Source organism: Erwinia sp. MMLR14_017, from assembly GCF_033657285.1.
Lineage (GTDB): Bacteria > Pseudomonadota > Gammaproteobacteria > Enterobacterales > Enterobacteriaceae > Erwinia.
The window spans coordinates 1-114,160 of record NZ_JAWVWP010000013.1; the positions used below are offsets into that span (position 1 = coordinate 1).

General features: G+C 52.4%; 111 protein-coding genes and 3 pseudogenes (1 of these 114 cut by a window edge). 51 read left to right on the top strand and 63 right to left on the bottom strand.

Annotated features, from left to right (window positions below):
- Positions 1–249: 249 nt before the first annotated feature.
- The gene (gene mobA, locus SD961_RS18355; protein WP_318791780.1) at positions 250–852 is read right to left on the bottom strand and encodes a molybdenum cofactor guanylyltransferase MobA; all 603 of its coding nucleotides are present in this window, start codon (positions 850–852) and stop codon (positions 250–252) included.
- 78 nt (positions 853–930) lie between these two features.
- Between mobA and SD961_RS18360 the strand changes: the two genes are divergently transcribed.
- The 4 genes from SD961_RS18360 to polA all read left to right on the top strand — a co-directional run bounded on the left by SD961_RS18360 (position 931) and on the right by polA (position 6,147).
- On the top strand, positions 931–1,200 hold the full coding sequence (locus tag SD961_RS18360; RefSeq protein WP_318791781.1) for a YihD family protein: 270 nt from the start codon (positions 931–933) through the stop codon (positions 1,198–1,200).
- A gap of 74 nt (positions 1,201–1,274) precedes the next feature.
- On the top strand, positions 1,275–2,261 hold the full coding sequence (locus tag SD961_RS18365) for a serine/threonine protein kinase (protein WP_318791782.1): 987 nt from the start codon (positions 1,275–1,277) through the stop codon (positions 2,259–2,261).
- Between the two features lie 53 nt (positions 2,262–2,314).
- Positions 2,315–2,944: a thiol:disulfide interchange protein DsbA gene (gene dsbA / locus SD961_RS18370; RefSeq protein ID WP_318791783.1), complete on the top strand. Its 630-nt coding sequence runs from the start codon at positions 2,315–2,317 to the stop codon at positions 2,942–2,944.
- A 416-nt stretch (positions 2,945–3,360) separates the two neighbouring features.
- Positions 3,361–6,147 (top strand): DNA polymerase I, encoded by a 2,787-nt coding sequence (gene polA, locus SD961_RS18375; protein ID WP_318791784.1) that lies wholly within the window; start codon positions 3,361–3,363, stop codon positions 6,145–6,147.
- A gap of 413 nt (positions 6,148–6,560) precedes the next feature.
- On the opposite strand, the gene yihA is transcribed toward polA, so the two are convergent.
- On the bottom strand, positions 6,561–7,196 hold the full coding sequence (yihA, locus tag SD961_RS18380) for a ribosome biogenesis GTP-binding protein YihA/YsxC (protein ID WP_318791785.1): 636 nt from the start codon (positions 7,194–7,196) through the stop codon (positions 6,561–6,563).
- Positions 7,197–7,751: 555 nt separating this feature from the next.
- On the opposite strand from yihA, the gene yihI reads away from it, so the two are divergent.
- Positions 7,752–8,285 carry a Der GTPase-activating protein YihI gene (gene yihI / locus SD961_RS18385; protein WP_318791786.1) on the top strand — a complete coding sequence of 178 codons (534 nt, stop codon included), beginning with the start codon at positions 7,752–7,754 and terminating at the stop codon, positions 8,283–8,285.
- A gap of 253 nt (positions 8,286–8,538) precedes the next feature.
- Positions 8,539–9,909: an oxygen-independent coproporphyrinogen III oxidase gene (gene hemN / locus SD961_RS18390; protein ID WP_318791896.1), complete on the top strand. Its 1,371-nt coding sequence runs from the start codon at positions 8,539–8,541 to the stop codon at positions 9,907–9,909.
- A 49-nt stretch (positions 9,910–9,958) separates the two neighbouring features.
- Here the strand turns inward: hemN and glnG are convergent, their stop codons facing one another.
- The 3 genes from glnG to glnA all read right to left on the bottom strand — a co-directional run bounded on the left by glnG (position 9,959) and on the right by glnA (position 13,972).
- Positions 9,959–11,368 (bottom strand): nitrogen regulation protein NR(I), encoded by a 1,410-nt coding sequence (gene glnG / locus SD961_RS18395; protein WP_318791787.1) that lies wholly within the window; start codon positions 11,366–11,368, stop codon positions 9,959–9,961.
- Positions 11,369–11,375: 7 nt separating this feature from the next.
- Positions 11,376–12,425, bottom strand: a complete 1,050-nt coding sequence (gene glnL / locus SD961_RS18400; RefSeq protein WP_318791788.1) for a nitrogen regulation protein NR(II) — start codon at positions 12,423–12,425, stop codon at positions 11,376–11,378.
- A gap of 137 nt (positions 12,426–12,562) precedes the next feature.
- Positions 12,563–13,972 carry a glutamate--ammonia ligase gene (glnA, locus tag SD961_RS18405; RefSeq protein ID WP_318791789.1) on the bottom strand — a complete coding sequence of 470 codons (1,410 nt, stop codon included), beginning with the start codon at positions 13,970–13,972 and terminating at the stop codon, positions 12,563–12,565.
- A gap of 435 nt (positions 13,973–14,407) precedes the next feature.
- Between glnA and typA the strand changes: the two genes are divergently transcribed.
- The 5 genes from typA (at position 14,408) to fabY (ending at position 19,269) form a co-directional block, all read left to right on the top strand.
- Positions 14,408–16,231: a ribosome-dependent GTPase TypA gene (gene typA, locus SD961_RS18410; RefSeq protein ID WP_318791790.1), complete on the top strand. Its 1,824-nt coding sequence runs from the start codon at positions 14,408–14,410 to the stop codon at positions 16,229–16,231.
- Positions 16,232–16,373: 142 nt separating this feature from the next.
- On the top strand, positions 16,374–16,970 hold the full coding sequence (gene yihX, locus SD961_RS18415) for a glucose-1-phosphatase (RefSeq protein WP_318791791.1): 597 nt from the start codon (positions 16,374–16,376) through the stop codon (positions 16,968–16,970).
- Positions 16,971–17,843 carry a virulence factor BrkB family protein gene (locus SD961_RS18420; protein ID WP_318791792.1) on the top strand — a complete coding sequence of 291 codons (873 nt, stop codon included), beginning with the start codon at positions 16,971–16,973 and terminating at the stop codon, positions 17,841–17,843.
- Entirely contained in the window at positions 17,840–18,277 is a 438-nt protein-coding gene (gene dtd / locus SD961_RS18425; protein ID WP_318791793.1) for a D-aminoacyl-tRNA deacylase, read from the top strand. The genes SD961_RS18420 and dtd overlap by 4 nt, the downstream gene beginning before the upstream one ends.
- A 53-nt stretch (positions 18,278–18,330) precedes the next feature.
- Complete coding sequence (fabY, locus tag SD961_RS18430; RefSeq protein WP_318791794.1) at positions 18,331–19,269, top strand: fatty acid biosynthesis protein FabY; 939 nt, start codon at positions 18,331–18,333, stop codon at positions 19,267–19,269.
- Positions 19,270–19,297: 28 nt separating this feature from the next.
- On the opposite strand, the gene rluF is transcribed toward fabY, so the two are convergent.
- The 3 genes from rluF to SD961_RS18445 all read right to left on the bottom strand — a co-directional run bounded on the left by rluF (position 19,298) and on the right by SD961_RS18445 (position 23,543).
- The gene (gene rluF / locus SD961_RS18435) at positions 19,298–20,176 is read right to left on the bottom strand and encodes a 23S rRNA pseudouridine(2604) synthase RluF (protein ID WP_318791795.1); all 879 of its coding nucleotides are present in this window, start codon (positions 20,174–20,176) and stop codon (positions 19,298–19,300) included.
- Between the two features lie 180 nt (positions 20,177–20,356).
- Positions 20,357–22,033: an AsmA family protein gene (locus SD961_RS18440; protein WP_318791796.1), complete on the bottom strand. Its 1,677-nt coding sequence runs from the start codon at positions 22,031–22,033 to the stop codon at positions 20,357–20,359.
- 127 nt (positions 22,034–22,160) lie between these two features.
- Complete coding sequence (locus SD961_RS18445; protein ID WP_318791797.1) at positions 22,161–23,543, bottom strand: uracil-xanthine permease family protein; 1,383 nt, start codon at positions 23,541–23,543, stop codon at positions 22,161–22,163.
- A gap of 164 nt (positions 23,544–23,707) precedes the next feature.
- On the opposite strand from SD961_RS18445, the gene SD961_RS18450 reads away from it, so the two are divergent.
- Positions 23,708–24,370: an SDR family oxidoreductase gene (locus SD961_RS18450; RefSeq protein WP_318791798.1), complete on the top strand. Its 663-nt coding sequence runs from the start codon at positions 23,708–23,710 to the stop codon at positions 24,368–24,370.
- Positions 24,371–24,448: 78 nt separating this feature from the next.
- On the opposite strand, the gene recG is transcribed toward SD961_RS18450, so the two are convergent.
- Genes recG through gmk form a run of 5 tightly spaced genes read right to left on the bottom strand, consistent with a single transcriptional unit; the run spans position 24,449 to position 30,323 of the window.
- Entirely contained in the window at positions 24,449–26,530 is a 2,082-nt protein-coding gene (recG, locus tag SD961_RS18455) for an ATP-dependent DNA helicase RecG (protein WP_318791799.1), read from the bottom strand.
- Positions 26,527–27,225: a tRNA (guanosine(18)-2'-O)-methyltransferase TrmH gene (trmH, locus tag SD961_RS18460; protein WP_318791800.1), complete on the bottom strand. Its 699-nt coding sequence runs from the start codon at positions 27,223–27,225 to the stop codon at positions 26,527–26,529. The genes recG and trmH overlap by 4 nt, the downstream gene beginning before the upstream one ends.
- 3 nt (positions 27,226–27,228) lie before the next feature.
- Positions 27,229–29,349, bottom strand: coding sequence for a bifunctional GTP diphosphokinase/guanosine-3',5'-bis pyrophosphate 3'-pyrophosphohydrolase (spoT, locus tag SD961_RS18465; RefSeq protein WP_318791801.1), 2,121 nt, complete (start codon positions 29,347–29,349; stop codon positions 27,229–27,231).
- 21 nt (positions 29,350–29,370) lie between these two features.
- A complete protein-coding gene (gene rpoZ / locus SD961_RS18470) occupies positions 29,371–29,646 on the bottom strand; it encodes a DNA-directed RNA polymerase subunit omega (RefSeq protein WP_004154766.1) in 276 nt (91 codons plus the stop codon).
- Positions 29,647–29,699: 53 nt separating this feature from the next.
- The gene (gmk, locus tag SD961_RS18475; protein WP_318791802.1) at positions 29,700–30,323 is read right to left on the bottom strand and encodes a guanylate kinase; all 624 of its coding nucleotides are present in this window, start codon (positions 30,321–30,323) and stop codon (positions 29,700–29,702) included.
- A 251-nt stretch (positions 30,324–30,574) separates the two neighbouring features.
- Here gmk and ligB point away from each other — a divergent pair, with 251 nt between their 5' ends.
- Complete coding sequence (ligB, locus tag SD961_RS18480) at positions 30,575–32,242, top strand: NAD-dependent DNA ligase LigB (protein WP_318791803.1); 1,668 nt, start codon at positions 30,575–30,577, stop codon at positions 32,240–32,242.
- Here ligB and SD961_RS18485 read toward each other — a convergent pair.
- Positions 32,239–32,856, bottom strand: a complete 618-nt coding sequence (locus SD961_RS18485; RefSeq protein ID WP_318791804.1) for a trimeric intracellular cation channel family protein — start codon at positions 32,854–32,856, stop codon at positions 32,239–32,241. The genes ligB and SD961_RS18485 overlap by 4 nt on opposite strands.
- Before the next feature lie 280 nt (positions 32,857–33,136).
- On the opposite strand from SD961_RS18485, the gene SD961_RS18490 reads away from it, so the two are divergent.
- Complete coding sequence (locus SD961_RS18490; RefSeq protein WP_318791805.1) at positions 33,137–33,538, top strand: hypothetical protein; 402 nt, start codon at positions 33,137–33,139, stop codon at positions 33,536–33,538.
- 51 nt (positions 33,539–33,589) lie between these two features.
- Here the strand turns inward: SD961_RS18490 and SD961_RS18495 are convergent, their stop codons facing one another.
- Positions 33,590–33,928, bottom strand: coding sequence for a zinc ribbon domain-containing protein YjdM (locus SD961_RS18495; protein WP_318791806.1), 339 nt, complete (start codon positions 33,926–33,928; stop codon positions 33,590–33,592).
- Between the two features lie 316 nt (positions 33,929–34,244).
- On the opposite strand from SD961_RS18495, the pseudogene tssD (SD961_RS18500) reads away from it, so the two are divergent.
- The 6 genes and pseudogenes from tssD (SD961_RS18500) to tssD (SD961_RS18525) all read left to right on the top strand — a co-directional run bounded on the left by tssD (SD961_RS18500) (position 34,245) and on the right by tssD (SD961_RS18525) (position 37,738).
- A pseudogene (gene tssD / locus SD961_RS18500) lies at positions 34,245–34,737 on the top strand (type VI secretion system tube protein TssD).
- Positions 34,738–35,102: 365 nt separating this feature from the next.
- Positions 35,103–35,567 carry a hypothetical protein gene (locus SD961_RS18505; protein WP_318791807.1) on the top strand — a complete coding sequence of 155 codons (465 nt, stop codon included), beginning with the start codon at positions 35,103–35,105 and terminating at the stop codon, positions 35,565–35,567.
- A 45-nt stretch (positions 35,568–35,612) separates the two neighbouring features.
- On the top strand, positions 35,613–35,801 hold the full coding sequence (locus SD961_RS18510) for a hypothetical protein (RefSeq protein WP_318791808.1): 189 nt from the start codon (positions 35,613–35,615) through the stop codon (positions 35,799–35,801).
- A gap of 580 nt (positions 35,802–36,381) precedes the next feature.
- Positions 36,382–36,741, top strand: a complete 360-nt coding sequence (locus SD961_RS18515) for a tlde1 domain-containing protein (protein WP_318791809.1) — start codon at positions 36,382–36,384, stop codon at positions 36,739–36,741.
- Positions 36,741–37,238, top strand: a complete 498-nt coding sequence (locus SD961_RS18520) for a hypothetical protein (protein WP_318791810.1) — start codon at positions 36,741–36,743, stop codon at positions 37,236–37,238. The genes SD961_RS18515 and SD961_RS18520 overlap by 1 nt, the downstream gene beginning before the upstream one ends.
- Before the next feature lie 2 nt (positions 37,239–37,240).
- Entirely contained in the window at positions 37,241–37,738 is a 498-nt protein-coding gene (gene tssD, locus SD961_RS18525) for a type VI secretion system tube protein TssD (RefSeq protein WP_318791811.1), read from the top strand.
- A gap of 452 nt (positions 37,739–38,190) precedes the next feature.
- On the opposite strand, the gene SD961_RS18530 is transcribed toward tssD (SD961_RS18525), so the two are convergent.
- The 4 genes and pseudogenes from SD961_RS18530 to SD961_RS18545 form a co-directional block, all read right to left on the bottom strand.
- Positions 38,191–38,361: a hypothetical protein gene (locus SD961_RS18530; protein WP_318791812.1), complete on the bottom strand. Its 171-nt coding sequence runs from the start codon at positions 38,359–38,361 to the stop codon at positions 38,191–38,193.
- Between the two features lie 313 nt (positions 38,362–38,674).
- Positions 38,675–39,405, bottom strand: a pseudogene (locus SD961_RS18535) (tyrosine-type recombinase/integrase); the annotation flags it as partial.
- A gap of 495 nt (positions 39,406–39,900) precedes the next feature.
- Positions 39,901–40,335, bottom strand: a pseudogene (locus SD961_RS21760) (relaxase/mobilization nuclease domain-containing protein); the annotation flags it as partial.
- 18 nt (positions 40,336–40,353) lie between these two features.
- Positions 40,354–40,746: a hypothetical protein gene (locus SD961_RS18545; protein ID WP_318791813.1), complete on the bottom strand. Its 393-nt coding sequence runs from the start codon at positions 40,744–40,746 to the stop codon at positions 40,354–40,356.
- A gap of 263 nt (positions 40,747–41,009) precedes the next feature.
- Between SD961_RS18545 and SD961_RS18550 the strand changes: the two genes are divergently transcribed.
- Genes SD961_RS18550 through SD961_RS18565 form a run of 4 tightly spaced genes read left to right on the top strand, consistent with a single transcriptional unit; the run spans position 41,010 to position 43,535 of the window.
- Positions 41,010–41,546 (top strand): ATP-binding protein, encoded by a 537-nt coding sequence (locus SD961_RS18550; RefSeq protein ID WP_318791814.1) that lies wholly within the window; start codon positions 41,010–41,012, stop codon positions 41,544–41,546.
- Positions 41,539–42,603 (top strand): N-acetyltransferase, encoded by a 1,065-nt coding sequence (locus SD961_RS18555; RefSeq protein ID WP_318791815.1) that lies wholly within the window; start codon positions 41,539–41,541, stop codon positions 42,601–42,603. Before SD961_RS18550 ends, SD961_RS18555 begins: the two co-directional genes overlap by 8 nt.
- On the top strand, positions 42,581–42,994 hold the full coding sequence (locus SD961_RS18560) for an ASCH domain-containing protein (RefSeq protein WP_318791816.1): 414 nt from the start codon (positions 42,581–42,583) through the stop codon (positions 42,992–42,994). The genes SD961_RS18555 and SD961_RS18560 overlap by 23 nt, the downstream gene beginning before the upstream one ends.
- Positions 42,995–43,010: 16 nt before the next feature.
- Positions 43,011–43,535 (top strand): GNAT family N-acetyltransferase, encoded by a 525-nt coding sequence (locus tag SD961_RS18565; protein WP_318791817.1) that lies wholly within the window; start codon positions 43,011–43,013, stop codon positions 43,533–43,535.
- Between the two features lie 17 nt (positions 43,536–43,552).
- Here the strand turns inward: SD961_RS18565 and SD961_RS18570 are convergent, their stop codons facing one another.
- The 3 genes from SD961_RS18570 to SD961_RS18580 form a co-directional block, all read right to left on the bottom strand.
- Positions 43,553–44,863, bottom strand: a complete 1,311-nt coding sequence (locus SD961_RS18570) for a hypothetical protein (RefSeq protein WP_318791818.1) — start codon at positions 44,861–44,863, stop codon at positions 43,553–43,555.
- A 370-nt stretch (positions 44,864–45,233) separates the two neighbouring features.
- Positions 45,234–46,448: a tyrosine-type recombinase/integrase gene (locus SD961_RS18575; RefSeq protein ID WP_318791819.1), complete on the bottom strand. Its 1,215-nt coding sequence runs from the start codon at positions 46,446–46,448 to the stop codon at positions 45,234–45,236.
- Between the two features lie 199 nt (positions 46,449–46,647).
- On the bottom strand, positions 46,648–47,511 hold the full coding sequence (locus SD961_RS18580) for a YicC/YloC family endoribonuclease (protein WP_318791820.1): 864 nt from the start codon (positions 47,509–47,511) through the stop codon (positions 46,648–46,650).
- A gap of 160 nt (positions 47,512–47,671) precedes the next feature.
- Between SD961_RS18580 and SD961_RS18585 the strand changes: the two genes are divergently transcribed.
- Positions 47,672–48,097, top strand: a complete 426-nt coding sequence (locus SD961_RS18585) for a DUF3574 domain-containing protein (RefSeq protein ID WP_318791821.1) — start codon at positions 47,672–47,674, stop codon at positions 48,095–48,097.
- Positions 48,098–48,127: 30 nt separating this feature from the next.
- On the opposite strand, the gene SD961_RS18590 is transcribed toward SD961_RS18585, so the two are convergent.
- Positions 48,128–49,312, bottom strand: a complete 1,185-nt coding sequence (locus SD961_RS18590) for a NupC/NupG family nucleoside CNT transporter (RefSeq protein ID WP_318791822.1) — start codon at positions 49,310–49,312, stop codon at positions 48,128–48,130.
- Between the two features lie 212 nt (positions 49,313–49,524).
- Between SD961_RS18590 and rph the strand changes: the two genes are divergently transcribed.
- Both rph and pyrE read left to right on the top strand, forming a co-directional pair.
- Positions 49,525–50,241 (top strand): ribonuclease PH, encoded by a 717-nt coding sequence (rph, locus tag SD961_RS18595; protein WP_306209133.1) that lies wholly within the window; start codon positions 49,525–49,527, stop codon positions 50,239–50,241.
- 55 nt (positions 50,242–50,296) lie between these two features.
- Complete coding sequence (gene pyrE, locus SD961_RS18600) at positions 50,297–50,938, top strand: orotate phosphoribosyltransferase (protein ID WP_318791823.1); 642 nt, start codon at positions 50,297–50,299, stop codon at positions 50,936–50,938.
- Positions 50,939–50,972: 34 nt separating this feature from the next.
- On the opposite strand, the gene slmA is transcribed toward pyrE, so the two are convergent.
- The 3 genes from slmA to coaBC all read right to left on the bottom strand — a co-directional run bounded on the left by slmA (position 50,973) and on the right by coaBC (position 53,341).
- The gene (slmA, locus tag SD961_RS18605; RefSeq protein WP_318791824.1) at positions 50,973–51,569 is read right to left on the bottom strand and encodes a nucleoid occlusion factor SlmA; all 597 of its coding nucleotides are present in this window, start codon (positions 51,567–51,569) and stop codon (positions 50,973–50,975) included.
- Positions 51,570–51,690: 121 nt separating this feature from the next.
- Positions 51,691–52,149 carry a dUTP diphosphatase gene (gene dut / locus SD961_RS18610; protein ID WP_318791825.1) on the bottom strand — a complete coding sequence of 153 codons (459 nt, stop codon included), beginning with the start codon at positions 52,147–52,149 and terminating at the stop codon, positions 51,691–51,693.
- Positions 52,127–53,341, bottom strand: coding sequence for a bifunctional phosphopantothenoylcysteine decarboxylase/phosphopantothenate--cysteine ligase CoaBC (coaBC, locus tag SD961_RS18615; protein WP_318791826.1), 1,215 nt, complete (start codon positions 53,339–53,341; stop codon positions 52,127–52,129). The genes dut and coaBC overlap by 23 nt, the downstream gene beginning before the upstream one ends.
- Before the next feature lie 188 nt (positions 53,342–53,529).
- Here coaBC and radC point away from each other — a divergent pair, with 188 nt between their 5' ends.
- The 4 genes from radC to mutM all read left to right on the top strand — a co-directional run bounded on the left by radC (position 53,530) and on the right by mutM (position 55,796).
- On the top strand, positions 53,530–54,201 hold the full coding sequence (gene radC, locus SD961_RS18620) for a RadC family protein (RefSeq protein WP_318791827.1): 672 nt from the start codon (positions 53,530–53,532) through the stop codon (positions 54,199–54,201).
- Between the two features lie 282 nt (positions 54,202–54,483).
- Complete coding sequence (gene rpmB, locus SD961_RS18625) at positions 54,484–54,720, top strand: 50S ribosomal protein L28 (RefSeq protein WP_034888493.1); 237 nt, start codon at positions 54,484–54,486, stop codon at positions 54,718–54,720.
- 16 nt (positions 54,721–54,736) lie between these two features.
- The gene (gene rpmG / locus SD961_RS18630; protein WP_001051798.1) at positions 54,737–54,904 is read left to right on the top strand and encodes a 50S ribosomal protein L33; all 168 of its coding nucleotides are present in this window, start codon (positions 54,737–54,739) and stop codon (positions 54,902–54,904) included.
- Positions 54,905–54,986: 82 nt separating this feature from the next.
- Positions 54,987–55,796 (top strand): bifunctional DNA-formamidopyrimidine glycosylase/DNA-(apurinic or apyrimidinic site) lyase, encoded by an 810-nt coding sequence (gene mutM, locus SD961_RS18635; RefSeq protein WP_318791828.1) that lies wholly within the window; start codon positions 54,987–54,989, stop codon positions 55,794–55,796.
- A gap of 13 nt (positions 55,797–55,809) precedes the next feature.
- On the opposite strand, the gene coaD is transcribed toward mutM, so the two are convergent.
- The 8 genes from coaD to SD961_RS18675 form a co-directional block, all read right to left on the bottom strand.
- The gene (gene coaD, locus SD961_RS18640; RefSeq protein ID WP_318791829.1) at positions 55,810–56,286 is read right to left on the bottom strand and encodes a pantetheine-phosphate adenylyltransferase; all 477 of its coding nucleotides are present in this window, start codon (positions 56,284–56,286) and stop codon (positions 55,810–55,812) included.
- Positions 56,283–57,062 (bottom strand): glycosyltransferase family 2 protein, encoded by a 780-nt coding sequence (locus tag SD961_RS18645; protein WP_318791830.1) that lies wholly within the window; start codon positions 57,060–57,062, stop codon positions 56,283–56,285. Before SD961_RS18645 ends, coaD begins: the two co-directional genes overlap by 4 nt.
- Positions 57,062–58,336, bottom strand: coding sequence for a lipid IV(A) 3-deoxy-D-manno-octulosonic acid transferase (waaA, locus tag SD961_RS18650; RefSeq protein ID WP_318791831.1), 1,275 nt, complete (start codon positions 58,334–58,336; stop codon positions 57,062–57,064). Before waaA ends, SD961_RS18645 begins: the two co-directional genes overlap by 1 nt.
- Positions 58,337–58,424: 88 nt before the next feature.
- A complete protein-coding gene (locus SD961_RS18655; protein ID WP_318791832.1) occupies positions 58,425–59,561 on the bottom strand; it encodes a glycosyltransferase family 4 protein in 1,137 nt (378 codons plus the stop codon).
- Positions 59,554–60,636: a putative lipopolysaccharide heptosyltransferase III gene (rfaQ, locus tag SD961_RS18660; protein WP_318791833.1), complete on the bottom strand. Its 1,083-nt coding sequence runs from the start codon at positions 60,634–60,636 to the stop codon at positions 59,554–59,556. The genes SD961_RS18655 and rfaQ overlap by 8 nt, the downstream gene beginning before the upstream one ends.
- A 76-nt stretch (positions 60,637–60,712) precedes the next feature.
- A complete protein-coding gene (locus tag SD961_RS18665; protein WP_412916718.1) occupies positions 60,713–61,714 on the bottom strand; it encodes a glycosyltransferase in 1,002 nt (333 codons plus the stop codon).
- Positions 61,715–61,716: 2 nt separating this feature from the next.
- Positions 61,717–62,814, bottom strand: a complete 1,098-nt coding sequence (locus SD961_RS18670; protein WP_318791898.1) for a glycosyltransferase family 9 protein — start codon at positions 62,812–62,814, stop codon at positions 61,717–61,719.
- A gap of 229 nt (positions 62,815–63,043) precedes the next feature.
- Complete coding sequence (locus tag SD961_RS18675; protein WP_318791834.1) at positions 63,044–64,150, bottom strand: glycosyltransferase; 1,107 nt, start codon at positions 64,148–64,150, stop codon at positions 63,044–63,046.
- Positions 64,151–64,408: 258 nt separating this feature from the next.
- Here SD961_RS18675 and SD961_RS18680 point away from each other — a divergent pair, with 258 nt between their 5' ends.
- The gene (locus tag SD961_RS18680) at positions 64,409–65,389 is read left to right on the top strand and encodes a deacetylase (RefSeq protein WP_318791835.1); all 981 of its coding nucleotides are present in this window, start codon (positions 64,409–64,411) and stop codon (positions 65,387–65,389) included.
- A gap of 29 nt (positions 65,390–65,418) precedes the next feature.
- A complete protein-coding gene (locus SD961_RS18685; protein WP_318791836.1) occupies positions 65,419–66,651 on the top strand; it encodes an O-antigen ligase family protein in 1,233 nt (410 codons plus the stop codon).
- 15 nt (positions 66,652–66,666) lie between these two features.
- Here the strand turns inward: SD961_RS18685 and SD961_RS18690 are convergent, their stop codons facing one another.
- The 4 genes from SD961_RS18690 to rfaD are packed head-to-tail and all read right to left on the bottom strand — an operon-like array spanning position 66,667 to position 70,567.
- Entirely contained in the window at positions 66,667–67,587 is a 921-nt protein-coding gene (locus SD961_RS18690) for a glycosyltransferase family 2 protein (protein WP_318791837.1), read from the bottom strand.
- Entirely contained in the window at positions 67,584–68,573 is a 990-nt protein-coding gene (gene rfaC, locus SD961_RS18695) for a lipopolysaccharide heptosyltransferase RfaC (RefSeq protein ID WP_318791838.1), read from the bottom strand. Before rfaC ends, SD961_RS18690 begins: the two co-directional genes overlap by 4 nt.
- Positions 68,561–69,622, bottom strand: coding sequence for an ADP-heptose--LPS heptosyltransferase RfaF (gene rfaF / locus SD961_RS18700; protein ID WP_318791839.1), 1,062 nt, complete (start codon positions 69,620–69,622; stop codon positions 68,561–68,563). Before rfaF ends, rfaC begins: the two co-directional genes overlap by 13 nt.
- A gap of 12 nt (positions 69,623–69,634) precedes the next feature.
- Positions 69,635–70,567: an ADP-glyceromanno-heptose 6-epimerase gene (gene rfaD, locus SD961_RS18705; RefSeq protein WP_318791840.1), complete on the bottom strand. Its 933-nt coding sequence runs from the start codon at positions 70,565–70,567 to the stop codon at positions 69,635–69,637.
- A gap of 231 nt (positions 70,568–70,798) precedes the next feature.
- On the opposite strand from rfaD, the gene SD961_RS18710 reads away from it, so the two are divergent.
- Positions 70,799–71,995, top strand: a complete 1,197-nt coding sequence (locus SD961_RS18710; protein ID WP_318791841.1) for a glycine C-acetyltransferase — start codon at positions 70,799–70,801, stop codon at positions 71,993–71,995.
- Positions 71,996–72,006: 11 nt separating this feature from the next.
- Entirely contained in the window at positions 72,007–73,035 is a 1,029-nt protein-coding gene (tdh, locus tag SD961_RS18715; protein ID WP_318791842.1) for an L-threonine 3-dehydrogenase, read from the top strand.
- Between the two features lie 75 nt (positions 73,036–73,110).
- Here the strand turns inward: tdh and SD961_RS18720 are convergent, their stop codons facing one another.
- From SD961_RS18720 to envC, 4 genes are read right to left on the bottom strand one after another with little or no spacing between them, the layout of a single operon-like run.
- Positions 73,111–74,019, bottom strand: a complete 909-nt coding sequence (locus SD961_RS18720) for a hypothetical protein (protein WP_318791843.1) — start codon at positions 74,017–74,019, stop codon at positions 73,111–73,113.
- Entirely contained in the window at positions 74,012–75,241 is a 1,230-nt protein-coding gene (locus SD961_RS18725; RefSeq protein WP_318791844.1) for a glycosyltransferase, read from the bottom strand. The genes SD961_RS18720 and SD961_RS18725 overlap by 8 nt, the downstream gene beginning before the upstream one ends.
- A 56-nt stretch (positions 75,242–75,297) precedes the next feature.
- Positions 75,298–76,239: a divergent polysaccharide deacetylase family protein gene (locus SD961_RS18730; RefSeq protein WP_318791845.1), complete on the bottom strand. Its 942-nt coding sequence runs from the start codon at positions 76,237–76,239 to the stop codon at positions 75,298–75,300.
- A gap of 3 nt (positions 76,240–76,242) precedes the next feature.
- A complete protein-coding gene (gene envC, locus SD961_RS18735) occupies positions 76,243–77,550 on the bottom strand; it encodes a murein hydrolase activator EnvC (protein WP_318791846.1) in 1,308 nt (435 codons plus the stop codon).
- 328 nt (positions 77,551–77,878) lie between these two features.
- On the opposite strand from envC, the gene SD961_RS18740 reads away from it, so the two are divergent.
- The 5 genes from SD961_RS18740 to cysE all read left to right on the top strand — a co-directional run bounded on the left by SD961_RS18740 (position 77,879) and on the right by cysE (position 80,997).
- Complete coding sequence (locus SD961_RS18740; protein ID WP_318791847.1) at positions 77,879–78,310, top strand: rhodanese-like domain-containing protein; 432 nt, start codon at positions 77,879–77,881, stop codon at positions 78,308–78,310.
- 14 nt (positions 78,311–78,324) lie between these two features.
- A complete protein-coding gene (gene grxC, locus SD961_RS18745; RefSeq protein WP_318791848.1) occupies positions 78,325–78,576 on the top strand; it encodes a glutaredoxin 3 in 252 nt (83 codons plus the stop codon).
- Between the two features lie 49 nt (positions 78,577–78,625).
- Positions 78,626–79,090: a protein-export chaperone SecB gene (secB, locus tag SD961_RS18750; protein ID WP_318791849.1), complete on the top strand. Its 465-nt coding sequence runs from the start codon at positions 78,626–78,628 to the stop codon at positions 79,088–79,090.
- Positions 79,090–80,109, top strand: coding sequence for an NAD(P)H-dependent glycerol-3-phosphate dehydrogenase (gpsA, locus tag SD961_RS18755; protein WP_318791850.1), 1,020 nt, complete (start codon positions 79,090–79,092; stop codon positions 80,107–80,109). Before secB ends, gpsA begins: the two co-directional genes overlap by 1 nt.
- 66 nt (positions 80,110–80,175) lie before the next feature.
- Positions 80,176–80,997 (top strand): serine O-acetyltransferase, encoded by an 822-nt coding sequence (gene cysE, locus SD961_RS18760; RefSeq protein WP_318791851.1) that lies wholly within the window; start codon positions 80,176–80,178, stop codon positions 80,995–80,997.
- Between the two features lie 3 nt (positions 80,998–81,000).
- Here the strand turns inward: cysE and trmL are convergent, their stop codons facing one another.
- Genes trmL through cpxR form a run of 3 tightly spaced genes read right to left on the bottom strand, consistent with a single transcriptional unit; the run spans position 81,001 to position 83,589 of the window.
- The gene (gene trmL / locus SD961_RS18765) at positions 81,001–81,474 is read right to left on the bottom strand and encodes a tRNA (uridine(34)/cytosine(34)/5-carboxymethylaminomethyluridine(34)-2'-O)-methyltransferase TrmL (protein ID WP_318791852.1); all 474 of its coding nucleotides are present in this window, start codon (positions 81,472–81,474) and stop codon (positions 81,001–81,003) included.
- A gap of 43 nt (positions 81,475–81,517) precedes the next feature.
- A complete protein-coding gene (cpxA, locus tag SD961_RS18770) occupies positions 81,518–82,894 on the bottom strand; it encodes an envelope stress sensor histidine kinase CpxA (protein WP_318791853.1) in 1,377 nt (458 codons plus the stop codon).
- Entirely contained in the window at positions 82,891–83,589 is a 699-nt protein-coding gene (gene cpxR, locus SD961_RS18775; RefSeq protein ID WP_306209070.1) for an envelope stress response regulator transcription factor CpxR, read from the bottom strand. The genes cpxA and cpxR overlap by 4 nt, the downstream gene beginning before the upstream one ends.
- 151 nt (positions 83,590–83,740) lie before the next feature.
- On the opposite strand from cpxR, the gene cpxP reads away from it, so the two are divergent.
- The 5 genes from cpxP (at position 83,741) to SD961_RS18800 (ending at position 88,554) form a co-directional block, all read left to right on the top strand.
- Complete coding sequence (gene cpxP, locus SD961_RS18780; RefSeq protein WP_318791854.1) at positions 83,741–84,250, top strand: cell-envelope stress modulator CpxP; 510 nt, start codon at positions 83,741–83,743, stop codon at positions 84,248–84,250.
- Between the two features lie 119 nt (positions 84,251–84,369).
- Positions 84,370–85,272 (top strand): CDF family cation-efflux transporter FieF, encoded by a 903-nt coding sequence (gene fieF, locus SD961_RS18785; protein WP_318791855.1) that lies wholly within the window; start codon positions 84,370–84,372, stop codon positions 85,270–85,272.
- Positions 85,273–85,482: 210 nt separating this feature from the next.
- Positions 85,483–86,445: a 6-phosphofructokinase gene (gene pfkA, locus SD961_RS18790; protein WP_306209019.1), complete on the top strand. Its 963-nt coding sequence runs from the start codon at positions 85,483–85,485 to the stop codon at positions 86,443–86,445.
- Positions 86,446–86,588: 143 nt separating this feature from the next.
- On the top strand, positions 86,589–87,581 hold the full coding sequence (locus SD961_RS18795; protein ID WP_318791856.1) for a sulfate ABC transporter substrate-binding protein: 993 nt from the start codon (positions 86,589–86,591) through the stop codon (positions 87,579–87,581).
- 190 nt (positions 87,582–87,771) lie between these two features.
- A complete protein-coding gene (locus tag SD961_RS18800; RefSeq protein WP_318791857.1) occupies positions 87,772–88,554 on the top strand; it encodes a CDP-diacylglycerol diphosphatase in 783 nt (260 codons plus the stop codon).
- 13 nt (positions 88,555–88,567) lie between these two features.
- Here the strand turns inward: SD961_RS18800 and yhjD are convergent, their stop codons facing one another.
- Positions 88,568–89,572: an inner membrane protein YhjD gene (yhjD, locus tag SD961_RS18805; protein ID WP_318791858.1), complete on the bottom strand. Its 1,005-nt coding sequence runs from the start codon at positions 89,570–89,572 to the stop codon at positions 88,568–88,570.
- Between the two features lie 57 nt (positions 89,573–89,629).
- A complete protein-coding gene (locus tag SD961_RS18810) occupies positions 89,630–90,529 on the bottom strand; it encodes a LysR family transcriptional regulator (protein WP_318791859.1) in 900 nt (299 codons plus the stop codon).
- A gap of 115 nt (positions 90,530–90,644) precedes the next feature.
- On the opposite strand from SD961_RS18810, the gene SD961_RS18815 reads away from it, so the two are divergent.
- The gene (locus SD961_RS18815) at positions 90,645–91,403 is read left to right on the top strand and encodes an SDR family NAD(P)-dependent oxidoreductase (RefSeq protein WP_318791860.1); all 759 of its coding nucleotides are present in this window, start codon (positions 90,645–90,647) and stop codon (positions 91,401–91,403) included.
- Between the two features lie 151 nt (positions 91,404–91,554).
- On the opposite strand, the gene SD961_RS18820 is transcribed toward SD961_RS18815, so the two are convergent.
- Positions 91,555–92,406, bottom strand: coding sequence for a PhzF family phenazine biosynthesis protein (locus SD961_RS18820; RefSeq protein ID WP_318791861.1), 852 nt, complete (start codon positions 92,404–92,406; stop codon positions 91,555–91,557).
- A 161-nt stretch (positions 92,407–92,567) separates the two neighbouring features.
- Between SD961_RS18820 and SD961_RS18825 the strand changes: the two genes are divergently transcribed.
- Positions 92,568–93,191, top strand: a complete 624-nt coding sequence (locus SD961_RS18825) for a glutathione S-transferase (RefSeq protein ID WP_318791862.1) — start codon at positions 92,568–92,570, stop codon at positions 93,189–93,191.
- 2 nt (positions 93,192–93,193) lie between these two features.
- On the opposite strand, the gene SD961_RS18830 is transcribed toward SD961_RS18825, so the two are convergent.
- Positions 93,194–94,651 carry a PLP-dependent aminotransferase family protein gene (locus tag SD961_RS18830; protein ID WP_318791863.1) on the bottom strand — a complete coding sequence of 486 codons (1,458 nt, stop codon included), beginning with the start codon at positions 94,649–94,651 and terminating at the stop codon, positions 93,194–93,196.
- Between the two features lie 136 nt (positions 94,652–94,787).
- Here SD961_RS18830 and SD961_RS18835 point away from each other — a divergent pair, with 136 nt between their 5' ends.
- On the top strand, positions 94,788–95,372 hold the full coding sequence (locus tag SD961_RS18835) for a LysE family translocator (RefSeq protein ID WP_318791864.1): 585 nt from the start codon (positions 94,788–94,790) through the stop codon (positions 95,370–95,372).
- Positions 95,373–95,411: 39 nt separating this feature from the next.
- On the opposite strand, the gene SD961_RS18840 is transcribed toward SD961_RS18835, so the two are convergent.
- The 4 genes from SD961_RS18840 to SD961_RS18855 all read right to left on the bottom strand — a co-directional run bounded on the left by SD961_RS18840 (position 95,412) and on the right by SD961_RS18855 (position 101,445).
- Positions 95,412–97,793 (bottom strand): phosphoketolase family protein, encoded by a 2,382-nt coding sequence (locus SD961_RS18840; protein ID WP_318791865.1) that lies wholly within the window; start codon positions 97,791–97,793, stop codon positions 95,412–95,414.
- A 120-nt stretch (positions 97,794–97,913) separates the two neighbouring features.
- Positions 97,914–99,530 (bottom strand): malate dehydrogenase (quinone), encoded by a 1,617-nt coding sequence (gene mqo / locus SD961_RS18845; protein ID WP_318791866.1) that lies wholly within the window; start codon positions 99,528–99,530, stop codon positions 97,914–97,916.
- A 434-nt stretch (positions 99,531–99,964) separates the two neighbouring features.
- Positions 99,965–100,732, bottom strand: a complete 768-nt coding sequence (gene tpiA / locus SD961_RS18850; RefSeq protein ID WP_318791867.1) for a triose-phosphate isomerase — start codon at positions 100,730–100,732, stop codon at positions 99,965–99,967.
- A gap of 119 nt (positions 100,733–100,851) precedes the next feature.
- Positions 100,852–101,445, bottom strand: a complete 594-nt coding sequence (locus SD961_RS18855) for a DUF1454 family protein (RefSeq protein WP_318791868.1) — start codon at positions 101,443–101,445, stop codon at positions 100,852–100,854.
- Positions 101,446–101,536: 91 nt separating this feature from the next.
- Here SD961_RS18855 and SD961_RS18860 point away from each other — a divergent pair, with 91 nt between their 5' ends.
- On the top strand, positions 101,537–101,980 hold the full coding sequence (locus SD961_RS18860) for a DUF805 domain-containing protein (protein WP_318791869.1): 444 nt from the start codon (positions 101,537–101,539) through the stop codon (positions 101,978–101,980).
- Positions 101,981–102,064: 84 nt separating this feature from the next.
- Here SD961_RS18860 and fpr read toward each other — a convergent pair whose 3' ends face one another.
- Positions 102,065–102,811: a ferredoxin--NADP(+) reductase gene (gene fpr / locus SD961_RS18865; protein ID WP_318791870.1), complete on the bottom strand. Its 747-nt coding sequence runs from the start codon at positions 102,809–102,811 to the stop codon at positions 102,065–102,067.
- Between the two features lie 289 nt (positions 102,812–103,100).
- On the opposite strand from fpr, the gene emrD reads away from it, so the two are divergent.
- Positions 103,101–104,279 (top strand): multidrug efflux MFS transporter EmrD, encoded by a 1,179-nt coding sequence (gene emrD / locus SD961_RS18870; protein ID WP_318791871.1) that lies wholly within the window; start codon positions 103,101–103,103, stop codon positions 104,277–104,279.
- A gap of 169 nt (positions 104,280–104,448) precedes the next feature.
- Here the strand turns inward: emrD and glpX are convergent, their stop codons facing one another.
- The 3 genes from glpX to SD961_RS18885 all read right to left on the bottom strand — a co-directional run bounded on the left by glpX (position 104,449) and on the right by SD961_RS18885 (position 107,957).
- Positions 104,449–105,459 (bottom strand): class II fructose-bisphosphatase, encoded by a 1,011-nt coding sequence (gene glpX / locus SD961_RS18875; RefSeq protein WP_318791872.1) that lies wholly within the window; start codon positions 105,457–105,459, stop codon positions 104,449–104,451.
- A gap of 102 nt (positions 105,460–105,561) precedes the next feature.
- Positions 105,562–107,076 (bottom strand): glycerol kinase GlpK, encoded by a 1,515-nt coding sequence (gene glpK, locus SD961_RS18880; RefSeq protein WP_306208981.1) that lies wholly within the window; start codon positions 107,074–107,076, stop codon positions 105,562–105,564.
- Positions 107,077–107,108: 32 nt separating this feature from the next.
- A complete protein-coding gene (locus SD961_RS18885; RefSeq protein WP_318791873.1) occupies positions 107,109–107,957 on the bottom strand; it encodes an MIP/aquaporin family protein in 849 nt (282 codons plus the stop codon).
- 449 nt (positions 107,958–108,406) lie between these two features.
- Here SD961_RS18885 and zapB point away from each other — a divergent pair, with 449 nt between their 5' ends.
- Positions 108,407–108,646: a cell division protein ZapB gene (gene zapB, locus SD961_RS18890; protein ID WP_318791874.1), complete on the top strand. Its 240-nt coding sequence runs from the start codon at positions 108,407–108,409 to the stop codon at positions 108,644–108,646.
- A gap of 39 nt (positions 108,647–108,685) precedes the next feature.
- On the opposite strand, the gene rraA is transcribed toward zapB, so the two are convergent.
- The 6 genes from rraA to cytR all read right to left on the bottom strand — a co-directional run.
- Positions 108,686–109,171 (bottom strand): ribonuclease E activity regulator RraA, encoded by a 486-nt coding sequence (gene rraA / locus SD961_RS18895; protein WP_318791875.1) that lies wholly within the window; start codon positions 109,169–109,171, stop codon positions 108,686–108,688.
- A gap of 107 nt (positions 109,172–109,278) precedes the next feature.
- Positions 109,279–110,187 (bottom strand): 1,4-dihydroxy-2-naphthoate polyprenyltransferase, encoded by a 909-nt coding sequence (locus tag SD961_RS18900; RefSeq protein WP_318791899.1) that lies wholly within the window; start codon positions 110,185–110,187, stop codon positions 109,279–109,281.
- Positions 110,188–110,372: 185 nt separating this feature from the next.
- The gene (hslU, locus tag SD961_RS18905) at positions 110,373–111,704 is read right to left on the bottom strand and encodes an HslU--HslV peptidase ATPase subunit (RefSeq protein ID WP_318791876.1); all 1,332 of its coding nucleotides are present in this window, start codon (positions 111,702–111,704) and stop codon (positions 110,373–110,375) included.
- An 11-nt stretch (positions 111,705–111,715) separates the two neighbouring features.
- Positions 111,716–112,246: an ATP-dependent protease subunit HslV gene (hslV, locus tag SD961_RS18910; RefSeq protein ID WP_147200319.1), complete on the bottom strand. Its 531-nt coding sequence runs from the start codon at positions 112,244–112,246 to the stop codon at positions 111,716–111,718.
- 90 nt (positions 112,247–112,336) lie between these two features.
- Entirely contained in the window at positions 112,337–113,218 is an 882-nt protein-coding gene (ftsN, locus tag SD961_RS18915; protein WP_318791877.1) for a cell division protein FtsN, read from the bottom strand.
- 174 nt (positions 113,219–113,392) lie between these two features.
- A protein-coding gene (gene cytR, locus SD961_RS18920; protein WP_318791878.1) for a DNA-binding transcriptional regulator CytR crosses the window boundary here: on the bottom strand, positions 113,393–114,160 show its 3' portion. 270 nt of this gene lie beyond the right edge of the window; 768 of the gene's 1,038 nt are visible here — the last part of the coding sequence; its start codon lies off the right edge, out of view — the gene reads right to left on this strand; its stop codon occupies positions 113,393–113,395.

Consider the following 114,160-nt stretch of genomic DNA (forward strand, 5'->3'; position numbering starts at 1 on the left):
GCGAGAGTAGGGAACTGCCAGGCATTAAATAAAGCGATAACCCCGGCCGCAAGGCCGGGGTTTTTTGCGTCCGGGCGCCGTGAAAATGCGGAGCGGGGCAGCGGCGTTACCCGCAGGTAAAGCCGGAGAGCGTCCGCAGGCGCGGCGTGATGCCCCACCGGCGCGGAAAAAGAAAGAAAAGGGCCCCGCGCTGACGCACGGGGCCCTTTTTTATGCCTTATCCGGCGTGAAAACCTTCCGATAAAAATGCTAATCAGGAATTCTGCTCCGGTTTAAAAGGAGATCTTCCGGCGTATTTATATTAATGAAGGCTTCTGGATCATCAAAGTGCACCGCTATACCGCCCGCTTCCTTCAGGAAAAACATAAGCTTACGATCGCCACGCTGGAGATAGTGTTCAAGCATTTCAGCCCTGTCACGATGAATAATCGCGTGAGTAGGATGATCCCGCCCGTTGCTACAAGCCCAGGCGGCTTTAGCGCCTGATTTACCGTTCCATAGCTGTGCAACCAGATCAAGCGGCAGGAAGGGGGCATCGCAGGAAGCAAATACAGCCCAGTCAGTAGTGATATGCTGTAAAGCAGCAAGCATACCTGCCAGCGGGCCGGCAAAACCCGGGAAAGAATCGGTTAAAACGCGACAGCCGCTTTCCTGATAGCATTCGCCATTTCTGTTGGCGCTGAGCATAACCTCTGCTACCTGAGGTTGCAGACGCGCCAGGACGTGCCGATAGAGCGGTTCGCCCCTGAAGTTAATCAGTCCCTTATCTTCGCCATTCATCCGTGACCCTTTTCCGCCAGCAAGAATGACCCCGGTCACCTTTTCATTCGTATTGTATGATTTGTGAGCCATTCCGCCGTTCACCTCTCTGTTAAAGTAAAATTAATGCTGATAACCTGGCTACTTATTAAGTCTGACAGGAAGCTTGCCATGAAATGCCATCGTCTCAACGAACTGATCTCCCTGCTGCAACCTGAATGGCAGAAGGAGCCTGACCTCACGCTGATGCAATTTTTACAGAAACTGGCTACGGAGTCAGGTTTTACTGGCCCGATAACCGAACTCACCGACGATATGCTGATTTATCATCTCAAAATGCGCGGCAGCGATAAAAACGAACCGATCCCTGGTCTGAAGAAAGATTATGAAGAGGATTTTAAAACGGCTCTGCTTCGGGCGCGTGGCGTTATCAAAGATTAAATCCCTGCCACCATCCGGCATCAGCAGGATTTAATGATAGTATTACTGGCTACTTCACGTGATGAGCATGCCGGATGAAAGAGCCAGCTTTTAACTTTCAACAATTACATCCTGACACCATCCTTGATGCGCTCTGGGAGACCGGGATCCGCGTTGAGTCAGGGCTAACCGCGCTCAACAGCTATGAAAACAGGGTTTACCAATTTTCTGATGAAGAGAGAATGCGCTATGTGGTGAAGTTTTACCGGCCCCAGCGCTGGTCGCCACAGCAGATTGAGGAAGAACATCAGTTCACTGCTGAGCTACTGGCCGATGAAGTTCCCGTCGCCGCACCGCTGGTATTGCAGGGAAAAACGCTTCACCAGCATCAGGGTTATCTGTATACCGTCTTTCCCAGCCTGGGAGGACGCCAGTATGAAACCGATAATTACGACCAGCTTGAATGGGTTGGGCGTTACCTGGGGCGAATTCATCAAACGGGACGTAAAAGCTCGTTTACTGAGCGTCCCACTATTGGACTGGATGAGTACATCGCGCAACCTCTGCAGGTGCTTGAAGCCAGTAGTTTAATTCCCGGGAAGCTGAAAGAAGCTTTATTGACCAGCGTGCGCCTGATAGGTACAACTTTACAAAATTGCTGGCATACTCAGTGGCACGCTTTGCGTCTGCATGGAGACTGCCATCCCGGCAATATTCTCTGGCGAGACGGTCCGCTGTTTGTCGATCTCGATGATGCCCGTAATGGTCCAGCGGTGCAGGATTTATGGATGTTGATTAACGGCGACATTCAGGAGCAAAGGCTACAGTGGGATATCCTGCTGGAAGCGTACAGCGAGTTTTGCGACTTCGACACACACGAATTGTCACTGATTGAGCCTTTACGCGCCATGAGGATGGTTTATTATCTGGCGTGGGTCGTTCGCCGCTGGCAAGATCCTGCATTTCCTGCCAGTTTTCCGTGGATGACGGATGAAGATTTCTGGCGCAGACAGATCGCTATCTTTAACGAGCAGGCCAGGCTGTTGCAGGAGCCACCGCTTCAGCTTATGCCTGCATTCTAAGGCTGGTCGCCTTTTCCGATCCGCCCCTATTGTTGTCAGGAGAGAGTTTTACAATGAAAAAGATTTGGTTTGCACTGGTTGGTATGGTTCTGGCCTTTAGTGCTTCGGCCGCGCAGTTTACTGATGGCCAGCAATACGTGACGATGCAGAAGCCTGCCACGGGTGAACCACAGGTTCTTGAATTCTTCTCTTTCTTCTGCCCACACTGCTATGAATTTGAGCGTGTCTGGCACGTTAGCGATGCCGTAAAAAAAGGCCTGCCTGCCAACACCAAAGTCACTAAATATCATGTAGAGTTCCTTGGCGGTGATATGGGGAAAACGGTCACACAGGCCTGGGCTGTGGCAATGGCCCTGGGTGTGGAAGATAAGGTCACTGCCCCGCTCTTTGACGGTATTCAGAAAACGCAAAGCATTACCGATCCAGCCAGCCTGAAAGATGCTTTTGTCAAAGCAGCGGGTATTAAGCCAGAAGAGTACGATGCGGCCTGGAACAGCTTTGTAGTGAAATCGCTGGTTGCTCAGCAGGAAAAAGCGGCCGCTGATGTCGATCTGCGTGGCGTGCCTGCTATGTTTGTTAACGGCAAATATATGGTAAATAACGGCGGCCTGGATACCAGCTCAATGGATAACTACGTTCAGCAATATGCCAATGTTGTGAAATTCCTGATTACCCAGAAGTAAGAGTCCGTTCTTTTCCTGACGCCGGCTTATGCCGGCGTTACTGTTTCGGTCCCTGGCAGGACAGTCCTGAAATAACTATCCGCAAAGGTCTGGGATTCTGAAAAAAGACTGCGATAATGTTGACAATAATAATTACTATCCACATATAACGCATTCCGCAGAATCTGCAATAAATCCTGGAAATAAAATTTAATCAATTGAATTTATTATTCTTTTGTTTACCTAAAAAAATAATATCCTGTTCAGTTGCTTTCCTTCTTAAAATTACACACAAACTTATCCACAACTTGTTCTTGCGTGGCGTACCGCAAAATTTTCCCTTACGTGAAGTTTATCTGCCAGGATATTTCATCTTTACTGCCCAGCTGTGGCATCCTTATCCCTATTGAAGACACTAAAGAAGAACGTGACGACTTATGGCACAGATTGCAGAAAACCCGCTCATCCTGGTAGATGGATCTTCTTATCTCTATCGCGCTTATCATGCGTTTCCGCCACTTACTAACAGTGCCGGGGAGCCGACAGGGGCTATGTATGGCGTGCTGAATATGTTGCGCAGCCTGCTGTTGCAATATAAACCCAGCCATGTGGCCGTGGTGTTTGATGCTAAAGGCAAAACGTTTCGTGACGAACTGTTTGAACATTACAAATCGCATCGCCCTCCGATGCCTGATGATCTGCGTGCTCAGATAGAGCCTTTGCATAATATGGTCAGGGCGATGGGTCTGCCTCTGCTGGCCGTAAACGGTGTGGAAGCGGATGATGTTATTGGCACCCTGGCACTGGAAGCAGAGAAATTAGGGAAACCGGTGTTAATCAGTACCGGCGATAAAGATATGGCTCAACTGGTGACGTCAGATATCACGCTGATTAACACCATGAATAACGCTATCCTTGGCCCCGATGAGGTGGTGGAGAAATTTGGTGTTCCACCTAATCTCATTATCGACTTCCTTGCGTTGATGGGCGACTCATCCGATAACATTCCTGGTGTACCGGGGGTCGGAGAAAAAACTGCGCAGGCTCTGTTACAGGGGCTGGGTGGTATCAAAGAGATTTATGAAGATCTGGATAAAGTATCGGGCCTGACGTTCAGGGGCGCCAAAACCATGGCTGCCAAGCTTGAGCAAAATAAAGAGCTCGCTTTCCTCTCTTATCAGCTGGCCACTATCAAAACGGATGTGGAACTGGAATTAACCTACGAGCAGCTCACCGTCAACGAGCCAGCGATGGAAGATTTGCTGGGTATGTTCCGTCATTACGAATTCAAACGCTGGATTACCGATCTGGAAGAGGGAAAATGGCTGCAGGGTAAAAAAAGCCATCCCGCTGCTAAAAAAGCCCTGGTTGAAAAGGTTGAAGAGCAGGTGGAAGCCACCAGTATCTTATCTGCTGATGGTTACGTCACAATCCTTGATGAGGCCACCTTTGAGAGCTGGGTGAAGAAAATTCAGCAAAGCGAACTTTTCGCTTTTGATCTTGAGACCGATTCGCTGGATACGCTTAGCGCAAACATCGTGGGGCTGTCGTTTGCCGTCTCGCCTGGCGAAGCGGCTTATTTGCCAGTGGCTCACGACTATCTGGATGCGCCCGCTCAGCTGGATCGAAACAGTGTTCTTGCTCGCCTCAAGCCGTTGCTGGAAGATGCAAACCTGCTGAAAGTTGGGCAGAACCTGAAATACGATCGTGGCGTGCTGAAAAACTATGATATTGAGCTGGCTGGGATCAAATTTGACACCATGCTTGAATCTTACGCCCTCAACAGCGTTACCGGGCGGCATGATATGGATTCTCTGGCTTCCCGTTGGCTGAATCATAAAACCGTATCGTTTGAAGATATCGCTGGCAAAGGCAAAAAACAATTAACCTTTAATCAGATAGCCCTGGAACAGGCTGCGCATTACGCCGCAGAAGATGCAGATGTCACCCTTCAGCTGCATCTGAAAATGTGGCCAGAGTTGGAAAAAGAGCAGGGTCCGAAAGCGGTCTTTGAAAATATAGAAATGCCGCTGGTCACCGTGATTTCGCGCATTGAGCGTAATGGCGTGCTGATCGATCAGGGCATTCTTGCCGCCCATTCTAAAGAGCTGACTTTACGCCTGGCAGAGCTGGAGCAGAAAGCGCATGAGCTGGCCGGCGAACCGTTCAACCTCTCTTCGCCCAAGCAGCTACAAACTATTCTGTTTGAAAAGCAGGGGATTAAGCCTACCAAAAAAACGCCTGGCGGCGCACCTTCCACCAGTGAAGAGGTCCTGGCGGAGCTGGCGCTGGATTATCCGCTGCCGAAAGTGATCCTTGAGAACCGCAGCCTGGCTAAGCTGAAGTCGACCTATACCGATAAACTGCCATTGATGATTAACCCTGTGACCGGACGTGTTCATACTTCCTATCACCAGGCGGTGACGGCAACAGGACGGCTCTCTTCTACCGATCCGAATCTGCAAAATATCCCGGTGAGAAATGATGAGGGTCGGCGTATTCGTCAGGCTTTTATCGCCTCCAAAGGCCATAAAATTGTGGCAGCAGACTATTCACAGATTGAGCTGCGCATCATGGCGCACCTGTCACAGGATAAAGGGTTACTGGAGGCCTTTGCCGAAGGTCAGGATATACACCGTGCAACGGCCGCAGAAGTCTTCGGCATGGCGCTGGATAAGGTGACTGGCGAGCAGCGTCGCAGCGCCAAGGCGATCAACTTTGGCCTGATCTACGGTATGAGCGCGTTTGGCCTGTCGCGGCAGCTGAATATCGGCGCTGGCGAAGCGAGAAAGTATATGGATCTCTACTTCGAACGCTATCCGGGAGTTTTACGCTATATGGAAAACACCCGGCAGCAGGCTGCCGAAAAAGGTTATGTCTCCACGCTGGACGGACGCCGTCTCTATCTGCCTGATATCAATGCCAGCAATGCGATGCGCCGTAAGGCGGCTGAACGTGCAGCGATTAATGCGCCAATGCAGGGTACGGCAGCCGATATCATTAAAAAAGCGATGATAGCCGTCGACAGCTGGCTGACGCCGCAGACCACGCCAGAGGTAAAAATGATCATGCAGGTACACGATGAGCTGGTATTTGAAGTTAAAGCCTCTGAAGTGGAAGCGGCGACGGCTAAAATTCGTGAACTGATGGAAAACAGCATGAAACTGGATGTGCCACTCAGAGTTGATGTGGGTGTGGGTGATAACTGGGAACAGGCTCACTAAAACCCGGCAACTGTTACGGATGAGGCTGATTTCGCTGAGGATTCAGTCTCACTCTCTATCCATAAGAAAATGCTTTGGTTAATCGGTTCAGCCTGCCCACTGATGCTGATAATGCGCAAAGCTTCTCCTAACCGGTTATCGGCAAAGCATTTTTTTTGTAATTAAGCTACAGGCAGGCCCTTTTTATGTGACCTGAGTTGGATAACACCCGGTGTTTTATGAAAATTAACTACAAAAAACCCTTTTGAGGGCTGAAAAAATCATGTAGAGTTTAAGACGTAGGGTACAGAGGTAAGATGTTCTATCTTTCAGACCTTTTACTTCACGTAATCGGATTTGGCTGAATATTTAGCCGCCCCAGTCATTTATGACTGGGGCGTTTTTTATTGGGCGCGGTTTCAGAACCAGCAAGCTTATTCGGCAGGGATTTCTTCTTCAACAGCAGGAGGGAGTTCGCTGAACCAGGTATCCAGCTGCTGACTTAACTTATCGACGCCGATCCTCTTCAAAGAAGAGAACATTTCCACGCGCACATCTCCCACAAAGCCTTTTGCCGCTTCACGCACAACGTTCAGCTGGGCTTTACGCGCACCAGAAGCCAGCTTGTCGGCTTTGGTTAACAGCACCAGCACCTGAATACCGCTCTGCACTGCCCACTGAATCATCTGCGTATCGAGATCCTTAAGCGGATGGCGAATATCCATCAACACCACCAAACCTTTCAGGCACTCACGCATCTGCAGGTATTCCGCCAGCGCCTTTTGCCACTTCAGTTTCATCTCTTCCGGCACTTCGGCATAGCCATAGCCTGGTAAATCCACCAGTCGGTAACCCTCTGCTACCTGAAACAGGTTGATCAGCTGCGTACGTCCCGGCGTTTTACTGGTACGGGCCAGACTTTTTTGATTTGTCAGTGTATTTAGCGCGCTGGATTTGCCCGCATTTGAGCGGCCGGCGAACGCCACTTCAAGTCCGGTATCGGCTGGAAGGTGACGGATGTCAGGTGCACTGGTGACAAAATGAGTAACGTGATAATTCCAGCCAGACAAAATAAAAACTCCAGATATAAGAACAATTGCGCAGAGTATACCCTGTATAGAATGAAAGCGCCCAACCGACCTTCAGTCTGCCGGGGTTTTGTAGGAGATCTGCCATTAAATATGCCAGAGCTTTCCTCTTTTTAGCGGCTTTAAGAAAGTAATAGCAGTTAGATATCAAATAAATACAGGTTTCTTGTGGCGGGCGAACGAAAAATTGTTGCCCACACTGCCTTGTGAGTTTGACCATATAGTCTAAAGTATCTGGCAGAACCAGGAGGGTTCGCTTCAGGAAGAAGTGCTCAGGGAGATCAGGAAGGTCTGGAGCAGGGATGGAATGTGCCAGGAATACAGCACCACAGGGAAAGGATCGAGTCCAGGAAGGGACGCTCAGGCAAAGGAAAACCGGGATGTTGTGTGCTAAAAAGGATGCTGACTAAGTCAGTCCTTCTGCGGAAGGTGCGAAAAAAGGCGACAGGGTGACCTGCCGCCTTTTTTCTTTGTCTGCTTTCTGCTAGATTTCGCCGCAATTCTATACTGAATATAAAACGTCTGAGAGCAGAAACCATGAAGCAACCTACACGCGCGCCCCAGGGCCAGAAACCGGCAGCAAAAACGAAGCGTAAAACGCGTGATGAAATAAACACCGAAGCGCGTGACCGTAAGCGTGACAAAAAACATCGCGGCAACGCTTCTGGTAGCCGGGCCAATCCGGTCACTGCGAATCAGAAGGGTAGCGGCAGCGCCACCAGCAAAGATCCGCGTATTGGCAGCAAAAAGCCGATCGCTCTGGGGCCGGTCACTGCGGAAGCGCAGAGCGTGAAAAAACCGGCGAAGGCTGCAAAACCTGCGGAACAGAAAAAAGTTCGTCTCTCTCCCGAAGAAGAGCTTGCCTCGCTTGAAAATAACGAGCGTCTTGATGCGCTGCTGGATCGTCTGGAAAAAGGTGAAACCCTGCCAGCGGAAGAGCAAGCCTGGCTTGACCAGACGCTTGACCGTATCGACGTGCTGATGGAAGAGCTTGGCATCGCACTGGATGACGATGTGGAAGATGATGAAGCTGAAGAAGATATGTATCGCCTGCTGAAAGGCGGCAACTAATCTTTAGCGTTTTTATCCCAAAATTGAGGTGGCGCAGCGTTGCGCTGCCTTTTTATATAGGTTTCTCTACTGATGAATTGGCCTGGATCAATTTTCTTGCTGATTCTGCTCTGCAGCCTGGGAGGGTTATTCGTTAAACTACGGCGTCTTTCGCGGTTAAAAACCCGACTGCACAAGGCCACCGTCCGCCAGCGCTTAAGGCACTCTCCTCACATCCGACGGTCGGCACCCAGACGCCAACGCAGGAGTGACCATTGTGACGCAGATGATTGAATGGGATCAGCAGCTGATTCAGAAATACAACATCTCGGGTCCTCGCTATACCTCTTATCCCACCGCGCTTGAATTTTCTGCGGACTACGACGAAGCCGCCTTCCTTCAGGCAACCCAGCGCTATCCCGAGCGACCTTTGTCGCTCTATATCCACATTCCGTTTTGCCATCGTCTTTGCTATTTCTGCGGATGTAATAAGGTCGTTACTCGCCAGCAGCATAAAGCCGAAGCTTACATAGAGGCCTTAACGGTTGAGATCCAGAGCCGGGCCGCCTTATTCCGGCATCGCACAGTTACCCAGATGCACTGGGGCGGGGGAACGCCAACCTATCTGAGTAAATCGCAAATCACGCGTCTTATTCAGACTTTGCGGGCATCGTTTAGCTTCAGTAGAGAGGCGGAATTATCAATTGAGGTGGACCCGCGCGAAATTGAGCTGGATGTGCTGGATCACCTGCATGATCACGGCTTCAACCGGCTGAGTATGGGAGTTCAGGATTTTAATAAGGAAGTGCAGGAGAAGGTTAACCGCGTTCAGGATGAACAGACAATAGTCGCGCTGACAGAGCGTGCCCGACAGACAGGCTTTGCCTCAACCAGCCTTGACCTTATTTATGGGCTGCCGATGCAAACGCCGGAAAGCTTTGCGTTTACGCTGAAAAAGGTGATTGAGCTGAATCCTGACCGGCTTAGCGTATTCAATTACGCTCATATGCCAACCCTGTTTGCTGCACAGCGCAAAATCAAAGAGGCTGACCTGCCTTCCGCTCAGCAGAAGCTGGATATTTTGCAGCAAACCGTCCGCATGCTGACCGCTGAAGGGTACCAGTTTATCGGCATGGATCATTTTGCCCGGCCTGGCGACGAACTGGCGATTGCCCAGCGAGAAGGAAAACTTCACCGTAACTTCCAGGGGTATACCACTCAGGGCAACAGCGATCTTCTGGGAATGGGCGTTTCAGCTATCAGCATGATCGGTGACAGCTATGCGCAGAACGAAAAAGATCTGAAGGCCTGGTATGCTGCCGTAGAGAAAAATCACTCAGCCCTGTGCCGGGGAGTAAAGCTGACGAAAGATGACTGCCTGCGCCGTGACGTGATTAAAACGCTGATGTGCAATTTTGCACTGAATTTTGCCGATTTTGACACAGGCGTTAAGGCCTTCAGCGACTATTTTGCTGAAGATTTAGCGCTGCTGGCTCCGTTCATTGAGGATGAGCTGGTGGAACGCCACGAGAAGGGCCTTCAGGTGACTCCTAAAGGACGTTTGCTGGTGAGAAATATCTGTATGTGCTTTGACGCTTATCTTCGCCAGAAGGCGCGTATGCAGCAATTTTCGCGGGTTATATAAAACAGGGGACGATAACCCGTCCCCTGTGAGTACAACGCTGAGAAAACCGTTACTCCATCCCCAGCTCTTTCAGCTTACGGGTCAGCGTATTCCGGCCCCATCCCAGAAGACGAGCCGCTTCCTGCTTATGGCCTTGCGTATGACGCAAGGCGGTGGTCAGTAGCGTCCGCTCCATTTCTGGTTGCGCTTCAGAAAGCAGGTTTTGATGACCGGAACGCAAGGCCCTGTCGGCCCATTGCGCCAGTAAGGTCGCCCAACTGTCCGGCAGCGACTGCACCGGGTTCTCTGGCGTAGAGGTTTCAAACAGCTCAGAAGGCAGATCCTGAATCAGCACTTCCTGGCCGGCGGCCATAACGGTCAGCCAGCGGCAGGTATTCTCCAGCTGTCGGACGTTACCCGACCAGTGCAGACGGGTCAGGGCGGTTTCGGTTTCCGGGTGAAGGATTTTGGCTTCCACGCCCAGTTCTCTTGCCGCAACCTGCAGGAAATAACGTGCGAGGCGGGGAATATCCTCACGACGTTCACGCAGCGGCGGCAGATGCACACGGATGACGTTCAGGCGGTGGAATAAATCCTCGCGGAATTTCCCTTCCTGAACCCGCAGCTCCAGATTCTGGTGCGTTGCGGCAATAATACGCACATCCACTTTTACCGGCGCATAGCCACCCACGCGATAGAACTGCCCATCAGCCAGCACACGCAGTAAGCGTGTCTGCACATCCATCGGCATATCACCAATTTCATCCAGGAACAGCGTCCCGCCATCGGCCTGCTCGAAGCGGCCCTGACGGATTTGATTGGCGCCGGTGAACGCCCCTTTTTCATGACCAAACAGCTCTGACTCAATCAGGTCTTTTGGGATCGCCGCCATATTCAGCGCGATAAAGGGCGCTTTTGCCCGCGGGCTGTGGCGATGCAGGGCATGCGCGACCAGCTCTTTACCGGTTCCTGACTCGCCATTAATCAATACGCTGATAGAGGAGCGAGAAAGGCGGCCAATAATACGGAAGACATCCTGCATCGCTGGCGCTTCGCCAATGATGTCGGTGGTCGGGCCGCTGACCGGCTGATTACGCGGCTGCTGCTGCTCCTGATAGTGGCTGATCGCCCTTTCTACCAGCGCAACGGCTTCATCAATGTCAAACGGCTTCGGCAGGTAATCAAATGCCCCTTGTTGATAGGCGCTGACGGCGGCATCCAGATCGGAATGGGCAGTCATTATGATGACCGGGAGCATCGGATGACGCTGTTTGATCTGCTTAAGCAGCGCCAGTCCATCCATACCGGGCATACGAATATCTGAAAGCAAAACGTCTGGGGTTTTGCTGGCAAGAGCGTCCAGCACTTCGCTGGCGCTGTCAAAGGTGGCGCAGCTTAAACCGGCTCCAGTGAGCGCGCGTTCAAGCACCCAGCGGATGGAGCTATCGTCATCGACGATCCAAACTATCCCTCGTTGCATAGAAACCTCACTGGCGAATAGGCAGATAAACCGAAAATTCAGTGTGACCAGGCCAACTGTTAAATTCTATTTTTCCCGAATGCTGATCGATCAGGCTGCGGGCAATTGAGAGGCCTAAACCGGTGCCGCCTTCCCGCCCGCTCACCATCGGATAAAACAGCGTATCCTGCAGTTGTGCCGGAATACCCGGGCCGTCATCTTCAATATCGATGCGTGCAACCAGGCGATAACGTACGCCATGCAGCGTGAGTTGGAACGCTGTACGGGTACGAAGCGTAATTGTGCCGCCTTCTTCACCCAACGCCTGAAGCGCGTTGCGCACGACATTCAGCAGAACTTGTTCTATTTGATCCGGATCGTGCGCCAGTTCCGGCAGGCTGGGATCGTAATCCCTGACCAGCTTGACGTTGTCGGGCAGCTCCATGGAAACCAGGTTTACCACGCGTTCGGCTACCTGATGGATGCTTTGCGTCACGTGCATACCCGGCTGCTGCGGACCCAGCAGGCGATCAACCAGATTGCGCAGGCGATCAGCCTGTTCAATGATCACTTTGGTATATTCGGTTAATGATGGATCGGGCAGGGCTTTCGCCAGCAGCTGTGCTGCGCCACGCAATCCTCCCAGCGGGTTTTTAATTTCATGGGCCAGGCCACGGACTAAGTCCCGGGCGGCGACCTGCTGAGCATGTTGAATCTGTTCCTGACTGAGCCGGCGCTGATTATCCATCGGTGCCATTTCAAGCAGAATTAAACCTTCGGGCAGTCGCTGTGCGGTTAACGACATAATATGCGCACGGCTGTCGACCACTAAAGTCACTTCACTGTCGGTAAAACCCTGACCTGCATCCAGACTCTCAAGCATGACGTCGATATTTAGTGAAAAATATCCCATCAGTTCCGGCAGCGGTGTTCCAAACAGCTTGCGGGAGCTTTGCGCTAACAGTTGTTGGGCCGCGGGATTGGCGTAATGAACCACCAGTCCGCTGTCGACCAGCAAAATACTGTTAATAAGGGAGTTGAGAATCTGCCCAGCATCGGGCAGCGTGCCTGTTGCCATGCATTCTCTCCTGCACTATTTCAGTGCATTATAGTTCCGGAACCCAAAAGTCGTCTTCCTGAACGATGAAACGTGGTGAAAAAAGCCCATCCGGAGATGGGCTAAAGTTTCCACGGCAACAAAAAACGTCAAACCAGTTAGACGCTGTAGTACAGCTCGAACTCAACCGGATGTGGAGTCATACGAACGCGGTCCATTTCGGCCTTACGCAGTTCGATGTAGGCATCAATGGTTTCGTCAGTAAAGACGCCGCCACGAGTCAGGAACTCACGGTCTTCGTTCAGGCATTGCAGAGCTTCTTCCAGTGAACCGGCCACTTTTGGAATCTCAGCTTCTTCTTCCGGAGGCAGGTCATACAGGTTTTTGTCCATCGCGTCGCCAGGATGGATTTTGTTGATGATGCCGTCCAGGCCAGCCATCAGCAGGGCAGAGAAGCAGAGGTATGGGTTAGCTGCTGGATCGGGGAAGCGAGCCTCAATGCGGCGGGCTTTCGGGCTGGCAACCACTGGGATACGGATAGAGGCAGAACGGTTACGGGCAGAGTAGGCCAGCATAACAGGCGCTTCGTAACCCGGGACCAGACGCTTGTAAGAGTTGGTGGTTGGGTTAGAAAGGGCATTGATCGCTTTAGCATGTTTGATAACGCCGCCGATATAGAACAGGGCAGTTTCAGACAGGCCGCCATATTTGTCGCCAGCGAACAGGTTGTTACCATCTTTAGAGAGTGACATATGGCAGTGCATACCTGAACCGTTATCACCAAAGATAGGTTTTGGCATAAAGGTAGCGGTTTTGCCGTAAGCGTGAGCCACGTTATGCACAACATATTTGTAGATCTGAATTTCGTCAGCTTTTTTGGTCATGGTGTTGAAGCGGGTAGCCACTTCGTTCTGACCAGCTGTAGCAACTTCATGGTGATGCGCTTCAACAACCAGGCCCATCTGCTCCATAGTCAGACACATAGCAGAACGGATATCCTGTGATGAGTCGACCGGAGGAACCGGGAAGTAACCCCCTTTCAGACCTGGACGGTGGCCTTTGTTGCCGCCTTCATACTCTTTACCGGTGTTCCATGCCGCTTCGATATCGTCGATAGCAACGTGTGAACCTGAAGTGGTCGCGCCGAAACGGACGTCATCAAACAGGAAGAACTCGGGTTCCGGGCCAAACAGAACGGTGTCTGCAATGCCGGACGAACGCAGGAAATCTTCAGCACGCTTCGCGATGGAGCGCGGGTCACGGTCGTAGCCCTGCATGGTGCCTGGCTCGAGGATGTCGCAACGGATGATCAGCGTAGAGTCTTCGAAGAAGGGATCCAGCACAGCAGTAGTCGCATCGGGCATCAGAACCATGTCTGATTCGTTAATTCCTTTCCAGCCACCGATTGATGAGCCGTCAAACATTTTGCCTTCTTCGAAGAAGTCAGCGTTAACCTGATGAGCAGGAATGGTGACGTGCTGTTCTTTACCCTTGGTGTCGGTAAAACGCAGGTCAACGAATTTTACTTCGTGCTCGTTCATCATCGACAGAACGTGTTCAGCGGACATACTTAACTCTCCTGGATTTTGTCATTGTCGTCGTGTTTAGAGATCTTCAGCTGGGACCTTTGCTAATCTCGCCGGGTCATCCGATAATAAAGATCTCTGACAAGCTATCAACCGTTGTGGAAACTGGCATTCTTCGCTTGAATACATAAAGCGAAATCTATGCCAACTTTATTAATACCCTGAAAAAGCGCTATGATGCGCCCTCTCGTGAGACGGGAACTGCACCATGATGGAAGTCGCGCACCATTTTGGTGCTTACAGGTGCTTGTTAAGCACCATTCTGGTGCATTTTTTCGATGGAGTGCAATTCTTGCACTAATTAAGGTTAGAAAAGCAATCCTGACAGTTATCTTTAATTGAAATTTGTGATCCTGTTCAGTCCTTCGATTAATCCGTGTACAATAGCGCGCTATTTCTAATGCCTGAGGCAAAGCTGTGATCGAAAATTTGCGTAACATCGCCATTATTGCCCACGTTGACCATGGTAAAACTACCCTGGTTGATAAGTTGCTGCAGCAGTCCGGGACCTTTGATGCCCGTACCGAAGCAACCGAACGCGTAATGGACTCCAACGATTTGGAGAAAGAGCGTGGGATTACCATCCTCGCAAAAAACACCGCCATTAAATGGAACGACTACCGCATCAACATCGTAGATACCCCAGGACACGCCGACTTCGGCGGTGAGGTAGAGCGTGTGATGTCAATGGTTGACTCGGTGCTGCTGGTTGTGGATGCAATGGATGGCCCTATGCCGCAAACCCGCTTCGTGACCAAAAAAGCGTTTGCTAATGGTCTGAAGCCGATCGTGGTCATCAACAAAGTTGACCGTCCAGGCGCTCGTCCTGACTGGGTTGTGGATCAGGTATTTGACCTGTTCGTTAACCTGGATGCGACTGACGAGCAGCTCGACTTCCCGGTTATCTATGCTTCTGCCCTGAACGGTATCGCGGGTCTTGACCACGCCGACATGGCTGATGACATGACTCCGCTGTATGAAGCTATCGTGAAACACGTTTCTCCTCCGCAGGTTGAGATGGAAGCGCCGTTCCAGATGCAGATTTCTCAGCTGGACTACAACAACTACGTGGGTGTTATCGGCATCGGCCGCATTAAGCGCGGTAAAGTGAAGCCAAACCAGCAGGTGACCATCGTTGATAGCGAAGGCAAAACCCGTAACGGTAAAGTGGGTAAAGTGCTGACTCACCTGGGTCTGGAGCGTATCGACGCCACAGAAGCTGAAGCTGGCGATATCATTGCTATTACCGGTCTGGGCGAGCTGAACATCTCCGATACAATCTGTGATCCACAGAATGTAGAGCCGCTGCCAGCGCTGAGCGTTGATGAACCAACGGTCACGATGTTCTTCAACGTCAACACCTCTCCGTTCTGCGGTAAAGAAGGTAAGTATGTGACTTCACGTCAGATCCTTGACCGTCTGAACAAAGAGCTGGTGCACAACGTTGCGCTGCGTGTTGAAGAAACTGCCGATGCTGATGCGTTCCGCGTATCGGGTCGTGGTGAGCTTCACCTGTCAGTTCTGATTGAAAACATGCGTCGTGAAGGTTTCGAACTGGCGGTATCCCGTCCGAAAGTTATCTTCCGCGATTTCGAAGGCCGCAAACAAGAACCATTCGAAAACGTCACGCTGGATATCGAAGAACAGCACCAGGGTTCAGTGATGCAGGCGATGGGTGAACGTAAAGCCGACATGAAAAACATGGATCCGGATGGCAAAGGTCGCGTACGTCTCGACTACGTTATCCCAAGCCGTGGTCTGATTGGCTTCCGTAACGAATTCATGACCATGACTTCCGGTACCGGTCTGCTCTACTCCACCTTCAGCCACTATGATGATGTTCGTCCGGGCGAAGTGGGCCAGCGTCAGAACGGCGTGCTGATCTCTAACGGTCAGGGTAAAGCTGTTGCGTTTGCGCTGTTCAGCCTGCAGGACCGCGGTAAGCTGTTCCTGGGTCACGGTGCAGAAGTTTACGAAGGCCAGATCATCGGTATTCACAGTCGTTCTAACGACCTGACTGTTAACTGTCTGACCGGTAAGAAACTGACTAACATGCGTGCTTCTGGTACTGACGAAGCCACTACCCTGGTTCCGGCCATCAAGATGACGCTGGAGCAGGCTATCGAGTTCATCGATGATGACGAACTGGTAGAAGTGACTCCTCTGTCCGTGCGTATTCGTAAACGTCACCTGACGGAAAACGATCGTAAACGCGCAAGCCGTGGACCTAAAGAAGGGTAATTTGCCTTAATTTAGTACGCTGCACTTCAGGGCCGGATCCCTTCCGGCCCTGACTCTCTTTTTCAGAATTCAAATCCCCCTCCTGTTCAGTCTCCCGTTTTACCGCTAGAGTGAAAGCTTGCCGGCACAAAAGGAGATGATCATGCTGTATATCTTTGATTTAGGTAACGTCATTGTTGATATTGATTTCAACCGGGTTCTTGGCGTCTGGAGCGATCTCGGACGGGTGCCGTTAGCCACTCTGCAAAGCCGCTTCCGGATGGGTGAAGAATTTGAGCAGCACGAACGTGGCGAAATCAGCGATGAAGTTTTTGCCGCCAGACTCTGTGAGGAGCTGGATCTCGCCCTGAGCTTTGAGCAGTTTACCGCAGGCTGGCAGGCGGTATTTGTTGGTGTCCGGCCCGAAGTGATTGCTATCATGCACAAGCTGCGCGAGCAGGGCGACCGCGTGGTTATCCTCTCTAACACCAACAAGCTGCACTGTGCGTTCTGGCCCACACAATATCCGGAAGTTGAGAAAGCAGCCGATAAGCTCTATCTCTCCCAGGAGATGGGCGTACGCAAGCCTGAAGCGGAAATTTATCAACAGCTGTTGAATGCGGAAGAGGCCTCTGCCGAAGAGGCGATTTTCTTTGATGATAATCTGGCCAATATAGAGGCCGCAAAGGCATCAGGCATTCACAGTGTGCACGTGACAGACGCCGGTGTGATCCCGATGTTTTTCAGCGATCGCATGTAAATGAGTCGGATCAATCATTACCGGCACCGCCAGCGTGCTGTCTGGGGGTGGATCAAACTGCTGTGGCGGCGCATAGATGAAGATGCCATGACCACGCTGGCGGGCAATCTGGCCTATGTTTCGCTGCTGTCACTGGTACCGCTGGTGGCGGTGGTGTTTGCACTTTTTGCCGCCTTTCCGTCGTTTGCCAACATCAGCACTCAGCTCAAGACGTTTATTTTTAATAACTTTGTTCCGGCTTCCGGTACGGTTATCCAGAGCTATCTGGAGCAGTTTGTTGCTAACGTTAATAAAATGACGGCGGTAGGCGCATGTGGGCTGGTGGTGACGGCATTGCTGCTGATGTACGCCATCGATACCTCCCTGAACACTATTTGGCGCAGCAAGCGTAAGCGGCCCATCGTTTACTCTTTTGCGGTCTACTGGATGATCCTGACGCTGGGTCCGCTGCTGGCCGGGGCCAGCCTGGCGATCAGTTCCTACCTTCTGTCGCTGCACTGGGCGTCCGTAACGGGTGTGAGCGGACTGATAGATTATGGCCTGCGTATTTTCCCGCTGCTGCTCTCCTGGCTCGCTTTCTGGCTGCTTTACAGCATTGTGCCGACGCGGCAGGTACCCGGTAAAGATGCGCTCGTCGGCGCGCTGGTTGCAGGATTGCTTTTTGAGCTTGGGAAAAAGGGGTTTGCGCTCTATGTTACGATGTTCCCTTCCTACCAGCTGATTTATGGCGTGCTGGCGGTGATCCCCATCCTTTTTTTGTGGGTTTACTGGACCTGGTGTATTGTCCTGCTGGGAGCAGAAATCAGCGCTACATTAGGCGACTATCGCCTGATAAAACAGGAAGAGCAAAAAAAAGAAGATGAGGAAGTATGATTGCCCTGATTCAGCGCGTGTTGAGCGCCAGCGTAAAAGTAGCAGAAGAAACTACCGGTGAAATCGGGCCGGGCCTGCTGGTTCTGTTAGGCGTGGAGAAGGGCGACGATCGGCAAAAAGCTGAACGTTTATGCGCCAAAGTGCTGGGCTACCGTATTTTCGGTGATGAGAACGACAAAATGAATCTTAATGTCCGGCAGGCTGGCGGCAGCCTGTTGGTCGTATCCCAGTTTACCCTCGCTGCCGATACCCAAAAGGGGATGCGCCCGAGTTTCTCTGGCGGAGCCGAACCTGCTGAAGCTGAGCAGCTTTATCAGGCTTTTGTGGGCTGCTGCCGGGAAAAGGGTATCGTAACGGAAACAGGCCGCTTTGCTGCAAACATGCAGGTTTCCCTGGTCAATGACGGGCCTGTTACCTTCTGGCTACAGGTTTGACGCGACCGGAACGACAGGCAGGCATAGCGGGCTAAGAAAGAGAGAACCATTTTATGTATCACCTTCGGGTTCCTGAAACAGCAGAAGAGCTGGATACTTACTATCAGTTCCGCTGGGAAATGTTACGTAAACCCCTTCATCAGCCCATGGGTTCTGAACGGGATGCCTGGGATGCGCTGGCGCATCATCAGATGGTAGTGGACGAGCGCGGCGAACCGGTAGCGGCAGGTCGCCTCTATATCAATGCTGAAAATGAAGCTGCTATCCGCTTCCTGGCGGTCCATCCTTCCGTTCAGGGAAAGGGGCTGGGTACGCTGGTGGCGATGACGCTGGAGTCTGTGGCGCGTCAGGAAGGGGCAAAACGCGTGGTATGTAGCGCCCGTGAAGACGCTGTCGAATTTTTTGCCAAGCTGGGGTACCTCAACCAGGGCGAAATTACCGTTCCGCAAACCACGCCGGTGCGTCATTTCCTGATGATCAAACCGGTGATGTCGCTGGATGATATTTTGCATCGCGCGGACTGGTGTGGGCAGTTGCAGCAGGCCTGGTACGATCATATCCCACTGAGCGAAAAAATGGGCGTGCGCATTTTACAGTTCACCGGGCAGAAATTTATCACCACTATGCCGGAGACGGGCAACCAGAATCCGCATCATACGCTGTTTGCCGGCAGCCTCTTCTCACTGGCGACCCTGACGGGATGGGGCTTGATCTGGCTGCTGCTGCGTGAGCGTCATCTGGGCGGGACGATCATTCTGGCTGATGCGCATATTCGCTACAGCCATCCGATCACCGGCAAACCTGGCGCTATCGCCGACCTCGGTTCACTCAGTGGTGATCTGGACAGGCTGGCGCGTGGGCGCAAGGCTCGGGTACAGCTGGAAGTTGAACTCTACGGCAATGAAGAGTGCGGTGCCGTATTCGAAGGCGTCTATATCGTGCTTCCCGCCGATCCGGATGGCGCTCTGGAGCTGGGCGGGTCCGGTTTCTGAACCAGAGCGTCGGGCTTAAGGCGCTGACTCAGCGCCCTTTCTTTTTACGACCCGGCTGAACGAAGCGCTTACGTGCAGCCGCGTTGGCGGCCGGTTTTTCCGGACTTTTTGCACCTCCGCTGGCTGGTTTTTTCGCGGTGACGGGCTTCGGCTTCGATTTCGCTTTCTTCTCCGCCGCGTCTTCAGAGGAGGAATTCTCAATCAGCCTGAAGAGCTCAACCAGCTCGTCGTCAGTGAAATCGCGCCATTCCCCGATCGGCAACCCTTTCAGACTGACGTTCATGATGCGCGTGCGCTCAAGCCGGGTGACTTCATAGCCAAAGTGCTTACACATGCGGCGGATTTGGCGGTTCAGACCCTGCACCAGCGTGATGCGGAAAACAAAGGGTGCCTCTTTCTTTACTTTGCATTTTTTGGTCACAGTGCCCAGCATCGGCACACCCGCGCCCATACCCGCAATAAACTCGTCGGTGACCAGTTTATTCACTGTCACCACATACTCTTTCTCGTGGTCGTTCCCGGCTCGCAGGATCTTGTTGACCAGATCGCCGTGGTTGGTCAGAAAAATCAGACCCTGCGACTCTTTATCCAGGCGACCAATGGGGAAGATGCGTTTACTGTGGTTCACATAATTGACGATGTTATCGCGCTCGCCCTCTTCGGTGGTGCTGATAATGCCCACCGGCTTGTTCAGGGCGATCAGCACTAAGTCTTCTTCATTACGGGGTTCAATGAGCTGACCGTTAACTTTCACCACATCCCCGGCAAATACCTGATCGCCCACCGCAGCCCGCTTGCCGTTGATAAAAACGTTTCCCTGTTCGATGTAGCGATCGGCATCACGACGGGAGCAAATACCGCTCTCGCCAATGTATTTGTTAAGACGAATGGATGAGTTATTCAGCATGGTTCCTCCGTAAAAAAACGGACTATACCTTACCTGAAGAAGGTTGCGAACAGCCGGGGCTCACATAGCCCCATTTTCTGGGGCTGTCTCGCATAAGGGCTAAGCGTCTGGCCAGAGCCTGAGCAGGGAGAAGGGCCAGGGCGCGACCTGACCAGAGTGCAGCGTGGATAAGCGAAAAGATTACTGTGCGACCTGACCCGCCTGCATCGTTTGCTGAACGTTTTTATCGCCCGCAGTTGCGGAGAGCGTACCGTTTACCGTGGGTTTTAACGGCGCACCGGCAGCCAGGTTTCCCTGAATCTTCAGCTGAAGCTCGCCTTCGCCCTCCAGCGGCAGCGTTGGCCATCCCCACTCATGCAGAAGGTTAACCGGAACCTGGCGCCCGTTCATCGTCAGCGAAAGCGCACGCTGCGGCTGTTGAGACAGCGTTGCCAGACTCTCCACCATACCGTTTTTAGTGAAGGCGCTCATCTCAGTGACGTTGATCCTGCTGTTGTCAGCGGTCAGCGCAATCGACGGATGGCGCAGATCAACACGGTTGAAGGTTGCCTCCGCGGCATTGAGGTTCAGGCTGCCAGACCAGATGCCCCACTGATGGTCCCGCGCCATCAGCAGATTGCTGCCGTTGCCATCCAGGGAGGTCATCTGGAAAGGGAAGCCGGGATTAATATCAATAATCAGGTTACGGTTAGCGGCAAATTTAGTGACCTCCACGCTCTCCAGCCAGCCTGGCAGCTTCGCCATCCAGTGTTCGCGCCAGTTTTGCGGCAGGGTATATTCCAGGCCAGCCACCGCCAGTTCATCAAGCGTCAGCTTTTTATCGCTGCGCGTCCAGTGACCGGCTGTACGGATCAGGCCGTTGACCCAACGGGAACTGAACTGCGAGAGCGCCACACCCTCAGGTGAGAAGGTCATATTGACGATAGGATCGTTCAGCTCCAGGCTGCCGTTAACAAAAGTGGTGGCATTCATTGACAGCGAGCCATCTTCACTCTGCCACTCCCCGTCGTGCAGGGTAATATTCTTCAGCGCCATATCGAGATCGGTCACTGCCCAGTCCGCGCCTTCAAGGCGGGCATCCGTTATGTCGATACGATCAAAATGCACTGAGGGCAGCGCGAATAGCGGATTAAGAAAATCGCTAAGCGTTTTGTCCGTTTGCAGGCGAATGCTGTTCAGCCGCAAGCTGGGAACCTGCCAGTTCCCCTGCGCATCGCGCTGGGCGCTGGCCGTGATAGAACCCAGTGCGGCATCGGCGCCGATATTACTCATCACCAGTTGATGTTGGCTGATGCGGCCCTGGATCAGGACGTTGGTGGCGGGGACGCCGTTAATTTCCAGCGAACCTGCACTCATCTGGAAGCTGGCATCGCTGCCGATAAGATCGCCAGCCTGCGGTTTCCACGGCACAATCCCGCCATCCACCCGCTTTGCAGAGACCGCTATGCCACTGTCAGGACTGTTTACCGCCATTTGATTAAGCTGCAAACGATCTGCCTGAACCGGCAGCGAAGTATCCTGTTTAGCGAGATCCAGCATACCTTTCTCCAGGGTAATGCTGGCGAAATGAAGCGGCTGGGTAAACTGGCCGCTACTCAGGTTCAGACCTACTCGCTGCGCTGTCAGCAGGGCAGGCTGCATTTTCCGGCCAAAGGAGACATTGTCCAGAAGCAGAAGGTCGGGGTCGGAAAAATTATGCTCAAGCTTACTTAACGTCAGTTGGTAATCGGTGTTCTTACTGACGGTGCGGCTTATCCAGCCTGCTCCCCACTGGGTTTGCAACACTACATACAGCGCCACTACGGCCAGCAGCAGTATAAGCAAAATGGTCAGCAGAATTTTTCCGATTACTTTCATGGCTTCTGTCCCTGTGAACATCGGGTAAAGGGTTGTTATGCCTGATTTATCATCGAAGCTCAACTTTCACAACAGCAGAGGGCCCGAAGACCCTCTGCGAATCACCACAGGATGACACAAGAGGGGATTACTTTTCCTGAGGAAAGAGCAGATTCAGAATGATGGCAGTGATCCCGCCTGCGGCAATACCGGAAGAGAGTAAGGTTTTCAGCCAGTCAGGAGCGAATTGCAGGATCAAAGGCTGTTGCGAAACGCCCAGACCTACCGCGAGCGACAGCGCCATAATCATGATGGCACGGCGATTCAGTGGTTCACGAGAAACAATACGCACACCCGATGCGGCGATAGTACCAAACATCACCAGCGTGGCGCCGCCCAGTACAGGCTCGGGAATATGCTGCACAAAGCCGCTTACCGCCGGGAACAAACCCAGCACTATCAGCATCAGAGCCACGACAAATCCTACGTAGCGACTGGCGACACCCGTTAGCTGGATCACGCCATTGTTCTGGCCAAAACAGGAGTTAGGGAAGGTGTTAAAGAGGGCAGAGACAAAGGAGTTCAGCCCATTTGCCAGCACGCCGCCTTTCAGTCGCTTCATATACAACGGCCCGCTGACCGGTTGCTCTGAGACGTCTGAGGTCGCCGTGATATCACCAATAGTTTCCAGAGAGGTCACCATAAAGACCAGCATCAGCGGGATCAGCAGGTTCCAGTCAATACCCAGCCCGTAATAGAAGGGCGTCGGCAGCGTAATCATCGCCTGATTAACCGGCGTGGTATTCTCCGGCAGCATGCCAAGCGCCCAGGCCAGCAGATAACCCACCGCCATTGCAATCACCAGTGAGGCAACGCGCAGATAGGGATTACGCTGACGATTTAACAGCACAATCACCAGCAGCACCGCGCCCGCCAGCATCAGGTTTTTGGGTGCGCCAAAGGTGTGATTGCTCATCGCCGCGAATCCGCCGCCAATAGAGGTTAATCCAACCTGAATCAGCGACAGCCCGATAATCATCACCACAATGCCGGAGACCAGCGGGGTAATGACCCGGCGAGCCAGATGCAGGAAGCGGGAGAGGATCATCTCGGTGCAGGAGGCCAGCATCAGCGTACCAAACAGCGTTGCCATCATCACCGGCACATCCGCTCCGCCATTTTTCAGCGCCATACCACCCATAATCAGCGGTGTCACAAAGTTAAAACTGGTTCCCTGAATTGACAGCAGGCCGGAGCCGACCGGTCCCCAGGTTTTGATCTGCAGCAGCGAAGCCACACCTGAAGCAAACAGCGACATACTGATGATGTGCTGTGTATCCTGAGCGGGCAGGCCCAGTGCTTGCGAAATGAGTAAGGCAGGGGTGATCACCGCGACAAACATCGCCAGCAGATGCTGACAGGCCGCGAAAAGCGTCTGGGGCAGCGGCGGACGGTCCTCCAGTCGGTAAATCAGCTCACTGCTTACTGCAGGGGAAGTGCTACGGCTGGCTTCAGGGATATTGGCAGACATCTTCTGGGTTCTCTGACGAACAAAGTGGCGATTTTAATCGTAAGCGGGTCAAAAGCAAACGTTTGCTGGCGAGAAAATAGAAGGATAAACGGCGTAAGCCAGCGAAACGGTGAGCTTTTCACTAAGCTATACCCTCAGATGAATATTTAGTGAGAGAGAGTAAGATGCAGGTATTTATTATTGGTGCAACCGGAGGCGTGGGTAGCCATTTAAGAAAGCGTCTGGTTCAGGCGGGGCATCAGGTAAAGGGGAGCTGTCGCCGTGACGCGCAGGCTGATGAACTCAGGGCAGATGGCGTAACGCCCGTTAACCTTGACCTGATGACCACCAGCAGCGAAAAGCTGGCAGAGGCGATGAGAGGTTGCGACACAGTAGTGTTCTCCGCAGGCGCTGCCGGAGCAGGCATCGAATTAACCGACGGCATTGATGGGCGGGGCTGCAAATTTGCCGCTGAAGCGGCCAGGCTGGCAGGCATCAAACGCTTCCTGCTGGTCTCTGCGTTTCCGGAAGCGGGGCGCGCTAAAAAGATCTCGCCCACCTTCGAGCACTATATGCAGGTGAAAAAGCAGGCCGATGTGATGTTGGCGGCTACCGCGCTGGAGTGGGTTATTCTGCGTCCGGGCACGCTGGTGAACGAGCCAGGCACCGGTAAAGTACGTATCGGGCTGGCTATTCCTTATGGCACAGTGCCAAGAGAGGACGTTGCTGCCGTGTTACACAGCCTGGTGGAGCAGCCTGAAGTAAAACGGGTCATTCTTGAGCTGACAGCGGGCGAGCAGCCGGTGAATGATGCTGTTGGTGAGATAAAGAGATATATCGGTCAGTAAATAAAGCGGTGCAGCGGCTGTAATTGCCGCTCTGCGCGGCGATAAGAGCAAATGCGTGGAGCGCCAGATAACGCGCTATCAGGCGTTAGTGTAGCGCTGAGTCTCTGGTAGCCAGCGCTCGATCAAAGCCTTAGCCTGTTTGGGGTAATGCTGGTGGATATGCCGCGCCACCCGCTGCACTTCCGGGATCATCGCGCCATCACGCAGCAGGTCGGCTACTTTAAACTCTGCATTACCGGTCTGTCGGGTGCCCAACAGTTCGCCCGGCCCGCGGATCTCCAAATCACATTGCGCAATGACGAAACCGTCGTTGCTGTCGCGCAAAACCTGCAACCGCTTTTGCGCCGTTTTGCTCAGCGGCGCTTTATACAACAGCACACAGTGAGAAGCCACCGAACCACGGCCCACGCGTCCGCGAAGCTGGTGCAGCTGCGCCAGACCCAGCCGTTCCGGATTCTCGATAATCATCAGGCTGGCATTAGGGACATCTACCCCGACTTCAATCACCGTGGTGGCAATCAGCAGATGAATATCGCCCTGCTTAAACGCCTGCATTACCGCCTGCTTCTCTGAAGGCTTCATCCGGCCATGCACCAGGCCCACCTGCAGCTCCGGCAGTGCCAGCTTCAGCTCTTCCCACGTTGCTTCTGCCGCCTGCGCTTCCAGCTGCTCAGACTCCTCAATCAGGGTACAGACCCAGTAAGCCTGGCGCCCTTCGTCGCTGCAGGCGCTTTTCACCCTGGCAATAATATCAGGCCTGCGGGTATCTGGAATCGCTACGGTGGTAACCGGCGTTCGGCCTGGCGGCAACTCGTCAATAGTCGACGTATCAAGATCGGCATAGGCGGTCATCGCCAGCGTCCTTGGGATTGGCGTTGCCGTCATAATCAGCTGATGCGGATGGAAGCCCTGCTCTTCGCCCTTTTCCCACAGTGCCAGACGCTGATGAACGCCAAACCGGTGCTGTTCATCGATAATCACCAGCGCTAAACCGTTGAACTGCACCTGTTCCTGGAAAATAGCGTGGGTTCCTACGATCATTGAAACCTGGCCGCTGGCAATCGCCTCCTGTTGAGCCAGGCGCGCCTTCCCCTTCTGCTTACCGGCCAGCCAACCTACTTCAATGTCGAGTGGCGCAAACCACTGGCGGAAGTTGTTGGCATGCTGCTCAGCCAGCAGCTCGGTAGGGGCCATCAGGGCAACCTGTTTGCCATACGCAATGACGTTCAATGCGGTGAGCGCGGCCACCAGCGTTTTTCCTGACCCGACATCACCCTGCACCAGACGCATCATCGGGTAGTCATGGGCCAGATCCTGTTCAATTTCCCGTACCACGCGCGTCTGCGCAGCCGTGGGTTTGAAGGGCAGGGCAGCCAACAGTTTATCACTCAGCGCATGTCTGGCAGGCATTGGCAGAGCATGATAACGCTGAGCGCCAGCGCGAACGGCCAGCATGCTGAGGTTATGCGCCAGCAGCTCTTCCATAATCAGTCGTCGCTGTGCCGGATGTTTGCCGCTCTCCAGATCGGCCAGCGCCATATCCGGCGGCGGGCGATGCAGCGTGCGCAGTGCCTCTTTCAGCGTAATCATGCCCTGACTCAGTTCAGGGGGCAGTAACTCGGCAATGGCGCAGGTATCCAGCAGCGCCAGCGCCTGATCGGTGAGGTTACGCAGCGTGGCCTGGCGAATACCTTCGGTGGTGGAGTAAACCGGCGTCAGCGTCTCCTGCAGCTCTACGCCGCCGCTTTCGCCCTGTACGCGATATTCCGGATGAATAATTTCGGCCCCGCGCTGGCCGCGTTTGATCTCGCCATAAGCGGTCACGCGGCGGCCTGGCGCCAGGCTGTTTTTCATACCGGCAGTGAAGTTAAAGAAGCGCAGGGTAAGGATGCCGGTGCCATCGCTGATCTGGCAGGTGAGCATACGACGCCGGCCAAAGCTGATGTCGCTATGCAGCACTTCACCTTCTACAGTGGCATAAATGGCGGGAAGCAGATCGTTAATGGCGTAGAGCTGGGTGCGGTCTTCATAGCGTAGCGGCAGATGAAGAAGTAAATCCTGCACGGTGACCAGCCCCAGCTTCGCCAGCTTACCTGCCTGGCTGGCGCCAACGCCGGTAAGCGAGTTTAGCGGGACGGCATCCAGCAGTCTGCCGGTCATTTTTTGCGTACCGAAGCTTGCATGGTTGCCCACCAGTCAGGATCGGCAACTACTTCACCCACATCATTAATTTCCGGATAGGGCAGGCCTTTGTGCTTTGCCACTCTTGCCAGCACCGGATAACCTCCCTCAAACAGCAGACGCTGCTGTTCGTGGTACTCCAGGGTGCTCTGCTGGCGTTGATACATTCCGGCGTTTTGCCGTTGCCGTTGTGCTTCATAAAGGATCAGGGCGGAGGCAACTGAAACGTTGAGCGACTGCACCATACCGATCATCGGAATAATAATATCCCGATCGGCAAGAGCCAGCGCTTCCTGAGTGATGCCTGTCTTTTCCTGACCCATCAGAATGCAGGTAGGGCGGGTGTAATCAACTTCGCGAAAATCGACGGCTTTATCAGAAAGGTGTGTGGCAAGGATCTGCATGCCCTGGCCTTTGAGGTGGCCAACGGCTTCAGCGATGGTGCGGTGAGTTTTCACCTGCACCCAGCTGTTACTGCCCGCAGCGGAGGAGACCATGGTACGCATGCGGCTGCCGGGCCAGACAGCATGGACTTCATGCACGCCAACCGCGTCCGCCGTGCGGATCACGGCAGAAACGTTATGGGGCTTATGGACCTGCTCCATACAGACGGTCAGGTCGTGCTGGCGGGCGGCCAGCATCTCCAGGATGCGGGCATAGCGTTGAGCATTCATGCATTAATTTCGGTTACGATGAACTTTAATCACGTCCGGCATTACGCGGATTTTACGCATAATATTCGCCAGGTGGACGCGATCGCGTGCCGTCAGACGGATAAAGGCGCTGTAGACGCGGCCATCTTTTTCTTCCGTATTCAGGCTCTGAATATTGGAGCCGGCGGTGTTAATCGCCGCCGTCAGGTTCGCCAGCGCACCCTGATGGTTAAACATATCCACCTTAATTTCCGCCACAAACTCATGCTCGGTAACCGTATCCCACTCTACGGCCATATATTTCTCTGGCTCTTTCTGATAGCCACGAATATTACGGCAGGATTCATGGTGTACGACCAGGCCTTTGCCAGGGCTGACGTGGGCGACAATCGGGTCGCCTGGGATCGGACGGCAGCATTTGGCAAAGGTAATCAGGACGCCATCGGCACCTTTGATTGGCAGCTTGCTGCGAGAAGGCGTGGACTGCGTCTGCGAAGCCGCAGCAGAGTGTTCGTTATGCTGCAGGTTTTTCGCTACCACCACGCTCATGGCATTGCCCAGGCCAATTTCAGCCAGCAGGTCATCCAGCGTGGCCAGCTTCATTCTTTCCAGCTCGTGCTGAATGTTCTCTGGCGGAATTTCGGCCAGCTTACGGCTTCCCCCCAGCGCATGGTTCAGCAGGCGGCGCCCAAGGCTGACGGAGTCGTCGCGCTTGAGGTTTTTCAGCAGCTGGCGAATCTTCGCACGGGCTTTGGAACTCACCACAAAGTTAAGCCAGGCTGCATTCGGACGCGCGCCAGGTGCCGTGATGATCTCCACGGTTTGCCCGCTGGTCAGCGGCTGAGAAAGGGGATAAGGCTGGCGATCGACGCGTGCGCCTACGCAGGCATGACCGATATCGGTGTGCACGGCATAGGCGAAGTCGACAGGTGTCGCGCCAGCAGGAAGTTCGACGATGCGTCCTTCCGGGGTAAAAACGTAAATCTCATCCGGGAACAGATCGGATTTTACGCTTTCGATAAATTCAAAGGAGCTACCGGCACTCTGCTGCAACTCAAGCAGGCTCTGCAGCCAGCGCTGGGCGCGAATTTGTGCGGTCGTACCGCTTTCGCCCTGCTCTTTATAAGCCCAGTGTGCGGCCACGCCCATCTCTGCCATCTGATCCATATCTTCGGTACGGATCTGCACTTCAACCGGCACACCGTGCGGGCCGATCATTGAGGTATGCAGGGATTGATAGCCGTTAGCTTTGGGAATGGCGATATAGTCTTTCACCCGACCCGGGCGGGGTTTATAGAGGCTGTGCATCTGCCCCAGAACCCGATAACAGGTATCGACATCACTGACAATCACCCGGAAAGCGTAGATATCCATGATGGAATGGAAACGCTGCTCTTTCAGGTGCATTTTGCAGTAAATCGAATAGAGGTGCTTTTCCCGACCACTGACCCGGCAGGGGATGCCCGCTTCCTGCAGACGACCGTCAATTTCAGAGAGAATTTTCTGGATCATCTCTTTACGGTTGCCGCGGGCCGCCTTGACCACTTCCTTGATCACGCGGTAGCGGTTTGGGTAGAGCGCTTCAAACCCCAACTCTTCCAGTTCGGTTTTCAGGTGATGAATACCGAGCCGGTGGGCGAGAGGGCTGTAAATTTCCAGCGTTTCTAACGCAATACGTCGCTTTTTGTCCGGACGAAGTGCACCCAGCGTCCGCATGTTGTGCGTGCGGTCAGCCAGTTTGATCAGAATGACGCGGATATCCTGCACCATCGCCATGATCATTTTGCGGAAGTTTTCCGCCTGCGCTTCTTTTTTATCGCGGAACTTCAGCTTATCGAGCTTAGAAACCCCTTCTACCAGTTCAGCCACGGTCCGGCCAAAAAGCTGTTCCATATCCTGGTAGGTGGCGGGGGTATCTTCGATAACGTCGTGCAAAAGCGCGGCCATGAGAGTTTCATGGTCGAGCTTCATTTCAGCCAGGATGCAGGCAACGGCAACCGGGTGGGTGATATAAGGCTCACCGCTGGAGCGCGTCTGTCCCTCGTGAGCATCACGTGCGACAAGGTAAGCTTGCTTGAGGCGTTTGATTTGCTCCTCAGGCAAGTATTTTTCAATCAGCTGATTGAGACTTTCGAACAGATACAAGGGCAACCTGCAGGCTGGTGATTAACGACGACCTTCAGCGATAGCGGTAACGGCCTGCAATTCAGCGGCTTCCTGCTCATGCTGTTCCTGGCGATCACGCACGTCCAGAATCTGGTTGGTGATCAAACCTTCTTCGATTTCGCGCAGGGCGATCACGGTAGATTTGTCGTTCTCTTCCGGAACCAGCGGATCTTTGCCGCCTACCTGCATCTGACGAGCGCGACGAGCCGCGACCAGCACCAGGTCAAAACGGTTACCAATTTTTTCTACTGCGTCCTGTACGGTTACGCGTGCCATAAGTGTGATACTCCACGGGTGACGAAATGACTGGGCATCATACTGAGTTGTCCTCAGTCTGCCAATAGTTTGCTGATTAATGCATCATGACGGGATTTTTGACGCCCCATACGCAGACGCTCAGCGCGAATGATGGTTTTTAAATCTGACAGCGCCAGGTCAAAATCATCATTCACAATCAGGTAATCATACTCTGCAAAGTGGCTCATCTCGGCGACGGCCTGAGCCATACGTCGGGTAATCACCTCTTCGCTGTCCTGGCCACGGCCACGCAGGCGGCGATCCAGTTCATCTTTCGACGGCGGCAGCACAAAAATGCTGCGCGCGTGCGGCATTTTCTGTCGAATCTGTTGTGCGCCCTGCCAGTCAATATCCAGGAAGACATCTACGCCAGTCGACAGCACCTGCTCGATCGCTTTACGCGAGGTTCCATAATAGTTGCCAAACACTTCCGCGTGCTCAAGAAAAGCCTCTTCCTTAATCATGCTGCGGAATTCGTCATGAGAGACGAAAAAGTAATGTTCGCCATGGTTTTCGCCCGGGCGCATTCCCCTGGTGGTATGGGAAATGGAAACCTGGGTATCATACAGCGGCTGCGTTTTCAGCAACGCGTGAATCAAGCTGGATTTTCCCGCCCCGCTGGGAGCAGAAACAATAAAAAGTGTGCCTTGAGCCATGATTATCTTGATATGCCAATAAAGCGGAGTCTACTTCCTGCACAGTATACACGGCTGGCGCTCTCTCTGCAGTGTTTCAGGCAGGAAGCGAGCTAATTTCTCAAATTTTGGAAAGCAGGTCGCGGTACTTATGCATCGTTTCATGGTAGGCAAATTCATTTTTCACTCTCTGTTCCACCTCTGATTGTTGCCTCTCGCTAATTCTGGCACTTCTTTCTACTCTCCCTGGCACCAGAATAAGGAGCGTAGAAATGAGGATCTTCGGAGCCATACTGATCTTTTATTGTTTCGCCGTGCAGGCTTCCTGCCCGGTCTGGACACCCGCCAGAGCGGCGCTGGAGATGGCTGCGCTGGGTAATCAGCTAAGTAACTGGGATAAGGCGTACTACGCACAGGGAGAGAGCCGAATTACGGACGAACGTTATGACGCCTTGTTAAAAAAGTACCAGGCCTGGCAGCGCTGTTTCAGACCTGAAAGCGCGCTTCGCCAGCCCGAACTGGCGCAAAGCGGCAAAGTGCTTCATCCCATTGCCCATGTCGGTGTGGCAAAAATGGCGAGCAAACAGGCCCTGGCAAGCTGGATGGCGGGCAAAACCGATCTCTGGGTGCAGCCTAAAGTGGACGGTGTAGCCGTGACGCTGCATTACCAGCAGGGAAAGCTACGCAGCGTTATTAGCCGCGGCAATGGCCTGCAGGGCGAGGACTGGACGGAGAAAGCGCGTTCAATCCCTGCGATTCCGCAGTCGGTTTCTGATGAGTCCGGTTCACTTACTCTGCAGGGAGAGCTTTATCTGAAGATGAACGATCATCAGCAGGCGGATCAGGGAGGAATGAACGCCCGCGCTGTGGTGGCCGGTGCAATGCGCAAGCTTAAGGCCACCGCAACGTTGAAAAATTTCGGCATTTTCATCTGGGCCTGGCCGGATGGACCCCACTCTTTCTCACAGCGATTAGCCTGGCTTGGCAAGGCTGGCTTTCCCGTTATGGCCAGATGGAGTAAACAGGTTAACAATGCGGACGAGGTAGAGGGTTGGCGAGAGCGTTGGTTTACCCAGCCGCTGCCTTTTGTCACAGATGGGGTGGTCATACACAGTAATCCCATTAAAGGCGAGTACTGGCAACCGGGGGATAATACCTGGTCTGTCGCCTGGAAGTATCCCCCCGTTACCGTGACCACCGAAGTCCGTTCTGTAGAATTCCCCATTGGACGAACGGGGAAAATAAGCGCTGTGCTTAATCTTATTCCCGTAAGGCTGGATGATAAGCAGGTCAGCCGCGTTAACGTCGGGTCGTTGAGCCGCTGGCAGAAGGCGGATATTGTCGCCGGAGATCAGGTGGCAATCAGCCTGGCGGGCCAGGGCATTCCCCGGCTGGATGAGGTGATTTGGCGGGTAGCACAGCGAACAACACCGGCCATCCCTGATACTACAGCTTTTCATCCGCTGAGCTGTCTGGCCTGGACGCCTGCGTGCCGTGAACAGTTTCTTGCACGCCTTGTCTGGCTAAGCGGCAAATCAGGACTGAATATGAGCGGCGTAAACAGAAGCAGCTGGCTGCGGCTTATGTTGTCAGGCCAGCTTTCACACCTTTTCTCATGGCTGACGCTGACTCAGGAACAGCTTGCTCAGGTGGCGGGAATGACTCCACAGCGAGCCGCTCAGCTTTATCACCAGTTTTCACTCAGCCGCCAGCAACCTTTTAAGCGCTGGGTCAGGGCGTTGGGTCTCCCTCTGCCTGAAAAGGCGCTTAAAACAATTCAGGATGATAACTGGCAAAAACTGCTTTCACGCAGCCTGGCAGAGTGGCAGCAGTTACCAGATATGGGCATGCGGCGTGCCGATCGGCTGGTAAAATTTCTTCATCATCCTGACATAGAGGCCTTAATCGCCTTCTTGCAGGAAAGAGAAATTTGCCCTTAATGCTCTGCATGTGGGTAGTTGAAAATGGGCAACCCCAGCTTAAAGCGCAGCGCCAGCAGGCGGGCGATAAAACCAAACAGCAGCGTGGCGGTGATGACGAACTCATGGGATAGCGGCGTTTTTAACAGCAGGATATATATCCAGCCAGAGGCGAAAGCGATACCCGCATACAGCTCTTTCTGGAAAACCAGCGGGATGCGATTGCAGAACATATCCCGCAGCACGCCGCCAAAAACGCCGGTGATCACGGCGCAGATAGCCGCAATAAGCGGCGCATGGCCCATATCCAGCGCCACTTTGGTCCCGATAATAGAGAACACCACCAGACCCAGGGCGTCCAGTACCAGAAAAACTTTACGCAGGTGCGGCATCAGGTGGGCCAGCTGGGTGGTGAGCACGGCGGCAGCGGCCACAATCATGATGTATTCGGGATGCTGAACCCAGCCAAGCGGATAGTGGCCCAGCAGCATATCGCGCACCGAACCGCCGCCGATAGCGGTCACTGAGGCGATAATGATGACGCCAAACATATCCATTTTACGGCGTCCCGCCGCCAGGGCGCCGGTCATCGCTTCCGCCGTAATACCGATGATATAGAGAACAGTGAGTAACATAGCCAGCTCCAGAATAATCGGCGGCAAGCCTGAAGGATTAACGGCAAGTTGACGATTGAATTTTTTTAAGGTGCGCCTGTAGAATTAGTTTATTTAATCCGATTTAAAAGATGCCAGCCAGTATTCTGTTTCAACTATCTGAATAATAACTGTTTAAAAATTATCTCGGCTGAGAATGGATTAGTGAGAAGAGTTCTTTAAGCGTAAAATTCATCATGCAGGTGCGGTGACCACTTTACGTCAGTTCTCTTCGTCCGGCGATGAAAAAGGAGAAAGGAAAATGATGGCAGGAGAGGTTTTTAAACAACTGGCAAGGGGGCTTCATCCTGAAACCGGTGAGTTGTTGCCGCCAGAGTCGATAGTTCATGCCCCGGCAGCAATCAGGCTGCTCTATGAACTGGCGGAGGAGTTCTCTCACGAGCGGTTTTCTGAGATAAAGCGAAAGGAAAAGGTCAAGCTGACGCCAGAACAACGCCGTGAGAAAAACCGCGCGGAAGGTAAGCCGGCCAATGCTTATCTGCCCTGGAGCGAAGAGGAGAAAATCCGCTTGGGCGAACTTTTTCAGCGTGGTGATGACATTGCCGCTTTGAGTAAGCAGTTTGAGCGCTCAACCCGTTCTGTTGCGCTTATGCTTGAAAAAATGGCGTTGATTACTGCCGAAGAGGCAGCAGCCTACGATTGATGTTACCGGCCCGCCAGCTTTAGCGGCGGGCCGGGGAACTGCAAAAGGCGATCAGTTCTTTTTCACAAACTCAGACTTCAGCTTCATTGGACCAAAGCCGTCAATTTTGCAGTCGATATTGTGATCACCTTCAACCAGGCGAATGCTCTTAACCTTTGTGCCAATTTTCAGCGGCGTTGAGCTGCCTTTCACTTTCAGGTCTTTGATGACGGTGACGCTGTCGCCATCGGTCAGCAGATTGCCGTTGGCATCTTTCACCACCAGCGAATCATCTGCCGTGGCATCAGCGCCTTCAGCCCAGACGTGACCGCATTCAGGGCAATTCAAGAGCGCACCATCCTGCCAGGTATATTCAGAGTGGCACTTCGGGCACGGAGGAAGGGTTTGCATAGTAAGCCTCATTAAAACCATAAAAAAACAGGGGGCATTCTAGCCTGACACCTCCGGGATGCCTACAATAAAAAACCCGCCAGAGGGCGGGTTATGAATGCAAAAGCGAGAATGCCGTTGACTGTGAAGTTATTCGATGTGGAGCTATTCAATGAGTGTTGGTAGCTAAGTCTTGTGGTTATCTCAACAGGATGTCGGGTTTTTCTGTTGCTCACTCACTGTGCATATAATCGCCATCGCTTGATGCCGGTCAATTCTGATAGTCCACTGACGTGTACCTTTAAAAGGTTTATTCACCGGAAAGGGAGTTCAGGTTATGGCGACACCCGTTTCTCTGTGGCTTTACGATGAAGAAGATAAGTTGGTCAGGGGTGGCGTAGACGTTAAAGGGCGTGAGGGCAGCATTAAGCTGGTGGGCATGCAGCATGATGTGTTTATATCCATTGACGATTTAACGGGGGCAGCGACCGCAACGCGCCAGCATGAGGCATATACATTCAAAAAGGAGATTGACCGCTCATCGCCTCTGCTTTACCACGCACTGACAACCGGCAGAACACTGACAAAAGCCATCTTCAGGTATTACCGCATTAACCATAACGGTATGGAAGATGAATATTTCAATGCCGCGCTGGAGAACGTGAAAATATGCACACATTATGCCCATCATGTTTGATATGAAGGATACGGACTTCGAAAAACACGGACATATTGAGCACGTTGTCATGCGCTACGAAAAAATTACATGGAGCTATGTTGACGGCAACATCCAGCACACCGACAGCTGGAAAGAGCGCAAAACTGCATAAGGAAATCACTATGGCACACTGGACATATAAGCAAAGCACTGGCGAACTTTTCAGAGACGGCAAATTTATCGAGAAGGGGTATTCCAGCATTTTAACCAACAAAAATAATCCCGATCGGGAACAGGTCAGAGGAATGGGTCCTATTCCTCGTGGAACGTGGAGAATTGGCAGGACCGGAACGAGCAAAGGGCCACTCTGAACCATGTAAGCGGTAATGCCTACAAGCGTGATATGACCACATTTCGAATGCATGGGGAAAAAGTCCATGGTGTCCCGGGCTTCGCATCGGAAGGGTGCATAATCATGTACCCACATACACGCCTGATGGTGAGTAAGGACCGCGGGGCGTTGCTGGAAGTCATCCGATGAGGAGCTTACTTGCAGTTACGCTAATTATGCCTGCTGTCGTGTTTGCAGCAGTTACGCCTGAATCAGCGACCAGGGAACCTCTTTCCGCTTCTGATTGGAATTACATCGCCCAAAAAGTAGCATCCGGGCAAAAAGACTGGCTGTCTGTAGTACCCTCTCTGGCACCAAAGGCTGATCAAGAGCAAGCTGATCAACTTGAAGATGCTTTAGCGACTGCGCTCCCTATCAATACGAAAAACGTATTATCCGTATTGCATGAGATTGACCATACGAAGAATTCCAAAGTGGGTGGTACTGATATTGTTTGCGTGATGAAGGTGTTGAAATCCGGCAAGGAAGCTGATGTATATTATGCTGATACCCGACTCGCATTGCTGGATGATCCCAATGGGGCAAAATGTCTCTGGAATCTTGAAGGCGTATGGGAAGAGGCAAAACAATATCAAAATAAATCTAAATAGGTTGATGACCGTGGCGACTTAATTTGTTTTCCTACGGATCCAATTGTGAAAGCCCGTTGCGACCAGCGGGCTATTTTCTTCGGCAGCTCATTTTCCCTGTTTAACGCCATATTGCCTGAATGCGCCACCCTCTGGCCGGGCAATCCCCATTCTGCGCTGAGCGGCTTCAGCGGCCTTTCTGACTTCGTGAATTTCGATGAGAAAATAAAACCCGTAATTTACGGGTTTTATTAATGTTATGACAACATGTGAAAGCTGGGGAGATATTACTCGATTGGATCTGAATGTGTAGTAGATGCCTCAGTGCCTTTCTGTGTGCGGGTTTGGATTACTCTTGTTTTTCTTTAAGTACACGCTTAGGTACACACTTTTTACTGGCGCTCATTAAGGTGGGCTGTCAAAGGCAATTTAAACGGGGTTTAAAATGACAGTAAAATCTCGAAATCTAACCATTCCCATGCTGTTTAAAAACATTTCTGCGCAGAAAATGACTACTTTATCGCAAAATAAATCATTCTGGCCGGGGTGTTAAAATAGCTATACGCCTTGCCGTTCGTGGCTCGACGTCTAAAACACCTCACCAAAAAATGATTAATACCCCACCCGCCAGCAGCAGAACACCTGTTTCTGACCGGACGCTATTAGCCATTCACCAATTACGGCATAAGTGATGCGTCTCGCTGTTACTCGAATTGTGTACATTTCAGCGTAAATTACTTTTTGCCCGTTCTGACAACACTTGACCTTGGTTATAGATCTTTCCGGTGGCGCAACGTACCGTTGAGGCTGTTTAACCACAAAAAAAGGAGTGTTTATGTCGTGGGAATACAATCAAAGCACGGGCGTGCTTAGTCATAACGGGGCGTTTTTTGCAAAGGGATACAGTGGCGTAGGTTCTGGAGAAAATAACCCCTCAATGGAGCGAGAAAAAAGCACGGGGCCTATCCCTAAAGGTCATTACAGAATTGCCGGGTCACACGATACCGTGACGAAAGTCACCATTATTTTGCAGCCTGTTTTGGGTACAAATACATTCGGGCGCGATGGCTTTCGTATCCATGGAGGTAAAAAGTCCGGGGCGCATACGGCATCTCAGGGCTGTATCATCATTGATGGCGTTTCGCGCAGGCAACAGATTGTTAATAGCAGCGATACTATTCTGGTGGTGAGATAATGAGGAGAGCGATATTAACGCTTTGCCTGCTATCCACATCAGCTATTGCCGCCGCCCACCCTACGGCGCAGCAACTGGCAGAGCAGATTAAGCAGAAGGGCGTACAGGTTGTAATCTCTGGCCTTTACGGTGAGCAAGAAAAAGAATGGCAATACGTGACTGGAGAGATAGCGAAGGGCGGAAGCGACTGGCTTAATATTGCCGCCTTGCTGGCCCCCGGCAGTGAGGCGGATTCAGCCGAAACACTGAGTGAAGCCGTTGGGGCAGCTATCCCTCATAACCCTGCTGGGGTGCTCAGCATCATAAACGAAAAATATACACCGCTTAGCCTCGGCGAAGTGTGTGGGTTGCCATTCTACAGCTTGACCGAACCGCAATTTAATCAATATATCGTGGATTCCATACGGGCGCTTTATAAAGTCCCATCAAGCAAAGCGTGCATCGATACGATGATTAATGTAATTGGGACTTCAAACGGATTTAATGAGGATAATTAAAAATGGCAATTCCAGTCTATTTATTTTTAAAAGATGATGGCGGCAGCGTAATTAAAGGCTCTGTTGATGTAACTGGCAGGGAGGGCAGCATCGAGGTTTTAGGTCTGCATCATATGGTGAGCATCCCTACGGATAATGCCAGTGGCAAGGTCACAGGGACGCGCCAACATATGGCGTACATGATTGAAAAGGAGGTTGATTCTTCATCTTCATATCTTTACAAGGCGTTGACTACCGGGCAAATGCTGAAATCGGCAGAGTTAAAATTTTATCGTATTAATTACGCCGGGCAGGAAGAAGAATATTTTAACGTCTTGCTGGAGAATGTGGGGGTTGTCAATGTTATGCCTGTCATGCTGGATATTAAAGATGCCAGCAAAGAGAAATTTAATCACATGGAAATTGTAGAATTTCGGTACGAAAAAATCACATGGCACTATCTGGACGGCAATATTATTCACGCTGACAGTTGGGCTTCTCGGCCCATGGTGGCAGCATGAGTCATGAAAATGGCCCCTGTGCGGGGCCATTCAGCGAGCGCCAATCCCGAACCTTCCCACCCGTTCCCGTCAAATCCCGCAAAATAGCGCCGCATTTAAAAGCCTTTTAAATCGTTCTGTAAGCGCTCCGGCGCTTTCGGCAGGCCAACGCCGTTAACGCGGGCTGTTTATTGCGTCTGTGTTGCGCTGGCAGCGCCATATCGTCTTAGCAGCCCGCACGCCATTGTATGCCCGATACCAAACCGGGGGACACAGTACTGTTATAGCCATCCGCTTTGACTCACCTGCGGCTGTTGCAGACAACAACGCACTAATAAAGCGACGGTTGCGCCATTCGCTTTTAGCCCTGTCACAGCGCGGAATAGCGAATGATGATTCTCCCCGAAAGTATGCGCAAAGGCTTCTAACTGCCCCGGTGTCATTATCTCGGCCAGCATTCTGCGGCGTGGTTCTCAGCGCTCGCGTTTTCCCCGACCTACAGGGAACTGAGAACCGCCAAAGTCGTTAATGAGTCTGGCTGTTGCTTCCCAGCCAGCCACCCCGGCAATTTGTAAAACCGTTTCCGGTAAGTAATCCGCCAGAGCCTGATAATCATCCGCACCCATAAATTCACTGTTATGCATCCCAACATCCTCCGGTCTGTATTCGTCCGGTGAATGTGACGCGGAAGGTGCGACCGGTGCCAGCTTCACGGGTGAAGCGGTCAGTTTTTACCTGTCGTGCACGGGCCTTCATTATAGCTGTCTTGCAGTCGCTGACCGTCCGGGCAAAGGCGCGGTAATCTCTGGCTGTGGGTCACGCACTGGCGGCAAATCATCACATGGTTGATATAGGCATCACGGGCGGCCAGCCACATCGGGCAAGGCGGGTAAGCCTGGAGCCCCGTGGTGGGCGTTTCGTGGTGGTCAGCATATGACCATGCGTCGCCGCGTGTGTCGGTATATCAATGGCGTCGCCATTCCTGGCCCGTGTTGCTGGCAAGTGCCATATGGCCGCGTCTAAGTCGAATTCGGCCCACTGAGCGCCGCATAGCTCCATTTTCCGGCAGCACAGGACAAGCAATAGTTTCATGGTCAATTCATTCTCACGGCTGAAACCTTTAGCCATGCGTATGGCGTGAAAGAACTGGATAAGTTCATTACGAGTTAACCAGCGTTCACGGCTACTTTCCTACCCGCCAGCGTCTGACAATTCAAACGCGCCAGCCGGGTTTACCTACAGTGCGTGGCGTTTTATGGCGTAATCAAATATGCGCTTCGTCCAGCGCAAAACATCGTTAGCCACGGTGGGAGCGCCCCGCGCCACTATGTTTTGCAGCATTGCATCAATGTGGCGTGGTTTCACATCTTCAACTTTCAGGTTACCAATATGCGGGTTTATGTCTTTGTCTATACGGCGGCGCAGAATGTCTGGGTGTTTCCAACGGGGTAATATCTGACTGTTGAAATACTCCGCCGCCAGTTCTTTAACTGCTGCACGGGCTTTGCTTAATGACAGGTCGGAGTAAGAGCCAATGAACATGGTGCGCTGTTTGCCTGCCATCCGATAGCGGAAGCGCCAGAATGGGGCGCTGTACTTGGCCGGGTAACACAGATCAGATACAGCCCGCCGCCATCGGCGCGGCACTCAAAGTGTTCTCCTGTCTTAATCCATGCCCGTATCTGTATATCGGTTCTCCACTGTAACCAACGAGAGCGAGTATGTTCGCTAGAATTTGCCGTTAGTGGAGTTGAGGTGACTATAGGATAAGCTTCGATGGGAACCGGGAAGTTAACTTGCACCGGAACTGATTGAGGAGTGATAGCTTCTGTTTGTTGAGCAACGCTGATTCGCTTGCCCAAGCTTGACCAACCATATGCTTTCCCAAGCTGAGATGCTTTAAAAGCAACTCCATGATGCCCAAATGAAAAACCGTTCATCTTGCCAGTGGATGAGATGTTTGCTGTTGCTGATATGTTTTGCTTTTGCAGTTCATGTATGAAGTCTTCGATAGTGATGGTATCGAAGAATGTGAGAACCGCATCTATCGCTTCCTGTATCACTTTTTTAGAAGCCTTCTCTCCGGTCCTGTCTTGCATCATCTTCTCGTTACGAGTGAGCTTCTTTTGCTTCTGAGTGGCTTTTTGAGAAGAAGGACCAACGGTGCGAGTGAGGTTATGATCTTGCTCCAGTTTCTGAACGATACGAGTGCTCTTAAGGTTCTCGTTCTTACCCAGATAAAGCTGGCCATCTGCTAAAACGTTTATGCGAGAAGCAATGATATGTATGTGTTGACCAGCTTCATCATCGTGTAAGACAAAACAACGAAGGTGAGTGTCACAGAAACCCATTCGCTTCATGTAATCGTCAGCGATTTCCACCCATCCCTGTTTGGTTAGAGTTTCTCCTTTTGGTAATCGTAGAGAATTGTGCCAAACGGGTTTCTCAACATCTTTTCTCAGTAGCTGAGTTCTGGCTAACTCTTTAGTCAACTCCTCCACTGAAATGCCCAGGAGGTTTCCTCCTATCACAGCAGGTGCACTCTTATGGTGGGGAGCAGGGGCAAGGGCATAAGAGACGACACCTTGAAAATTCTTACCCCTACGGATACGGTTCATACCTTTCAACTTAGACGATCACTTTTCGAGTGTCATTAGAGCATCTCTTACATGCGACAGCTTCACTTTCAGTGCATTCATTTCTTGCGATAGAGGCTGAGCATCTGTTCCTCGACGATTGAGGTAAGATGTAAGGTCGTTGAGCTTCTGCAATGAAGCGGTAAGCTGGTTCCAGGCTTCTTTGTTGGGTTCTGGAACTGTTGGAGGGAGTTGCTGAAGAGCTGAGCTTCTCAGCCAACAGCTTTTGCTGAGCTGGTTCCGCGAGTCATTCACTTGCTTGAGTTCAAAATCGTTAAGACGAACCGTTACTGTATGCTTGCGGATGCGGTTAGGTGGAAGTTTCTTTGCTTTCGGATCATCACTGAACGATGAAGGGAATTCGTCATCAAACATATTATTAAATTTTTCCATATCAACTCCTTTTGATATTTAGCTATAGCATGTCCCTATGCTATCAATGAATTAATATCATAATATGTTTAGGTGTCAACAAGTTAGGTGTGGATTTCGACTTTTTCTTTCTTTTTCAACCAAAGGGCAGAAAAACAAGGGGAACTCAGCTTCGCTGAGTTAGCCCTTGCTTAGGTTAAAAGCTATAGTATGCATTTTGAAACATATTATTGTAAGCTGAAATCTATTGTAAGGTAACCATCCTACTGACCGCTGGAGTTGATATGATTGTTATGGTTGCAGGTGTTTATGGTGTTGGTAAGAGCACTATATGCAGTAAGTTGTCTGATGACCTCAAATTGAATTTTTATAGTGCGAGTGAGCTTATAAAAAATGAACAAGGTTTCTCGACTTGGGATAAAAATAAGAAGACAGGGGAAATAAAAAAGAATCAAGATTATCTTTATAATGCTATAAATAAAAAAGAAAATGAAAATTTTATGTTAGATGGACATTTTTGTCTTCGTAATAAAAATGATAAAATAGAAATGATTGATTTCAAATCTATACAAAATTTGGGTATCAAAGCCGTATTGCTGTTAAAAGAAGATCCAGAGATAATATGTAATAGGCTTATGAAAAGAGATGATGTTTTATGGAGTAAGGATTTTATATCTGAGTTGCAAAATACTGAGGAAGAACAGGCTATTAATTATACGAAAGAAAACATTATTCCTTTTAGCTCAAACTTTGTTAATGAATATGATGCCATTAAGAATTTTGTAGCAAAATCTTTCTATTTAAGGACAAGTGATGAGTAATATCAAATACCAGTATTTTAAAGATTTAGATCTTAATGATTACTTCTTTGACTCCTTAAAAGAAAGTTACAGGGAGTTTCCTGAGTGGTTTGCACAAAAAGCTAAAGAAGATGAAAAAGCTTATGTTTTCTATAAAAAGAATAGCGAATTATTAGATGCATTCATTTATTTAAAAAATGAGTCAGAAAAAGTGAATGATATCGTTCCGCCTCTGCCTGCTGGCAGTATATTAAAAATTGGAACATTTAAAATAAATGCTCATGGAACAAAGCTTGGAGAAAGATTATTAAAAAAAACTTTTGACCATGCTATTAATGAAAAATCTGATTATATTTATGTTACCGTTTTTGAAAGAGAGAAACCTCTTATAAAAATTCTTGAGAAATACGGTTTCATTATTCATGGGGTAAAAACCACTAAAAATGGTGTTGAAAATGTTTATGTTAAGAAACTTAAAGTAATAACAGGTGATGTTATTAAGGATTTTCCTCATCTAAATTTAAAAGATAAGAAATTTTATATTCTGGCTATTTACCCAGAATATCATTCTAAGTTCCTTCCCGATTCAATCTTAAATAATGAAAGTCATGATATATTAGATGACATATCATATACTAATAGCATTCACAAAATATATATTTCTGGGATAAGTAGAACTAAAAATTTAAATAAAGGAGATGTTATCTGCATTTATCGTACAAATAAAGGCGGTAAAGGAAGAGCTTATTATAAATCTGTAGTATCTTCTATCGGTGTAATTGAAGAAGTTAGACAAATTAAATCGTTTTCTACCGAAACTGAATTCATGAAATATGTAAAACCATATAGTGTTTTTGAAAAAGAAGAGTTAAAAGATTATTTTACTAATAGGAAGAAAAGGTATATAATTAAATTTACTTATAATGGTGCTCTTAGGAAAAGATTGATTAGAGGCCGACTAATGGATGATTGTGGCATCAGCACTAAAACTCGATGGGATTTTATTTCAATAACGGAAGAGCAGTTTAGGTGGATAGCGGGAGAAGGGCAAGTTAATGAAGGTATTATTATCGATTAAGCCTGAGTATGTTGATAAAATTCTCAGTGGAGAAAAAAGATTTGAGTTTAGAAAGGTAAGCTTTTCTGAACAAGGGATTACGGATGTTCTGATTTATGCGACTAAGCCAGTCGGTAAATTAGTGGGTGAATTTGAAGTAACTACCATACATGAAGGTTCGCCTGAGTTGATTTGGAAATTAACAAAACCGTTTGCCGGGATCGACAAAAAATATTTTGATTCTTATTATGAGGGGCGTAATAAAGCTGTAGCAATCGCAATAGGGAAAGTTAATGTTTTCAAGACACCGATGGATCTAAACAGCTTGGGAGAAAGAGTTACACCGCCTCAGTCGTTTTGTTATATTAGAAATGAGGTTGAACAGAGCCAGTTTGAGTTTAATTACATATAGTATGGAGCAATTACATATGATCAAAAAATCCCCATTGAATATGGTTGACCCTTCTTTTGAATTTGGTAAACCCAATTTCATTGGCAGAGATTTTTTGCTTCAAGATCCAACTATGCCTCAAAAAATCGATTCTTTTTTGATTCATACTTTAGGTGATCTTCGTCTTTTTTATCCTGCATTCAATTCATGGGTTAGTAATGTCGTTATTCCAGGTATTATTGCAGGAGAAAGGTCCATAATCCTTGAATATAGACAGGATGATCTAGCGGGGTTGGCAATATTAAAAGATAGTTTAGCTGAGAAAAAACTCTGCTGTTTACAAGTTATGCCTCAATTCCAAGGGTCAGGTATAGGATTATCATTGTTTGAAAAAAGTTTTGAGTTGTTAAACACTCAGAATCCATTACTTTCAATTTCCGAAGAACAGAAAAATAATTTTTTAAAAATATTTAAATACTATGGTTTTGAACTCGGAGAAGCTTATCATCAGTATTATAGACCATTAAAAACTGAACTCAGCTTCAATGGTCTCTTAAAGTAAGAAGTTAATTAAGTTTTTTATTTTTCTTTTTTTCTATGGTTTCTTATTATATAGTATACAGCGGTAGCAATTAACAATAATATAATAATATTAATATACCCTTTGAGTTTTTCAGGGTGGTCGGACAAGAAATTAATAGGCCAAGAAAAGAAAATTCCCACAGTTTCCCAAATTCCGCTTCCCATCGCTCCTAATAGAATCACAACAACTACAAACCTGAATATTGACCAGATATTAGATGTTTTCTTAGAGAATCGACCTAAAACATTCAGGTCTTTTATGAACTCACCTTTTCCGGCTTTTGCAGTCCATTGATATCCCAAATGATTGTTTATAGTTTTTTCATTCTTAATTATTGTTGAGTTATCAAATTTAATATATTCATTCCAAATATCCTCATCAACTAAAGAACGATACCCATTATAATATTTACTGACTGAGACACACTCTTCATCTCTAATAGTTGTCAAAAAACAGTGAATTATTTTAAGGTTTGATGGAAATGATAGATTGTCATTACTGTGCATAAGTTCTTCAGGGACACCTCTTAAAACATTTATTCTGAAATCAATGATTCGAGTGTCAATTATTGAGCTAATTAAAGCTTTATCAATTTGTTTAAATCGACCTGTATAAACATCGGTAGGGATTTTTTTTATACGAAACCGTATATAAGCAGATTTCCTTTGATCTTTAACTGGAGCATTTACATTATATTTTGGTAGTTTAATAAGAATTCTCGAACACACCGAGTCATCGCCAAGTGTAATATGTTCTACTTCAAAAGATTTCGAATTCAAACGAAAAAGACAGAATGGTTTTTTATCTTTTCCATTTCTCCTGAAGCTTATATTTGTGAAATTACCTTCAGCAAGGCTATCATAATGCACAACTTCATTAAATATCGCGGCTACACTTTTTTCACTGTTAAGTTTTACTCCAAGATCAACAATATCTTTTCTATCTACTTCCCAAGGTAAATCAATTACTACTTCCTCAACTAATTTATGGTCATGGATCATGACTCCAATGTCCATGAAAGGTGATGAACTATCTTTACCTATTTCCCATAAATTAACATGGAGTTCGTCATCCAAATATATTTCATGGAGTTCTTTTTCTTTTTTATCACCATTAGTGTCTTCCTTATCCGAGATTTCTCCTTCACCTTCTTTATTAAAGTCCGAATTTTGAGTAGGATGACGTTCTTCTTCGTGAATTTCATCATTATTAGAAGAAAAGCAAATGCAGTTTTTTGTATGGTAACAATCATTTGATAAAGACTTATATCTCACTAAGATGCCGGGAAAAGGATGGTTTTTATTCATTTTTTTGTCTCTGAATTTTATGATTGTCTACTTAATCAGGCCGCAATATTGATTTTATGATAAAATCATTGCCTCTATTTTACACTTATTAAAATTGCTCAGAGTTAAGTTTAACTAATATAATTACATTTTATTATGATTACTGCAAAATATTTTTTTGTCGCCAATAGAGGGGGGGTTATGGATAAATTTTTATAAATCAATAGCATGTGTCGGTTTGACAGATGGTATCTTCCTAATGTTTATAGTTTTTTGTTATTGTTTTTTATGTTCTTATACGGTTTTGCTCAATTTGACTTAATCTATGTTTTACTGACCCCTAAAGGTTTAGCTCTTAAAAAACCTTCAAGCTAAAGAGGTATTCTTTATTTCATCGAATAATAAATTTTATTTTCTCTGCAATGCTTTCTAAGGCTTTTTCCCTTTCCTTATAGTAGTCATACTTATCGTAGATGCCTTCAACACCTTTCAATTTGTGATTCAGACACCTTTCCGCCACATGAGGAGGAACGGACAGAGAAGCAAGTAGACTCCGGCTGGTTCTTCTCAGGTCATGAACGGTAAAATATTCAATATCGCCCATAACGTTTTTTGGTTTCTTCTTTCTGCCAGGTTCAATACCGAACAGCTTCGCTATCGCTCTGTTGAGAGTGTCTTTTCCCATATGCTGGTTCTTGCTTACACGGCGATTAGGGAAGACATAAGGTGAATCCCATGCTCTGACCTTTAGCTCTTCCAAAATCTTAATAGCGAGCGGGGGAAGCGGAATGACGATGGCAACACCAGACTTGCTCCTTTCCTTGGGTAAAAACCATTTTTTATCTTCTAAATTTAATTCCGACCACGGAGCTTCTGTCAGCTCACTCTTTCGAACAGCAAGAAGCAATAGGAGAGCACAGGCAAGGTAGTTATCACGAGAGAAGCTGTCAGAGTGTTCTCTGAACACTTTAAAAACATGATTTATCTCTTCTAAGCTCAGTGCTCTTTCTCTGCTCTTTTCAACTCCTCCTGCATCATTCACTTTGAAAGCAGTAGCTGGGTTGCTCTGAACAAGACCAAGTTTGATACCATGATTGAAGAGCTGTTTCATGTAGAGAAGGGCATCATTTGCGATAGTAGGTCTGTCACTGGCGGTGATTTTTTGAATGATGGAACGGACATCTAAGGGTGTGACTTTGCTTAAGGCAAGCCTACCTATTGTAGGAGCAATGTCTTTACGGTAAACCCTTTCAGGTATGCCCGGATATTTTAATCTTTTAACAAGATCCTTATGCCAATCTTCAAACAGCTCATTCACTGTAGTTAGGGCTTCAGGCCTGCTTAGCTTCCTTTCCGCGATAGGATCATCTCCAGCCATAACCTTTTTGCGAACATCTTCTGCAAGGCTACGGGCTTCTGCGAGTGACACTTTAGAAACCTTGCCTAAAGTAATTTCTCGTCTCTTTGTGTGTGCTGTGTATCTCAGCATCCAGTAAGGTTCACCTTTGGATGGGATCTTCAGGTATAAGCCTCGCTCATCTCCAAATTTACCAACTCCGCCTGCTTTTATCAGAGACTGAACGGCTTTTGCTGTTAATGAACCCATATACCTGACCTGTCATTTTTAGTGGGGGTTATCTGGTTATAGACTGTTATTTTTTTCTAGTAAAGCAAAAGTACTCCCCATTTTACCCCCCGATATTTCGTGGATATAAGTGGAGAAGCATGTTCATTAGTGGAAAGTTGCTTGCATAAAAAAGCCCATTTAACATGGGCTTATGGATTCATATGGATGAGGGTGGAAATTATTCAATATTTTGGATCTGCTCGCGCATCTGCTCAATCAGCACTTTCAGCTCAATAGCAGAGGTGGTCACTTCGGCATTGATCGATTTTGAAGCCAGGGTGTTCGACTCGCGATTGAACTCCTGCATCATAAAGTCGAGACGGCGGCCAACGGCTTCCTTCTTCTTCAGGATGTTATAGGTCTCTTTCACATGCGCTTCCAGACGGTCCAGCTCTTCGGCCACGTCCACGCGCTGAGCCAGCATGATCAGCTCCTGCTCTACGCGGTTACTGTCCAACTGAACCTGTGCATCTTCCAGCTTGCTTACCAGGCGCTCACGCTGCCATTTCAGCACGTCAGGCATTTGCGCCCGAACTTTCACCACTTCATTTGTCACGCCTTCCAGACGCTGCTCAATCAGCGCCTTCAGGGCGGTGCCTTCCGTTTCACGAGAGGTGATGAAGTCATCCAGCGCCAGATCCAGCGATTTCAGCAGCTCAGCAGAGATAGCATCCAAATCCTGTTCTTCTGCGGACATCACACCAGGCCAGCGCAGGATATCAACCGGGTTGATCTCCCCTTCGTCGCTCTGCATTTTGACCCAGTTCGCGGCCTGCACCAGCTGGATAGCCAGCTTTTCATTCAACACCAGCGAGCTTTGCGCACGTGGGTCAGCGTCAAAGCGCAGGTTACATTCAATTTTGCCGCGCGTCAGGCGATTACGAATACGCTCACGGATAACAGGCTCAAGGCCACGAAACTGCTCCGGCAGGCGAATATAGGTTTCTAAATAGCGCTGGTTGACGGAACGAAGCTCCCAGGCTGCGCTGCCCCATTCGCCTTTGGTTTCGCGCCGGGCGTAGGCGGTCATACTGCGGATCATGTTCTGTACCCATTTTCAGAGAAAGATGAACGGATTATAGCGGTGCAGAGAGAGGCTTAACAGGCATTCAGTCAAACTCCGTTAAATCAGCGGCTACCTCTGGCGTTTTGCCGACGTCAGCTTAAGATGCAGATCAACCCGGAAACCTGAAAGGAGCTTTATGAAGACGATTTCACTGGCCGCGCTGGCGCTGGCTGCTCTGCTAAGCGGGTGTTCGGCACCGGCTCCTCATTCCGCCTTCAGCCCTCCTGCGTGTCCCTCAGGCGAAGCAATGACGCAAACCTCGCTCTATTTTGGTCTGAGCAGGCCTCAGGGCGCGGATGTGACTTCTGCAGAATGGCACTCATTCGTTGATAAAGAGGTTACGCCACGTTTTAAAGAGGGGCTGACGGTGTTTGATGCCAGAGGGCAATGGCTGGAAGGAAGTGGCAGGATAGCACGGGAGAACAGCAAAGTTTTAATGCTGATCTATCCAACAGGGGAGCCAGCTGAGCAGAATATAGAGGCGTTACGTACGCGCTATAAACAGCAGTTTCAGCAGGAGTCAGTTATGCGAACAGACTCGCCCGTTTGCGTCGCGTTCTGAATAAGCCCGGCGCTGCGCCGGGCTGTCAGGTTATAACACCAGCCCGGCAAACGCGGCGGAAAGCAGGCTGACCAGCGTGGAACCGTAGACCAGCTTCAGGCCATACCGTGAAACCACATTGCCCTGCTGTTCGTTCAGGCCCTTGATCGCGCCCGCCACAATCCCGATTGAGGCGAAGTTGGCGAAGGAAACCAGGAACACAGAGAGGATACCTAACCCGCGGGGAGTCAGGTCGGCGGCGATTTTCTTCAGCTCAATCATGGCGACAAATTCATTAGCCACCAGTTTGGTTGCCATAATGCTGGCGGCACGCAGCGCATCCGGGGCGGGAATACCAATCAGCCAGGCAAACGGCCAGAAGAGATAGCCAAGGATCTCCTGGAAGCTGATGCCAAACAGGCTGGAGAAGATAGCGTTAACGGCGGCAATCAGGGCGATAAAGCCAATCAGCATTGCCATAATAATCATCGCAACCTTAAAGCCTGCCAGAATATATTCCCCCAGCATTTCAAAGAAGCTCTGATCTTCATGCAGCTTTTCCAGCCTGATTTCCGGTTCATCGCCCGGCACGGTGGGATTAATAATCGACAGGATAATAAAGGTGCTGAACATATTCAGCAGCAGCGCGGCGACAACATAGCGTGGCTCAATCATCGACATATAAGCACCCACAATCGACAGCGACACCGTAGACATTGCCGCCGCAGCCATGGAGTAGAGACGGCGCGGAGAGATATCAGCAAGGATACCTTTGTAGGCAATAAAGTTCTCTGACTGGCCCAGGATAAGCGTACTGACGGCATTAAAGGATTCAAGTTTCCCCATGCCGTTTACCTTAGAGAGAACGGTGCCGACCAGGCGGATGAACAGTGGCAAAATGCGTAAATGCTGCAAAATACCGATCAGCGCCGAGATAAAGATGATCGGGCAAAGCACGCCCAGGAAGATGAACGCCAGCCCCTGGCCCGCCATGCCGCCAAACACAAATTCCGATCCCTGCCCGGCAAACTTCAACAGCGTTTCAAAGAAGCCAGACACTGCCGTAACCACGGAGAGGCCGCTGGTTGCATGCAGGAAGAAATAGGCAAGAGCAGCTTCAATCACTATCAGCTGAAGAATGACCCGAGGGCGGATTTTTTTACGATCGTTGCTAAACAGCAACGCCAGGCAAAAGATGACCACAAGGGCCAGAATAAAATGAAGTATGTCAGGCATATCAGCAATGTCCGGCAGAGCAGAGAAAGAAGGCTGCATTTAGCCACAACTCAGGGTTCATTTCATCCTGCCTTGCGCTATCTTGCTGATTTCCTCAATACAATGCTGACAGTGGCATAAGAAACGCTGGCAGCCGCAGCGGGGCATAGGCATTCGGCGGTGAAATCCGTATAATGCGCAGCCAATCAAGTTTTGCAAGCCGGAGAGAAACCATGCGTCCAGCAGGCCGTAGCGCTCAACAAGTGCGTCCCGTCACCCTGACCCGTCACTACACCAAACATGCTGAAGGTTCAGTTCTGGTTGAATTCGGTGATACCAAGGTTCTTTGTACCGCCACCATTGAAGAGGGCGTGCCGCGTTTTCTGAAAGGCCAGGGCCAGGGCTGGGTAACCGCTGAATATGGTATGTTGCCGCGTGCAACCCACAGCCGTAACGCCCGCGAAGCCGCGAAAGGTAAGCAGGGTGGCCGCACGCTGGAAATTCAACGCCTGATTGCACGCTCGCTGCGTGCCGCGCTGGATTTAAAAGCGCTGGGTGAATTTACCATCACTCTGGACTGCGATGTGTTGCAGGCAGATGGCGGAACCCGTACCGCTTCTATCACCGGTGCCTGCGTGGCGCTGGCCGATGCGCTGAACCATCTGGTGGCGATTGGCAAACTGAAAGCGAACCCGATGAAGGGAATGGTCGCGGCGATTTCCGTTGGTATCGTCAACGGTGAAGCACTCTGCGATCTGGAGTATGTTGAAGACTCGGCTGCTGAGACCGACATGAATGTGGTAATGACCGAAGATGGCCGCATGATTGAAGTGCAGGGCACGGCGGAAGGCGAGCCGTTCAGCCATGATGAACTGCTTCAACTGCTGGCGCTGGCACGGGGAGGGATAGACTCCCTGATCCTGGCGCAGAAAGCAGCGTTGAAAGAGTAAATATTTCCAGGCGACCGCAGAGTCGCCTTTTTTATGACAAGCAGAGGATCAACAGATGAAAGCCTGGCAGCGCCAATTTATCGAATTCGCCATCAACAAGCAGGTGCTGAAGTTTGGTGAGTTCACGCTGAAATCAGGGCGTACCAGCCCTTATTTCTTCAATGCCGGCCTGTTTAATACCGGCCGCGATCTGGCGTTACTGGGGCGTTTTTATGCCCAGGCGCTGGTAGATTCAGGTATCGATTTCGATTTAATCTTCGGTCCGGCCTATAAAGGCATTCCCATTGCGACCACCACCGCCGTGGCGCTGGCCGATCATCATGACCGCGATGTGCCTTACTGTTTCAACCGCAAGGAAGCAAAAGATCACGGTGAAGGCGGAACCCTGGTCGGCAGCCCGCTGCAGGGGCGCATCATGCTGGTGGATGACGTGATCACCGCAGGCACGGCCATCCGTGAGTCAATGGAGATTATTTCTGCGAATAATGCCACGCTGGCTGGCGTGCTGATCTCACTCGACCGCCAGGAGCGTGGGCGTGGTCAGGAGTCTGCGATTCAGGAAGTTGAGCGTGATTATGGCTGTAAGGTGATTTCGATTATCACCCTGAACGATCTGGTAACCTGGCTGGAAGAGAAGCCTGAACTGGCCGATCGTCTGATCACCGTGCAGGCCTATCGCAAAGAGTATGGCATTTAAGCTTGCTGCGGGTCACTCTCTGACCCGCTTTTTACTACACCAGTTGTGAAGCCAGCAACGGCCAGCGAGTCTCAAAATCTACAGTGGGACGGTAGCGGAATCCTGAGCGCACAAAGCGTGAGAGAAGGCCTTCACAGAAGGCGAGGAGCTGGCTCGCTAAAAGCGCCTCATCAATGCTGAACCCTTCTCCTTCCCGCATTTTCTGTTCGCGCAATACCTGGCGAAGCTGCACCTCAATACGCTCAAACAGCTGATTGATTCTGCCCTGCAAACGATCCTGCTCAAACATCAGGGCGTGACCGGTCAGAATGCGCGTTAAACCCGGATTACGCTCACCAAAGCCCAGAATTAACTGGATGATCAGACGCAGACGCGGCAGCGTCTCTTTTTCGTCTTTCAAAATCAGATTGATGCGCGTAATCAGGCTATCTTCAATAAACTCAATCAGGCTGTCAAACATCCTGGTTTTGCTGGGAAAGTGCCGGTAAAGCGCGGCTTCTGATACCCCTACGTTTGCGGCCAGCTTAGCCGTGGTAATACGCTGACTGCCATCGCTTGATTCCAGCATCTGCGCCAGAGCCTGCAATATTTCTTCGCGACGATTCCTTTTCGCACTCTTTTTCTCTGCCATGTCCTGAAAGACCCCTGAAATATCACCTTGAACGGGCAGATGCCCACGCAACGTCCGCGAACAATGCGTTCGCGGAGGAAAATAAGGATAGGTAAAACGCTATTTATCGGTAAGGTAGCCGTTACTGGCGGCCCGAATGACCAAAGCCGCCTTCTCCGCGATCGCTGCTGTCAAACTCTTCAACAAGATTGAATTCAGCCTGAACGACCGGCACAAAGACCATCTGAGCAATACGCTCGCCTGGCTCAATATTGAAGGCTTGCTGGCTACGGTTCCAGACTGAAACCATTAATTGACCCTGATAGTCAGAATCGATCAGGCCCACCAGATTGCCCAGCACCACGCCATGCTTATGGCCAAGACCAGAGCGGGGAAGAAGCACGGCGGCCAGCTGCGGATCGCCAATATGGATGGCCAGGCCGGTAGGAACCAGCGTGGTAGCATTGGGTGCCAGAAGCAGAGCTTCATCCAGGCATGCACGCAGGTCAAGGCCCGCCGATCCTGAGGTTGCATAGGTCGGTAAGGGGAACTCTTTACCGACACGCGCATCCAGAATCTTAACGTCGATTTTTTTCATCATAACGGCTGACTATCTCGTTTAGTAACTGTTGGCCAAGGAGTGACTTATCGCTAAGCGGTAAGGCTTTTTCTCCTTCCTGCCAAAAAAGGTGCAGGGCATTGTTATCGCTGTTGAAACCCTGCCCAGCTTTCGAAACATCGTTAGCGCAGATTAAATCCAGGTTTTTACGTACCCGTTTTTGTTGTGCGTATTCTTCCACATTCTGGGTTTCTGCCGCAAATCCCACCACATAGGGCCGATTTTCAGCAAGGTGACCCACCCCGGCGACAATATCGGGGTTTTTTACCATTTTGAGGGTGACTTCATCACCCTGTTTTTTTATTTTTTCAACGGCGATGTCAGCAGAACGGTAATCCGCAACGGCTGCGGCTGCGATAAAAATATGTTGCTGAGCAATAGCGTTCATCACTGCCTGCTGCATCTCTAACCCGGTGGTCACGTCAATACGTTTCACCCACGCAGGCGTTGCTAACGTTACCGGCCCGCTGACCAGCGTGACGTTAGCGCCTCGTTTTGCCGCCGCTGCGGCAATGGCATAACCCATCTTACCTGAGCTGTGGTTGGTAATGAACCGCACGGGGTCAAGCGCCTCGCGGGTTGGGCCAGCCGTGATCATAATATTGAGATGGCTCAGATCCTTGACGGGTGAAGCCCAGGTTACGGCTGCATCTACAATTGCCAGCGGATCTAACATTCTGCCAGGGCCGATATCACCACATGCCTGACTACCGCTGTCTGGTCCCCACAGCATCACGCCTCGTTCCGAGAGCAGCCTTAAATTATGCTGAGTAGGCGCAGCCCGGTACATCTGCTGATTCATAGCGGGCACCACGGCGATTGGCGCAGGCGTTGCCAGGCAAATCGTGGTGACCAGATCGTTTGCCATACCTGCCGTCACCCGTGCAATGAGATCGGCGGTAGCTGGCGCCAGGATCACCAGATCGGCCCATTTCCCTAACTCGATATGGCCCATTGCTGCTTCGGCCGCCGGGTCAAGAAGGTCATCTGAGACGGGATAACCGGACACGGCTTGCAGGCTGAGAGGCGTGATAAAAGCTTTTGCCGCCTCGGTCATGACCACGCGGACTTCCGCTCCGCGGTCACGCAGCCGCCTGACAAGCTCCGGTGCTTTGTAAGCCGCAATGCCTCCGCTGACGCCCAGAACAATGTGTTTGCCGGTTAATCCCATCATGATGTTCGCCTTATCAAAGTCAGACTGGCTATTCGCCGCCACTATGGCGCTATTTTATCACACTCATCCGCTGGTACCTGTCAGCACCACGATCTCTTTGCGAAACAACTCGTGGAGTCAGGTTGAAGGGGTAGATAAGTACTGTATATAATGCCATGCTTTTGGGGGCGGAGAAAGGAGAGATGCAGATGGAAGCGCAATGGAAAGATTCACCACCCAGAGAAAAATTACTGGCAAGGGGCGCTGCGGATTTGAGCGATGCTGAACTGCTGGCCCTTTTTTTACGTACCGGGTCGGGCGGATTACATGTGATGGCGCTGGCCCAGCAGCTGCTGGACCATTTCGGTTCGCTCTATCAGTTAATGACGGCAGAAAGGGCTGCTTTTAACGACATTAAAGGCATTGGTCATGCCAAATATGCACAGCTGAACGCCATAGTAGAGTTAGCCCGGCGATTTTTTACCTGCACGCATGCGCAGGAAAACCCGGTAGCGGCAAGCACCACTGAGATGCTTTACTATTTTCACAGCCAGCTGGCGCACCGTGAGCGCGAAATTTTTATGGTGGTGTTTTTAAATAACCAGCACCGCATTATTCACTCCTGCGAGATGTTTGCCGGCACGGTGAACTGTGTAGAGGTGCATCCCAGAGAAATTGTGAAGGCAGCATTAGAGCATAACGCCGCCGCGCTTGTTCTGGCACACAACCATCCTTCCGGCAATGCAAAACCAAGCAAAGCCGACCACGCGGTGACGCAGCAAATTATCGCCGCCTGCCAGTTACTCAATATTCAGGTGCTGGACCATATCGTCATCGGGCGCGGGGAATCGGTTTCTTTTGCCGAAAGAGGGTGGATATAGCCCATCAGGATTGGCGGTTTGCGGCTTTTTTACGCCATCAGGAACATAATAAATTGTTCAAATGAAGCAATTTTGCACGATCCAAAGGGATCTTTATCTGTTCGGGACTTGAGCACCGGCGGCTCAGGGCGTATACTACGCCACCTTTGAGAATCTCGGGTTTGGCGTATGGGCCTGCTCAGCGGGTTCACATAGAACTCGCCTGGATGGGCTAAGAGCCTGACGAGGCGGCCAAAACCTTATTTTTAAAGCTCGAGCTGATTTGATTTTTGGAGAATAGACATGTCACGAGTCTGCCAAGTAACTGGCAAGCGTCCGGTAACGGGTAACAACCGTTCCCACGCAATGAACGCGACGAAACGCCGTTTCCTGCCGAACCTGCACTCTCACCGTTTTTGGGTTGAGAGCGAAAAGCGCTTCGTTACACTGCGCGTCACTGCCAAAGGCATGCGCGTAATTGATAAAAAGGGTATTGAGACGGTTCTGGCCGATCTGCGTACCCGCGGTGAGAAGTACTAAGGTAAGGAACTGAAACATGGCTAAAGGTATTCGTGAGAAGATCAAGCTGGTTTCTTCTGCTGGTACAGGTCACTTCTATACCACCACGAAGAACAAACGTACTAAGCCGGAAAAACTGGAACTGAAGAAATTCGATCCAGTTGTCCGCCAGCACGTGATCTATAAAGAAGCTAAAATCAAGTAATTGATTTCAGTGGATGAAAAACCCGGCTCCGGCCGGGTTTTTTGTTTTTACAGGAAAAGGTTTTTAAACGGGAGACGAGAAAATGCCGGAATTACCTGAAGTTGAAACCAGTCGCCGTGGTATTGAGCCCCATCTGGTGGGCGCGACTATTCTTCATGCTATCGTCCGAAATGACCGCCTGCGTTGGCCGGTCTCCCATGAAATTCACAGCCTCAGCGATCAACCCGTGCTTAGCGTACAGCGCCGGGCAAAGTATCTGCTGATTGAACTGCCTCACGGCTGGATAATTATCCATCTCGGTATGTCAGGAAGCCTGCGGGTGCTGCCGGAAGAGCTGCCTCCAGCGAAACATGACCACGTTGATCTGGTGATGAGTAACGGCAAGATTTTACGCTACACCGACCCCAGACGTTTTGGGGCCTGGCTATGGAGCACGGATCTTGCGGCCAGTAATGTGCTGGCGCATCTCGGGCCTGAACCGCTTAGCGAGGCCTTCTCGGCAGAGTATCTTTTTGAGAAGTCGCGCAACAAGCGGACACCGGTAAAGCCCTGGCTGATGGATAACAAACTGGTGGTCGGGGTTGGCAATATCTATGCCAGCGAATCCCTGTTCGCCGCCGGGATCCTACCCGATCGTCCGGCCATGTCCTTAACGCAGGCTGAAGCCGGACTGCTGGTAAATACTATCAAGGCGGTATTGCTACGCTCTATTGAGCAGGGCGGGACAACGCTACGTGACTTCCTGCAAAGCGACGGGAAACCCGGCTATTTTGCGCAAGAGCTGCAGGTGTATGGACGAGCAGGCGAGCCCTGCCGGGTCTGTTCAACGCCGGTTAAAAGCGCCAAACATGCCCAGCGCAGCACCTTTTACTGTCCGGTCTGCCAGAAATAGCTGCCTGGCGGCGTTAAAGCTTCGCCAGTAAAGCTGTATGCACCACCTGCGGCAGGAAGGCGCTGACATCACCCTGATGGCGCGCCACTTCCTTTACCAGCGAAGAGGAGATAAACGAATATTCTCCGGAAGGCATCAGAAAGACGCTTTCAAGCTCTGGCAGTAAATGGCGGTTCATCTGCGCCAGCTGCATCTCATATTCAAAGTCGGAGACGGCTCTGAGCCCCCGAATCAGCACGTTGGCCTGCCTGTCGCGGGCAAAATTCGCCATCAGATCGCTGAAACCCAACACCTCAACATTCGGAATGTGGGCAACCACCTCTTTTGCCAGCGCTACGCGCTCTTCAAGTGAAAACATCGGTTTTTTGCTTGGGCTGGCGGCCACAGCCAGAACGATGCGATCGAACATCAATGCTGCACGTGTGACGATATCGAGATGGCCGTTAGTCATCGGGTCGAAGGTGCCGGGATAGATCGCTTTGATGTTCATAGACCGCCTTTACCGGAAGCGTGAGAATGGTTCAGCGCCCAGAGCGCTGCATACTTATTAAAGGTGTACTGCGCATTGACCACCGCCAGAAGCCAGCCCTGTTTACCGTCAAGAAAGCCTGCTCTCAGCACCAGCGTTTTGAAAAACGCGCCCAATGTGTGCGCGAAAATAGAGAATATCCCGCAACGTTTACCCTGATGATGGCGCTGTTTAGCCCAGGCCTCAGCATAGGCAAACTGTTTCCACTGAAAGGCGGAAAAGTCCCGGCAGGTCAGATGAAGGAGATCCCCTTTCAGCGGCGTAACCGTCGCGCCCCTGGTTTCCAGCGATTCATGAACCTGATGGTCGTTGTACTGATAGCTGGAGGGATAAAGGCGGGTGACGCGGTCAGGATACCAGCCACTGTGGCGCATAAAACGGCCGAGGAACAGATTGCGCCGCCCCAGGCTGTATACAGTGGCTGAAGCAGGACGCGCCAGAACGGCCTCAACAGAGGCACGCAATTGGGGCGTAACACGCTCATCGGTATCGATCATCAAAATCATAGAATGAGTGGCGTAACTTTGCGCCAACTGACGCTGTCTGCCGTAGCCATGCCACTCGGTAGAGTGGAAGACCTTAGCCCCGTGCCGTGCCGCGACCTGTGGCGTGCCGTCACTGCTGCCTGAGTCCAGCAGGATAATTTCATCGGCCCAGCTTACGGACTCCAGGCACTCTGGCAAAAGGTCGGCCGCGTTTTTGGCGATCAGCACCACCGATAAGGGCTGAGAAGACATTAGTGATTCCGCTGTGGCAGATGAGGTTCGAGTAACTGTAGCAGACGCTGTAGCGCCCCCTGATTCTGATGGAGCACTTCTACAGCATGACGACCGTAATAGAGACGGTAATCTTCGTCAGTCAGCAGGGTGCCAATCTCTTTATCCAGCGAGTCGGCATCCGTAACGGTAATCAATCCGTCCGCCTGCGACAGCTTGGCACAGATATCTTTGAAGTTGAACGTATGCGGCCCCATCAGGACAGGAATGGCATGCGCGGCAGCTTCCAGAGGATTATGACCCCCTCGCTCAACCAGGCTGCCTCCCACAAAGGCCAGATCGGCAATCCCGTATAGTAACATCAGTTCGCCCATCGTATCGCCAATCACCACCTGCGTGCTGCCGGAAGGGATCTCGCCGGTGCTGCGCAGGGTGTAACTCAAACCCGCTTTCTGCGTCATATCACGGGCTGTAGAGAACCGTTCCGGGTGACGAGGCACCAGAATAAGCAGCAGACTTGGGAAACGAGCCAGCAGCTTACGGTGCGCTTCCAGAATAATGCTCTCTTCACCCTCATGCGTGCTGGTGGCAATCCACACCGGACGGCGGGGCGCCCACTGACGGCGCAGCGTGATGGCGCGGGCGGCCAGCTCAGGTGTAACAGAGATGTCGAACTTCAGGCTTCCGGTTACGGTGAGCTGGGAGCGCTTCAGGCCAAGGCTGATAAAGCGCTCACCATCTTCCTGATTTTGTGCCGCAATAAGCGTAATGCGTTGCAGCAACTGCTGCATAAACTTCCCAAGCTTTTTATAGCCTTTGGCCGAGCGCGCCGACAAACGGGCATTGGCAATCACCAGCGGGATTTTCCGCTGGTGCAGCAGCGCAATCATATTCGGCCAGAGCTCGGTTTCCATGATGATCACCAGACGCGGGTTCACATTATCCAGAAAACGGTTCATTGAACCCGGCAGATCGTAGGGCAGATAAACATGGTGCACATCTTTGCCAAAGGCCGAAGCGGCACGCTCTGATCCTGTCGGCGTCATGGTCGTTACGGTGATAGGCATAGCCGGATAACGATGGCGTAGCGCCCGTACCAGCGGCACCGCGGCCAGCGTCTCGCCCACGGAAACAGAGTGCAGCAAAATACCGTCTGGTTTTACTTTGCCTGCACAATAGCCATAGCGCTCTGCCCAGCGTTTGCGGTAGGCGGGAGCCTTCCGGCCACGGAGCCAGAGTCGGAGCCAAATCAGAGGCTGAATGAGATAGAGCAGAACGGTATAAAGTGTTGTCATCACAATGTTTATTAAGTGCGGAGACTTGCGCCAAAAATGCCGAAACAATAGGGCATGTTAGCAGATAAGTCCTCCGCGCTCACACTTCTTATCGGGGCTGCTGTAACACTTGTTGATACAGCGCATGAAGTTGGCTGGCAAGCTGCCGGGGCGTACAGGGCAGAACGCGTTGACGGGCAAGATCGCCCATTCTGCTGTCCATCGTGCGGAGCGGAATGGCATCTGCCGCCGCAGTCAGCGCGGGAATATCCAGCGCGTCACAGACAAACCCCTGTTCCCCCTGCACAATAAATTCCGCGCCGCCACAGGTGAAGCTGGTAATCACCGGCAGACCGCAGGCCATCGCTTCCAGAATCACGTTCGGGAAAGGATCGTACAACGTCGGCAACAGCAGGCCATCCGCCGCATGATAAAAGGGGATAACGTTGTTCTGTACGCCAACAAAGTGTATGCGGCTTTCGCATCCCAGGCTTCGCGCCAGGTCAGCATAGTGCGACTGTTGCTTATCCTGACCCACCACCAACAGGTGCGCATCGGTAGCGGCAATGGCCTTAATACTGGCTTTCAGCCCTTTACGTTCAAAACCAGAGCCGACATAGATCATTACCCGGGCGTTAGTGGGAAGATTCAGTTTTTCACGGGACTGCTGACGCTCTGCGGCCGTTGCGGGCTGAAAGCGTTGGGCATCAATGGCGTTATAGATAACCGCGAATTTCTCTTCCGGTACCTGAAAGCAACGCATGATGTCATTTTTCACCATCAGCGAATTACAGATGATTTTCTTCAGTGAGTCAGAGCGGAACATCTCCTCTTCCGCCGCCATCACATAGCGATGATAACCGCTGAAGTGGGTAAGCAGGCGCTGAAAAGAAGGAACAATGCGTGCACGCTGCTCCAGCCAGACGCGATGAACGCCATCGCCTGCCCGAAAAATATCGCAACCCGCAATGCGTTCATGGCTTTGAACGATATCAAAACTTTCGCGCTGCCAGCAGGCGCGAGCCGCTTCTGCGAAGCCTCGTTCACGGGAAATTCGCCCCCATTTTTTGGGGTTACAGATGTGCAGATGCCAGTCTGGTTTTGGCTCACCCTGCCAGCTACGGGTGATGATGTTCAGTTCCAGCCGCTCATCATCCAGCGCTTCGAGCGCACGTGAGATAAACCGCTCGGCGCCGCCGTCGGGGCGATATTTCTGGCGCACAATAGCCAGTCGTATCTTACTCATCCAGATAGCTCCTTGCGGCTTTTACCACCTCTTCCAGTGGGATAGCGGAGAGGTAACGCGTCGTTGTTTTGGTATCAATACTGTCCGGTGAAGGCAGCGGCGCATAGTCTCCGGCCCAGATTACCTTGTTATTTTCGCCCCAGGGGCGCCACTGTTTCAGCTTGGTCGGGCCGAATAACGCAATACAGGGCGTATCCAGGGCCGCAGCCATATGCATCGGCGCCGAATCCACGCCGATAAACAGGCGGGCATGGTCTATCAGGGCAGCCAGCTGTGTCAGCGTCAGCTGACCTGCCAGAGAGATAACCCGACGGTTTTGGCATAACGAGAGAATATGATCGATCATCGCCTGCTCTTTTTTATCGGGCGCGGCGGTCAGCACAATATCATGCTCATCTGAGGCGAGACGGTCTGTCAGCGCGGCCATTTTGTCATCTTCCCAACACTTGAAGATCCAGCGTGAGGTAGGCTGCAGGACAATATAGGGTCTGGGTAAAGTTTGGCACTCTGCAAGCTTTGCCTGGGTGATATGCCAGTCATTCTCGCTGTAATGCATGGCAGCCGGAATGCCCTCAATGGGGATATTCAGCGGCTTGAGCGCCGTAAGGTTCTGCTCCGCCGTATGCAGGCTTCCATGCTGTGCCGTTGAGACGCGATGGGTATGCGCCAGCCGCCAGAAGATATTCCTGCGCTTGTTAAAATCAAATCCGATTCGCACGTCGGCGCCGGAAAGCAGGGTAAGAATGGCGCTTCGCCATTGATCGGCAAGGTTAATGACCAGATCGTAATGACAGCGGCGCACGGCATTTGCCAGCGCTACTTCATGCCGGATGTGTTGCCACACGCCCTCTTTTTTCCAGCCCCGGTCGATAAAATGAATATGGCGAACGTCGGGGTGAGCCTGCAGCATCGGTCGGGTTTCTTTATACAAAAGAACATCAATGCTGGCCTGCGGATAGTGCTGACGAAGAGCATGTATCACCGGCGTGGTGAGCAGCATGTCGCCGTGGTGGCGCAGCTTTATCAGCAGTATGTTCTTTGGCGTAAACAAAGAGGGCGTTTGAAGAGTAGCCATACTCAGCAGGTCTCGAAGTAAAGTGGACCGATTGTAAGGGAAACCCTGTTAAGGGGAAAGTGAGTGAGCTCAACCATTAAGCTTTCCGCCAGCGATAAATACGGCCCAGCCAAAGCAGTAGCTGATACCACTGACGGACGCCACGCGCGTTGCGCATCATTCTGCGCGGCGTTTTGCTGGTAATCAGATCGGCGATCATCGCCTGTCGCGCATCAGCATCAGGTTCACGGCGGATGGAATGGCACACCGTCAGCGCTTCTTTCGTCACCTGCCGGTAGATGGAGGGAGCAATCTTCACCTTGTTTTTGTAGCGAAGATTAATCTCGTCCAGCATCCGGGCAATTTTAAGGTAATGACGCTGATACTCGACGTTACGCATGCCGGTGCGTTTCTGATTGCTGATTGATTGATCGTGAACATAATAGCGGTACATCACCTCGTCGGTATAACGTACCCGCCGGGCATTCAGCATCAGCTCGGTTGTCCAGGGGATATCCTGATGATGCAGACCAGGCTCAAACAGTAAGTTGAGTTCTTCAATCAGTGCCCGGCGGTAGATGCCCAGCCAGACCACATGCAGATAACGATTTGTGGCCAGCGCTTTGCCCAGCCATTCGGCGCCGCTCAGCACCAGCGTGGATTGCAGACGGTCGGTGGGAATTAACGGTTTTGCATTATCACCGCCCCAGAATACGCGCTCGGCGTTGCACTGTGCCACATCCAGATCGTCCGTCCGGGCCATGGCCATCAGCTTGCTGTAGATCTCCGGATAGAGCTTGTCGTCGGCATCGGGGAAAGTGACGTACTGGCCTGTAGCGACAGCCAGACCGGCATTACGGGCACGGGATACGCCGCCATTCTGCTGGTCGATGACCTGAATATGCGCATGCTCAGCGGCATAACGATGCGCCATAGCGGCAGACTCATCCGTTGAGCCATCATTAACAATGATGATTTCCAGCGATTGCAGCGTCTGTGACAGTAACGAGGCCATAAATGGCTCGAAGCTTGCCCCGGCGTTGTACATGGGAATAATCACGCTCAGCTCAGGGGCTGAGGCTTCAGGATGCAGCATCATACTCAGGGTAAAGTCTCTTGAATCAATTGAGGCTTACGCGCACAGATAAAATTATAAATATCATCCAGCTTGCGCTCATCCAGCTCAAAAAGCTGTTCAGCGGAATGATTAAATTTGTACAGCGCATGGAAAACAAAAGAGGTGGGCGCAATATGATTAGGACCGATCAGCAACACATCGCCCAGCGGCCGCTGTTCTTCCACGCAGCACGGGCCGTAGATCAAAATAACCGGCACATTTTGCGAGTCGGCTATGTAAACATTGCCGGAATCTGACGCCACATAAAAGTCCATCTGGCTGATGGCATAAGGTAATCCCTCCAGGGAGACTTTACCGATCAGGTTGACCAGATTATCGCGCTCACCTGTCACCTTATTGAGCTCATTTAAGCGGGTAAGTTCATTCGGCGCGCCAAAAACATAGAACTGACAAGGGAGTTCACTCAGGCGGTCAAACAATCTTTTCCAGATAACAGGCGGTATGGTCTTGGCCTGATTGCCTGCCGAGATACTGAGGCCGATTTTAATTTTATCGGTTATGAATAGCTCTTCCGGCGTATCAGCGGGCTTTAGCAGAGGCTGCGTGGCGTGCTTGGGGTAACTCTCCTTAGTCAGCGAACGGTCCGCCAGCTTCAGATAGTTCTCCAGCGTTAGGGTCGTTTTCTCATGCTCGACGATGCCGGTGGCGGTCAGATAAAAGAGTCCCTGATACCACTTGCGGCGATACATAGACAAAAACTGTTTATTGGTAGCGTTACAGCAGGCGGCATAAAAAAGATTGGTGTTGTTAGGGTGCAGCAGATAAACGTTGTTATAACGGTTCATCAACCGGAACGCTAATTTCAGTTTGTTCAGCGTACTGGTTTTGTGATCTTCAACGTAGAAGATCTCCTCAATAAAGGCGTCATTGCGGGCCAGCGGCGCAACGGCACGGCTCAGCAAAGCGTCACTCTGCTTAAGGTGATGAAGAAGCGGCGTAATATTGACGAAATCGCCAATTTTAGCCGTCTGAATAACCAGATTACGCGTGCCTTTCCGATGCATAAGCTTCATCAGAAGCTTGACGGGCAAGATCAGCAAAAATAACAACACATAATTCACGCTCTCTTCTCCCTGAGTTGGCGTTTCGCTGCGCGGTTTCCCGGCAGAAACAGCGGGATCGGGCATGATGATTCTTTTAACAAAGAGCTCAGATATCCGTTCCTGTAGGTGAGCGTTATCATGGGCTAAAAACCTTAGGTATTAAGTAAAAAATGGGTTCGGGTTGCCAGTTTCACTGGCAGACGGCTTATTCTACCCCTGAAACAGCAGGTTATGCAGACGACCTTTGTTAATTAACTTTAATTAAATCAAGGTACTGTTTGCATATTGCTTCAATACTGTAAGCGTTCACATCGGGCGTGCACATCTCAGGTGGATGCAGATACACCTCTTTTATAGCGGCCGCCAGCGAATCATCATTCAGTTCTGCCAGCCCGCGTGAAAGCTCGCCGGTAAGAATAGTGACCGGGCCGCCCGGGCACCGGGTACTGACCACTGGCGTATGGCAAATCAGCGCTTCTACTAACACATTGCCAAACCCTTCACTGTCTGAGCTGACAACCAAAAGCTTGGCGTGCCGGATATAGGGGTAAGGATTGTCAACGAAGCCCTTGAAAATCACCCTGTCGCTGATATTTAATTCCGTCGCCAGCCTCTTTATCGCTGTGGTGACCTCTGGTCTGCCCTGGCCTATCAGCACCAGGGGCACTTCCAGCCCGCTTTTAGCATAAGCGCGAAGCAGTCTGTCATGGCGTTTAGTTGGATGAAAACGTCCCACATGGATAACGTACTCCTGGCCCGCCAGGCTGCAAGGCTCCAGGGATAAAGATTCGATGGCTGCAAAATCGAAGGGATTATAAATGACCTTTTCACGCTTTGGCTTCACATTAAAGGCTTGCTTAAGATCCTTTACCACATAGTGAGAAACGCCAATAATATTCCGCTGCTGATAAATATTGCGCGTTTTGACTTTTTTCAGCCACAGCGAAAATCCTCTGCGTCGGGCCAGATAGGAGGCGGAGAAAACGCCGTGCAGGCAGTACCAGGTCCGCTCCGGATTAAGGTGAGGGCAGCGGCGGACAATTCTGTCGGTTTTGTGCAAATGCGAGACGATCAGGTCATAAGACCCACCGCTCTGTTCGGCAAGGGTAATGTGTTTATCCAACTGGACAGCCCGACGGTGCAATTCGGTAAGTTTCCGCCACGGTTTTTTGCACTTATCCTGTATCACATGATAATCGAGACCGGCCGGAAGCGGGTATTCGCACACTGCCCGCAATGAGAATAACGAAACCCGATGTCCGCGCTCAATCAGCCCTTTGGCAAGCGTCAATACCACTTTCTCTGCTCCGCCACCGGGCAAGCCATCAATGATCATCAAAATGCGCTTGGACAATTTTTTACCCTTAAACAGAAAACGTGCGTCGGGCGCTATGCCGCCTCGGGTCGCGTAAAATCAACCCACCTGCGAAAATCAGGGCGCTGAAATGCGCTAACTTATTGTGCTGTTTCTATTAGCTGCAGTTATCTTAGAAAATTAACTGCAAGAGTGCCACAGCTGAATCGGCCTCTGTTGACTTGCGGTAAATCTCTTTGCGTCTCACAGGCCTGCTGCGTAACATAGCCCCGAGCCTATCAGGAGCCTGTACCCGGCATGAACAAACCAGCATTCTTAATCACCATTGATACGGAAGGTGACAACCTTTGGCGTAATCGCACCGGAAAGGTTACGACTAAAAATGCGGGTTATCTCGCGCGATTCCAGCAACTTTGCGAAAAATATACGTTTAAGCCCACCTGGTTGACCAATTATGAGATGGCTGTTGATCCAGTCTATCAGGCGTTTGCCCGCGACGTGATTGCTCGTCGCCAGGGAGAGGTGGGCATGCATCTTCATGCCTGGTACAGCCCGCCGGACTATCAACTCACCGACGATGACTGGCAGTTTCAGCCCTATCTGATCGAATACCCGATTGAGGAGATGCGCAGGAAGATTGCGTATATGACGCAGCTGCTGGAAGAAACATTCCAGACCAAAATGGTGAGTCACCGCGCCGGTCGCTGGGCCTTTAATGAGCACTACGCTAAGTTGCTGATTGAATTTGGCTATAAAGTGGACTGCTCCGTCACGCCGCGCGTGAACTGGCAGTTTTCACCGGGCGCTCCTCAGGGCAAAGGCGGGACAAATTATACCCATTTCCCTGAACATGCCTACTTCCTTAATACGGAAGATATTTCCCGTGAAGGCGATTCGTCGCTGCTCGAAGTCCCTATGACCATCCAGTATAAGCACTCAGGCTTGATGAACAGCCTGAAACAGGGCTATGACCGGCTCAGGGGTAAGCAACGCTCGCCTTCAGTTCACTGGCTTCGTCCTGTTGGGGGCAACCTGCAGCAAATGATCGGTGTGGCGGAGAAAACGCTGGCAGGCGGAGCGGACTATATTGAGTTTATGCTTCACTCTTCCGAATTTATGCCTGACGGCAGCCCGACGTTTAAAAATGAAGCGGATATCGATCGCCTCTACAGCGATCTTGAGCAGCTGTTTAGCTGGTTGCAGAGCCGCACGATCGGCATGACGCTGGCAGACTATGCGGCAACCAAAGTGCGCAAAAATTCCTCAAGCATGGGATAAGAGTAAAAATGACGATCGGTATCAGGAAGATGGATTTTCGGTCAGCGTTCTATTTCCTGGCGTTGGCTACTATGTTGTTAACGATTATGGTGACCTTTATTGATGTAAAAGGAGCCAAGGTCCTTTTTTACTGGACGTTCTATTTTTCTCTGGCGGGGATTTTGTCAGACTGGAGAGCCTGCGATAAGTCGCGGCTGTGGTTTATTGGCCTGTTAGCAGCCGTAGGGTTAAGCAAAGTTCTCTGGTTCTACTGGGAGTATCTCGGTGACAGCGATTACAACCCTTTTAACGACTATTTGAATTCAGGGAAACGCCTTTTACTGGCCTGTGTTGTCGGTTACTGGCTGTTTTCACAAATGAAAAAGCATCAGCTCAAGAGCTTCTGGCTACTGCGTAGCGGTTTGATACTGGCCTTTGCTGCGGCCACGCTTTTTGGTTTCTACCAGTATTTCAGCGATATGCATCGGGTGGTATTTGCGTTGGACCGCGCCACCATTTCAGCCTATGGCTACGCTATGCTCTCCACGATGGTGCTGTTTTTACTCGCTTCTGAAAAGCACACCCTGGCAAATATTCTGCTGTGCCTGCTGGTTTTTTGTCTTTCCTATTTTATCCTTGTGCAGACCGGCACCCGAAATATGATGGCGGCCTGGCCGCTTATTATCCTGGTGGTTGGCGCATTGCAGTTCCGTCATTTTGGCTGGAAATCATTACTTGGGGTGCTGGCAGCATTAGCCGTTGTGATCGGATTAAGTTATAAACCGATGATTGAGCCTAAGCTGAATGCCACGATAAATGAGTACAACACCTACGTTAGCTCAGACGGCAATAAATTCGGTTCGCTAACCTCGCGACTTTCGATGTGGAAAGTCGGCGCATTTTGTCTCAACCAGGAGCCGTTGGGCATGAAGTCTGAGGAGCGTACCGCCTGCTTCCAGCACTATGTCAAAACCCGTCATCAGGACAAGATCTCTCTGATGTATGAAAAAGTGCATCTGCATAACGAGCTGCTCGACAGCGCCACGTTACAGGGCATTCAGGGGGCGTTAGTGATCCTGCTCTTCTATATCGCGCTGGTTGTGTATGCCTGCCGCACGCGTAATGCGATGCTGCTGGCCGTTATGCTGGGTGTGATTGTGAGTGGGTTAACCGATGTGGTCTTTATTAGCCGTGAACTGACCGTCTGCGTGGCACTGATGCTGCTGGTGTGCGAAATGTTGAACACGCTGAAGATAACCCCAGTCAGAACCCAGCCAGACTAACTCCTTCCGGGGCCTTCAAAGGCCCCGTTTACGTACCTTCAGCATTTTCCGTTTGTAGCTCAATCTGACCTTTGGATGCAGAAGAAACTGAATCAGGCTCGTCCGGCCGATGCGTTCTCTGACAATCGACCCCTGCTCTGTTCCGCGCAAAGCGTCATGATAGCGATTGGCGATATCGATCCAGTGGCAGGTGATAAGCGGGGAAAAATGAGAAGGCAGAACCCTGTCCATCTGCTGCGTGGCGGCAATCAGACAGGCAATTTTCGGCTCGTCAATCGCGGATGAAAGGCTGGTAGCATGCTTGCGATAGAGATAAAAACCGCGATCGGAAAAAAGCGTTTTCCGGCTTTGCGTCAGCAACAGTGGAAACAGCCAGGTATCCTCATAACAGATAAAGTCCGGGAACGCGTGCGCCTGCAGCAGAGCGCGAGAGAAAAACTGGCCGATGAAATGCGCCTGATAGTCGCGGTGGATCAGAAAGCGTTCAATGGCCTGGTGCTGAGTCAGCTCTTCCGGCTCGGCGCTCTGCCACTGTGGCTCCGGCGTATGCTCACGGACTTCTATAATTTTGCTGAGAAGGATGCCCGGCTGGTGAACGCTCAGGGTGTCGAGCCTTTCATGCAGCGCGCCGGGCAGAAGCCGATCGTCACTGTCCACCATCAGGATATAATCGCCTGAAGCCAGCCTGACAGCGTGATTACGCGCTTTTCCTACATTGCGGTGCGTAGCAGAGACGTGGCTGAGCTGGGGGAGACGCCGGGCGTACTCATCAATGATGGTCTGGGTACTGTCGGTTGACGCATCATTGACGATAATAATCTCCGCCTTCTCCAGCGAATCACCCAGCGAGGCGATAATACTCTCCAGCGTGGCAGCAAGAAAACGCTCGCTGTTGTGCGCAGCAATCAAAATGCTTAGCTGGCAGGGTGCTTTCATTCGCTGATAACCGCTGGTGGCGACAGTAAGAGCTGGAGCTGCGCCATCACATGCTGAGGAGTGATATCTGCCATATTACTTCCCTGTTGAGGGCGCAGCACGCTCTGATTTTTGCCGTAACCACCTATCAGCCCAGGGTCAGTTGGGCCATAAAGCGTGATATTAGGGCGATCCAGCGCGGCGGTGAGATGGCTCAGGCCGGTATCCACCGACACCACGGCTGTTGCGCCTGCCAGCGTCCGGGCAACCTGCTCCAGAGTCAGTTTGGGCAGCACCTCAACAAAGTCGAAGCCCTCTGCCAGCCTGATGGCTCGCTGGTGTTCATGTTCAGCACCCCAGGGCAGCTTGATCTTCACGCCACTCTCTGCCAGCAGGCCAGTCAGCTCACGCCAGTGGCTTTCCGGCCAGTGCTTGGCATCGCGGGTGGTGGCATGCAGAAAAACAAAATACCTGCCTGCGTCCGCTGGCGGTTCGCTCTGGAAATGTTGTGCAATAGCGTAGTCACCTTCGCTTTCGGGCAGAGGGTATCCCAGGCTTTTTGCAAAGAGTTCGCGCGTCCGCTGGACAGCATGCTGCTTTTTGTTGATTTCATGACGTTTATCGTACCACCAGCTGGCAAAAGGCTCTCTGGCGCTGCGGCTGTCCTGCCCGTGCTTCTCGCCTTTGGCGATACGGGTAACCAGCGCGGCGCTTTTGATCAGGCCCTGTGCGTCGATAACCAGATCATACTGGGTCGACTGCACTTCGCGTTTAAACAGAAAACGCTCCTCCCGAACTTCACTGCCAAACCAGTGCTTGCGCCAGCGGCGGATAGCGACGGGAATCACCTTTGCCACTGCGGGATGCCAGGCGGGGATCTGGGCAAATCCCTCTTCAACTACCCAGTCGAAACGGATGCCGGGAATAGCCTTCATCGCATCGGTCAGCGCAGGCAGCGTGTGTAGCACATCACCCATTGATGACGTTTTAACAATCAGGACGTGCATGGTTTCTCCTGGCCTTCACCCAGCAGGGTGTTCAGCTCGGCAATCACGCGCTCAGGTTTAATATCAATCAGGCTCTGATGGTAGCCCTCTTCTGCCTCACCCTTACGCACCTTGTGATAACCGGTAATCAGGCGGATAACGCGCGCTTTGTCCGACAGCGGTGGCGTAAAGTCAGGGCTGCTGGGGCCATAAAGCGCAACAAGCGGGCGGTCCAGCGCCGCAGCGATATGCATCAGGCCGGAATCATTACTGATCACGGCACGGCAGTGCGCCAGCAGGATAACAGCCTGCTCCAGCTGCGTTTCCCCCGCCAGATTACGACACTGGGCGCGTGACTCTGGGTGCAGGCTTTGCAGGATCTGTTCGCCCGTCTCTTTGTCCTTAGCTGAACCGAACAGGGCAATCTGATAGCCATTGTCGATCAGCTGTTGCGCCAGGGCGGCATAATGATAATGCGGCCAGCGTTTTGCCGGGCCGAATTCTGCTCCGGGACAGAAACCGATAACCGGGCGTTGAACGGACAAACCGAACGTTTCCGCGACGATCAGCTTCTCTTCTTCTGTAACCTGTAATTTTGGCCATAGCAGTGGCTGAGGAAGATCTGCCGCGCTGGCAAAACGCTGCTTGTCATAAGCGAGCGCCACATAGCGTTCCACCATCAGCGGCCAGGCAGCTTTATCCAGCACACGCAAGTCGTTCAGCAGGCCGTAGCGCATCTCGCCCCGCCAGCCCGTACGCGTTTTAATATCGGCAAAAAAGGGCACCAGCGCAGACTTAAAGGAGTTCGGCAGAACATAAGCCCTGTCGTACCCTTTACTGCGCAGCGCCTTGCCCAAACGCCGCCGTTCGCCCAACTGTAGCGCACCGTGCCCAAGCGGCATCGCCAGCGCTTCATTGACTTCAGGCATACGTGACAGCAGTGGACGGCACCACGCGGGTGCCATCACATCAATCACGGCGTCAGGTTCTGCGGCCTTCAGCGTGCGATAGAGACTTTGCGACATCATCATATCGCCAACCCAGGAGGGGCCGATTACCAGAATTTTCATTGCCGTGTCCCGTTACGCGTTACGGTTCAGCCATGCCATATATTCCGCTACGCCTTCTGCTACCGTTTTAAACGGTTTGTCATAGCCGGCGGCACGGAGTTTGGTCTGATCGGCCAGGGTATAAGCCTGATAACGGCCTTTGAGTTTCTCGGGGAAAGGAATGTATTCAATTTCCCCTTTCTGGTGGAAGTTGAGGGCGGCATCAGCCACTTCCTGGAAGGACTCCGCACGGCCTGTACCGCAGTTAAAGATGCCGGAAACGTTGTTTTCCCAGAACCACAGGTTAACGGCGGCGACATCCTCAACGTAGATAAAGTCGCGCTTGAAGCTGTCGCTGCCTTCAAACAGCTTCGGGTTCTCGCCGTTATTCAACTGGGTGTTGAGATGGAAAGCCACGCTCGCCATGCTGCCTTTATGCCCTTCACGGGGGCCATAGACGTTGAAGTAACGGAAACCACATACCTGCGAACCCGCCTCAGGCAGGATCTGACGCACATAGTGGTCAAACAGCATTTTGGAGTAGCCGTAAACGTTCAGCGGCTCTTCATACTGACGCTCTTCGATAAAATTGTCGTTACGACCGCCGTAGGTGGCAGCAGAGGAGGCGTACAGGAACGGAATTTCGTGTTCGAGGCAGTAGTGCAGCAGCTCTTTGGAGTACTGATAGTTGTTATCCATCATGTACTTGCCATCCCACTCGGTGGTGGATGAACAAGCGCCTTCGTGGAACACAGCTTCAATATCGCCGAAATCCTCATCCGCCAGGATGCTGATCAGGAAATCTTCTTTGTCCATGTAATCGGCGATATTTAAATCCACCAGGTTGGCAAATTTGGTGCCGTCTTTCAGGTTGTCGACCACCAGGATGTCGGTATGGCCTTTTTCATTCAGCGCTTTGATGATGTTGCTGCCAATAAATCCTGCGCCGCCGGTGACGATAATCATGAGCATTAACCTTTAAAGATGAGGGTGAAACGGGAGGTTCCACACGCTAATGCCTCTTATCATAACATCTCATCTGGTAGCAGGCAGCCAGATGACTCCGTAACGGAATGTAATTCGCAAAAAAGCGCATTAATTATGCTGCGATAATCACACTACACGATCTGTATCCTCGTCCCTTTCCTTTCCCTTCAGTAAAATATTCCGCTATTCAGCCTTTCCCGGAGTATGAAAATGTCATTGCCATTTTATCAGCAGCTTACGCAACGACTGCGCGAGGTTGAAGAGGAAGGATTGTTCAAGACAGAGCGCCTGATTACTTCTGCTCAGCAGGCCGATATTGCCCTTCAGGGCGGAGGCCATGCGATCAATTTCTGCGCCAATAACTACCTTGGCCTGGCTAATCACCCTGCGCTGATCGCTGCCGCAAAAGAGGGTATGGAGAGCCACGGTTTTGGTATGGCGTCGGTACGGTTTATCTGCGGTACGCAGGATAGCCACAAGCTGCTGGAACAGAAGCTGGCAGAGTTTCTTCATATGGAAGATGCCATTCTCTACTCCTCCTGCTTTGATGCCAACGGGGGCCTGTTCGAAACGCTGCTGGGCGCGGAAGATGCTGTGATTTCCGATGCGCTGAATCACGCCTCGATTATTGATGGCGTCAGGCTTTGCAAAGCGAAGCGCTATCGCTATGCCAACAACGATATGGCTGAGCTTGAGGCAAAACTGCAAGAGGCCAGAGCGGCGGGTGCAAGGCATATCATGATCGCTACCGATGGCGTTTTCTCGATGGATGGCGTTATTGCCAATCTCAGAGGGATTTGCGATCTGGCGGACCGCTATGAGGCGCTGGTGATGGTGGATGATTCGCATGCGGTGGGATTTGTCGGCGCGGGTGGTCGCGGCACTCATGAGTATTGTGAAGTAATGGGGCGGGTCGACATCATTACCGGTACGCTGGGTAAAGCGCTTGGCGGTGCTTCCGGCGGCTATACGGCGGGAAAAAAGGAGGTGATTGAATGGCTTCGTCAGCGGTCTCGGCCCTATCTTTTCTCCAACTCGCTGGCACCGGCTATCGTCGCGGCGTCGCTGCGCGTTTTAGATATGCTGACAGAGGGAGACGGCCTGCGTCAGCGGCTGTGGGAGAACGTGACCTTCTTCCGCACTGAGATGAGCAAAGCGGGCTTTGCCCTGGCCGGTGCCGATCACGCCATTATCCCGGTGATGCTGGGTGATGCGCGGGTCGCACAGGAATTTTCCCGCCTGCTCCAGCAGGAGGGCATATTTGTGACCGGTTTCTTCTATCCGGTGGTGCCGAAAAATCAGGCGCGTATCCGCACTCAGATTTCTGCGGGCCACAGCCATGAACAGCTGGTGCATGCGATCGATGCTTTCACCCGAATCGGCAAACAACTTGGCGTGATCGCCTGACAGGAGCGGTAATGAAAGCGTTAGCAAAATTGCGGGCGGAAGAGGGGATTTGGCTGATCAACGATGCGCCGATCCCGGAACCCGGCCATAACGATCTGCTGATTAAAATCCGTAAAACGGCTATCTGTGGCACAGACGTGCATATTTATAACTGGGATGAGTGGTCGCAAAAAACCATTCCCATACCGATGATCACCGGGCATGAATATGTCGGTGAGGTCGTGGGTATTGGACAGGAAGTAAAAGGGTTTTCGCTTGGGGATCGCGTATCGGGAGAGGGGCATATCACCTGCGGACATTGCCGGAACTGCCGCGCGGGAAGGACACATCTTTGCCGCAACAGTGTGGGCGTTGGCGTCAATCGTCAGGGATGCTTTGCGGAGTACCTGGTGATCCCGGCGTTTAATGCATTCCGTATCCCGGACAATATTTCCGATGAGCTGGCGGCAATATTTGATCCCTTTGGCAATGCCGTCCACACCGCTTTATCTTTCGATTTAGTGGGCGAGGATGTACTTATTTCCGGTGCCGGGCCGATTGGGATTATGGCCGCAGCCATCTGCCGTCACGTGGGGGCCAGGCATGTGGTGATTACCGACATTAACGATTATCGTCTCGATCTGGCCCGTAAGGCGGGGGTGACGCGGGCGGTGAACGTCAGCCGTGAGGATCTGGATGGGGTCATGCGGGAGTTGGGGATGACGGAAGGGTTCGACGTTGGGCTGGAGATGTCGGGCGCGCCAGCCGCTTTTCGCAGCCTGCTCAGCGTAATGAACCACGGTGGACGAATTGCGCTGCTGGGTATTCCGCCGTCAGAGATGTCCATTGACTGGAATCAGGTCATTTTCAAAGGTCTGTTTATCAAGGGCATTTATGGACGGGAAATGTTCGAAACCTGGTATAAAATGGCGGCGCTGATCCAGTCAGGACTGGATATCACGCCAATCATTACTCATCGTTACGGGATTGATGATTTTCAGGCTGGTTTTGATCGGATGCGTTCAGGGCAGTCCGGCAAGGTGATCCTCGACTGGACCTAGAGCGTCAGGGCCGGGGTGAAAACCGGTTCTTTACTGCTGATAACAGGGTCAGCCTGGAGGCCAGCCCTGTTGCATTTACTGCTGTTTTTCGGCATCCGTGAGATAGCGGACTTTACGGGTATAGTCCTGGCCCTTAAAGGTCAAGGGTGCCTCAGCCGATTCAAGGTATTTCTGCCATTCAGAAAGGGGGAAGCCGCCATGAGCGCCAACCACTTCTTTGGGTATGGCAGCCGTACTGCCGCCTATCTTTTTCGAGACTGGCCAGTTCATCCAGTCGCCAAGATTGACCGTTTTTAAATCCAGCATATCCAGCAACGCCGCCAGCGGTAACTGATCGGTTGGAGGCTGTGAATCATCCATCAGCTCCCAGGTATCCTGGAAAAGCGTCAGCCACAGCGGACAGATGCGTTTCCACGTTTGTCGCGTTGCGGCCAGAAAGGCACCGTTGACGTGATCGACAATGTAGGGCCGGACGCTGTTACGGTAATAAGCAGGCCGATTCTGTTCCGGCGCTTTTGCCAGCTTGGCTATCATCTTGCCCTGACGGAAGCTGGAGTAAATATGGCCATCATGCATATTAATTTCAGGCATTTGCAGCAGATTAAGATCGGAATCGATCATCAAAATCCCCTCCGTGCGGGCCTGCAACGGAGCCTGAAGTTTGATTAAACGGCTACGATAAATCTGCTTATAGCGGTAGTTCTCTTCGCGCAGCGGCACATCCAGCGTGACCACGCGGGTTCTGGCCGGAAGCTCACCAAACTGCGCTGCAGGCTGGTCGGAAACAATCACGATCTCTTCAGCCTGCGGGGCAAACCGGGAAGCAAAAAGCGCGCTGAGCCTGGCCTCTTCAACAAAATCTGCCCCCGTGCAGGGGATCACTACCGAGGTGACGGGAATGCTGCCCTGCACCTCTTTCTGCTGATAAGAGAGGTTATGGCGGGAGCAAATATAACGAAAATGAGGTTTTAAAAATTCAAACATGCGATGAGTTTCCATGAGACGCATTTTGCAAAATAGTTTCCACGCCAGCGACATAATGTTCAATAGCATAGTGCGCTTTCACGTTGGCGTTGGCCTGCTGTAACAGCGACGTGCGTTTACCGGCATCAAGATAGAGCGTTTTCATCCGCTCAAACAGCGCCTGGGTGTCGCCATACTTAAACAGTAACCCCGTTTTTTCGTGCGAGATAAGCTCAGCCGTGCCGGTGACGTCAGAGCCAATCACCGCAGTATTCAACAGCATCGCTTCCAGTACCACACGCGGCAGGCCTTCACTTTTAGAGGCCAGGATAAACACATCAAACGCGGCAAGATAGTCGAGGGCGTTGGAACGAAAACCGGTAAACATTATGCGGTCGGCAACGCCTGCCTGAGCAGCCTGACGCCTGAGCGCCACCTCTTCCGGGCCTTCACCCAGGATCACCATACGCCAGTCAGCCTGCGGAAACTCAGCGGCGAACTTCTCCAGCGCCTGCAAAATGTGATGGTTAGATTTACGTGGGATCAGGGAGCCAATACTGCCGAACACAAAACACTCTTCGCTGACCTGCAGCAATTGCTGACGCATTTCGGCGCGCGCTGGCAGAGGTTGCCAGATATCAATAGCATTAAACACGGTGAAGCATTTTTCGGGCTTCACCCCGTTAGCTACCAGTACGTTACGCACACCCTCAGACACGGCGATGATCGCATCTGCCCGCTGATTCACCATAGCAACCAGATCGCGGTTCAGAACCGGCTCAATGCGGCAATGCTGCACTACCGTTACAGGTAAACCGGCTGCGGCCAGGTAACCTTCCGCATTAGAGCCGGGTTGATTATTCATATAGAGCAGATCGCTGTCGGCAAGAGCCTGACGAATTTGCTTAGCATTCGGCTGGATCCGCCAGCGCATATCGACCCAACGGGTGGTTTTCTGGCGCAGGGAACGGCTGAAAAACACCAGCGATCTCAACAGTTCTTTAGCCACTTTGGCCCAGCGTGGCTGTTTGCGCTGGTTGATAAAAATGACCGGGAAGCCCAGCGATTCCAGCACCTGACCAATTGAGTCGCCTTTGCCGCGCCGGTAGTTATGATAAAAGCAGCAGCGGATGTCGAACTGGGTGCGGTCGATACGCTTAAGCAGCTCCAACATACTGTTGGTGCCGCCACCCCATTCATTGCCGGTATCCAGCAACAGAATTTTTTTACGCTGATCTGCCATGCGGCTGCGACTCAAGTGATGACGCCCCTAACGGAGTCAGGGGCGATGCAAAAAGATTAAGGTTGAGAGCCGATACTCAGCTTCAACCCGCTGAAGTTTGTTTCGATATAACGCATACCAGCGCTGTCGCCGATGCTTTCTGCCACCACGCCTAACGCGCGGGTTGCCGGAACGGGTTGCAGCGTAACCGGACAGCTCTTCACGCCCCGGAACGGATTGCGCGGCTTAGCAGCGGGTAACGGTTTCTCAGCAGGCAGCGGTCTGTGATTGCTGCTTTGCGGCTCGTTCAGCAGCTGGCTGGGACGAACCAGCGTGATATCCGCCGGAAGCGTTGGCAGCATCTGCTGTAAAACCCGCACCGTGGTCGGATGAGGGTGGCCAATGGCGATGGCTGAACCGTCCCGCTGCGCCAGGCGCACGGCGCGAGTAAACTGTTTGCGGATATCGGCTTCGTTCTGCGTGTCGTCCAGGAAGACGCGGCGTTTGATCACCCTGACGCTGGTGCCGTCAGCCGCACGAGTCGACTGGCTGTTGCCAATGGTCATGCTGTCCAGGAAGTAGAAATTATAGTGATTCAGTATCTGCATCACTTTTTGCATCCCGGAGAGGCTGGAGGTCATGGCGCTGCCCATATGGTTATTCAGACCAACAGCATAGGGTACATCCGCTACTGCCTGCCGGATTATGCGCTCTATTTCCGCGCTGGACATATCTGGACGCAGGGTGTCCTTCTCCAGCGGCTGTTTGCTGAGCGGTGCCATAGGGAGATGGATAAGCACCTCATGCCCGCGCTGATGCGCTTTAGTGGCCATTTCACGCGCGTGGGGCGCATTAGGGAGCACGGCGACAGAAATGGTTGCCGGCATCTGCAACACCTGGTTTTCCTGCGTGGGTCGATAGCCAAAATCATCAATGACGATAGAGAGTTTGCCTGCGTGTGCTGAACAGGCCATCAGCAGGCCTGCCAGCACGCCGCTGATTTTGCGAAGCTGTAACAAAAGTTATTTTCCCAACCACGGTAGTGGATTGACGGCCTGTCCCTGGCGTCGGATTTCGAAATAGAGTGAAGGCGTGCCCCGGCCGCCGCTGGTCCCCACCAGGGCGATTGGCTCTCCTGCCTTAACCTGGCTTCCCACGCTCACCAGTGCACTTTGGTTGTAGCCGTAGAGGCTCATATCCCCTTTACCGTGTTCCACCACTACCACCAGTCCGTAACCCTGTAGCCAGTCGGCCATCAGAACCCGGCCATCGGCAATGGCTTTCACTTCGGTGCCTTCAGGCGCGTCAATCACCAGGCCTTTCCAGCGGAGCTCGCCCTGCAGCTGTTCACCAAAGCGATGTTCAATACTGCCCCTTACCGGCCATCGTGCCTGCCCGGAAGGACGTCCCAGGCCACCTGTACGCGCCATTAACGAGCGTTCGCCCTCGGTCGGTTTATAGGTGGTGCCTTTACTTTTCGCCTGTGCCTGACGCTGGCGGACGCGTTCCGCTTCGCGGGCCTCTTTTTCGGCCCTGGCCCGCGCTTCACGTTCCGCTTTGGCAATTTTGTTGCGCAGGCGGCTCTCGTTCTCGCGCATTTCTGCCAGCTGCGCCTGATCTTTTTCCAGGGAGGATTCCAGAGAGGTTAGCGTTTTCTTACGCGCTACACGTGCCCCTTCCAGCTTTTGCTGCTGCGCCTGTTGCTGATCAAGCAGCGATTTTTGCTGAGCCTGTTTCTCCACCAGAGAGGCTTTCTGTGCGGAGAGATCGCTGCGGGTCTTTTTCAGATCGTCTATGGATTTCTGGCGGGCATCATTAAGGTAACCGAAGTAGGCCAGAATGCGCTCGCTGCGCTGGCTCTCTTCGCTGCTCAGGATCAGCTGGACGCCGCTGTGTTGCCCCTGGCGGAATGCCGCATCAAGCTGCTCTGCCAGCAGCTTCTCCTGGCTCTGCTGCTGAGCCTGTAGTTTAGCAATAGAAGCAGTCAGGCCGGCGATCTCTTTATTCAGCCCGGTCAGCACAATCTGCGTTTCACGCAGCTGACGGCTGGCCTGAGCAATGATTTTTTCCTGACTGGTGAGCTGTGCAAGCAGGGCGCTGCGCTGCTGCTTTTGCTGCAAAACGCGTTTCTCTTTCGCAGCAATATCCTGCTGCAGGCTGGAAAGCTGAGATTTATTATCGTCTGCGGCGGAGCTGGCAAAAGGCGACAGCAAAAGGCCAGCGCAAAGCACGCTGGCAGACAAGGTGAACGCGCGGGATCGCAACAGAACGCCTGTGGCCGATCCGTTACCCTGGGTTCGTAAATATGAAACTGTCGCTTTTTCCCTCATAGGGGGCAGATTATTCCACGATGAACAGCAGCTTACCAGCGATCTGTCCCGGGTTTTCCATTTCCAGTGGTGACAGCCTGGCCCGTAACGCCTCACCGCAGAGCTTGACCGGCAGGCAAAAAAAGGGCGGATCTGCACAACAAATGACCGCTCAGGATTGCAGCAGCGGCATGCTGACACGGGCTTTTACACTTAAGACAATTTTTTTTGGGAATCTGCCTCAGAAAACGCAACTCTGGCCGCTTCACGACTGTACATGGCAGCACTGGCAGGTATACTCAGAAGCCTTGTTTTCGCTTATTAACCCTTTCGGGAGTTGTTACCCCTCATGCAAGATATTATGCAGTTCGCAGGCAGCCATACCATTCTTAGTCTGGCGTGGGTTGTCCTGTTGGTTTTAGTGATCGTGACCACCGTTAAGGGCATGTTCTCAAAAGTAAAAACAATCAGCCGTGGTGAAGCAACCCGTCTGATTAATAAAGAAGAAGCCGTAGTGGTTGATGTGCGTGGGCGTGATGACTACCGTAAAGGCCATATCTCTAATGCCATTAACGTTCTGGCAGCGGATATCAAAAAAGGCAGCTTTGGCGAATTAGAGAAACATAAAGCGCAGCCGATCATTGTGGTTTGCGCCAACGGCACCTCCGCAGCAGAGCCGGCAGGCCAGCTTAACGCGGCGGGTTTTGAAAATGTGTATGTACTGAAAGATGGCGTGTCAGGCTGGAGTGGTGAAAACCTGCCGCTGGTGCGTGGTAAATAAACGTGGAGACTGGTATGGCAAACGTTGAGATCTACACCAAAGCAACCTGTCCTTTCTGCCATCGGGCGAAAGCGCTGCTGGATCAGAAAGGCATTACTTATCAGGAGATCCCTATCGATGGCGATGCTGATAAACGCGACGAAATGATCACACGTAGCGGTCGTACCACCGTTCCCCAGATTTTTATTGATTCGCAGCACATAGGTGGCTGTGACGACCTGTTCGCGCTCGATGGCCGACAAGGCCTCGACCCGCTAGTAAAATAAGACGGGCGAGTGGCGCAATAACGGATTATTAACCCATAGGATTACGTACATGTCAGAGCAAAATAACACCGAGATGGCTTTCCAGATCCAGCGTATTTATACCAAGGACATCTCTTTTGAAGCCCCTAACGCACCTCAGGTTTTCCAGAAAGAGTGGGAACCGGAAGTGAAACTGGATCTGGATACCGCTTCCAGCCAGTTGGCAGACGATGTTTACGAAGTGGTGCTGCGCGTAACCGTGACGGCAACCGTTGGCGAAGAGACCGCTTTCCTGTGTGAAGTTCAGCAGGCCGGTATCTTCTCTATCTCTGGTATCGACGGCAACCAGATGGCGCATTGCCTGGGTGCATACTGCCCGAACATCCTGTTCCCGTATGCTCGCGAGTGCATCACCAGCCTGGTTTCACGCGGTACCTTCCCGCAGCTTAACCTGGCTCCGGTGAACTTTGACGCGCTGTTCATGAACTATCTTCAGCAGTCAAACGAAGGTGCCGCTCCTCAGCAGGATGCATAATGCCTCACGTTAACGCCTCAATGAGCGTCCTCGGTGCCGGATCTTACGGCACCGCCTTAGCCATCACGCTGGCCCGTAACGGGCACAACGTGGTGCTGTGGGGACATAACCCACACCATCAGGCACAGCTTCAGGCTGACCGCTGTAATGCGGCTTTCCTGCCCGATGTTCCTTTTCCTGCTTCGCTGAGCCTTGAAACCGATCTGGCTACGGCAATTGCCGCCAGTCGCGATCTGCTGGTGGTGGTTCCCAGTCATGTGTTCGGCGATGTTTTACAGCAAATTAAACCCCATCTTCGCGCTGACTCCCGCATCGTCTGGGCCACTAAAGGTCTGGAGAAAGAAACGGGGCGGCTGCTGCAGGATGTGGCGCGCGAGATCCTGGGGCCAGAGATCCCTCTGGCGGTGATCTCAGGTCCTACATTTGCTAAAGAGTTAGCTGCCGGTCTGCCGACGGCCATTGCGCTGGCAGCCACCGAGACGGAGTTTGCCAACGATCTGCAAACCTTGCTGCACTGCGGCAAAAGCTTCCGCGTTTACAACAACCCGGACTTTATTGGCGTGCAGCTGGGCGGGGCGGTGAAAAACGTCATCGCTATTGGTGCCGGCATTTCAGATGGAATCGGCTTTGGCGCCAACGCCCGTACGGCATTGATTACCCGTGGCCTGGCGGAGATGAGTCGCCTTGGTTCCGCTCTTGGCGCTGACCCAACCACCTTTATGGGGATGGCGGGTTTAGGGGATCTGGTGCTGACCTGTACCGATAATCAGTCACGCAATCGCCGTTTCGGCATGATGCTGGGGCAGGGGATTGATGTGGAAGCTGCGCAAACCACCATTGGTCAGGTAGTGGAAGGTTTCCGAAATACCAAAGAAGTGAAGGCGCTGGCGGCGCGCTGCGGCGTAGAGATGCCGATAACCGAGCAAATATATCAGGTTCTGTATTGCGAAAAAAATGCGCGAGAGGCAGCATTGAGCTTGCTTGGGCGTACAAGGAAAGACGAAAACAGCATCGGCTGAGAAAGGGAAGCGCAGTGATATAGCGCGTGGATGCCCGCGCGTTATTTTTTTGATGGGGAGAGAGCAATGCCGTGTGTAGAACCTGAACTGGTCTGGGATTATATCAAAGCTGAAGCGCGGGCGCTGGCTGACTGCGAACCGATGCTGGCCAGTTTTTATCACGCGACGCTGCTGAAGCATGACGACCTGGGAAGCGCGCTGAGCTATATGCTCGCCAATAAGCTGGCTAATCCAATTATGCCCGCTATCGCCATCCGTGAAATCGTGCAGGAAGCCTATAACCAGGACCCGTCGATGATTCAGTCTGCGGCCTGCGATATCCAGGCTGTGCGACAGCGTGACCCGGCCATTGATAAATACTCCACTCCGCTGCTCTATCTTAAAGGCTTTCATGCCCTGCAGGCTTACCGCATCGGCCACTGGCTGTGGAACCAGGGCCGCCGGGCGCTGGCCGTTTACCTGCAAAATGAAGTCTCCGTCTCTTTCGCCGTTGACATCCATCCCGCAGCTAAAATTGGCCGTGGCATCATGTTGGACCACGCCACCGGGATTGTGGTGGGCGAAACGGCAGTGATCGAAGATGATGTCTCTATTCTTCAGTCGGTAACGCTGGGCGGAACCGGCAAAACCAGCGGCGACCGCCATCCGAAAATTCGGGAAGGGGTGATGATTGGCGCCGGGGCGAAAATTCTTGGCAACATCGAAGTGGGCCGCGGGGCGAAAATTGGCGCAGGCTCGGTTGTGCTGCAGCCCGTGCCGCCGCATACCACCGCTGCTGGCGTACCCGCACGCATCGTGGGCAAACCCAACAGCGATAAGCCCTCAATGGAGATGGATCAACACTTCAACGGAATGGTGCCGGGCTTCGAGTTTGGCGACGGTATCTGATGTTTACGCCTTCACCACTGCGCCAGCATAGCCCAGCTGGCGCCATGCTTCGTACACCACCACGGAAACCGCGTTAGAGAGATTCATGCTGCGGCTGTCGGGCTGCATCGGAATACGGATCTTTTGATCGGCAGGTAACGCATTCAGGATCTCCGCTGGCAAGCCGCGGGTCTCGGGTCCAAACACCAGATAATCACCTTTCTGATAGCTCACTGCGCTGTGCGCAGGTGTGCCTTTCGTCGTTAGCGCAAACAGGCGCTGCGGCGCTTCTGCAGCCAGAAAGGCGGCGTAATCATCATGGTGCCTGAGTGCCGCAAATTCGTGGTAGTCCAGCCCGGCCCGGCGCAGGCGCTTATCGTCCCAGGTAAAGCCCAGCGGGTGGATCAAATGGAGCTGGAAGCCCGTATTGGCGCAAAGACGGATAATATTTCCGGTATTTGGGGGAATTTCAGGTTCAAACAGAACGATATTCAGCATCGACAACGGCCCTCATTAGCGAGGGCCGAAGCATAGCAAATAATTACGCTTTGCTGGAATAGAGCGGTAGCCAGATTGTCAGGCGCAGGCCGCCCAATGGACTGTCATCCGCCTTAACCCAGCCACGATGTTGCTGAATAGCCGTTTCCACAATGGCCAGACCAAGACCCGTACCACCAGATTCGCGATCGCGAGCTTCATCTGTACGATAGAAAGGCCGGAAAATCTGCTCGCGATCCTCAGCGCTTACGCCCGGACCATCATCATCCACATGAATGGTAATCCCCTGTTTATCCACCGAAAAACTCACGGCAATTTTAGAGTAAGAGTAACGCAGCGCGTTGCGCACGATATTCTCCAGGGCGCTGTCCAGCGCGCTGGGGTTACCGTAAAGCGGCCAGGGGCCAGGAGGATAGGGAACCTCCAGCGTTTTACCCATCTGCTCAGCTTCAAACTTCGCATCATCGAGCACGCCCGACCAGAGCTGGTTGGCCTTCATGGCTTCACTGACCAGCGCATTTTTATGCTGCGTGCGTGAAAGCACCAGCAGGTCGTTGATCATGCCATCCAGCCGTTGCGCTTCCATCTCAATGCGCTGTAGCTCTTTGCCCTCACCCTGACGACGACGCATCAGCGCAGTCGCCAGCTGCAGGCGCGTCAGTGGCGTTCGCAGCTCATGGGAGATATCAGAGAGCAGACGCTGCTGACCGGTCATCATCCTCTCCAGAGCGCTGACCATCTGGTTGAAGCTGGCCCCGGCAGCCAGGAACTCCTGCGGCCCCGCTTCCAGTTCCGGACGCTGGCGCAGGTTACCGGCGGCGACATCATCAGCGGCATGCTTGAGTTTACGCGCCGGCTTCGCCAGGCTCCATGCCAGCCAGAGCAGCAGCGGAGAGCTGATGAGCATGGTGACAATCAGCAGCAGCAGCGGACGGTCGAACAGCAGATTGATAAAGTCCAGCTGCGAACTGCCCGCCGGGCGAATCAGGTAAAGCTGATAGTTATCTTCTCCGTCGCGAACGGAGAAGGGGCCGACCATCTCGACACGGCCATACTTCTTTTTCTGCGGATGATCGGCGTTATCGGACTGGCCGATAAAGTTCCTGATCACCTGCATTTCGTTATGCTGCGCGCCAATGACGCGCCCCTCACTGGTCACCAGCAAAAGCCGCTGGCCAGGAGGAGCCCACTTGTCGATAGCGCGAAACAACCTGCGCCACCACATCAGGTCATTGGGCGGGTCCTGCATCAGCTCCGCTTCCACGTGCTGTTCAATCATGGTGCCCTGACGCTGCTCGTTATCCAGCAGCGGCGTCATCTGGCGGGTATCCAGCTTTGGCACCATTAAAACCAGCATCAACACCAGTGCCAGGGTGAGCCAGAATATGGCGAAGATGCGGGTAGTCAGGCTTGAGATCATGTAGCGGAAACCATCAGATAGCCACGGCCACGCAACGTTTTAAACCACGGATGACCATCTTTGCGGTCCGGCAACTTCCGGCGCAGGTTTGAAATATGCATATCGATGGCGCGATCGAACGGCGTTAAGCGTTTGCCAAGGACTTCCTGACTGAGATGTTCACGGGAAACCACCTGTCCCAGGTGCTGGGCAAGCAGATAGAGCAGGGTAAACTCGGTGCCGGTTAAATCCAGCGCCACACCCTCAAAACTCGCCTCCTGACGTCCTGGATTCAGACGCAGGTGATCCACCTCCAGCGTAGGGGAGCTGTTGTCATGTTGCTGCTGCTGTTCACTCCAATTTGAGCGTCGCAAAATAGCGCGTATACGGGCCACCAGTTCGCGATCGTTAAACGGCTTAGGCAAGTAGTCATCTGCGCCCAATTCCAGCCCCAGAACGCGATCTAACTCGCTTCCGCGCGCTGTCAGCATGATGACCGGCGTTTGATGTTGCTGACGTAGCTCTTTCAGGGTGTCGATACCATTTTTTTTCGGCATCATGACGTCCAGCAGCAAGAGGTCGATAGTATTATCTAACAAGGCCAGAGCCTGTTCACCGTCACCGGCTACCAGTACGTCAAACCCTTCCATCTCAAGTAATTCTTTCAGTAGCGAAGTCAATTCGCGGTCATCGTCAACCAACAGGATTTTATTCATTTTTATTGCCCTCCGCAGGCAAAATACCGTGAACGAATGCTGTCATTCCATGACTTTACGTAGTTTTACACCGCCTGACGCATGTTTGCAGCTGGCCCCGTAGACTGGCTCTCGTTGAATCAAAAAGTGGAAACCAACCTGGGAGTTAACGATGCGCAAAGTTACCGCCGTCGTTGTGGTTCCGGCGCTGATACTCAGTTTCTCCGCCGCATGGGCTGCAGAAATGACGACGACTGACGAGATGCATCAGGACAACGCGGCGCCACGCAGTATGGCGCAAATTCCGCAGAGTCACATGTTTGATGGCATCAATCTCACGGAACAGCAGCGTCAACAAATGCGAGATCTGATGCAGCAGGCGCGTCATGAAAGTTCTCCCATAAGTATTAACGATTTAGAGCAACTGCACGAGCTGATTATTGCAGATAAATTTGATGAAACCTCCTATAAAGCGCAGTTAAACAGGATTGCACAGGCGGAAGTGGCACGGCAGGTCGAGATGGCCCGGGTGCGCAACCAGATGTACCACCTGTTAACGCCCGCCCAGCAGGATGTTTTAAATGAGAAACACCAGCAGCGCATGCATAAAATGCGCGAGCTGACGAACATGCAGCAGGCTTCATCGCTGCAGGCAGTGAGTAGTACCGGCAGTAACCAGTAACATAGTATCCCTGTTTTTCCTTGCCATAGACACCATCCCTGTCTTCCCCCGCCATGATGGCGGGGTTTTTTTTGCCTGAAATCCAGTATACTTACGCACTCAACTAAAGGGAGTGCGGCATGGATCAACACTACGCCCGCCTGGTAAACCGGGCAGCGCTGGCGGCAACCACGCTGGCTTCAGTACTGCTGTTGGTGAAGATTTTTGCCTGGTGGTATACCGGTTCGGTCAGCCTGTTAGCGGCGCTTGTCGACTCTCTGGTTGATATCGCTGCGTCCCTGACCAATCTCTTCGTGGTGCGTTACTCTCTTCAGCCTGCCGATGCAGAGCATACTTTTGGGCACGGTAAGGCGGAGTCGCTTGCCGCACTCGCCCAGAGCATGTTTATCTCGGGGTCTGCGCTGTTTCTGTTCCTGACGGGGTTACAACATCTGGCTACGCCCAATGAAATGCGTGCGCCGCTGGTTGGGATAGTGGTCACGCTGATTGCGCTTTTCTCTACGCTGGCGCTGGTGGCTTTTCAGCGATGGGTGGTGAAAAAGACCCGCAGCCTGGCTATTCGCGCCGATATGCTTCATTACCAGTCTGATGTCATCATGAATGGCGCCATTTTGCTGGCGTTAGGTCTCAGCTGGTATGGCTTCAGGCGTGCAGACGCGCTGTTTGCGCTTGGCATCGGCGTCTGGATCTTATACAGCGCGCTGCGGATGGGCTATGAAGCGGTGCAGGCGCTGCTGGACAGAGCGCTGCCCGATGAAGATCGCCAGATGATTATTGATATAGCCGCTAACTGGCCCGGCGTGCAGGGTGCGCACGACGTGCGTACCCGCCAGTCTGGCCCGACCCGGTTTATTCAGCTACATCTTGAAATGGATGATGATCTTCCCCTTTTTCAGGCGCATAAAATGGCCGAAGAGGTAGAAAAAGCGCTCCTGGATCGTTTCCCTGGTTCTGACGTTATCATTCATCAGGATCCCTGTTCGGTCGTACCAGCGGAGCTGGAAAAGGGACTTAAGCTATAATTTTTCCAGTAAATAAAGGAGTTAGCCAAATCATTAGCAAAAACGTGATGGGGCGCAAAAAAAATAGCTGAATGATCGCTGACCTGAATCAATTCAGCCCCCTGGCTTTGATATACTATTGCCATCATTAGTCGGTAAGCTCGCCTTCATGCGTCGACCTTCCACGGCGTCCAGCATTTAACATTCGCATTAACAAGTTCAGAGGTTGTCATGATTAAAAAAATCGGTGTACTGACAAGCGGCGGCGACGCTCCGGGTATGAACGCAGCCATCAGGGGCGTGGTTCGGGCCGCCCTCAGTGAAGGCCTGGAAGTGTGTGGCGTTTATGATGGTTACCTGGGTCTGTACGAAGATCGCATGGCCAACCTGGACCGCTATAGCGTCTCTGACATGATTAACCGCGGCGGCACCTTCCTGGGTTCGGCGCGTTTTCCTGAATTCCGCGAAGAAAGCGTGCGTCAGGTTGCTATCGAGAATATGAAAAAGCGCGGCATTGATGCGCTGGTGGTTATTGGCGGCGACGGTTCCTATATGGGTGCCAAACGCCTGACCGAGATGGGCTTCCCCTGTATCGGCCTGCCGGGCACCATTGATAACGACGTAGCCGGAACGGATTACACCATCGGTTATTTCACGGCCCTTGAAACGGTAGTGGAGGCAATTGACCGCCTGCGTGATACCTCCTCTTCCCACCAGCGTATCTCAATTGTTGAGGTGATGGGGCGCTACTGCGGCGATCTGACTCTGGCCGCAGCGATAGCAGGCGGCTGTGAATTTATCGTCTTACCTGAAATCCCTTATACCCGTGAAGAGTTGGTGGAAGAGATCAAAGCGGGCATCGCTAAGGGTAAAAAGCACGCGATTGTGGCAATTACTGAGCACATTTGCGATATCGATGAGCTGGCTAAGTACATCGAGTCTGAAACCAAACGTGAAACCCGTTCTACCGTACTGGGGCATATTCAGCGCGGCGGCGCACCGGTAGCTTATGACCGCATTCTGGCCTCCCGCATGGGCGCCTACTCCATTGAACTGCTGCTACAGGGCTACGGCGGTCGCTGTGTGGGTATCCAGAATGAGAAAATGGTGCACCACGATATTATTGATGCCATTGAAAACATGAAGCGTCCGTTCAAAGGCGACTGGCTGGATACGGCGAAAAAGCTTTATTAATGACAAACAGGGCGCTGAATGACAGCGCCTTTATTTTGCCTCTCTATATACCCAAAGGTTATTAAAGCTATTTTTTAATTCTTTAAACCGCGAATCACTTTGTGTCACGCTCTCCTACAGCAAAAAAACTTTGGGAGAGTGTGATGAAGAAGTGGAGTGTGGGATTAACCCTGTTACTGGCCTCAACCAGCGTCCTGGCAAAAGATATTCAGCTGCTGAATGTTTCTTACGATCCGACTCGTGAGCTGTATGAACAGTACAACAAAGCCTTCAGCGCGCATTATAAACAGGAAACCGGGGACAATGTGGTCATCCGGCAGTCGCATGGCGGTTCCGGCAAGCAGGCCACCTCCGTGATCAACGGCATTCGTGCTGATGTCGTCACTCTGGCGCTGGAATCTGACGTTGATGCGATTGCTGAGCGCGGTCGTATTGATAAAAACTGGATCAAACGACTTCCTGATAACTCTGCGCCCTATACTTCGACCATCGTCTTCCTGGTACGCAAGGGTAATCCAAAACAGATCCACAACTGGAACGATCTTATCAAGCCGGGCGTTTCGGTGATCACGCCAAATCCTAAAACTTCTGGCGGAGCACGCTGGAACTACCTGGCAGCATGGGGCTGGGCACTGGACCAGAATAATGGCGACCAGGCTAAAGCTCAGGCCTATGTAAAAGCCCTGTTCAAAAATGTGGAAGTGCAGGACTCCGGTGCTCGCGGTGCAACCAACACCTTTGTTGAGCGCGGCCTTGGCGATGTGCTAATCGCCTGGGAAAACGAAGCTTATCTGGCAGTGAACAAGCTGGGTAAAGACAAGTTTGATATCGTAACCCCGGACGAATCGATCCTGGCTGAGCCTACCGTCTCTGTGGTAGATAAAGTGGTGGATGAGCGTGATACCCGTAAAGTGGCCGATGCTTACCTGAAATACCTTTATTCTCCGGAAGGGCAGACTATCGCCGCGCAGAACTATTACCGCCCACGCGATCCGGATATCGCTAAGAAATTTTCCAGCACCTTCGCGCCGGTGAAATTGTTTACCATCGATAATAAATTTGGTGGCTGGACCAAAGCCCAGAAAACCCACTTTGCCGACGGTGGGACTTATGATCAGGTAATGAAACCAGATTAATTCCTTCCTTCAGGGCGGTGAAATAATTACCGCCCGCTTCCCCCTTTTTTAAAATCGACTCCCCTTCGTCACTCTTCCGGATGAAAATAAGTTAAAGCGTAAAAAATGGTCACCGCGATTGATTATTTGACATGATCTTCTTCGGTGGTTCGTTTACATTACGGACAGAGAATAACCAGAGGTTTTGATCATGAAGGGGAGATCGCGTGTCCTGATTGCGGTGGCAATAGCAGGGATAGTACTGACGGCGGGTTGTGCCTCTATAGCCTTGAATTTTAAAAACAATTCAAATGCGCTCTGGAATATTGTCAGTCAAAAATGCTTGCCTAACCAAAATCAAAACAACGATCCAACGCCCTGTCGCAAAGTGGATTTACGAAATGGTTTTGTGGTACTGAAAGATCGTAATGGTCCTCTGCAATATTTACTGATGCCGGTCGAAAAAATTACCGGTATTGAGAGTCCGATCCTGCTTAATCCTTCCACGCCCAATTTTTTTGCTGAAGCCTGGCGTTCACGTCACTATATGGAAGAGAAACGCGGTGCGCCGATAGCGGACAGCGCGGTGGCCGTGACTATCAACTCCCAGCGGGGCAGAACGCAAAATCAGCTGCATATTCATATCTCCTGCCTGCGGCCCGATATTCGCCAGCGTCTGGACAGCATGAGCGCCAGCCTCACCAGCCTCTGGCAGTCTGAACAGTTAGGCGAACATGTTTATCAGGTACGTGCCGTAACGCGTGACGAGACCAAGAAAATGAGCCCGTTTATCCGCATCGCCAGCGAACTACCGGGCGCCCGCGAAGAGATGTACAAATATGGTATCGCCATCGCTGCGCTACCGGATGGTCGCCGTGCGCTGATGGTGATTAAACGGAATCTGCTGTTGATGAACAAAGGCTCTGCTGAAGAGCTGCAGGATCATACCTGCAGCATCCTGAGCCCTTCAAAGACAACGGACGTTGCCCTTTAGTAGGGGGCGGAATTTATGCTTTTCTTGCAGAAACCTCAATAGGTTTGTCGTCCTTGTATTTTGCTGTAGCTATCCACGCGGCGCAGAACAATGTCAGGCGGGCAAAGAAGTAAAAGAAAGCCATCAGGCCCAGGACCGATCCAAACGCGGCGCCAGAAGGAGACGAAGCGAGTTTGGGAAGCGTCAGGGTCATAATAAATTTAATTACCTCAAAGCCGATAGCGGCCAGCAACGTGCCGCGAAACAGCGCTTTCTTACGCGGTTTATGACGCGGCAGGATCCAGAATATCCACAAAAACAGCAGATAGTTCGCCAGAATGGAGATGGAAAGCGCAATCAGCGTCATTGCCGGTCTGAGCCATTCAATCCCCTCCAGCCCCAGTGCGCGAACGATCGCCTCCTGCGCTGCGCCAGCGATAGAAGTCAGCGACAGCGTAACGATCAGGGCGAGCACCAGCCCGATCAGCGAAATAAAATCACGCGTATATTTGAACCAGATTTTCTCCTTATCCTGCTCGTTTCGCTCCCAGACATCGCGTGACTGAGCGCGAATGGCTTCGCGCAGGTTGCCCATCCAGCTAATGCCTGAGTAGAGGGCGATAAACAACCCCGTCAGCCCAACGGTGGTACGTTGCTGAACCGCGGTGTTCACGGTGTTTTTCAGCGTCGAAGCCAGCGTAGGATCGCTGATATTATTGACGATCTTATTGATCAACTCCGTCAACAGATCCTGATTAGAGGCGAGCACAAAGCCCACTGCGGCAAAGGAGACCATCAAAATCGGGATCAGCGACAGAAACGAAAAATAGGTAATGGCCGCGCCAAACTGGCTGCCAAGACGATCGTTAAAGCGTTCTCCCGCACGGAGAAAATGCGCTACCGTCGGAATAGCCTGAAACCAGCTCACCAGGCGTGAAATCCGGGTGATAGAGTTGTCGACGGTAGGGTTGCCCGTTTTAATGTTGATCAGAGGTTTTTCTGCATCTTGCTGCTGTTCAGTCGGTTGATTTTCCTTCATGTACCCTTCTTCATGTCCTGCAAATAAATGTATCTGCGTGAAATTATAGCCGCCTCGTCAGGCTATGTACTGTTTCATTGCCTGCGTGAGCCATTCCATAAAGATATGTACCCGCCTGGCGAGATTACGGCGATGGGGATAGATCAGCGAAAGCAGCATCGGTTCAGCACGAAAATGGGGGAGGATTTCGATCAGCTTTTTATCCTTTAGCGAGGCTTTCATTCCTGCCAGCGGAGCCTGAATAATCCCCAATCCGGAGAGACAGGCTGTGCGATAGGTTTCCGTATTGTTCACGGTCACTGCGCCGCCGGTCTTAATGAAACGCGTGGTTTTGCCGTCGTAGAACTCAAAGCCTGCTGGATGGCTCCCGAGCTGCCGGCTGTAATGCACCATGGCATGTTGTCCGAGATCTTCCAGCGTAAGCGGAGTGCCAAAACGCTCCAGGTAGCCGGGGCTGGCGCAGTTGACCATCGTCAGCGTGCCCAGCGGGCGGGCGATCAGTCCTGAATCATCTAACACGCCGCCACGCACAACGCAGTCAAACCCTTCGCGCACCACATCAACGCGGCGGTCGCTGCTGCTTAACTCCAGCTCAATACCCGGGTATTGCTGCAAAAAGTGGGGCAGCAGCGGCAGAATAAAATGGCAGGCCAGGCTGACTGACATATCTACCCTTATCCGGCCGCTGAGCGTGGCCGGATCGTGCTGAAACAGGGAATCCATCTCCTCCAGCGTGGCGAGTACGTCGCGGCAGCGTTCGTAATAGACCAGACCGTCCTGGGTGAGCTGAACCCGGCGGGTGGTCCGGTGTAACAGTCGCGTACCCATACTGTTCTCCAGCGCCTGAAGCTGGCGGGAGAGACTTCCTTTCGGCACTCCCAGGCTTTCCGCTGCACGGGTAAAACTCTGAAGTTCAGCTACCCGAACAAAAACCTGCATTGCTTGAATTTTATCCATTAATGCGCTCATTGTTATTCAGATTGAAACAGTGAAGCGTTATCAAGCTCATTTATAGATCAGAACGCAGGTAATATCCTGCTTTTTGTCCACAGTGAATGAAACGGAGAAGAAAATGAGCGCTAAAATTGCAATTATCACCGGCGGAAGCCGGGGTTTAGGTGAAAATGCCGCCCTTAAGCTGGCCGCGCGGGGCATTAGCAGCATTTTGACCTATCGTCATAAGCAGCAGGAAGCAGAGCAGGTGGTCAAGCGCATCCAGGCACTTGGCGCTGACGCAGTGGCTCTACAGTTGGATATAGCGGACAGCAGCACCTTTGCTGACTTCGTCGGTAAAGTGCAGGAACATTTGCAGATCGTCTGGCAACGCGACAGTTTTGACTATTTATTAAACAACGCCGGTACGGCATTGCATGCCAGTTTTAATCAGACTACCGAAGCGCAGTTTGATGAGATGGTAAACGTGCATTTCAAGGGGCCTTTTTTCCTGACGCAGAAGCTGCTGCCGTTGATGATTGACGGTGGCCGGATACTTAATATTTCAAGCGGTCTGGCCCGCTTCAGCCTGCCGGGCTCCAGCGCCTATGCTTCCGTCAAAGGCGCGATGGAGGTACTGACCCGTTATCAGGCCAGAGAGTTAGGAGAGCGGCGCATCAGCGTGAATATCCTGGCCCCGGGCGCTATCGCCACCGATTTCAGCGGTGGCATGGTGCGCGATAATCCTGAGGTGAATGCTTTTGTGGCTTCGCAAACGGCACTGGGCCGCGTGGGGCAGCCGGACGACATCGGCAATGCCATTGCCCAACTTCTCAGCGACGAGAGCGGCTGGATCAACGGCCAGCGTATTGAAGCTTCGGGCGGCATGTTTCTCTGAGGCTCTGGTTACAGACGAGTAAACCCCCAGGCTTCCCTCATGATGAAGGAAGCCGCGTCCTGTGCCTGACTTAACGGGCACTGTTGCCAGGGTGCTGGTGCGTCTTGCCGCTGTGCGATGCAGGCTGAGGCTGGTGATGGCGACCACGGTCTTAAATCTTCAGCGTACCGTCAATCACCGTTACCGTCTGACCGCCAATCCAGAGGCCGTCGGTCGCATAAGTCACGCTGAGGCGGCCAGCGCGCTGCATTGCCGTCCCCTGGCGTACCCGGTAATCCAGCTCCACGCCCCGAGCCTGCAGATAGCGGGCCAGGCAGGCGTTAGCGCTGCCAGTAACCGGGTCTTCCGTTAATGACCCGTTTTCAACCAGCAGACCGCGAACTTCATACTGCCCGGCAACGCCATCCACAGGAGCAAAAGGCATTACGCCATTCACCTTCGCGATACGCATCACGTTTTCAAACTCAGTAAGGTTGGGCTTAATCGCCAGTACCGCTTCAACCGACTGCATCGGTACCAGCAGCCAGCGGATCCCCATATCGGCTACCATCACCGGCAGTGCGGATTCTATTGCATCGCAGCCAAGCGCACTGCTTAAGGACGCATCGGTAAACTCCGTTAGCGTGGCCTCCGGCGCTGAGAAGGCCAGCGCGCCGTCAGCCGCTATCTTTATCGTTATCAGCCCCAGCTCGCACTCCTGCACAATCTTGCCAGGCTGCTTAAGGGTAATACCTGCTTCAATTAGTGCATGCGCGCTGCCCAGGGTAGGGTGACCGGCAAAAGGCAGCTCAAGATCTGGCGTGAAAATACGCACACGATAGTCAGCCGCCGGGTCCTGCGCGGGCAGAATAAAAGTGGTCTCTGAGAGGTTTGTCCAGCGGGCAATCGCCGCCATCTGTTCGTCGCTCAGGCCGCTGGCATCCATAATCACCGCCAGCGGATTGCCATTCAGGGGAGAAGAAGTAAATACGTCAACCTGCTTAAACGCACGTAATTGTGTCATCGCGCATCTCCTTTTGGTTATGATGTGTAAGAGTATCCTGAATCTTTCCGCTGAGTGTAGCGGGGTGGCACAACTGTTAAGTCGGGCTGGGGTTGGCCATTGTCAGTCCGACAGAAAATGCGTATTAATAGCCAAAACCTGAACAAATAAGTGAAGGATCTATGCTGAAAATACTGGGGCGCGCCTCCTCCATTAATGTGCGAAAAGTACTCTGGATCTGTGAAGAGCTGAATATTCCCTTTCGCCGTGAAGAGTGGGGCGAGGGGTTTAAGTCCCCGCAGGAGGCTTCATTCAGGGCGCTGAATCCTAATGCCCTGGTGCCGGTTATCCAGGACGGGGATTTCGTCATATGGGAATCCAACGCCATCATCCGCTATCTGGCGAACGCCTACGGCGGCGGCTGGCTCTACCCTGAAGACCCCCGTGCTCGTGCGCCGGTTGACCAGTGGACTGACTGGCAGGCGACCGAGCTGAACACTTCCTGGCGCTACGCCTTTATGGCGTTAGTGCGTCACTCACCTGCGCATCAGGACCCCCGGCTGCTGGCCGCAGCCTGCAAAGGTTGGTCTTACACTATGGCCATTCTTAATGCGCAGCTGGAACGTACCGGCGCCTATGTGGCAGGCAGCGCCTTTTCGCTCGCTGACATTCCGGTAGGGCTGTCAGTTAACCGCTGGTTTGAGACGCCGCTGGACCACCCGGCGTTTCCTGCCGTGCGGGCCTATTATGAGCGGCTGACCGAACGTAAAGGATATGCCACGTGGGGCCGAAATGGCACGCCTTAACGTCAGAGCTTGCCTGCGGCAATACCGCTGATTTCACATGCCAGCGCGCCTGTTCGCTTCAGCGCCCAGGTATAACGCTCATCGAACGGGTAGCAGCAGGAGAGCCGCAGCGCGTGGTTTCCGCGATCGCTCAGGGTATAGAGCGCTCCCGGCGTCAGGCAGATTTTCTCCTGCAGCAATCGGTGAAACAGATCTACCGTGTCTACTTTGCCCGGTAATTCTACCCAAAAGACGTAGCCTCCGCCGGGCATCGTAGCCTGGGTTCCCAGGGGAAAATAACGGGCAATAATCCCTCTGACTTCATCCAGTTGGGCAGCGTAGCGGCGGCGCATGGAACGCAGGTGATGGTCGTACCCGCCAGATTCAAGAAACAGCCCCAGCGTCTCGGACAACAGCCGTGATTCCGCCAGCGAAGAGACAGATTTAAGCCTGGCCAGCTCCGTACTGAAGCGCCCGGCTGCAATCCAGCCCAGATGAAAGTCGGGTGCCACCGTTTTGGTATAACTGGCGCAATGCAGCACCCAGCCCTCGGTATCAAAGGCTTTAACCGCCGGAGAGAGCGGCCAGCAGAATTGCAGCTCGGCATACAGCCCGTCTTCAATCAGCGGCACTTTATAGCGATTGACCAGCTTCGCCAGCCGTTTTTTATCCTGCAGTTTCATGCTGCACCCCAGCGGGTTTTGTACGTTTGGCATAGCGATCAGCGCCTGCAAACGTTTTTCCTGCAACAGCAGCTCCAGGGCATCAAGCGAGAGTCCATGCTGGGGATCTGTAGGGATTTCAACGACTTGCAGACCAAGACTTGCCAGCAGCGGGAACAGATAAAAATAGGTAGGTGTCTCCACACCTACGCAATCTCCCGGCGTGGTGACGGCTCGCAGCGCCAGCTGGAGCGCCTCCATGCAGCCGTGGGTCAGCGTCACCTCTTCAGCGGTCAGCTTCATCCCCAGGTCCATCGCACGGCGCGCAATTTCCCGTCTCAGACGCTGGCTACCTGGCGGCAGGGCATAGCGACCAATTAAATCGGGTTCACGTCGGAGCAGAGAAGCCATAATGCGGCTGATTTTTGCCGTGGGGAAGAAGTCGCTGTTTTGCGGACAGGCCAGCGAGATATTGGTGTAGTCGGGATGGTTCTGCGCGGCAAATACGGCGTCAATCAAATCCAGCTTTTCACTGCCGGGTGAGCGCACCTTTGCCTGCCGGTCGCCGCTGGTTTTCACCGAAGGCAGCCTTCCACGGACGTAATAGCCCGACTGGGGTCTGGCTTCGATCAGGCCGCGATCTTCGAGGATACGGTAGGCTGTGAGCACGGTGTTTACGCTTAGCTGGTGGTTGCTGGCACAGCGCCGGATAGCGGGCAGGCGGCTTCCGGGCAAATAAGTACCGTTGTGGATGGCCTCCGCCAGCGTTTCAGCCAGCTGATGGTAAAGCGTACTCTCCTGCGCGTCGATGATGGACACAGTCGCCTGCCTTGATAATAGGTACAGTTTAATGAAAACAGCTTTTGTACTCATCACAATAGTGTATTTCTGAATCTGTTACCATCGGCGTGATCTCCTTAACATGGTGTTCTCAACCGCACCCAGGAGACAGACCATGCTTGATCCTTCCTTTATCAGTTACGTTACCGTGATGTCCATTACGCCAGGGCCGAACAACCTGATGCTGGCCACATCTGGCGTCAATTTCGGCATGCGCCGTACGCTGCCTATGCTGCTGGGGATCATGGTTGGATGCGGCATTCAGACAGCGATAGCGGGATTGCTGCTTGAAGTACTGCTGCAATGGATGAGCGCGGTTCTTCTGCCGCTGACGCTGATGGGGGGCGCATATCTGCTGTGGCTTTCCTGGAAAATTTTCCGCTCGGGCGCGCCAAAGCTGCGTGAAAAAGCGCAGCCAATGACGCTGATCGGCGGTGCGATGTTTCAGGCCATCAATCCGAAAGCCTGGCTGATGGCGACGAACGTGGCGCTGATGTATACCGCCAGCAGCGGTATTGTCACGGTAATGTTTGGCTTTATGGCGCTGAACCTGCCATGCATTTTGATTTGGGCGGCGATGGGCGATCGGCTGGGTAAGCACTTACAGGTGCCCTGGAAGTTGCGCGTCTTCAATGGGGTAATGGCGCTCTCGCTGGTTATCACCACGCTCTGGATGCTGGTGGAAGCGGTGCAACTCTGAAAGATGTGGGCGACCCGCTGGCCGCCCACAGGATGAAGGTCAACGCGCGCTGGAGGGCCATACCCAGTTCAGCACTTCCGGCAAGTCTTCCCCCTGTTCACGAACCCAGCGATGATGCTCAGCCAGTTTTTTCTGAATTTTATCCAGCACGTCTGAGGCCTTCTCTGCCAGCCCCGGCACGCGCATAATCGCTTCCTGCGCCAGATGATAACGGTCCAGCTCGTTAAGCACCGTCATATCAAACGGTGTGGTGGTGGTGCCTTCCTCATTGAAGCCTTTCACATGGAAATTACGGTGATTGTTTCGCTGGTAAGTCAGCCGGTGGATCAGGGCTGGATAGCCGTGGAAAGCAAATACCACCGGTTTGTCGGCGGTAAATATCTCGTCAAACGCCCGATCTTCCAGGCCATGGGGATGCTGCTCTCTGGTTTGCAGCGCCAGCAAATCGACCACATTCACAACCCGAACTTTCAGTTCCGGCAGCCACTGACGAAGCAGATCAACCGCAGCCATTGTTTCCAGCGTTGGCACATCTCCTGCGCAGGCCATGACCACATCCGGCGCGCTACCCGGTTGCTCATTCCCGGCCCAGGGCCAGATGCCCATTCCCTTTTCGCAATGCGTGACAGCCTGTTCCATAGTCAACCATTGCGGCTCGGGTTGCTTGCCTGCGATGATCACATTGATACGATCCCAGGTTCGCAGGCAGTGGTCGCCTACCCACAGTAGGGTATTGGCGTCCGGCGGCAGGTAAATACGGACAATATCCGCTTTTTTATTGGCAACGTGATCGATAAAACCGGGATCCTGGTGGCTGTAACCGTTGTGATCCTGACGCCAGACGTGAGAAGAAAGCAGATAGTTTAATGAAGAAATGGGCTTACGCCACGGCAGCTTACGCGACACCTTCAGCCATTTGGCATGCTGGTTGAACATCGAATCCACAATGTGGATAAAGGCTTCGTAACAGGTAAACAGACCATGCCTGCCGGTCAGCAGATAGCCTTCAAGCCAGCCCTGGCACTGATGCTCGCTGAGAATCTCCATAACGCGGCCATCTGGCGAGAGCTGCTCATCATAGGTTTCAATCTTCTCCATCCAGGTACGGCTGGTCACATCAAAGACCCGTCCCAGACGGTTTGATGCGGTTTCGTCTGGCCCGAACAGGCGGAAGTTGTCGGGATTACTGCGGAATATCTCGCTGAGATAGCTGGCGAGCACTGCCGTGGACTGATCCTGGCTGCCGCCGGGAGTGGCAACCTCAACGGCAAACTGGCGGATATCGGGCACGTTAAGTTCCTGCCGCAGCCGTCCGCCGTTAGCATAGGGCGTGGCTCCCATCCTTTTATCCCCTACGGGTGCCAGCGCCTGGAGTTCAGGTTTCAGCTTGCCTTCCGCGTCAAACAGGTCATCAGGGCGATAGCTTCTCATCCAGGATTCCAGAATCTGGCGATGGTTTTCATCCTCACGGCATGATGAAACCGGCACCTGGTGAGCTCGCCAGAACCCTTCAACTTTTTTACCATCTACCGATTTCGGTCCCGTCCAGCCTTTGGGGCTGCGCAGAATAATCATTGGCCAGCGCGGAATACGTGTCGCTGCCACATCGCTTCGCGCTTCCTGCTGTAACTGATGGATACGGTCGAACGCTTTATCGAAGGCGGCGGCCATATCGCTATGCATCTGATGCGGGTCATCCCCCACCACAAACAGCGGATCGTAACCATAGCCAGTAAACAGCTGTTGCAGGTCCTCATCACTGGAACGACCCAGCAGAGTGGGATTGGCAATTTTATAGCCATTGAGATGCAGAATGGGCAGGACCGCACCATCACGGGCGGCATTCAGGAATTTAGTGCCGTGCCAGCTTGAGGCCAGCGGCCCGGTTTCCGCTTCGCCATCACCAATAATGCAGGGCGCAATCAGTTCGGGATTATCAAAAACGGCCCCAAATGCATGCACCAGAGAGTATCCCAGTTCGCCCCCTTCATTGATGGAGCCTGGCGTCTCGGGCGCCGCATGGCTTGGTATCCCGCCGGGGAAAGAGAACTGCCTGAACAGTTTGCGCATGCCTTGCGCATCCGCACTGATATCGGGATAGATTTCGCTGTAGGTGCCTTCAAGCCAGGTATTGGCAACCATGCCTGGACCACCGTGTCCCGGTCCGCAGATATAGAGCAGATTCAGATCTCGCTGGCGAATAATGCGGTTGAGGTGTGCATAGATAAAATTCAGTCCGGGTGTGGTTCCCCAGTGGCCCAACAGCCGGGGTTTAATGTGCTGTGGCAGCAGAGGTTCTCTGAGAAGCGGGTTATCCATCAGATAAATCTGCCCCACCGACAGATAGTTTGCTGCCCGCCAGTAGCGGTCCAGCAGAGAAAGTTCGTTATCAGTGATCGGCTGAGGTAAAGATGTGTCCATCCTGCTTCTCCTTTAATACGGGTCAGCTAAAAGCATAGACGCTTGTGTCGATCGGGCGAGAGGAAAGTGGGGAGGTAAAAAAAGGGCGGAATCTATCCGCCCTGGGATCGGAAGGCGAGGTTACTTGCCTACCACCGCGGCGTCAGCTTCTGCGGCTTCGTCATTGGCAGCAGATGCAGGCGTGTAGTCCAGTTGCAGGGTGCGGCTGGTTTCCGCCATCTCTTTTTCCGACGCCGCCACGTTGCCATTCAGCTTCTGACCATAAGAAGGGATCATCGCTTTCAGCTTTGTCTGCCATTCGAACGAGGAAAAGCGTTCATGGAAAACTTTGCTCATCAGCTCGATCATAATTGGTGCGGCGGTTGAAGCACCCGGCGAGGCACCCAGCAAAGCAGAAAGCGTACCATCCTGCGAGGTGACGACTTCTGTGCCCAGCTTCAGCACGCCGCCTTTACCCGCTTCTTTCTTGATGATCTGCACACGCTGGCCCGCCTTCACGCGGCGCCAGTCTTCCTTTCTGGCTTCCGGGAAATAGTCCTGCAGCGCTTTCAGGCGATCTTCATCGGTCAGCATGACCTGACCCATCAGATATTTCACCAGACTGAAATTATTCAGGCCAACCTGCATCATCGGCAGCAGGTTGGAGGAAGTCAGCGAAGCAAACATATCCCACAGTGAACCCTGCTTAAGAAATTTGGTAGAGAAGGTGGCAAACGGACCAAACAGCAGCGTCTGCTTGCCGTCCAGCATACGGGTATCCAGGTGCGGCACAGACATCGGCGGGGCACCTACGGAGGCTTTACCATACACCTTCGCCAGATGACGTTTTACCACCTCGGGATTGTCAGAGACCAGGAACTCGCCCCCTACCGGGAAACCAGCATAATCTTTGACTTCAGGAATGCCTGATTTTTGCAGCAGCGTCAGGCCCGCACCGCCTGCGCCAATAAAGACGTAGCGTGCACGCACGGTTTTTTGCTGACCTTTGTTATTCAGGTCGGCGACCGTCACGCTCCAGCTCTGATCATCATTGCGCCTGATATCGCGAACCTCATGACGGGTTTGTAGCCTGAAGTTACGGCTTTTCTGCAACGATGCCACCAGCTGGCAGGTAATTTCGCCGAAATTAACGTCAGTTCCGCTTGAGATGCGCGTGGCGGCGACCGGGTCGGTTTGCTCGCGGCCTTCCATCATCAGTGGCACCCATTGCCTGATCAGCTCCGGGTCTTCTGAATATTCCATACCACGGAACAGACTGCTTTTTTGCAGCGCCTGGTAACGTCTCTTCAGGAAGGCGACATTTTCGTCGCCCCAGACAAAGCTCATGTGCGGAACGCTGTTGATAAAGCTGCGCGGGTTAGTCAGGGTCCCTTTGCGAACCTGATGTGCCCAAAACTGGCGCGAGATTTGAAAGGCTTCATTAATCTCCACGGCCTTTTTGATCTCAACCGAACCGTCTTCTTTCTCTGGGGTATAGTTCATCTCGGCCAGCGCGGAGTGACCCGTGCCCGCATTGTTCCAGCCGTTAGAGCTTTCTTCAGCAGGGCTTTCCAGGCGCTCCACCATGCCAATACGCCATTCAGGCTCCAGCTCCTGTAAATAGGTGCCAAGCGTGGCGCTCATAATGCCGCCGCCGATCAGTAACAGATCGACGTCGTTGTATTCTCCGGCCGTGGCCGATTCAGCAAAACCCATCTTTTCAGTGCAGACAGACTGGAGTGCAGCAGTTTTTCGCATGAGGCGACATCTCCGGGCGTTGATTTTTCAACAAGTTAAGCAGGGAAACAGACACGGCTTCTGAGGAGCGCGTTCCGCTGTCTCGTTGTTCCAGGGGCAGTTTTCGTTAACCCGCCATAAAACGAACATACTGAAATCTTATGGCGCGACAGAAATATACCATTGTTACGAGTCATTTAAAAAATTGTTTAAAGATTAAAAATGAGAATGAAAAATCAAACGAAATTAGTAACATTGATGTCGGCTGTGACATTTAGCCGTTAACAAATGCGGATTTTGGAAAGGTTAATTTATAATCAAAGACTTAGCATAAGTAAGCAGGGTGGAGATTTCGCAGGTCTGAAACGCAGTTGCCAGTCTGATAAGGCTGGAGGGGGGAAGTAAGAGTAAAAAAGGAAAACTCCTGCGCCGTTGCCAGCGCAGGAGGTAGTTCGTCAGGCTTTTTTCGCTGCTGCTGCGGCTTTAACAATCACGGCGAAAGCATCAGCTTTCAGTGACGCGCCGCCAACCAGTGCACCATCGATGTCTGGCTGAGCAAACAGTTCTGCTGCGTTCTTATCGTTAACAGAACCGCCGTACTGAATGATAACCTGCGCAGCCACGGTCGCGTCTTTCTTCGCGATATGGTCACGGATAAATTTGTGTACTGCCTGAGCCTGCGCAGGGGTAGCGGATTTACCGGTACCGATAGCCCAGACTGGCTCATAAGCCACCACCACGCCGTTGAAAGCCTCGGCGCCCTGGGTGTTAAGCACGGCATCAATCTGACGTGCGCACACTTCTTCCGTTTTGCCTGCTTCGTTTTCTGCTTCGGTTTCACCGATGCAGAGCACAGGGATCAGGCCTGCGGCCTTCAGCACGGCAAATTTTTTGGCAATCAGCTCGTCGCTCTCTTTATGATAAGTGCGACGTTCAGAGTGGCCGATGATGATGTACTGTGCGCCGATATCTTTCAGCATGTCGGCAGAGAGTTCGCCGGTAAATGCGCCGGACAGATTCACATCAACGTTCTGTGCGCCAAGCGCAATGTGGCTACCGGAAGCGGCATGTTTTGCCAGGTCCAGATAGACCGCCGGAGGGGCAATGGCTACGCCGCAGCCGTCAACGCTGCTCAGCTCGTTACGCAAGCCGGCAATCAGTTCGTTGACCATCTTTTTGCTGCCGTTCAGTTTCCAGTTACCCATGACTAACGGATGTCGCATTATATCCTCCACGCTTAGCGCGATGCTGTTAAATTACCCTGCCAGAGCAGTATTGTCTGCCAGACAGTATAGAGATCAAAACCCCTAAAGGCTTTGCTTTTCGTCATCTTTGCTGGGGGTCAGTTGGCCGCCATCGCTAATTTAATCGGCTCTATGGCAAAGGTCAGTCCCTTGTCGCCATTGTCCGCCACGATGTAGCGCACAGCGCCTTCATCCTGGGTGAAGTAACGCGATCCTTTGCCCTTGTTCAGCACGTCGTTAAGCCGCTTCAGGCTCTGCTCTACATTGAGCGTAGGCTCAAAAAAGCGCGTCATGGCGGCCATGTAAGCCAGCGCTTTATCCCGTGCCGCTTTCTCATCCGGGCCAGGCACCGGCAGCCAGGTTATCTGTAAGGTTTTGATCTTCCCGGTTCCCTGCTCCAGTGCGGTAGAAGCGTAGAGATTTTCATTGATCTTGCTGGCGGCGCGGGTCAAATTACTTTTATCCCCGCGGTTATCGATAGCGCGATATTCAGCAATCTGTAACGTGGGATTGATAGCATTATACTTTTCGCGGAACTGGCCGATAGTCATATCAAAGGTAGGCGATCCAGCCTGAAGATAGGGCGCGGCAGGCAGGTGTTCAGTACGATCCTGCGCAGCGGGGGCATCCTCCGCCTGGGCTGTTGTCAGCATTAACAGTGCCGTGATGCCCAGAAAAATCACTTTATTCATTCCGTCTGCCCTAACCTTAAAATTCAACTCAAGATTAGAACGGACAATGACCGACAAAGTCAAAGCCTGACGCTGTTCTGAGGGATAAAAAATGACCTTACAAGCGTGGTGTTTTTCCTGGCGAGGCCGCCTGAGACGGCGCGATTTCTGGGTCTGGCTGACAGTGTGGCTGGCTCTGATGGTCGTGCTGTACACCCTGGCCGATCGCGGCTGGATAAGCCGCCAGACGGCGGCGTTCCTTGTGGTTTTCCTGCTCCTGCCCACCAGCGCAGTGGTGGTCAAGCGCCTGCACGATCGTAATAAGAGCGCCTGGTGGGCGCTGCTGCTGCTGGTCGCGTGGATGATGCTGGCAAGGGATTGGGAGATGCTGCCGCAGCACTGGCAATGGGCGCTTGATCGCTTTGTCCCCACGCTGATTCTGGTCACAATGACGCTTGAGCTGGGCACCTTCAGCGGTACCCAGGGCATGAACCGCTTTGGCCGAGCGGCCAGCCCGGTCAACTATTTTGGACGCAAGCTGCCGGATTACCAGTAACCTCTGTGGTCAGACGCAAACTGTCGGATAATCAGCAATACCCGGCTCTGTCAGCCGGATTGCCAGCCATGATCAGTCGCCAGATTACCAGTAATGCTCGGCGGTCATATGGCCTGGCTTGCGCTTGAGGTGCTTACGCATATCGCGGGTCTCTTTCAGCAGTTGCTGCGTATCCCTGACCATCTGCGGGTTTCCACACAGCATGATATGGCTGCTCTCAGCCTGCATTGGCAACCCTACGGCCGCTTCCAGCTCACCATTGGCAATCAGAGCCGGCACGCGGCCGGTCAGTGAACCGACGCTCTCTTCCCGGCTGACTACGGTCTGGATACGCAGCTGACCGTTGTAGCGTTGCTGAAGTTGCTGCATCAGCGGCAGATAGCTCAGATCCTGCGCGTAACGTGCGGCATGCACCAGCACGATATTCTCAAAACGCTCCAGCCCTTTTCCTTCCTGCAAAATCGAAAGATAAGGACCAATGGCCGTACCGGTAGCCAGCATCCATAACGTTTTGCATTCAGGAATTTCATCCAGCACAAAGAACCCGGAGGCCTCTTTGGTGATCATTACCTCTTCACCGGGTTTCAGCGCATGCAGGCGCGGGCTGAGCTTGCCTTCCGGCACAGTAACCAGATAGAACTCCAGATTGGTGTCGCTGGGCGCATTCACGTAAGAATAGGCGCGCTGCACGCGTTCGCCGTCAATCTCCAGCGCCAGTTTGGCAAACTGACCAGCGGTAAACGGGTCGATAGGGGCGGTGACGACGAGACTGAACAAGCTCTCTGTCCAGTCATTCACCTCTTTGATCCTGGCGTTAACCCATTCGGCCATAAACTTCTCCTTTCTCGGGGTGGGGGCCTGACGCTATCTTCGCCACTCGGCGCCAGCTTTTCCAGTCTCTCTGCGGCACAAAGCTCGTATCGACAAACTGACCCTTGTCACTATAACGTACAGATTGATTTACGGTGTGCCCGCTTTCACTGACACTACGCGGTCAGGGATTTTTCGGCTTCCCACTCCCTTTGTCATCGAATCCTGATATTTTCCACGCCATAAGATCCTCTCCCCGTGTGTTAACCCTGAATTTAGCGGATAGCGCCGGTAATTGTGCTGAACAAAAATGAAAAAATTAGAAAACGGGCATCTGTTAATGATGCTGATTGCGCTGGTGGCCGTGGGACAGATGGCGCAAACCATCTATGTGCCTGCAATGACTGCCATTGCTGAGGTATTTAACGTCCGCGAGGGGGCCGTCCAGCGGGTGATGGCAGCCTATCTGATGACTTATGGCGGATCGCAGCTGTTGTATGGCCCGCTCTCCGATAACATTGGCCGCCGTCCGGTGATTCTGGCGGGGCTTAGTATCTTCTGTCTGGGCACGGTAACTGCGCTGTTGGCACCTACCTTTGATCAACTGGTGCTGGGAAGCGCAATTCAGGGCTTGGGCACCGGTGTGGCTGGCGTGATGGCACGAACGATGCCGCGCGACCTGTATGCCGGCGGCGCATTGCGGCTGGCGAACAGCCTGCTGAATATGGGCATACTGGTCAGCCCGCTGGTTGCCCCTGTGGTTGGCGCGCTGCTGACGCATCTGTTCGGCTGGCAGGCCTGCTTTGCTTTCCTGCTGCTGCTCTGTGGCTGCGTGGGCGTCGCTATGCTGCGCTGGCTGCCAGAAACGCGGCCTGCTCCTTCTGAAAAGCGCGCCCTGTTTTCCCGCTATCGTCCGCTGCTGGCCGACAGCACCTTTATCCGCTATCTGATTATGCTGATGGGTGCGCTGGGTGGCATTGCCGTATTTGAGGCTAGTTGCGGCGTGTTGATGGGGGGCGTGTTGGGGCTGAACAGCCTTACCGTCAGCCTGCTGTTTATTTTGCCCATTCCCGCCGCTTTTTTTGGCGCCTGGTTTGCCGGACGGGAAAACCGGCCTTTCCAGCAGTTGATGTGGTGGTCGGTTAACAGTTGTCTGTTAGCGGGCGCGCTGATGTGGCTCCCCGCCTGGTTTGGCGTGATGACTATCTGGACGCTGGTGGTACCTGCGGCGCTGTTCTTCTTTGGCGCAGGGATGTTGTTTCCGCTGGCGACTACCGGTGCGATGGAACCCTGGCCCTATATGGCCGGCACGGCGGGCGCTTTGCTGGGTGGGTTGCAAAACCTGGGTTCAGGCTTAGCCGCATGGCTTTCAGCGCTGCTGCCGCAAACGGGTCAGTTCAGCCTGGGGATGCTGATGTTTGCGATGGCGCTGCTGATCCTGCTCTGCTGGCTGCCGCTGTCGCGCCGTCCTGAGCCACATGCTGTCTGAAATTCAGCATCCTTGGGGCCGAAACTCCCGGAATCGGCGCGACTCAGGGAATGTTCAGCATAAAACAGGGCCGAAACGCATCGGCCCTGATAAGTTGCCTGGCTGCACGCAGATCCTGAACCCTTCAAGCTGACTTAACCGGTAGAATGCTGGCAAAGCCAGGCCGGGATTAAAGAATAAACGGATGCAGGTTTTTATCTTTTCTGTCGAGATAGTGAATCGACTGAATGCGGCGGATAGTGCGTGATTTACCGCGTACCAGCAACGTTTCAGTGGTAGCGATATTGCCTTTACGCGTGATGCCTTTCAGCAAATCACCGCTGGTGATGCCGGTGGCGGCAAAGATCACATTATCGTTCCGCGCCATGTCGCCGAGCTGTAAAATTTTACCGGCTTCAATCCCCATCTCCTGACAGCGCTTCAGCTCCTGCTCGCCCAGTAAGCGATTCTCCGGCGTATCCCCTTTGACTTCATAGCGTGCCAGCAGACGACCCTGCATATCGCCATCCATTGCGCGGATCACCGCTGCCGAGATCACCCCTTCCGGCGCGCCGCCAATGCCATAGAGCACGTCAACTTCGCTGTCCGGCATGCAGGTAAGGATAGAGGCGGCCACGTCGCCATCGGGAAAAGCAAATATCCGTACGCCGAGCTGCTGTAACTCAGCGATTACTGCGTCATGGCGCGGTTTTGCCAACAGGGAAACGGTCAGCTCCGAAAGGGGCTTTTGCAGCGCCTGCGCCACGCGTTTCAGGTTCTCTTCCAGGGGTAACGCCAGATCGATAACGCCTTTAGCCTCAGGCCCGACGATCAGTTTCTCCATGTACATATCGGGCGCGTTCAGGAAGGATCCTTTGTCGCCTACGGCCAGCACAGCCAGCGCGTTCGCCTGGCCCATTGCGGTCATCCGCGTGCCTTCAATCGGATCGACGGCGATATCCACGGCATCGCCTCTGCCGCTGCCGACCTTTTCGCCGATATATAACATCGGGGCTTCATCAATCTCGCCCTCGCCAATGACGATCTCCCCGTCAATATCCACGTTATTCAGCATAATGCGCATAGCATGGACGGCGGCGCCGTCCGCAGCATTTTTGTCACCGCGTCCCAGCCACTTGTAGCCTGCCAGAGCAGCGGCTTCCGTTACGCGTGAAAATTCAATGGCAAGTTCTCGTTTCATGATTGGCCCCGGAGAAGAAGTGAGGCGGAAAGTTTATCACAGCGGAGAGAAGGGGGAGGGGGAAAAGCCCGCAGTCAGGTGACCGCGGGCGCATTGACAGACTTACGAATCGTCCTGATCTTCCCATGCTTTGGCACGAGAGACCGCTTTCTTCCAGCCTGCGTAGCGATAATTACGCTCGGTGGTTTCGATGCTTGGGCGGAATTCACGCTCAATAACCGCTTTAGCACGAACTTCATCCAGATCGTTCCAGAAGCCGACCGCAAGGCCAGCCAGATAGGCGGAACCCAGCGCGGTCACTTCCAGGACTTCCGGACGCTCAACGCGCGCGCCCAGGATATCGGACTGGAACTGCATCAGGAAGTTGTTGGCTACCGCACCACCATCCACGCGCAGGGATTGCAGGCGAGTGTTGGCATCAATCTGCATCGCTTCCAACACGTCACGCGTCTGGAAAGCAATAGACTCCAGCGTTGCGCGAATGATGTGGTTAGCATTTGCGCCACGCGTCAGGCCGAAGATGGCGCCACGCGCATAGGGGTCCCAGTAGGGTGCGCCCAAACCGGTGAAAGCAGGAACCATGTAGACGCCGTTGCTGTCTTTCACTTTGCTGGCGAAATACTCGGAGTCGGTAGCATCACCGATCAGTTTCATCTCATCACGCAGCCACTGAATAGAGGCACCACCGATGAACACAGCACCTTCAAGCGCATAGTTCACTTCACCGCGTGGACCACAGGCGATGGTGGTCAGCAGGCCGTTGGTGGAGGTAACCGCTTCGGTACCGGTGTTCATCAACATAAAGCAACCGGTGCCGTAAGTGTTCTTCGCCATGCCAGGCTCAACGCACAGCTGGCCATAGAGCGCGGCCTGCTGGTCACCGGCAATACCGGCGATAGGAATACGCGTACCGCCTTTACCACCGATGTTAGTCTGACCGTACACTTCTGAAGAGGATTTCACTTCTGGCAGCATTTCGCGCGGGATATCAAGGATATCCAGCATGCGCTGATCCCACTCCAGCTTGTGAATATTGAACATCATGGTACGCGAGGCGTTGGTGTAATCGGTGATATGAACCCGTCCCTGCGTCATTTTCCATACCAGCCAGGAGTCGACCGTACCGAACAGCAGTTCACCGCGTTTCGCACGCTCGCGGGAGCCTTCAACATGATCCAGAATCCACTTAACCTTGGTACCGGAGAAGTAGGGGTTAATGACCAGACCGGTGGTGTGCTGGATATACTCTTCCAGGCCCTCTCTTTTCAGCTTCGCACAGTAGTCAGCGGTGCGCGGATCCTGCCAGACGATAGCGTTATAAATCGGCTTGCCGGTCTCTTTGTCCCAGACAATCGCCGTTTCACGCTGATTGGTGATGCCGATAGCGGCAATCTCATCAGAGCGAATATCGGCATGCGCCAGCACTTCTACCAGCGTGGAGCTTTGCGAGGCCCAGATATCCATCGGGTCATGCTCAACCCAGCCAGCCTTAGGATAGATTTGCTGAAATTCGCGCTGGGAGACCGCCACGATATTGGAGTCATGATCCAGGATTACCGCACGAGAGCTGGTAGTGCCCTGGTCGAGCGCGACAATGTATTTTTTTTCTGTGGTCATAATTCATTCCTGATGGTGAAAAGGGTTAACACTTACGCTTTGCGCTGCTCAGCACGCGCTATCGTCTTCTCATCTTTCTTTACGGCGGTGGCACCAGGCAGATTACGGGCTATCAAAATGCGGTAACCAAATGCACCCAGGCTGGCGCCAACAATCGGGCCAAAGATCGGCACGAGGAAATAAGGGATATCACGGCCACCGGTAAAGGCGACGTTACCCCAGCCTGCCAGCCAGGCAAAGAGCTTTGGTCCGAAATCACGAGCCGGGTTAAGAGCAAAACCGGTCAGCGGGCCCATAGCACCGCCGATAACCGCAATCAGCAGGCCAATCAGCAGAGGCGCCATCGGGCCGCGAGGCAGGCCGTTACCGTCATCGGTCAGCGCCATAATCAGGCCCATCATCACGGCGGTGATCACTGCTTCAACTATGAAGGCCTGGCCAACGCTGATATGGGGATTAGGATAGGTCGAGAAAATTCCCGCCAGATCGAGGCTCTCTACCGTGCCACGGATCATCTGATGCGACTGTTCATAATCCAGGAACAAATTGTAGTAGAGACCGTAAACCAACGCGGCAGAACAGAATGCCCCGGCTATTTGCGCAAGGATATAGGGCACAACCTTACGGCCATCGAAGTTGGCAAACAGGCAGAGTGCAAGGGTGACGGCCGGGTTAAGATGCGCACCAGAGATGGCGGCGCTGAGATAAATTGCCATCGCAACGGCAATCCCCCAGATAATACTGATTTCCCACTGTCCAAAACTTGCGCCGGCCAGTTTCATGGCGGCGACACAGCCGGCACCAAAGAAAATAATGGTGGCGACACCGAGGAATTCGGCGATGCACTGCCCTTTGAGCGTGCTTGTTGCTGTCTGACTCATGATGACATTTCCTGAAGGCGAGGTTAAATGTTGTACTGCGCTTTTTTTCTCATTCCGTGAGCCGCCCAAATCTAATGTAGGGCTGATGTAAATTTATCGTTAACGAGCATAAACGAGAAATAGCGAAATCAAAAGTTGTGTGCTGTGTCATAAAAATGAGCGTTTTCGCGTCTTTTGGCTTTCCTAAAACACCATTTCATTTTCGTTTAAGCGGGTTTTTGTCGAAAATTATTAACCATAACCTTACTTTTTAAGCGGCTAATGTTGCGGATACCAGGTCTATGCTGAAAATTGTTACAGACTGCACCCTGGGTGGGTTCGCCGCTGGACTTGGCGGGCTGCTCTATTTACAATCGGATAATCGTTGTTATCCGTGGAATGCCGGTTTACCCCTTCATGATCTGCGGCTGGCAATATCAACGGGTTGCGATTAGAAGAGGTTATTTATAATGTCATTTGAAGTGTTTGAGAAACTGGAAGCAAAAGTACAGCAGGCTATTGATACCATCACGCTGTTGCAGATGGAAATTGAAGAGCTGAAAGAGCAGAACAACAATCTGAATCAGCAGGTGCAACAGGCTGCGGGAAATAGTGATTCTCTGGTGCGTGAAAACCAGCACCTGAAAGAAGAGCAGCTTGTCTGGCAGGAGCGTCTGCGTGCGCTGCTGGGAAAAATGGAAGAAGTTTAACTTTCAGATAAGAAACGGGTGCCAGCGGCACCCATTTTTTTATTCGATATCGAGTGGATCTTCAGAAAGGATGATGCCGGTGTTATCGGCATAGAGATGGTCGCCGGAGAAAAAGGTGACGCCGCCAAAGTTTACGCGGATATCGCTTTCGCCAATACCTTCGCCCGCAGCGCCAACCGGAATAGCGGCAATGGCCTGAATACCAATATCCAGCTCCTCCAGATCGTCAACCTGACGCACGGAACCGTACACCACAATGCCTTCCCACTCGTTCTGCATCGCCAGTCTGGCCAGCGCCGCATCGATCAGGGCACGACGAACCGACCCGCCGCCATCCACCAGCAGCACGCGACCGCGACCGTTCTCCTCCAGCAGATCGTACAACAGCCCGTTGTCCTCGAAACATTTTACCGTGATGATTTGCCCGCCAAACGAGGTACGGCCACCGAAGTTTGAAAAGAGCGGTTCAACGACATTTACATCTTCATGGTAGATGTCGCAGAGTTCAGAAGTATCATATTTCATAAGGGGTTTCGTCTGTTTGCCACAGGAACTTTGAGTATATCGCTTTCTCGCCGCTGTTGGCAAAATCATCAATTGTTAAAAGTTGCGATGAGTCAAACACATCGCACTTAATTGAGCAGCAGGCCAAGCGAAAAAAGCAGGTTAAGCAGCAGGGCTGATTTAACCGTTTTCTCCAGCATCGGACGCATGGCGGCGGCCGACGTTTGCTGCATGATATAGCGACGATGGCCGATCAGCAGCGGTGTTGCCAGCAGAAACAGCCAGCCACCAGAATTGAGCGAACTCATCACGGCAAACAGGGCACAACACAACACAGCGCCCGCCAGCAGAAGTGAATGGTAACGTCTGGCATTGATCGCGCCTAAACGCACGGCCAGCGTGTATTTCCCGTTTTGCCGATCGCTGTCAATATCGCGCATATTATTCACGTTGAGCACGGCTACAGCCATCAGCCCGCAGGCGGTAGCGGGCAAAAACAGCATCACCGGCAGGTTGTGCGCCTGAAGATAATAACTTCCTGTGACGCCCAGCCAGCCAAAGAAGATCAGCACGGAAGCATCTCCCAGGCCGAGATAGCCATAAGGTTTTTTGCCCACCGTATAGGCGATGGCGGCAACAATCGCTACCGCGCCCAGTCCGATAAACCCCGCTATATCGTTAACCGACCGGCAGGCCCGGAGGATCAGCATCACGCCCGATACTATTGTGAGGGCCACGGTAAAGATCAGGGCGATGCGCATCTGCTGCTGAGTGATGGCACCTTTCTGCATACCCCGTAACGGGCCAAGTCGATCAGGCGTGTCGCTGCCTTTGATCGCATCGCCATAATCGTTTGCCAGGTTAGAGAGAATTTGCAGCAGCGCGGTGGTCAGCAAAGCCATCACTGCGGTGCCGGGATTGAAATGTCCCTGCCACCAGGCGAGCGAAGAGCCGGTGATCACCGAGGCACAGGCCAGCGGTAGCGTACGCAGGCGAAGGCTCTCAAGCCAGGCGCGGGAAGGGGAGAGGGCAGTAATGGAATGCAGATTGTCCGTCATAACGGCAGAGGCCTTTGCTGAAGGGGATACACATCGTGACGCTATAGTAGCGTCCGTTTCAGGCCGGAGAGTTATTCCACGTCAAGGATAGTGGCCAGGGCGGATAACATTCAGACGTAAAAAAAGGAGGCCGGAGCCTCCTTCTTGCTGTGCTTAAACGCGCCTTACAGAATAAAGCGGCTCAGATCTTCATCTGCAACCAGCTCATCCAGATGCTTACCAACATATTCCGCATCAATGGTGAAGGACTGGCCGTTCAGATCGCTGGCATCATAGGAGATATCCTCCATCAGCCGCTCCAGCACCGTGTGCAGACGGCGGGCGCCGATATTTTCAGCGGTCTCATTCACCTGCCAGGCGGCGGCGGCAATTTTGCTGATGCCCTCCTCGGTAAAGCTGATGTCTACGCCTTCGGTTTTCATTAACGCTTTGTACTGCACGGTAACGGAAGCGCTTGGTTCGGTCAGGATGCGCTCGAAATCGTGCGTGGTCAGCGCCTGAAGCTCAACGCGAATTGGCAGGCGTCCCTGCAGCTCCGGGATCAGGTCTGAGGGGCTGGCAACCTGGAACGCACCTGAGGCGATAAACAGAATGTGATCGGTTTTCACCATGCCATGCTTGGTGGAGACGGTACAGCCTTCAACCAGCGGCAGCAGGTCACGCTGAACGCCTTCGCGCGATACGTCCGGGCCGGAACTCTCACCGCGCTTACAGACTTTGTCGATCTCATCAATAAAGACGATACCGTGCTGTTCAACCGCGTCGATAGCTTCCTGTTTCAGCTCTTCCGGATTAACCAGCTTGGCCGCTTCTTCTTCAATCAAAAGCTTCATCGCGTCTTTGATCTTCAGCTTACGCGGCTTCTGCTTCTGATTGCCCAGGTTCTGGAACATTGACTGCAGCTGGCTGGTCATCTCTTCCATACCCGGCGGAGACATAATCTCTACGCCCATCGGTGAAGAGGCCAGATCGATCTCAATCTCTTTATCGTCCAGCTGGCCTTCACGCAATTTTTTGCGGAAAGACTGACGCGCTGCAGAAGGCTCAGCAGCTTCTTCTGGCTGGCCCCAGTTGTTCTTGGCTGGCGGGATCAGTACGTCCAGAATGCGCTCTTCTGCCATCTCTTCGGCACGATAGCGATTTTTTTCAATCGCCTGTGAACGGACCATTTTCAGCGCAGAGTCGGTGAGATCGCGGATGATGGAATCCACCTCTTTCCCCACGTAGCCCACTTCCGTGAACTTGGTCGCTTCTACTTTAATGAACGGCGCGTTGGCCAGCTTGGCCAGGCGACGGGCAATTTCGGTTTTACCTACGCCGGTTGGGCCGATCATCAGAATATTTTTCGGGGTCACTTCGTGACGCAGCTCTTCATCAAGTTGCATGCGGCGCCAGCGGTTGCGCAGGGCGATAGCCACCGCACGCTTGGCATTATCCTGGCCAATAATAAAACGGTTCAGCTCGCTGACGATCTCGCGCGGAGTCATTTCGGACATAATTGGGATCCTTACGCTTTAGAAGGTAATTCTTCGATGGTGAGATTGTGGTTGGTATAGATGCAGATGTCGCCTGCTATACCCAGCGCTTTTTCAACGATGTCGCGCGCGCCGATCTCGGTGTTTTCCAACAGCGCCCGGGCGGCTGCCTGTGCGTAAGGACCACCGGAACCAATGGCAATTAAATCGTTTTCCGGCTGAATGACGTCGCCATTCCCGGTAATAATCAGAGAGGCGTTTTCATCCGCTACCGCCAGCAGCGCTTCCAGCTTGCGCAGCATACGGTCGGTACGCCAGTCTTTCGCCAGCTCCACGGCGGCTTTCACCAGATGACCCTGATGCATTTCCAGCTTGCGTTCGAAAAGTTCAAACAGCGTAAAGGCATCTGCAGTCCCGCCAGCAAAACCGGCAATGACTTTGTCATTATAGAGACGACGCACTTTTTTGACGTTGCCTTTCATTACGGTGTTGCCGAGGGTAGCCTGGCCATCACCGCCAATTACTACCTGGCCGTTGCGTCGTACACTTACAATTGTTGTCACGGGCAGACCCCTTGTTGCAGTCAGTAGATATCCCCGCAGTCCACCTGCGGGGCATTGATGCATTCAGATATGGGGCAGCTTTAAGGGGTTTCAACCCCCGGTAGCGAGAGGAATACAATTTGAGTGGCCAGAGCCACGCAGGCGTTTCAGCGTGCTGTCTGCGGAGGAGCGGCTGTTATACGGGCCGATAACCACGCGATTCCAGCCACCGCCGGTAGTGATGCGGCTTTCAAATCCTTCAAAGGCGAGCTGGGCGCGGATGGATTCGGCCTGATCGGTTCCTTTGAAGGAGCCGCACTGCACCATCCAGCGCTGGGATTTCTCCGCCTCTTTCTCTTTCGGCTTGCTCTCTGCTTTAGGCTGCTGAGCCGTCTGCGTTGTGGGCTGCGGTACCTGTTTTACCGGCGCGCGGGTGACGGGCGCTGGCGTTACCGGCGCAGGGCGGGTTGTTTGCGGCGCTTGCTGCATACGCGACTGCTGCTGCAACTGACTCTGCTGCTGCTGGCGCTGTAACGTCTGCTGGCGCTGGGCTGGCGTCTGCTCGTTCCACGGCACTTCATTCAGCTGCGTGGGCTGCTGACGCATATCAGACTGCATCTGTTCCAGCAATTGTCGCTGTTCATCGGTCAGCTGCGTCTGGGAATGCACTTCACCGCCGGCAGAAGGTTCAACAGGCGTGGGAACGGTAAGTTGACGGTTTTCCAGCTCTTTAATGTAGCGCCAGCGCTCTTCCGGCTTCGGCGGCAGGCCATTTCCTACGGCTTTATGATCGGGGATAACCGGCGTCTCTTCTTTTTTATGATGGGCAATAAACCACAGGCCGCCGACAAACGTCACCAGAACGGCAACGGCAAGCACTACCATGACTTTTGGAACCCCTGAACCGCCACTGCGCTTTTTACTGCGACTGTTGGTCTTTTTGCGACGCGTCCCTGTCGAACGCCCGCGGCCTACGTAATCTTTTTGTGCCACTATCGTTCCGCTAATAATCAATGAAAAGTGAGGCCGGACAACTATTCAGAGCTGGCGCGCCCGGCTGTCAGCTCGCCATGTTACTCAAGGGCCGGAAGTTTGACCAGCGGGGATACCGCTAAGAATCTGCTGAATCTTGTTTTTGCGGGCGCGCAAAGAGGAATATTTTGTTTTTCATTCCCTGAAACGCAGCGATGGAGCGGTGCTTCCGCGAATTTTCAGTTCAAAATCGAGCAGGCGTGAACCACTGTTTACCGGTTTCCCTTCCAGTTGCTCCAGTAAAAGCAGCATCGCTTCCCGGCCGATATTAAAGCGAGGCTGAGCGACTGTAGTTAACTGTGGGTCGCTGTAGCGGGAGAGTTCTATATCATCAAAACCAATTAATGAGAGATCCTGAGGCACGCGCAGCCCCATAATCTTGGCCTGCGCCATCGCACCCAGCGCCATAATATCACTGTGACAGAACAGCGCATCAGGGGGCTGCGGCAGCGCCATCAGCTGCTTCATGGCCCGTGAACCGGCATCAAAGGTGAAGTCTCCACGCACGATATACTGCGGTTCGACGGCAAGCCCGTTACGCCTTAATGACTGGATATAACCCTGTAGTCGATAGTGGCACAGCGGCATATCCTGCGGCCCGGCGATGCAGGCAATGCGGCTGTGACCCAGTTTCAGCAGGTGATTCACTGCTTCAAATGCTGCGGTGAGGTTATCAATATGTACGGTGGGCAGTTCCAGCTCTGGCGCAAACTCGTTGGCCATCACCATAGGAGGAAGGTTGCGTTGCTCTTCAATGCCCGTGTCGAAAGGGACCTGAGACCCCAGCAGCACCATGCCATCAATCTGGCGGGTCATCACCAGGTTAAGAAAGGACTTTTCCTGCTTATTCTGATGCGCGCAATCCCCAATCAGCACCAGATAGCCCCGATCGGCGGCCACGAC

Excerpts from the sequence above, each read along its gene's own strand:
- mobA (WP_318791780.1), bottom strand. The coding sequence starts at position 852 with ATGGCTCACAAATCATACAATACGAATGAAAAGGTGACCGGGGTCATT.
- SD961_RS18360 (WP_318791781.1), top strand. The coding sequence starts at position 931 with ATGAAATGCCATCGTCTCAACGAACTGATCTCCCTGCTGCAACCTGAA.
- SD961_RS18365 (WP_318791782.1), top strand. The coding sequence starts at position 1,275 with ATGAAAGAGCCAGCTTTTAACTTTCAACAATTACATCCTGACACCATC.
- dsbA (WP_318791783.1), top strand. The coding sequence starts at position 2,315 with ATGAAAAAGATTTGGTTTGCACTGGTTGGTATGGTTCTGGCCTTTAGT.
- polA (WP_318791784.1), top strand. The coding sequence starts at position 3,361 with ATGGCACAGATTGCAGAAAACCCGCTCATCCTGGTAGATGGATCTTCT.
- yihI (WP_318791786.1), top strand. The coding sequence starts at position 7,752 with ATGAAGCAACCTACACGCGCGCCCCAGGGCCAGAAACCGGCAGCAAAA.
- glnG (WP_318791787.1), bottom strand. The coding sequence starts at position 11,368 with ATGCAACGAGGGATAGTTTGGATCGTCGATGACGATAGCTCCATCCGC.
- glnL (WP_318791788.1), bottom strand. The coding sequence starts at position 12,425 with ATGGCAACAGGCACGCTGCCCGATGCTGGGCAGATTCTCAACTCCCTT.
- glnA (WP_318791789.1), bottom strand. The coding sequence starts at position 13,972 with ATGTCCGCTGAACACGTTCTGTCGATGATGAACGAGCACGAAGTAAAA.
- yihX (WP_318791791.1), top strand. The coding sequence starts at position 16,374 with ATGCTGTATATCTTTGATTTAGGTAACGTCATTGTTGATATTGATTTC.
- SD961_RS18420 (WP_318791792.1), top strand. The coding sequence starts at position 16,971 with ATGAGTCGGATCAATCATTACCGGCACCGCCAGCGTGCTGTCTGGGGG.
- dtd (WP_318791793.1), top strand. The coding sequence starts at position 17,840 with ATGATTGCCCTGATTCAGCGCGTGTTGAGCGCCAGCGTAAAAGTAGCA.
- fabY (WP_318791794.1), top strand. The coding sequence starts at position 18,331 with ATGTATCACCTTCGGGTTCCTGAAACAGCAGAAGAGCTGGATACTTAC.
- rluF (WP_318791795.1), bottom strand. The coding sequence starts at position 20,176 with ATGCTGAATAACTCATCCATTCGTCTTAACAAATACATTGGCGAGAGC.
- SD961_RS18440 (WP_318791796.1), bottom strand. The coding sequence starts at position 22,033 with ATGAAAGTAATCGGAAAAATTCTGCTGACCATTTTGCTTATACTGCTG.
- SD961_RS18445 (WP_318791797.1), bottom strand. The coding sequence starts at position 23,543 with ATGTCTGCCAATATCCCTGAAGCCAGCCGTAGCACTTCCCCTGCAGTA.
- SD961_RS18450 (WP_318791798.1), top strand. The coding sequence starts at position 23,708 with ATGCAGGTATTTATTATTGGTGCAACCGGAGGCGTGGGTAGCCATTTA.
- recG (WP_318791799.1), bottom strand. The coding sequence starts at position 26,530 with ATGACCGGCAGACTGCTGGATGCCGTCCCGCTAAACTCGCTTACCGGC.
- trmH (WP_318791800.1), bottom strand. The coding sequence starts at position 27,225 with ATGAATGCTCAACGCTATGCCCGCATCCTGGAGATGCTGGCCGCCCGC.
- rpoZ (WP_004154766.1), bottom strand. The coding sequence starts at position 29,646 with ATGGCACGCGTAACCGTACAGGACGCAGTAGAAAAAATTGGTAACCGT.
- gmk (WP_318791802.1), bottom strand. The coding sequence starts at position 30,323 with ATGGCTCAAGGCACACTTTTTATTGTTTCTGCTCCCAGCGGGGCGGGA.
- ligB (WP_318791803.1), top strand. The coding sequence starts at position 30,575 with ATGAGGATCTTCGGAGCCATACTGATCTTTTATTGTTTCGCCGTGCAG.
- SD961_RS18485 (WP_318791804.1), bottom strand. The coding sequence starts at position 32,856 with ATGTTACTCACTGTTCTCTATATCATCGGTATTACGGCGGAAGCGATG.
- SD961_RS18490 (WP_318791805.1), top strand. The coding sequence starts at position 33,137 with ATGATGGCAGGAGAGGTTTTTAAACAACTGGCAAGGGGGCTTCATCCT.
- SD961_RS18495 (WP_318791806.1), bottom strand. The coding sequence starts at position 33,928 with ATGCAAACCCTTCCTCCGTGCCCGAAGTGCCACTCTGAATATACCTGG.
- SD961_RS18505 (WP_318791807.1), top strand. The coding sequence starts at position 35,103 with ATGAGGAGCTTACTTGCAGTTACGCTAATTATGCCTGCTGTCGTGTTT.
- SD961_RS18515 (WP_318791809.1), top strand. The coding sequence starts at position 36,382 with ATGTCGTGGGAATACAATCAAAGCACGGGCGTGCTTAGTCATAACGGG.
- SD961_RS18520 (WP_318791810.1), top strand. The coding sequence starts at position 36,741 with ATGAGGAGAGCGATATTAACGCTTTGCCTGCTATCCACATCAGCTATT.
- tssD (WP_318791811.1), top strand. The coding sequence starts at position 37,241 with ATGGCAATTCCAGTCTATTTATTTTTAAAAGATGATGGCGGCAGCGTA.
- SD961_RS18530 (WP_318791812.1), bottom strand. The coding sequence starts at position 38,361 with ATGCATAACAGTGAATTTATGGGTGCGGATGATTATCAGGCTCTGGCG.
- SD961_RS18545 (WP_318791813.1), bottom strand. The coding sequence starts at position 40,746 with ATGGAAAAATTTAATAATATGTTTGATGACGAATTCCCTTCATCGTTC.
- SD961_RS18550 (WP_318791814.1), top strand. The coding sequence starts at position 41,010 with ATGATTGTTATGGTTGCAGGTGTTTATGGTGTTGGTAAGAGCACTATA.
- SD961_RS18555 (WP_318791815.1), top strand. The coding sequence starts at position 41,539 with ATGAGTAATATCAAATACCAGTATTTTAAAGATTTAGATCTTAATGAT.
- SD961_RS18560 (WP_318791816.1), top strand. The coding sequence starts at position 42,581 with ATGAAGGTATTATTATCGATTAAGCCTGAGTATGTTGATAAAATTCTC.
- SD961_RS18565 (WP_318791817.1), top strand. The coding sequence starts at position 43,011 with ATGATCAAAAAATCCCCATTGAATATGGTTGACCCTTCTTTTGAATTT.
- SD961_RS18570 (WP_318791818.1), bottom strand. The coding sequence starts at position 44,863 with ATGAATAAAAACCATCCTTTTCCCGGCATCTTAGTGAGATATAAGTCT.
- SD961_RS18575 (WP_318791819.1), bottom strand. The coding sequence starts at position 46,448 with ATGGGTTCATTAACAGCAAAAGCCGTTCAGTCTCTGATAAAAGCAGGC.
- SD961_RS18580 (WP_318791820.1), bottom strand. The coding sequence starts at position 47,511 with ATGATCCGCAGTATGACCGCCTACGCCCGGCGCGAAACCAAAGGCGAA.
- SD961_RS18585 (WP_318791821.1), top strand. The coding sequence starts at position 47,672 with ATGAAGACGATTTCACTGGCCGCGCTGGCGCTGGCTGCTCTGCTAAGC.
- SD961_RS18590 (WP_318791822.1), bottom strand. The coding sequence starts at position 49,312 with ATGCCTGACATACTTCATTTTATTCTGGCCCTTGTGGTCATCTTTTGC.
- rph (WP_306209133.1), top strand. The coding sequence starts at position 49,525 with ATGCGTCCAGCAGGCCGTAGCGCTCAACAAGTGCGTCCCGTCACCCTG.
- pyrE (WP_318791823.1), top strand. The coding sequence starts at position 50,297 with ATGAAAGCCTGGCAGCGCCAATTTATCGAATTCGCCATCAACAAGCAG.
- slmA (WP_318791824.1), bottom strand. The coding sequence starts at position 51,569 with ATGGCAGAGAAAAAGAGTGCGAAAAGGAATCGTCGCGAAGAAATATTG.
- dut (WP_318791825.1), bottom strand. The coding sequence starts at position 52,149 with ATGATGAAAAAAATCGACGTTAAGATTCTGGATGCGCGTGTCGGTAAA.
- coaBC (WP_318791826.1), bottom strand. The coding sequence starts at position 53,341 with ATGATGGGATTAACCGGCAAACACATTGTTCTGGGCGTCAGCGGAGGC.
- radC (WP_318791827.1), top strand. The coding sequence starts at position 53,530 with ATGGAAGCGCAATGGAAAGATTCACCACCCAGAGAAAAATTACTGGCA.
- rpmB (WP_034888493.1), top strand. The coding sequence starts at position 54,484 with ATGTCACGAGTCTGCCAAGTAACTGGCAAGCGTCCGGTAACGGGTAAC.
- rpmG (WP_001051798.1), top strand. The coding sequence starts at position 54,737 with ATGGCTAAAGGTATTCGTGAGAAGATCAAGCTGGTTTCTTCTGCTGGT.
- mutM (WP_318791828.1), top strand. The coding sequence starts at position 54,987 with ATGCCGGAATTACCTGAAGTTGAAACCAGTCGCCGTGGTATTGAGCCC.
- coaD (WP_318791829.1), bottom strand. The coding sequence starts at position 56,286 with ATGAACATCAAAGCGATCTATCCCGGCACCTTCGACCCGATGACTAAC.
- SD961_RS18645 (WP_318791830.1), bottom strand. The coding sequence starts at position 57,062 with ATGTCTTCTCAGCCCTTATCGGTGGTGCTGATCGCCAAAAACGCGGCC.
- waaA (WP_318791831.1), bottom strand. The coding sequence starts at position 58,336 with ATGACAACACTTTATACCGTTCTGCTCTATCTCATTCAGCCTCTGATT.
- SD961_RS18655 (WP_318791832.1), bottom strand. The coding sequence starts at position 59,561 with ATGAGTAAGATACGACTGGCTATTGTGCGCCAGAAATATCGCCCCGAC.
- rfaQ (WP_318791833.1), bottom strand. The coding sequence starts at position 60,636 with ATGGCTACTCTTCAAACGCCCTCTTTGTTTACGCCAAAGAACATACTG.
- SD961_RS18665 (WP_412916718.1), bottom strand. The coding sequence starts at position 61,714 with ATGATGCTGCATCCTGAAGCCTCAGCCCCTGAGCTGAGCGTGATTATT.
- SD961_RS18680 (WP_318791835.1), top strand. The coding sequence starts at position 64,409 with ATGAACAAACCAGCATTCTTAATCACCATTGATACGGAAGGTGACAAC.
- SD961_RS18685 (WP_318791836.1), top strand. The coding sequence starts at position 65,419 with ATGGATTTTCGGTCAGCGTTCTATTTCCTGGCGTTGGCTACTATGTTG.
- SD961_RS18690 (WP_318791837.1), bottom strand. The coding sequence starts at position 67,587 with ATGAAAGCACCCTGCCAGCTAAGCATTTTGATTGCTGCGCACAACAGC.
- rfaC (WP_318791838.1), bottom strand. The coding sequence starts at position 68,573 with ATGCACGTCCTGATTGTTAAAACGTCATCAATGGGTGATGTGCTACAC.
- rfaF (WP_318791839.1), bottom strand. The coding sequence starts at position 69,622 with ATGAAAATTCTGGTAATCGGCCCCTCCTGGGTTGGCGATATGATGATG.
- rfaD (WP_318791840.1), bottom strand. The coding sequence starts at position 70,567 with ATGATTATCGTCACCGGCGGCGCAGGATTTATTGGCAGCAACATCATC.
- SD961_RS18710 (WP_318791841.1), top strand. The coding sequence starts at position 70,799 with ATGTCATTGCCATTTTATCAGCAGCTTACGCAACGACTGCGCGAGGTT.
- tdh (WP_318791842.1), top strand. The coding sequence starts at position 72,007 with ATGAAAGCGTTAGCAAAATTGCGGGCGGAAGAGGGGATTTGGCTGATC.
- SD961_RS18720 (WP_318791843.1), bottom strand. The coding sequence starts at position 74,019 with ATGTTTGAATTTTTAAAACCTCATTTTCGTTATATTTGCTCCCGCCAT.
- SD961_RS18725 (WP_318791844.1), bottom strand. The coding sequence starts at position 75,241 with ATGGCAGATCAGCGTAAAAAAATTCTGTTGCTGGATACCGGCAATGAA.
- envC (WP_318791846.1), bottom strand. The coding sequence starts at position 77,550 with ATGAGGGAAAAAGCGACAGTTTCATATTTACGAACCCAGGGTAACGGA.
- SD961_RS18740 (WP_318791847.1), top strand. The coding sequence starts at position 77,879 with ATGCAAGATATTATGCAGTTCGCAGGCAGCCATACCATTCTTAGTCTG.
- grxC (WP_318791848.1), top strand. The coding sequence starts at position 78,325 with ATGGCAAACGTTGAGATCTACACCAAAGCAACCTGTCCTTTCTGCCAT.
- secB (WP_318791849.1), top strand. The coding sequence starts at position 78,626 with ATGTCAGAGCAAAATAACACCGAGATGGCTTTCCAGATCCAGCGTATT.
- gpsA (WP_318791850.1), top strand. The coding sequence starts at position 79,090 with ATGCCTCACGTTAACGCCTCAATGAGCGTCCTCGGTGCCGGATCTTAC.
- cysE (WP_318791851.1), top strand. The coding sequence starts at position 80,176 with ATGCCGTGTGTAGAACCTGAACTGGTCTGGGATTATATCAAAGCTGAA.
- trmL (WP_318791852.1), bottom strand. The coding sequence starts at position 81,474 with ATGCTGAATATCGTTCTGTTTGAACCTGAAATTCCCCCAAATACCGGA.
- cpxA (WP_318791853.1), bottom strand. The coding sequence starts at position 82,894 with ATGATCTCAAGCCTGACTACCCGCATCTTCGCCATATTCTGGCTCACC.
- cpxR (WP_306209070.1), bottom strand. The coding sequence starts at position 83,589 with ATGAATAAAATCCTGTTGGTTGACGATGACCGCGAATTGACTTCGCTA.
- cpxP (WP_318791854.1), top strand. The coding sequence starts at position 83,741 with ATGCGCAAAGTTACCGCCGTCGTTGTGGTTCCGGCGCTGATACTCAGT.
- fieF (WP_318791855.1), top strand. The coding sequence starts at position 84,370 with ATGGATCAACACTACGCCCGCCTGGTAAACCGGGCAGCGCTGGCGGCA.
- pfkA (WP_306209019.1), top strand. The coding sequence starts at position 85,483 with ATGATTAAAAAAATCGGTGTACTGACAAGCGGCGGCGACGCTCCGGGT.
- SD961_RS18795 (WP_318791856.1), top strand. The coding sequence starts at position 86,589 with ATGAAGAAGTGGAGTGTGGGATTAACCCTGTTACTGGCCTCAACCAGC.
- SD961_RS18800 (WP_318791857.1), top strand. The coding sequence starts at position 87,772 with ATGAAGGGGAGATCGCGTGTCCTGATTGCGGTGGCAATAGCAGGGATA.
- yhjD (WP_318791858.1), bottom strand. The coding sequence starts at position 89,572 with ATGAAGGAAAATCAACCGACTGAACAGCAGCAAGATGCAGAAAAACCT.
- SD961_RS18810 (WP_318791859.1), bottom strand. The coding sequence starts at position 90,529 with ATGGATAAAATTCAAGCAATGCAGGTTTTTGTTCGGGTAGCTGAACTT.
- SD961_RS18815 (WP_318791860.1), top strand. The coding sequence starts at position 90,645 with ATGAGCGCTAAAATTGCAATTATCACCGGCGGAAGCCGGGGTTTAGGT.
- SD961_RS18820 (WP_318791861.1), bottom strand. The coding sequence starts at position 92,406 with ATGACACAATTACGTGCGTTTAAGCAGGTTGACGTATTTACTTCTTCT.
- SD961_RS18825 (WP_318791862.1), top strand. The coding sequence starts at position 92,568 with ATGCTGAAAATACTGGGGCGCGCCTCCTCCATTAATGTGCGAAAAGTA.
- SD961_RS18835 (WP_318791864.1), top strand. The coding sequence starts at position 94,788 with ATGCTTGATCCTTCCTTTATCAGTTACGTTACCGTGATGTCCATTACG.
- SD961_RS18840 (WP_318791865.1), bottom strand. The coding sequence starts at position 97,793 with ATGGACACATCTTTACCTCAGCCGATCACTGATAACGAACTTTCTCTG.
- mqo (WP_318791866.1), bottom strand. The coding sequence starts at position 99,530 with ATGCGAAAAACTGCTGCACTCCAGTCTGTCTGCACTGAAAAGATGGGT.
- tpiA (WP_318791867.1), bottom strand. The coding sequence starts at position 100,732 with ATGCGACATCCGTTAGTCATGGGTAACTGGAAACTGAACGGCAGCAAA.
- SD961_RS18855 (WP_318791868.1), bottom strand. The coding sequence starts at position 101,445 with ATGAATAAAGTGATTTTTCTGGGCATCACGGCACTGTTAATGCTGACA.
- SD961_RS18860 (WP_318791869.1), top strand. The coding sequence starts at position 101,537 with ATGACCTTACAAGCGTGGTGTTTTTCCTGGCGAGGCCGCCTGAGACGG.
- fpr (WP_318791870.1), bottom strand. The coding sequence starts at position 102,811 with ATGGCCGAATGGGTTAACGCCAGGATCAAAGAGGTGAATGACTGGACA.
- emrD (WP_318791871.1), top strand. The coding sequence starts at position 103,101 with ATGAAAAAATTAGAAAACGGGCATCTGTTAATGATGCTGATTGCGCTG.
- glpX (WP_318791872.1), bottom strand. The coding sequence starts at position 105,459 with ATGAAACGAGAACTTGCCATTGAATTTTCACGCGTAACGGAAGCCGCT.
- glpK (WP_306208981.1), bottom strand. The coding sequence starts at position 107,076 with ATGACCACAGAAAAAAAATACATTGTCGCGCTCGACCAGGGCACTACC.
- SD961_RS18885 (WP_318791873.1), bottom strand. The coding sequence starts at position 107,957 with ATGAGTCAGACAGCAACAAGCACGCTCAAAGGGCAGTGCATCGCCGAA.
- zapB (WP_318791874.1), top strand. The coding sequence starts at position 108,407 with ATGTCATTTGAAGTGTTTGAGAAACTGGAAGCAAAAGTACAGCAGGCT.
- rraA (WP_318791875.1), bottom strand. The coding sequence starts at position 109,171 with ATGAAATATGATACTTCTGAACTCTGCGACATCTACCATGAAGATGTA.
- hslU (WP_318791876.1), bottom strand. The coding sequence starts at position 111,704 with ATGTCCGAAATGACTCCGCGCGAGATCGTCAGCGAGCTGAACCGTTTT.